The organism is Nocardia sp. NPDC003482, assembly GCF_053588115.1.
The window spans coordinates 115,344-206,715 of the sequence record NZ_JBSFPI010000015.1; the positions used below are offsets into that span (position 1 = coordinate 115,344).

Genomic DNA, 91,372 nt, shown 5'->3' on the forward strand with positions numbered 1-91,372 from the left:
CGCCTCGGGCCACATCGAGGCAGGCCAGTGGTTGACGTACATCCGGTCCACCCACAGCGATTCCAGCCACAGCCCGACCGTGGCGATCGCCAGCCCGCTCAGCGCGCCCCACCACACCGGCCGTCGGCGCAGCGGCAGCAGGGCCAGCAACTCCACCACGACCGCCGAGCCCAGATACAGCGGGAACACATTGCGCGGCGCCTCGATCAACGGCCCGGCCACGATCCAGGCGACCACCAGCCGCACGAACGCCGCGAACACCACCGCGACGAGCGCGCTGAACGGCCCCAGCGTGGCCCGCGCGGCGACCAGCGACACGCTCGCCGCGATCACGAACAGCATGGGCTGCAACACGAGCCGGAACTGCTGGACGCCGAAGTCGTATTCGACCGGGAACACCGACAGCCCGATCAGCAACCCGCCGTAGGCGAAACAGCGCATCAGCCACATGAACCGGGAGTCGCGTTCCTTCGGCTCGAGCCGTTCGGTGCGACCCTCGTACTCCAGCAGCAGCATCCCCACCAGCGACAGCCCCGCCCCGCCGATCAGCATGAGATGCGTCGGCCCCCACAGCGTCACGTCCTGCCCGAACAGCCGGTGCCAGACGTCGTCGAGCGGGAAGCCGATGAGCGCGTAGAAACCCGCGCCCGCCAACAGGATTCCGCCCACCGGCGCGTACCAGGTGCGGGTGATGCGCACCGCGGCCGGGCCCGGCTTCTCGTCCAGCGGCAGCACCACCGCCGTCATCCCCGCCATGAACAGGAAGAACAACCCGATCAGGATGAAGTAGTGCGCGGGATTGGCCAGCGGTCCGGGATCGCGGCCCTTGCCGATGTGCAGGCTCACGTCCCAGATGAAGCCGAGCAGCGCGGTCAGGATCGTCGCCAGGAACAGCGCGCTCGGCAACGCCACCCAGCCCGGCCGGTTGAACCGCTGCCCGAGCCGGTCCGCCGTGTCACCGAGCCAGCTGATTCTTCGGGTCCGATGCAGATACCCCACCCAGAGCAGGAGCAGGGCGATCACCCCGGCCGAACCGGTCAGGATGAAGACCTGATCCAGTGCCGCACCACCCGCTTCGCCACCGGCCGCCCGGTAACCCACTGCCGCAAACATCGTGCTGGACACGGCTGAACCTCCGCCTCAGAGAACATCTGTTCACTGGATTACCAGAGGCGCACGGTTTATGTGTGGAATCGACGAAACAGATAGATCGGCGCTCAACGCACCTGCGGGGCCACCTTCTCGCCGAGCAATTCGATGCCGTGCAGGATCTTTTCGTGCGGCAGCGTGCCGACGCTCGGGTGCAGCATGAAGCGGTCCAGGCCCAGGGTGTCGCGGATGTCGGCGATCTTCTCCGCCACCTGGTCGGGCGCGCCGAGGAACAGCGATCCGGCGGGGGAGCGCAGCGCGTCGAACTGGGCGCGGGTCATCGGACCCCAGCCGCGTTCGCGGCCGAGCCCGCTCATGGCCGTGGCGTAGGGCTCGTAGAAGTCGGCGACGGCCTCGGCCTCGGAGTCGGCGACATAGCCGTGCGCGTGCACCGCGACCGGTTGGGGTTCGTGGCCGCCCTGTTCGAGGGCGCGGTGGTAGAGGTCGACCAGCGGGCGGAAGCGGGCCGGTTGCCCGCCGATGATGGCGATCGCCAGCGGCAGGCCCAGAAGCCCTGCGCGCGCGACGGATTCGGGAGAGCCGCCGACCGCGATCCAGATCGGCAGCGGGCGATCGGTGCGCGGGTACACCACGGTGTCGGTCAGGGCCGGGCGGAAGCGGCCCGACCAGGTGACCGGCTCGTCGCCGCGCACCCGCAGCAGCAGGTCCAGCTTCTCGGCGAAGAGCTCGTCGTAGTCGCCGAGGTCTTGGCCGAACAACGGGAACGACTCGGTGAAAGACCCACGGCCCGCCATCAATTCGGCCCGCCCGTTCGAGATCAGGTCCAAAGTGGCGAACTGCTGATACAGCCGGACCGGATCGTCGGAGCTGAGCACGCTCACCGCGCTGGTCAGCCGGATGCGTTCGGTGCGGCCCGCGATCGCGGAGAGCACGACCGCCGGGGCCGAGGCGGCGAAGTCGGCGCGATGATGTTCGCCCACGCCGTACACGTCCAGGCCCGCGCGTTCGGTGGTCACGGCCTCCTCGACCACCTCGCGCAGCCGTTCGCCCGCGCTCGGGGCGGGCCGGTCGCCGACGGCGTGGCGTTCGGCGAAGGTCGTCAGTCCCAATTCCATGACCGAGTAAACGGACCGTGGTCCGCCTGAATTCCCCGACCGTCGCCGAGGCGCTGGGTACCGATAGTCTGGAACCATGTCTGTCCGCACCCGCAAGCCGCTCGCCCCCGGAACCCTCTCGCCCGTGCGAGAGGTGCCGCGTTCGATCGAGCGCCCGGAGTACGCGTGGAAGAAGTCCGCCAACGAGGGCCGCGAGCCGTGGGTGCAGACGCCGGAGACGATCGAGAAGATGCGCCTGGCGAGCAAGCTGGCCGCGCAGGCGCTCGAGGAGGCGGGCAAGGCCGTCGCGCCGGGCGTCACCACCGATGAGCTGGACCGGATCGTGCACGAGTACCTGTGCGATCACGGGGCGTACCCGTCGACGTTGGGCTACAAGGGTTTTCCGAAATCCTGCTGCACCTCGCTGAACGAGGTCATCTGCCACGGCATCCCGGATTCGACGGTCGTGGAGGACGGCGACATCGTCAACATCGATGTCACCGCCTACATCAATGGCGTGCACGGCGACACCAACGCCACCTTCCTCGCCGGGGACGTCGACGAGGAGGCGCGGCTGCTCGTCGAGCGCACCCGCGAGGCGACCATGCGGGCCATCAAGGCCGTCCGCCCGGGCCGCGCGCTCAATGTGATCGGCCGGGTCATCGAGTCCTACGCCAACCGCTTCGGCTACGGCGTGGTCCGCGACTTCACCGGGCACGGCGTCGGCCCCACCTTCCACAGCGGCCTGGTCATCCTGCACTACGACCAGCCCGCCGTGGAGACCGTCATCGAGCCCGGTATGACCTTCACCATCGAGCCCATGATCAACCTCGGCGGCATCGACTACGAGATCTGGGACGACGGCTGGACCGTCGTCACCAAGGACCGCAAGTGGACTGCCCAGTTCGAGCACACCCTGGTCGTCACCGAGGACGGCGCCGAGATCCTCACCCTGCCGTGAGTCCGGGTCCGTCCCGGCCCACCTCGCCCGGTAGGGGTGGCCGGTGAAGGGCGCGCTCCTCGTCGCGGGAACCACCTCCGACGCCGGGAAAAGCGTTGTGGCGGCGGGCATCTGCCGCATGCTGGCGCGGCGCGGGGTGCGGGTCGCGCCGTTCAAGGCGCAGAACATGTCCAACAACTCGGTGGTGACCCTCGACGGCGGCGAGATCGGGCGGGCGCAGGCGTTGCAGGCCGCCGCGTGCGGGCTCGAACCGAGCGTGCGATTCAACCCGGTCCTGCTGAAACCGGGCAGCGACCGCCGCTCGCAGCTGGTGGTGCGCGGGCGGGCCGTGGAGACGGTCGGGGCGACGGACTACTTCCGGCACCGGCAGTGGCTGCGGGGGGTGGTGGCCGACGAATTGGCCTCGCTGCGCACCGAATTCGACGTCGTGGTGTGCGAGGGCGCGGGCTCACCCGCCGAGATCAACCTGCGCGCCACCGATCTGGCGAACATGGGCCTGGCGCGCGCGGCGAACCTGCCGGTCCTGCTGGTCGGCGACATCGATCGTGGCGGCGTGCTGGCCCATCTGTTCGGCACGGTCGCGATCCTGGAACCCGAAGACCAGCAACTGATCTCGGGCTTCATCGTGAACAAGTTCCGCGGCGACGTCGACCTGCTGCGCCCCGGTCTCGACGAGTTGACCGCGCGCACCGGCCGCCCGACCCTCGGCGTGCTGCCCTACACCGAGGAGCTCTGGATCGACGCCGAGGACTCCCTCGGCACGATCGCCGACGCCCCGGTCGGCCGCCCGCGCCCGCCGCTCGGCCGGGACTGGCTGACCGTCGCGGCCGTCCGGCTGCCGCGCGTGTCCAACTCCACCGACGTCGAGGCCCTGGCGTGCGAGCCGGGTGTCGCGGTGCGCTGGGTGAGCGAACCCTCCCGCCTCGCCGACGCCGATCTGGTCGTGCTGCCGGGCACCAAATCCACGGTCGCCGATCTGGATTGGCTGCGCCGCACCGGGATCGCCGCGGCCCTGACCGAGCGCGCCGCCGCCGGGCGGCCCATCCTCGGCGTCTGCGGCGGCTATCAGATGCTCGGCCGCCGCATCCTCGACACCGTCGAATCCGGCGCGGGCGAGATCGCCGGACTGGGCCTGCTCGACCTCGACATCGAATTCGCCGATCCCAAGACCCTGCGCCGCGCCGCGGGCCACTCGGCCGACGGAATCCCGGTGCGCGGCTACGAGATTCATCACGGCCGGGTCCGGCGCGCCACCGACCCGGCGTGGCTGGCGATCGACGGCGCGCCCGAAGGCGCTGCGCGCGAGGCGATCTGGGGCACCCACCTGCACGGACTCCTCGAATCCGACGACTTCCGCCGCGCCTGGCTCACCGAGGTCGCGGCCCGCGCCGGGCGCACCGGATTCGTCGTCGCGCCCGGCACCTCCGTCGCGGCCGTGCGCGCCGGTCAGCTGGATCTGCTCGCCGACCTGATCGAGACCCATCTGGACCTCGCGCGGCTGGACCGCCTCATCACCGAGGGCGCGCCCGCCGGTACGCCGGTCCTGACCGTCGATGTGACATCGGACAAAGCGTCGCTCTAGCCCCCGCCGAACCGGTATGACCGGCCCGAATCGTGTTCAGCGACACGCGGTCCGGCGGGGGTCCGCCGGTGTAGCGTGGGTCGGCATGGAAGCTCGGCAGATCGCGGTGGGAGACCACGTCTGGACCGTACGCGTCGGCGGCCCGCAGTCTCGGCACACGGTGCTGCTGCTGCCCGACACGGGCAATCCGCCCGATGTCTACGACGCCCTCAGCGCGCGGCTGCACAACTCCGACCTGCGCACGGTCGCGATCGAATCGATCGACGGCCTCGACCCGGCGGGGGTCTACGCCATCCTCGACGACCTGGGCGTGCCGTGGGCCAATGTGGTCGGCTGCGGCGCCGGGGCGGAGCTGGCCTGGCAGCTGTGCTCGCGCGGCTTCGGCCGGTTCATGGCCCTGGTCGCGGCCGGTCGCGGCCATCCGGCCGTGCCCGGCGCGGACGGCGGCGTGCTCGACTCCGCCTGCCCGGCCGTGGAGATCCCGACCACGGTCGTCGCCACCAAGACGCTGCCCCGGGCTGTCGCCGAGGCGTCCGGCCGCCACGTCTACGGCGAGTTCCGGGTGGCGGAGGTCGACGTCGCCGATCCGGCCGCGGAGGCCGATCACGAACTGGCGACCGAGATCGTGCTCCGCAGCGGGATGTGGTGAGCGCTCAGCCCTTCTCGGCGTCGAACCGTTCGAGCCAGGTCAGCCAGTTGTCGAGTTCCTCGAAAGCCTTGGCGCGCACCGACTCCGACGACAGGAACACGTCGTGGCGCGCGCCCTCGAGCGGCACGATCGAGGTGCGGTCGCCCAGGCAGCCCGCCCAGCGCTGAATCTGGCGCACGTCGAGCACGACATCGGACACATCGGCGGCCGGGCCGTACTTGCGCATGAACTTCGTCACCTTGGAGCGCAGGATCAGCGCCGGAACGCCGATGTCCAGCCCCCGCTGCAACTGGGCGTGTCCCATGCGGATCGCGCGCAGCCAGCCGAAATGGACGGGGAACCCGGTCAGCGGCTTCCAGTCCAGGTTGTAGTCCCACTCGCCGGAGACGGTGTGGTGCAGGCTGTCGCCGTAGGTGGACGCCTCCGGTCCGGGCAGCTTGGCCATCCGGCGCAGCCGACCCAGGCCGTGGATGAGCGCGGTGCCGACCGTGCGGTAGTAGGACGGGCCTTGCAGATCGAACCACGGGCTGTTCAACACCACACCCGTAATGCCTTGCGCCGCCGCGCCTTTCGCCCGGTTGAGCCGATCCAGCCACAGCGAGGCCACCAGGCCGCCGGTCGAATGCGCCATGACCAGCACCGGCAGCCCGGTCTCGGCGCGCACGATCTCGAGCGCGCGGTTCAGCTCGGTGTCGTAGAGCGCCAGATCGGTGACGTAGTGCGCGGTCTGGCCGGGCCGGTACGAGCGGCCGCACTTGCGCAGATCCAGCGCGTAGAAGCGGTAGCCGCGGGCGGCCATGTGCTCGGCCACGTGCCGCTGGAAGAAGTAGTCGGTGAAGCCGTGCAGGTAGAGCACGGCGCTGGTGGCGGTGTCGTCGGTCGCGGCGCGATAGCGCACCACCGTGGCCTCGACGGTGCCCTCGCCGTCGGGATCCGCGCCCAAAGGGATGGTCAGCTGCTCGTAGTCCGGACCCAGCACATCGGGCTGCCAGGTGCCGGTGTCCGGCCGCGCGACCTGCGTTTCGTTCGTCACAGTCCCAGGATATTCGACCCGCTCGACCTCGGCGGACACGAGCCGAATCCGTCACATCCGCGGTTGACCACTTCGGAAACGGGCATGGCCAGGGGCAGAATCGAGTTGAAGTGAACTGCGGGTAACCTTCCCGCTGAAGTTGCCACCCGCGCTGGACAAGGAAGTCGAACGAGCCGTGCCGAACGCTGCGATGACTGAAAAGACCGATGTAGTCCTCATCGGTGCCGGCATCATGAGTGCCACCCTGGGTGCACTGCTGCGTCAGTTGCAGCCCGACTGGTCCATCAGCCTGTTCGAGCGCAAGGACGCCGCCGCGCCCGAGAGCAGCGACCCGTGGAACAACGCGGGCACCGGCCACTCCGCGCTGTGTGAGCTCAACTACACGCCGCAGAACGCCGACGGCTCGGTCGACATCACCAAGGCCATCGATATCAACGAGCGCTTCCAGGTGTCGCGGCAGTTCTGGGCCTACGGCGTGGAGAACGGGGTGCTGGGCGATCCGTCCCAGTTCATCAACCCCATCCCGCACGTGAGCTTCGTGCACGGCGCCGACAACGTGGACTATCTGCGCAAGCGCTACGAGGCGCTGTCGCGGCACCCGCTGTTCGACACCATGCAGTACATCGACGACGAGGACGAGTTCCGCCGCCGCCTGCCGCTCATGGCGCGCGGGCGCGACTTCTCCGATCCGGTCGCGCTGAACTGGACCGACGGCGGCACCGACATCGACTTCGGCTCGCTGACCAAACAACTGCTGGCCCACCTCGGCGCGTCCGGGGCCTCGATCGCCTTCGGCACCGAGGTGCGGGATCTGACCAAGCAGTCCGACGGCCGGTGGAACGTCAAGGTGCGCAACACCCGCACCGGCGAAACCCGCACCGTGAACGCGCGTTTCGTGTTCGTGGGCGCGGGCGGGTACGCGCTGCCGCTGTTGCAGAAGTCCGGCATCAAGGAGATGGCGGGCATCGGCGGGTTCCCGGTGAGCGGACTGTTCCTGCGCTGCACCAACCCTGAACTGGTCGATCAGCACGAGGCCAAGGTGTACGGCAAGGCCGCCGTCGGCGCGCCGCCGATGTCGGTGCCGCACTTGGACACTCGCGTCATCCGGGGCAACAAGGGCCTGCTGTTCGGCCCCTACGCCGGATGGACGCCGAAGTTCCTCAAGGAGGGTAAGAACTCCGACCTGTTCAAGTCGATCCGGGCCAACAACCTGTTCTCCATGGTCGGCGTCGGCCTCACCGAGATGAGCCTGACCAAGTACCTGATCTCGGAACTGCTGAAATCGCAGGGCGGACGGGTGAATTCGCTCGAGGAGTTCGTCCCGCGCGCCGACGGCCACGACTGGGAACTCATCACCGCCGGGCAGCGCGTGCAGGTCATCCGGCGCAAGGGCGCGGGTGGGGTGCTCGAGTTCGGCACCGCGGTCATCACCGCCGACGACGGCTCGATCGCGGGTCTGCTAGGCGCGTCGCCGGGCGCGTCGACCTGCGTGAGCGCCATGCTCGACGTCATCCAGCGCTGCTTCCCCGCCGAGTACACCGCGTGGATGCCCAAGCTGAAGGAGATGGTGCCGTCGCTGGGCGTGAAGCTGTCCGAGAACCAGGCGCTCTACCAGGAGGTCTGGGACTGGACGAGCAAGTCGCTGCGCCTGACCGACAACACGCCGACCTCGGCCGGGGTCGCGCAGAGCGCGGCTATGTGATAGCAAGACTCGATGATGTCAACGGTTGTACTCAAAAGGTCGTGGGCCGCGGATCTGGACACCGCGACGCTCTACAAGCTGTTGAAACTGCGCGTCGAGGTGTTCGTGGTCGAGCAGAAGTGCGCCTACCCGGAACTGGACGGTCGCGATCTGCTGCCGGAGACGCGGCATCTGTGGCTCGACGACGAGGGTGAGATCATCTCCACCCTGCGGCTGCTCGAGGAGCACGAGGACGGGGTGAAGTCGTTCCGCATCGGCCGCCTGTGCACCGCGCCCGCGGCCCGGGGACACGGCTACACCACGCGGCTGTTGCAGGCGGCGCTCGCCGAAACCGGTTCGCACACCGTGCGTTTGAACGCGCAGACCTATCTGGTCGACATGTACACCAAGCACGGGTTCAAGCCGGACGGCGCGGAGTACATCGAGGACGGGATTCCGCACATCCCGATGCGCCGCGGCTGAGACGAAGGGTCCCGCAACCGGAAACGGTTGCGGGACATCGTGTTTCAGGGGGCGGTGACGGTCAGGGCGGCGCGGGTGACGGTGGGGCGTTCGATCTCGTCCACGACCGCGCGGGCGAAATCGGGATAGGTGATGCGCAGCGGCATCTCGGCCGGGGCGGCGCGGTAGCCGCCGACCGGGTCGCCGGTGTGATCGAAGTCGCCGGAGGGGGCCAGGATCGCCCAGTTCAGCTCCGGGTCCGCGGCGCGGATGACGTCGGTGCCCGCGGCGTGCGCGTCGACGAACGCGCGGTACTCGGTGGGGTGTTCCGGTGTGTCGCGCAGCGGAATGCCTTGGGCGGTGGGCAGATTCGAGGCGAGGCCGACGACGATCAGGCGTTCCACGCCCGCGGTGGGGAGCGCGGTGCGCAGGGCGTGGGCCGCGGCGGGGAAGAATTCGGCGGCGTCGGGGAGGGAGGCCGCGGCGTGGACGGCGGCGTCGTGCCCGGCGGCCAGCTTCGCCACCTGGTCGGGGTCGGTGACGTCGCCCGCGACGGTGTCGAGATCCGGGTAGCGCGACGGGTCGCGCACGACGCTCGTCACCCGGTGGCCGCGCGCCCGGGCCTCCGCCGCGATGGTGCGGCCCGCTCGGCCGCCCGCTCCGAAAACGATGATGGTGCTCATGTCGGCGACGCTAGCCAGGGCCATGGTTTCCGATCGGATACCTCGCGCGCGGCTACCCTGGCGATATGTCCCACCTGGACCCGCAGATGTTCGACGAGGTGTGCCCCTCCTCGGTGTTGCCGTTCAAGATCGGCGACAAATGGGGGGCGTTGCTGCTGTGGTGTCTGGCCGACGGACCGCGGCGCTATTCGGAGCTGCGGGTGCCGTTGGCGCGCATCACGCCGAAGGTGATGACGCAGTCGCTGCGGACGCTCGAGCGGATGGGGCTGGTCACGCGCACGGTCGAGGGCCGCGCGGTCAGCTACGAGCTGACGGCCCTCGGGCGCAGCGTGCTGGAACCGCTGAAGGTCATCTGCGCGTGGACGACCGAGCATTACGAGGAGCCGCTCGACGTCTACGATCCCGATGACGAGGGCTCCGAACAAGGGCTCGGACGGCCCGCCTAGAGTTGGGTCGTGCCCGATTCCCGCGATCGCCCAGCCACATCCGTAGATGCGCCCCGTGACGAAACGGGGTTCCCGTTCTCGGCGGTGGTCGGGCAGGAACGGTTGCAGCTGGCGTTGATCCTGTGCGCGGTGCATCCCGGCATCGGCGGTGTGCTCGTGCGCGGGGAGAAGGGGACCGCGAAATCGACCGTGGTGCGCGCGCTGGCGCGGCTGCTGCCGCCGGTGGTCGACGAACGCGGGGAGCGGCCCGCACGATTGGTGGAGCTGCCGGTCGGGGCGACCGAGGATCGGGTGGTCGGGTCGCTGGATCTGGAACGGGTGCTGCGCGACGGGGAACAGGCGTTCCGGCCGGGTCTGCTCGCGGCCGCGCATCACGGGGTGCTCTATGTCGACGAGGTGAACCTGCTGCACGACCATCTGGTGGACGTGCTGCTCGACGCGGCGGCCATGGGCCGGGTGCACATCGAGCGCGACGGGGTGTCGCATTCGCATCCGGCGCGGTTCGTGCTCGTGGGCACGATGAATCCCGAGGAGGGTGAGCTGCGGCCGCAGCTGCTGGACCGGTTCGGGTTGACCGTGGACGTGGCGGCCTCCCGCGAGGTGGACGTGCGGATGGCCGTGGTGCGGCGGCGACTGGACTACGAGGCCGATCCGGCCGGTTTCGCGGCGCGGTACGCCGCGGCGGATCACGAAGTGGCGCAACGGGTTCTGGCCGCGCGGGTGCGGCTGGGCGCGATCGAACTCGACGATGTGGAGCTGCGCCGGATCGCGGCCCTGTGCGCGGCGTTCGATGTGGACGGGATGCGCGCGGATCTGGTCGTCGCGCGGACCGCGACCGCGCACGCGGCCTGGCGCGGCGGGGACCGGGTGAGCGCGGAGGATGTGCGGATCGCGGCCGAACTGGCCCTGCCGCATCGGCGGCGGCGCGACCCGTTCGACGAGCCCGGGATCAGCGAGGAGCAGCTCGACGAGGCCATGCGGCGGGCCGAGGAGGAGGCGTCGCGGGCGGAAGCGGCTGCGGGCGGGGAGGATTCGGGGTCGGACGAGGATCAGGGGGACTCCGGTTCGGCGGGGGCGGATGAGTTCGAGGGGCCGGACGGCTCGCAGGGGCCGGACGCCTCCGAGGGGTCGGACAGCTCACAGGGGCCGGATGCCCCCGAAGGATCGGACAGCCCGCAGGGGTCGGATGCCCCCGACGGACCGGACAACTCGGCGGGGGCAGATGACTCCGAGGGGCCGGACAACTCGGCGGGGCCGAAAAACCCTGGGCCGCCGGATGATCCCGACGGCCCGGACGACCCCGACGGCGGGCCGGGCGCGCCGGGCGGAGGGCGCGAGGGGCGCGCCGGAACTCCCGCCGATTCGGTTGCGCGCCCGCCTCGTTGGGAGATCCCCGGCGTCGGCGAGGGCGCCCCCGGCCGCCGCTCCCGCGCCCGCACCCGGCACGGCCGAATCGTCCGCTCCACCACCGACACCACCGGCGGCCTGCACCTGCTCGGCACCCTCTTCGCCGCCGCCCCCCACCAGCACGCACGCGGCCGCCGCTCGGGCGCGCTGGAACTGGAGGCCGCCGACCTGCGCGGCGCGTATCGCGAAGGGCGCGAAGGCAATCTGGTCGTCTTCGTCGTCGACGCCTCCGGCTCCATGGCCGCCCGCGACCGCCTCGCCGCCGTCACCGGCGCGATCGTCACCCTGCTCCGCGACGCCTACCAGCGCCGGGACAAGGTCGCCGTCATCACCATGCGCGGGTCCGAAGCCGAGTTGGTGCTCCCCCCCACATCCTCGGTCGACATCGCCGTCCGCCGCCTGGCCACCCTCCGCACCGGCGGCAAAACCCCTGTCGCCCAGGGCCTCCTGAAGGCCCGCGAGATCATCACCAGAGAGCGCGCCCGCGACCCCCACCGCCGCCCCCTCCTGGTCCTCCTGACCGACGGCCGTGCCACCGGCGGCCCCGACCCGGTCCCGCGCGCCCGCACCGCCGCCCGCTTGTTGGCCCACGAGAAGGTGACGGCCGTCGTCATCGACTGCGAACGCGGCATGATCCGCCTCGGCTTGGCCCTCGACCTGGCCCACGACCTTCGTGCCACATACCTCCAATTGGCCGGCCTCACCGGCGATTCGGTCGCCGACGTCGTGCGCACGAGAGCGTCGGGGAGCAGGGCGGCGTGACCTCGACCCGGCGCTGGCGCGCCGGGCCGAGGTACAGAGGTGAATTGGCGCTGGCCAGGCACTGAGGTGGGTTGGCGCTGGTGAGGTATGGGGGTGGGGTTAGGGAGGGGGAGGCGTATGGCAACGTGGGCGGGAGCGGAAGGAGATGTGATGCCTCAGGGTGTTCCGGTGGTGGTGCCCGATGATGGGTTGACGACTCGGCAGCGGCGGAATCTGCCGGTGTTGGCGGTGCATACGGGGGCGGGGAAGGGGAAGTCGACGGCGGCGTTCGGGATGGCGTTGCGGGCGTGGAATCAGGGGTTCGATGTCGCCGTGTTCCAGTTCGTGAAGAGCGCGAAGTGGAAGGTGGGGGAGGAGGCGGCGTTTCGGACGCTGGGGCGGTTGCACGAGGAGAGCGGGGTCGGCGGGGCCGTCGAATGGCACAAGATGGGGGAGGGGTGGTCGTGGGCGCGCAAGCAGGGGAGCGAGGCAGATCACGCGGCCGACGCGCTCGCGGGGTGGCGGGAGATCGCGCGGCGCATCGGGGAGGAGCGGCACCGGTTCTACGTGCTAGACGAGTTCACCTATCCGATGAAATGGGGCTGGGTCGATGTGGACGAGGTGGTCGAGACGCTGCGGAACCGGCCCGGTAACCAGCACGTCGTCATCACCGGCCGCGACGCCCCCCAGGCCCTCCTCGACGCCGCCGACCTGGTCACCGAGATGAGCAAGGTGAAGCATCCGATGGACGCGGGCCGCAAGGGCCAACGGGGCATCGAATGGTGAACCCGCCGCCCGCGGTGGTGATCGCCGCGCCCGCCTCGGGCAGCGGAAAGACCACGCTCGCAACGGGTTTGATCGGCGCGCTGCGCGCGGCGGGGCATCGGGTGGCGCCGTTCAAGGTGGGCCCGGACTACATCGACCCCGGCTATCACGGCCTCGCCGCCGGACGGCCCGGCCGCAATCTGGACCCGGTCCTGGTCGGCGCCGAACGGGTGGTGCCGCTGTACCGGCACGGCGCCCGCGACTGCGATATCGCCGTGGTCGAGGGCGTGATGGGCCTGTTCGACGGCCGCATCGACGACCACCACACCGGCCCCGTCGCCGAGGGCTCCACGGCCCAGGTCGCCGCCCTGCTCGGCGCCCCGGTCGTCCTCGTCGTCGACGCCCGCGGCCACAGCCAGAGCCTGGCCGCGCTGCTGCACGGTTTCGCCACCTTCGACAGCGGAATCCGGCTGGGCGGGGTGATCCTGAATCGCGTCGGCAGCGAACGTCACGAACAGGTGCTGCGGGCGGCCTGCGATCGGGTGGGCCTTCCGGTGCTGGGCGCCCTGCCCCGCATGGCCGAATTGGCCGTTCCCTCACGGCATCTGGGCCTGATCCCCGCCGTCGAGCACGGCACCGCCGCGCGGAACGCCGTCGCCGCGATGACCGAACTCGTGGCCAAGCATGTGGATCTTCCGGCCGTGGTGCGGCTGGCGGACGCGCGGATGACGGGGCCGAGTTGGGACCCCCTCGCGGCGGTCGAGTCGTCGGACCACGCGAAACCCGCGATCGCCGAGCGCGACGTCGTGGTGGCGATGGCGGGTGGTCCGGCCTTCACCTTCGGTTACGCCGAACATCGCGAACTGCTCGCGGCGGCGGGCGCGCGGATTCGGGTCTTCGACCCGTTGCGCGACGAACTTCCCAGCGGCACAGCGGGTTTGGTGTTGCCGGGCGGTTTCCCGGAGGAACACGCCGCCGACCTCGCCGCCAACAGCCGCCTACTGGACGCGGTCGCCGCCGCCGCGAACCAGGGCCTGCCCATCCACGCCGAATGCGCGGGCCTGCTCTACCTGACCCGCTCCCTCGACGGCCACCGCATGGCCGGAGTCCTCGACGCCACAGCGGAATTCGGCCCACGCCTCACCCTCGGCTACCGAGACGCCGTGGCCCTGACCGATTCCGCGCTCTGGTCGGCCGGACAACGCGTGCGCGGCCACGAATTCCACCGCACCCGCCTCACCGAATCCCGCTCGGAACACCCCGCGTGGGCCTGGCGCGGCCCCACCGGCGAGACCGTGCGCGAGGGCGCGGCGGTCCACCGCGTGCACGCCTCCTACCTGCACACCCACCCGGCCGGGAATCCCGATATGATCGCCCGATTCGTCAGCGCCGCAGGCAAATTCGCCGCCCGAGCCGATGACTGACCCCACGATCGAACTCGCCGTGGGCGTGGGTTTCCGCCCCGGCACCCCCGCCGAAACGCTCGTCACCGCGATCCGCACGGCCCTCGGCACGGCCCGAATCCACTGCCTCGCGACCATCGACCGCCGCGCCGCCGACCCCCAATTCCTCGCCGCAGCACACGAACTCGGGGTCGCGACCGTCGCCTTCGCCGCCGCGGAACTGAACCAGATACCGGTTCCGACGCCCGCCGCGCGCACGGTCGCGGCGGTCGGCACGCCCAGCGTCGCCGAGGCGGCGGCGCTCGCGGCCGCCGGATCCGCCGAACTCCTGTTCGCCAAGCGCGTGATTCGCGGCGTCACCATCGCGGCGGCCCCCGTGCGGCCCGCCTGACTCAACACCCGCAGGTCTCCCCGATCGCCAGCCGCACCCCCATCGGCGCCGGAGCCTCCGCCTCGCCCGCCGCGAGCACCCGCGACAACGCCACCCGCGCGATCTCGTCGATCGGCTGCTGCACGGCCGTGAGGATCTGCGGCGCATAGGGATTCGCCGTATCGGCGTCGTATCCGACCACCGCGATATCGTCCGGAATCCGCAGCCCGGCGTCCGTGATCGCCCGCATCGTTCCCGCGGCCTGCCCGTAGGTTCCGATGACGACGCCGTCGAACGGATCCCCGGCGGACAGCTGCTCGCGCACCGCGCGATACGCCCCCGCGGGCGTGAGATCGGTGCGGATGTGCCGGACCGACCCCACGACCGCCGCGTACCCCTCGTACCGCTGCGCGACGGTCTCCCGATCCCCGTGCTCGACGTCCCCCGCCGCGAAACCGCCCACGAACGCGACGTTCTCGCGTCGATGCGTCGCCACCAGATGCCGGGCCGCCAGCGTCCCCGCCCGCACATGGTCGGCCCCCACCACCTGCGACCGGACGGGATCGCGATTGTTGTGCACCCAGACGATCGGGATGCGCGCCCCCCGGCACAGCTCCGCCGTCGCCGCGCCATTGGCGCCGCCGACCACGATCAGCCCCTCGATCCCGGAATCCACGAAGGCCGAGGCGAATTCGATCTCCCGCTCGGGGTCGTATCCGGTGTTGCCGATCAGCGTCAGATGATCGCGGGCGCGCGCCTCGACCTCGATGTGCCCCACCAGGGTCCCGAACAACGGCAACCGCACATCCGGAACCAGCAGGCCCACATGCCGCCAGCGCCGCGGCCGCCGCAACGCGCGCGCCGCGCGATCGGGCCGATAGTTCAACTCGTCCAGCGCCGCCACGACCCGCGCGCGCAACCGATCCGACACCGGCCGCGGGCCACCGTTGAGCACATAGCTGACCACGGCCGTGGACGTGCCAGCCCGCCGGGCCACATCGGCGAGGGTCGCGCGTTCGACAGTCACATTCGCCCCACTCTGCTCGCCCGCGCACCGAACGGCCAGGCTTGAAATCGTACTGATTATTACAGCCTTCACCGGCAAGATGTGCGACGCAAATCGATTAGATTCGTAACACCCGCGATCAGGGTGCGTAACAACGAACTGATGGAGTAGTCGCATGGCCTTCGTAAGACTCACCGGCGTCACCAATTTCGACCCGGACTCGGCCCACGACAGCTACGTCCTGTTCACCGGCGCGGACTCCGTCACCCGGCTCATCGACCTGACCGGCGAGGTCCGCCACGAGTGGCCCTTCGCGGGCGTCCCGCCCCGCGTCATCGATCCGGCGCTCACCGGCGGCCGCCTCGGCGACGTCGGCGTGCAACTGTCGCTGAGCGGCGACCCGCGCGGCGGCATCTACGCCAATGGCACTGTGGGACAACTCACCTGGGCCGGGGAACGGGTGTGGGAGTGGGGCGAGCAGGCGCCGGGCGGCGCCGCGCGGCAGAACCACGACTGGGAACTGCTGCCGAACGGCAATCGGCTGCTGCTGGTCACCGTCCCGCGCGCGGTTCCCGCACTGGGCCCGCACGTCGTCGGCGATCAGGGTCTGTACGAGGTGACTCCGGACGGCGAGATCGTCTGGGAGTGGCGCGCCGGGGATCACCTCGACGAGTTCGGCTTCTCCGAGGCGGGCTGGAAGGCGTTGCGCGACACCGTCGCCCGCGATCCGGACGACCCGTGGGGCTATCTCGAACTCAACAGCGCCAAGACGCTGGGCCCCAACCGCTGGCATCGCGCGGACCCGGAGGGGGTGTTCCAGCCCGACAACATCCTGATCAGTTCCCGCAAGGCCAATATCATCGCGTTGATCGACAAGGCCACCGGATCCGTCGTGTGGCGGCTGGGCCCGTACTTCGCGGACGCGGCGGGGTCCCAGCATCAGCGGATCAACGCGCACAAGGTGCCGCGCCCGCTCGATCAGATCTCCGGACAGCACAATCCGCATCTCATCGCCGACGGCCTGCCCGGCGCGGGCAACATTCTCGTCTTCGACAATCAGGGCGGGGCCGGGTATCCGCCCGCGCCGCTGGGCATCTACGCGGGTTCGCGGGTGCTCGAGATCGATCCGGTGACCGAGCAGATCGTCTGGCAGTACACCGCCGAGGATTCGGGTCTGCCGTCGTGGACGTTCTTCAGCTCGTTCGTCAGCAACGCGCAGCGGCTGCCCAACGGCAACACCCTGGTCACCGAGGGGATGCAGGGGCGAATCTTCCAGGTCACCCCCGACGGCCGGGTGGTGTGGGAGTACGTGTCGCCCTACCTCGGTCGCGGGGTCGCCGGGGAACCGGAGGTGCACGAACCCCGCGTGCCCGGCGTGGACCGGCTCACCACGACCCCGCTGGTGTATCGGGCGCAGGCGGTGCCGTTCGAGTGGGTTCCCCTCGACGTGCCGCGCTCCCCGCGCACCGCGGTGGATCTGCGCGCCTCCGCTCGGGAAGGCCGGACGTTATGACCTCCACGGTGCGAACGAGCCTCGGCCGCAACGATTCCGCCGCCGCGGACGCCGCCGCGCCGACCCGCGGGTGGTGGTCGTCGCCCGCGCGCGGGGCGCGGCGCTGGCGGGTGATCGGCGGCACCGCGGCCGGTCTGGCCCTGGCCGCGGTCGTCTGGTCGCTCGTGGCGTCGACGAATGTCTTTCCGCGCCAGCTGTTTCCGACCGTGCCGCAGATCGTCCGCGCCGGGCACACGCTCTGGTCGGACGGGTTGCTGCTGCCCGATGTCGGGGCGAGTCTGCAACGGGCGCTGCTCGGTTGGGTGGTCGGCGGGCTCGCGGGGATCGCCGCCGCCATCGTCACCTCGAACACCCGCACGGGCCGGAGCCTGCTGCAACCGGTGCTGCGGCTGCTGGCGCCGGTGCCGACCATCGGCTTGGTGCCGCTGGCCATCCTGTGGTTCGGGTTGGGGGAGAACAGCAAGATCCTCGTCGTCGCGCTCGGCGTCTTCGTGCCGGTGTGGATGAACAGCCACTCCGGCTTCGCGGGCACCCCCGCCGACTATCTCCAGGCCGCGCGCTGCCTGGGTGCGAGCCGATGGCAGACGCTGACCCGGATCGTCGTCCCCGAGGCCGTGCCGGATGTGGTCGCGGGCCTGCGGGTCGGGGCGGCGATGGCGTTCGTGCTGATCGTCGTGGCCGAGATGACCGGCACCACAGCGGGTATCGGGTATCGGATCTATCAGGCCCAGCTGTTCTCGCAGGCGGATCGAATGATCTTCTGCCTGATCGTGCTCGGCGTGCTGGGCGCGGTGTGCGATCTGTTGATCGCCGCGCTCACGACGCCGTTCGTGCGCTGGGCACGGGAGGTGCGCTGAATGGCCATCGCGACGCGCGACCTGGTGGTCCGCTATCCGAACAATCCGCATCCGACGCTGCGCGGCGTGGACCTGACCGTCCCCGACGGATCCTTCACTGTCCTCGTGGGGGCCTCGGGCAGCGGGAAATCGACGCTGCTGCACTGCCTGGCCGGCCTGGTGCCGCCGACCTCGGGCGGGGTCACCGACAATGGCGAGCGGGTGCTCGGTCCCGATCCGCGCCGCGGGGTGGCGTTCCAGCGCGATGTCCTCTTCCCGTGGATGAGCGTGGCCGCCAATATCGAATTCGCCCTGCGCGCAAGCCGTTACGACGCCCGGCGGCGTCGGGAGCGGATCGCGGAACTGCTCGATCTGGTCGGCCTGCCCGCCGACGTCGGGCGCAAACGACCCAATCAGCTGTCCGGCGGAATGCGGCAGCGCGTCGGCCTCGCCCGGATGCTCGCGGGGGAGCCCGAGATCATGCTCATGGACGAGCCGTTCGCCGCGCTCGACGCCCTCACCCGCCTGCGGATGCAGGATCTGCTCATCGACCTGTGGAACCGGTTGCGGCGCACCGTCGTCTTCGTCACCCACGACGTCGACGAGGCGATCCGGCTGTCGGACACGATCGGCGTGCTGACCGGCGGCCGCGTCACCAACCGGATCACCAACCCGCTGGACCGTCCCCGGCCCGCCGACACGCTCGCCGACCAGCCCGGTTACAGCGAACTCCGCCGAACCCTCCATCACGAACTCGGAATCGAACACTCATGATCCAGCACCTCCGTCGTCCCGTCGCGGCCGTGGCCGCCTTCCTCGCCCTGCTGCTGCCGTTGACGGCCTGCACCGCCGACACCTCCGAACCCGGCACGCTCACAGTGGGATTCGTCGTCGACCCGTCCTGGGCGCAGATCCCGGTCGCCCAGCAGGGCGGCTACTTCGACAAGCACGGCCTGAAGGTGAAGGTCGTCAACTTCTCCACCGGGGTCGAGGCGTTGCAGGCCCTGGCCGCGCACCAGGTCGACGTCACCACCGCCGCCGACGTGCCGACCTCGGCGGCGCTGACCCGCTCGCCCGGCCTGCGGGTCGTCGGGGACGGATCGCGGTGGCAGGGTTCGCGGGTCGTGGCGCGGCGCAGCGCGGGCATCGGGCGGGTGGAGGATCTGGCGGGGCGCACGATCGGGACGCCGCTGGGCACCAGCGCGGCGTACTTCGCGTCGAATACGTTGTCGCACAGCGCTGTCACCGCCAAGCTGGTCCAGGTCGCGCCGTCGGCGACGGTCACCGCGGCGACGCAGCGCAATGTGGACGCGATCGCGATCTTCCAGCCGTATCAGGCCCAGGTGATCGCGGCCCTCGGCGACGACGCGATCGCACTCGGCGGCGACGCCTACAACCAGCACAGCCTGTATCTGGCCAGCGATACCGCGGTCGCCGGGAAGAAGTCCGAGCTGTCGTCGTTCTTCGCCGCGCTGAACGAGGCGGGCGGGCAGCTGACCGCGCGCTCGGAGGCGGCGGTCGCCGCCGTGGCCGCGGCGACGCAACTGCCCGCGGATCTCGTCGGGAAGATCCTGGGGGAGTTCGACTTCACCCTCCAGTTGCGCCCGGATCTCGCGCAAACCCTTGCCGCGCAGGGTGATTGGGCCAAGGGGCAGGGGTCGATCGACGGCTCGGTGCGGCTGCCCGATTACGGCACGTTCCTCGACGCCGACTTCCTCACCCCCGCGAGTTAGCCGCGCCAGCTCTCGAGCACCTGGTCGACCCGGGCCCGGATGCGAGTCCGGGCCTCCGCGCGCGGCACGCCGGTCATCAGCAATTCGTCGTAGTCGGTGTCCCGGTGTCGGATCGACGCGATGACCGCGAGGGTGAGGGCCTCGGCGGAGAGGACCTTGGCGGCGGCGGTGCGGCCCACCCGGCCGCTGCCCCGGACCGAGGCGTGCTCGGCGATCTCGGCGGCGCGGTCCGCGGGACAGGCGGGGAAGAGGGTGCGGATCTCCTTCGCCATGCGGGCGGTGAATTCGACGTCCTGGGTTTCGCGGCGGAGGCGGTCGCGGTCGCGGCGGCGGGCCCGGGCGTCCTCGTCGGCGAGGCATTGCTGTTCGGCGCGGACGAGGGCGGCCTCCTCGACGAGGATGCCGGTGCGTTCGTAGCGTTTGCGGCGGCGGTTGAGGCGGACCACGATCGCGGCGAGCGTGCTCTCCTTCTTCGCGCGGCGGCTCAGGGCGGCGTCGCCCGCGGGGAGGAATTCGAGGTGGTCGAGGTCGGCGCAGGTCAGGCAGAGCGGGCCCGCGGCCGAGGTGATCGAATACGGCCCGGTCTCCTGGCATTCCACGCAGGTCCACGGCTCGGCCGTCTCGACGACGGTCAGGTCGGGGGCCTTGTTCTGCCGTCGCACGAGCTGATCGCGCCGCGCCGGGCTGAGATCGGCGGGCAGCCAGTGCACGCGGAAGATCTCGTCCGCGCCGTCGTCGGTGAACCGCAGCGCCTCCCGATCCCGCCCGCCCGACAGATACGTCGCGGTACTCGCCCCGAGCCCCCGCTCCCGCGCCCACGCGCCGAGCAGTTCCGCCGCGTCCCGCATCCGCCGCCCGTCCACCGCGAGCACCCGCTCCAGCGACCCCACCCGCCCCTGCCGCCACGCCTCCACCTGACTGCCCCGCCCCCACCCCAACCGAACGAACACATCCACCGCCGCCACATACTTCCGTTGCGCCAGCACCGCTTCCGCCGCCTCGACCACCCTTCGCCCCAGCTTGGCCACCGTCCGAACCTAGCGCACCGGGTAGAACGGCGCCGCTGGGGCCACGACGCGGCATTCAGCGCACCCGGGTAGAACGGCACCCGCTGGGGCCATGACGGCAAACCCCTACGGCGCCACCGAGGTCCAGTCGGTGAAGCCGGTGGGGTCGTGGCGGCCCATGGTGGCGTGTTCGAAGAGGCCCCAGCCTTCGGCGTCGCCGCAGCGGGCGTGGGCGACGTGGTCGATGACGCCCCAGGGGATGCGGGGGGCGATTTCGGGGGCGGTGAGGTCGTAGCGGACGCTGGAGGTCCAGCCGCGGCCCATCCAGCGGCCGTGCTGCCAGTCGGGGTCGCCGCCGTAGCCGCAGCCGATGTGCAGGGGGACGAATGTCTTCGGGTGGATCTCGACCTCGAGGGGTTTGCCGTCGGGGGTGGTGAGGTCCAATCTCGCGGCGACGGGGTGCCTTGTGCCGGAACGGTATTCGATGTGGACGCGGGGCCAGCCGAGTTGTTCGACGCGGCCGTCGGACCAGATCCGCACGGCGTCGTTGAGGGTGCGGTACCCGTCCGGATTCTCCTGCACGATGACGATGATCGAGAACTCGTCGAACCGCAGCGGCACGTACAGCCACCAGAAGCCGCCCGAACCCTCGTCGGCGGCGCGGCCGGGCGGATCCGCCTCGCCGACGGGCCGGATGCCCCAGGACCGGTCGCGGCTGCCCAGCCACACCGCCGGGTCGACCGCGATATCCGTGCCGTCGACATGCAGCGTCCCTGACCAGCTGCCCAGTTGCGCGAAACGCTGGGCGTCGATGATGGGCCGGTTGCCCGTCAGGATCTGATGCGGCTGTTCCAACACCGCGGGGAACGAGCCGTTCCACGTCAGATCGAAACTGAGGTCGTCGTGCTCGCACACGATGCGCACGCGCTGCAGCGGTTCCTGGATCTCCACGCGGTAGCCACCGACCCGCATCTCGAGGTCGCGGGTCTCGAGCGCGTCGGAGAACCGCACGGCCCGTTGGATATCCCCGCGCCGCACCAGCGCGTAGGCGTCGACCACCCCGAGGTTCGGATACAGACCCATCCCGGTGATCAGGAAGGTGCCGCCGTCGCGATCGTGGGCGTTGAAATAGCTACGGTCGTAGAAGTTCCGGTCGCTGGTGGCGACGCGCGCCAGCGACAACGGGGTCTGATGGATCGGATACTCGTCCAGGGGGACGGGTGCGTGGCTGTCGGACACGGGCTCTCCTCGTGAAGCGCTGTGGCTCAATCCCATTGGTACGTTCCCGCGAGCAGGGCCTCCAAGCTCGCACGGTGCATGACGTAGTTGTCGCGGTCGTCGGTGTCGGTGTCCTCGCCGAAGTGGATCATCCGGCGCTTGATGCGGGCCATGACGATGCCGTGCCGCAGCGCGCTGTACACCAGGTACCAGTCCAGATCGCGCGGGGCGTGGCCGGTGACGCTCTCGTAGTGCGACACCACATCCGAGCGTCGCAGGAAATCGGGCAGGCCGGGCTGATCGAACTGGGTCGCGATGTCCTGGAAGAAGCGGTGGATGAAGATCAACCACCCCAGATCCAGCTCCCGCGGACCCAGCGCCGCCATCTCCCAGTCCAGCACGGCCGCGGGCTCGAACCCCCGGTAGATGATGTTGCCCGGCCGGGCGTCGCCCCAACTGAGCACGTCGGGCCCCGGATCGGCGGGGAAGTTGTCGTCCAGCCAGTCGAAGGCCCGCTCCAGCAACGGGATTCGATAGCCGTCGCGGGCCAGCGCCCAGTCGTACCACTCCCGCTGCACCCGGAAATGGTGCCGCAGTGAGGACTCCTCGCCCGTGACGAGCAGGGGGAACTTCGCGGCGGGCTCGGGAATGGCGTGTAGCTTCGCGATCACCTCGACCGTCGCGCGGGTCAACCGCAGCCGGTCCTCGGGCGAGGCGTCGAACAACCAGCCGACGAACACGTACGGCGGGTTGTCCTCCGGAATCCGCCCGTCCACCCGGCCCATCACGAAAAACGGTGCGCCGAGCACGGATTCGTCGTTCTCCAGCCAGTACAGCGGCGGCACCGGCACGTCGGTGTGCTCGGCCACCCCCGCCATCACCCCGTACTGCATCGGCAGGTCGTAGGTCGGGAAGACCGGCAGCGCGCCCGTCTCCGGCGGCATCCGCACCACGTACGAGGCGGATTCGGTGCGGCCGTCCCGTTCCCACGCCGCGTCGAACAGCACCGACCCGCTCGACAGACCGCCCGCCTGCGGCCGGGTGAGGTTGCTGATCGTCGGCGCGCCGTCGGCCCGGACCTTCCCGGCCAGCCACCGCGTCAGGCGCTCGGAGAGATCGTCGAGATCGAGCGCGCTGGTGGTCAGCTGATACCGATGCCCGGGGTCGCGGTCGGGATCGACCGTCATTGGTCTGCCCTCCTGAACAAGGAAAATGGTGGGTGGAATGTAACGCGTTCCAGTGAGTGTGCGGAGCGGATTCGGCGGGCCGGTACGACCAGTACCGGTGACCGGGACGGGCGCTGGGGTGGGGCGGGCACGTAGGCCGTGGGGAGGATCGGGAAACCAGGGGATTCCCAGGGATTTCCTGGAGGCGGACGAGGGGTCGGCATTCCTATCGTGGGCTGGTCGGATCACCATCGAGCAGGGGAGTGGGCGTGGGAACTGTGGTCGCCGTGGCGGAACCCGAAGCGCGACAGGAGGATTCGGAGCAGCCTGCCTGGTCCCCGGCGACGCGGATCGCCTTCCGGTTCTGCTTCCTGTATTTCGGGCTGTTCTGCCTGACCTATCCGCAGCCGGTGACGGTCTTCCTGGGCTGGGCGATACGGTGGCTGCCCGAGGACGCGGTCATGTGGCAGGCGCATGTGCTGGAACCGCTGTTGCGTCGGGTGGGGCGCGGCGTCTTCGGCGCCGACGCGGCGGTGCGCGACACCGGCAGCGGGGATCAGGCCGTGTTCTGGGTGCTGTTGTTCTGTCTGCTGGTGGTGTCGGTGGTCGGCACGCTGGTGTGGTCGGTGGTGGATCGGAACGCGCGGGACCATCGCCGTCTGGCCGGGTGGTTCCTGCTGTTCATCCGCATGTGTGTGGGCGGGCAGATGCTTTTCTACGGATTCGCCAAGATGATTCCGACGCAGATGCCCGAACCCGGCCTGGCGACCCTGCTCGAACCGTTCGGCAATCTCGCCCCGATGGGGGTGCTGTGGAATCAGGTGGGTGTGTCCCAGCCGTACGAGATCCTGCTGGGGACCGCGGAAGTGCTTGCGGGACTGCTGCTTTTCGTGCCGCGGACCGCGCTGCTGGGCGCGATGCTCGCCGTGATCAGCATGGCCCAGGTGTTCGTGCTGAACATGACCTTCGATGTGCCGGTGAAGATCCTGTCCGGGCATCTGCTGCTGATGGGCCTGGTGCTGCTGGCGCCCGAGGCGCGGCGGCTGTTCGAGGTGCTGGTGGCGAATCGGACCGCCCCGCCCTCGCACGCGCCGTACCCGTTCCGCACCCGGCGCGGGCGACGCTGGGCGACGGTCGGGCAGGCCGCGCTGGCGGTGTGGCTGCTGGCGGCGCTGATTCCGCTGTCGTGGCAGGCGTGGGAGGAACTGGGACCGCATCGGGAACGGCCGCCGCTGTACGGGATCTGGACGGTCGCCGAGTTCACCCGCGACGGGCAGCCGGTGCCGCCGCTGCTCACCGATGAAACACGCTGGCGGCGCATCGTTTTCGATCAGCCGGAGATCATGGAGTACCAGCGCATCGATGGCGAACTCGTGCCGTTGCGGGCGCGCGTGGACACCGACGCGCGCCGACTGGACCTCGCACCCGCCGACAGCGCCGGGGACTATCGCCCCGGCTCGTCCCGGCACGGGGATATGTCGGGCAGCCTCAGCTACCAGCGGCCGACGTCGGATCGTCTCGTGCTCGACGGGCAGCTCGACGGCCGTCCGGTCACCGTCACCCTCGACCGGCTCGATCCGAACAGTTTCCCGGTGCGCGGGCGCGGCTTCCACTGGGTGCAGGAGGGCGCGACCTTCTGACCGCTCAGCGCGCACCGATCTGGTTGGACCACTCGGGATTCGGGCGATAGAACTCGCCGGTGCCCGGCTCGAACGCCCGGCGCGCGTCGTCGGCGCCCCACAGCCGGGCCGCGAGCCACGCGGTGGGGTAGCCGAGGTAGCCGTGGACGCCGCTGGTGCAGGGGATCGAGGCGCGGGCGCAGTCGGGCTGGCCCTGAATGTCGTTGTGATTGGCCCGATTCAGCGTTCCCCACGTCTTCGGCACCCCGGGCGGGACGGCGTCATAGTAGGCGTGGTTCGATTGCAGGCCGGTGAGTCCCGGCAGGTTCTCCGACGGGGAGACGAACGCGTCGTCGGCGCCGTTGACGAAGAACACCGAACCGGCGGACACACGATGGGTGTCGACGCACCGCCGCGGGGTCGAACAGAACATCTGGGCCGGAATCTCCACCGCCACAGCGGTTTCGATCAGACCGTCCGACTCGATGAGCGCGTTGACCGCCCCGGTCGCGCCCTGGGAGTGGCCGATCGCCCCGACGGCCGCGGTGTTCAGCTTGTCGTGGAAGACGTTCGTGGGGTCGGCGGCCTGGTCGATGAGATACCTTGCGGCGGAAATGATTTCGTCACCGGAACCGGTGTTCTGATTCTCGGTGGCGACCACGACGAAACCCCACGAGGCGAGATGCCGGAGGAAGTAGTCGTATTGGCGCGGCACCGCCGACGTCCCGTCGCCCCAGGTGAGGATCGGATGCCGGACGCCGCGCGCGCCGAGATCGGTCGGATACCAGACGTCGTAGGCCGCACCGGTCGGATCGCAGCAGCCGAAGTGCTCGAGCGCGCTCACCGCCCACGGACCGGGGGCCGTGTACGCGCTCTCCACCGCGTCCGCCGAGCCGAGGGGTTCGTCGGCCGCCGCGACCGGGGCGCAGGCCACCAGCAGGACCGTCAATGCCAGGATCCGGAACGCGGCTCGTCGCATGGTCGCAGCATAGGGAATTTCCCCGCCGCCGGGCCGGTTCGCTTCGGACGTGACGGTCGAATTCTCCGCAGACTTGAAGAACTACCTCGACGACGGCAAACCCTTCGCCACCGTGGCGACCCTCGCCCGCGACGGCCAGGCCCACCTCACCGTGGTCTGGATCGAACGCGACGGCGACGAACTGCTGTTCTCCACCACGGTCTCCCGCCAGCAGTACAAGAACCTCGCCCGCGACCCCCGCGTCACCGTACTGATCAGCCCGCCCGACAACCCGTACCTCTACGCCGAGATCCGCGGCACCGCGACGATCACGCCCGACCCGGACCGCGAATGGCCGAACAAGCTGTCGCTGAAGTACACCGGCAAGCCCTACGCCGAGTTCAATCCGGCGTCGGTGAACGACGCCGACCGGGTGCTGGTGCGGGTGACGCCGACCAAGGTGCTCGGGCGGTTCTGAGCGGTCCGTCCCAGTTCCCGTAGGCTCGACCCTTGTGCCGAACCACCCAGATGACCAGCATGCCGGTGACCCGAACTACTTGGTCGGGCTCGATCTCGCGGGCCGACGTGTCGTCGTCATCGGCGGCGGCACCGTCGCGCAGCGGCGGCTCGGCCTGCTGATCGCGTCCGGGGCGCGGGTGCATCTCGTGAGCCGGGCGGTCACCCCGGCCGTGGAGGCGATGGCGACCGCCGGGCAACTCACCCTCGACCTGCGCGACTACGCCGACGGCGACCTCGACGGCGCCTGGTATGCGATGGCCTGCACGGACGAGCCGGAGACCAACGCGGCCGTCGTCGCGGAGGCGACGCGGCGGCGGATCTTCTGCGTGCGCGCCGACAACGCGCGGCTCGGCACGGCCGTGACACCCGCGACCGCCCGCTACGAGGGCCTGACGCTCGGCGTGCTGGCGAGCGGACGGCATCGGCGCTCGGCCGCGGTCCGCACGGCCCTGCTCGAGGCGTTGCAGTCGGGTGTGGTGGCCGAGGACGCGGATCCGATGGCCCCGGGTGTGGCGCTGGTCGGCGGCGGGCCCGGCGATCCCGATCTGATCACCGTGCGCGGCCGCCGCCTGCTGGCCCGCGCCAATCTCGTTGTCGCCGACCGGCTCGCGCCGCCGGAACTGCTGGCCGAACTCTCGCCCGAGGTCGAGGTCGTCGACGCGGCCAAGATCCCGTACGGGCGGGCCATGGCCCAGGAGGCGATCAACACCGCGCTCATCGAGGGAGCCAAGGCAGGGAAGTTCGTGGTGCGGCTCAAGGGGGGCGACCCCTATGTGTTCGGGCGCGGCTTCGAGGAGGTCGAGGCGTGCGCGGCCGCGGGGGTGCCGGTGACGGTGGTGCCCGGGGTGACGAGCGCGATCTCGGTGCCCGCGCTGGCCGGGATTCCGGTCACCCATCGCGGGGTCACCCACGAATTCGTGGTGGTCAGCGGGCATGTGGCGCCCGATCATCCGGATTCGCTGGTGGATTGGCCCGCCCTGGCCCGGCTGCGCGGAACGATCGTGCTGTTGATGGCCGTCGAGCGGATCGAGCAGTTCGCGACCGCGCTCATCGACGGCGGCCGACCGGCCGACACCCCCGTGACCGTGATCCAGGAGGGCAGCCTGCGCACCCAGCGGGTCCTGCGCGCCGAACTGGGCAGCGTCGCGGAACGCGTTCGCGCCGAAGGCATTCGGCCCCCGGCGATCATCGTCATCGGCCCGACCGCCGCGTTCAGCGCGGACGCGCTCGCCGATCACGCGTCGGCGGGCGCGTGAGGGGCCCCGGACGGGGTACCGATATCCGATACAGTGAGTCACTGTGCTCGATAATCCCGCCGCGACGATGCGTTATCCGGTGACCACGCGGGCCTTCGGGCTGCCGATCCTGGTGCTCAGCGGGTTGCAGCTGATGGTGATCCTGGACGGGACCATCGTCATCCTGGCGCTGCCGCGGTTGCAGGAGCAGATGGGGCTGTCCAATTCGGGCAGCGCCTGGACCGTCACCGCGTACGGCCTCACCTTCGCCGGGCTCATGCTGCTCGGCGGGCGGCTCGGGGACCTGTTCGGGCGCAAACGCATGCTGATCATCGGGGTTTCGCTGTTCACGCTGGCGTCGCTGGCGTGCGGTCTGGCGCAGAACGAGGCGATGCTGATCGTCGCGCGCGCGATCCAGGGCAGCGGCGCGGCCGTCGCGGCGCCCTCGGCCATGGCGTTGGTGGTGAGCACGTACGCCCCTGGGCCGGTGCGCAATCGGGCCATCGCGATCTTCGGTTCGATGGCCGGGGTGGGTTCGGTGGGCGGGCTCGTGCTGGGCGGCGCGCTGACGCAACTGGATTGGCGGCTGATCTTCTGGATCAATGTGCCGATCGGGGTGTTGATCCTGCTCGGGGCGATCTACAAGTTGCGCGACACCACCCATCATCGGCTCGCGCTCGATGTGCGCGGTTCGGTGCTGGGGACGCTGGCCTGCGCGGCGATCGTGTTCGGCGCGACCGAGGGGCCCGAAATGGGTTGGGACAGTTGGTACATCATCGGCTCGCTGGTCGCGGGTGTGCTGTTGTTGGTGGCCTTCGTGTTCGCCGAACGCTACGCCGACAATCCGGTGGTGCCGCTGACGCTGTTCCGGGACCGCGATCGCGTGGTGACGTTCGTGGCCCTGCTGCTGGGTTCGGGCGTGCTCGGCGCGATGACCTATTTCGTCGCGCAGTTCCTCCAGAACGTCATCGGCTACAGCCCCCTCGTCGCGGGTCTGGCCTCCATCCCGTTCACCCTCGGCGCGGGCGTCGGCACCGCCGTGGCCTCCAAGGGCGCCCTCCACATCCGCCCCCGTTGGCTGCTGCTCGTGGCCGCGGTCTTCCTCTCCGTCGCGGGCCTGTACGGTTCCACCCTCGACGGCGGCGTGGGCTACTTCCCCACCCTCCTGCTGCTGCTCACCGGCGCGGGCCTGGGCGTCGGCATCGTCATCGTCATCGCCCCGCTGTGCCTGCTGGTCGGCGTCCCCGTCAACGACGTGGGACCGCTCTCGGCCATCGGCCAGATGATCTTCAACCTCGGCACCCCCTTGGCCGTCGGGGTCCTGTCCCCGGTGGCCGCCTCCCGCACCCTGGCCCTCGGTGGTCGCACCGGCCGCGCCGCCGATATGACCCCCAGCGAAATCGCCGCGCTCGGAAGCGGTTACACCCTGGTCCTGTTCGTGTGCGGAATCGGCGCGATCGTCGTGGGCCTGATCGCCCTCGCCTTGCGCTACACCCCACAGCAACTCGTGCAGGCCCAGCACGCCCAGGAGGAATCCCAGCGAGGGTGAGCCTCAGCCCGGCAGGTGGGTGACCGCTATCGCGGGTTCGGTGAGGCTGCCGAGATAGAGGGTGCCGTTCTGTTCGGCGACGCCGGTGACCATCGAGTAGACGTCGGGTTCGCGTTGGAGGTCGTGGATCAGGGTGCCGTCGAAGTCGTAGGCCTGGACCCAGGCGGTCTTGACGGGTTTGGGGCGGAGGGCCTCGGGGATGGACCAGGTGAGGCGGCGCAGGAGGCCGGGCAGCGGAAGCAGCTTGTCCAGCAATGGGTTTCGGGGGGTGACGAGGGTGACCCAGGCCAGGCCGTCGCTGCCGAGGCCCATATTGTCGGGGAAGCCGGGGAGGTTCTCGACGAGGGGGTCGGTGGCGCCGGTGCGGGGGCCGGTGAGGTGATAGCGGGTGATGCGGTAGCCCGCGGTCTCGGCGACGAGCAGGCAGGAGCGGTCGGGGGCGAGGATGAGGCCGTTGGCGAATTTGAGGCCGTCCAGCAGGGTTTCGACGGCGCCGTCGGGGGTGCGGCGGAACAGGCGGCCGGTGCGGGAACCCTCGAGGACGTCGCCCATGTACTCGTCGAGGGAGTAGCGGGTGGTGGAGGCGGTGAAGTAGATGGTGCCGTCGGCGTCGGCGACGACATTGCTCGCGAAGTTCAGTGGCCGCCCGTCGATTTCGCCGACGAGGACCTCCACCTCGGCGTCCGGTTCGGCCAGCCGCAGCAGCCCGCGCACCGAATCGGAGATCAGGACGGAGCCGTCGGGATTCGCGTGCAGGCCGAGGGGGCGGCCGCCGGTGTGACCGATCCGCTCGACCGTGCCGTCGGTGGGGTCGACCGCCAGCAGCGACCCGTCGTCGACGCCGCACAGCACTCTGCCGTCCGGCGCGACCACCACGTCCTCGGGTCCGGCGGCGGGCAGGGGCAGCAGGCGCGGGGTCGGCATGGGTGGGGTGCTGTGGGTTTCGCGGGCACGCGGCGTCGCCGACGGCGGTGACCAGCGGATCGGCTGGAACGACATGGGCTCACGGTAGCGTGTGCCGATCGGCGAGGCGCAAGGCTTCGTCGAGAATCGCCAGCCCCTCCTTGGCCTCGGCCTCGGTGATCGTGCAGGGCGGCACCGCGTGCAACCGGTTGAAGTTCACGAACGGCAGCAGCCCGGCGTCCCGGCAGGCGGCCACCACCTCGATCATGGCCTCACTCGTTCCGCCGTAGGGCGCCAACGGTTCTCGCGTCGCCGGATCCCGGACCAGTTCCAGGGCCCAGAACACGCCCAATCCCCGTACCTCGCCCACACTCGGATGCCGCGCCGCCAGCTCCCGCAGCCCCGGCCCGAGCACCCGCTCCCCGATAACGGCGGCGTTCTCCACGATTCGTTCCTCGGCCATCGCCGTGATGGTCGCGACCGCCGCGGCCGCCGCCAGCGGATGGCCCGAATACGTCAGCCCGCCCGGGTAGGCGCGGTCGTCGAAGATCGCGGCGATGCGCGGCGCGATGGCCACCCCGCCGAGCGGGACGTAACCCGAGTTCACGCCCTTGGCGAAGGTCAGCAGATCCGGCACCACGTCGAAATGGTCGATCGCGAACCACCGTCCGGTGCGCCCGAATCCGGACATCACCTCGTCGGCGATGAGCACGATGCCGTGTCGATCGCACAACTCGCGCACCCCGGCGAGATATCCGGGCGGCGGCACCATGATCCCCGCCGTCCCTGGCACCGACTCCAGCAGGATCGCCGCGATCGTCTCCGGCCCCTCGAAGGCCACCACCTGTTCGAGATGCTCCAGCGCCCGCCGCGACTCCTCCGCCTCGTCGCGCGCGTGGAACTGCGAGCGGTACAGGAACGGCCCGAAGAAGTGCACCACCCCCGCCGCGCCGCGATCATTGGGCCAGCGCCGCGGATCGCCGGTGAGATTGACCGCGGTCTCCGTCCCGCCGTGATAGGACCGATAGCGCGACAACACCTTCGGCCGCCCCGTGTACAGCCGCGCCATCCGCACCGCGTGCTCCACCGCGTCCGCGCCGCCGTTGGTGAAGAAGATCCGGTCCAGCTCACCCGGCGTCCGCTCGGCGATCAGCCGCGCCGCCTCCGACCGCGCCGGATTCACGTGCTGCGGCGCGATCGTGCACAGCGTCGCCGCCTGATCCCGCACGGCCGCAACGACTTTCGGATGCTGATGCCCGATGTTGGTGTTGACCATCTGCGAGGAGAAGTCCAGCAGCCGCCGCCCGTCCCCGTCCCACACATAACTGCCCTGGGCCGCGGTGATCGTCATCGGCTGGATCCGCCGCTGCGCCGACCACGAGTGGAAGACGTGCCGCCGATCCAGTTCGTAGGCGCGCGCGGCCTGTTCCCGCGCCGCCTCGACACTCAGCCCGTTGGGCAGGGTCATCGCATCGTTCCTGTCGTCAATTGTTTTGGGGGAAACCGAGATTCAGCCCGCCGTGGCTCGGATCGAGCCAGCGGGCGGTGATCGCCTTGGTGCGGGTGAAGAAGTGCAGTCCCTCGGTGCCGTGCGCGTGCGAATCGCCGAACAGCGAGGACTTCCACCCGCCGAAACTGTAGTAGGCCATGGGTACCGGGATCGGCACATTGATGCCGACCATGCCGACCTCCACTTCGGTGTGGAAGCGCCGCGCCGCGCCGCCGTCATTGGTGAAGATCGCCGTACCGTTCCCGTAGGGATTGGCGTTGATCAGCGCCAACGCGTCGTCGTAGCCGTCCACCCGCACCACCGACAGCACCGGGCCGAAGATCTCGTCGGTGTAGACGCTCATCTCCGGGCGCACGTGGTCCAGCAGGGTGGGGCCCAGCCAGAAGCCGTCCGCCGCGCCGTCGGGTTCGACGCCGCGTCCGTCGAGAACGACCGCGGCGCCCTCGGCTTCGCCCGCGGCGACGTAGTCGGCGACGCGATCGCGGTGCTGCCGGGTGACCAGCGGGCCCATATCGCTGCCGCGGGTACCGTCGCCGGTGCGAATCGTCTTCGCGCGCTCGGCGATTCGCGTCACCAGGTCGTCGGCGATCTCGCCGACCGCCACGACCACGCTGATGGCCATGCAGCGTTCGCCCGCCGAGCCGAATCCGGCGTTCACCGCGGCGTCGGCGGCCAGGTCCAGATCCGCGTCGGGCAGGACGACCATGTGGTTCTTCGCGCCGCCGAGCGCCTGCACGCGTTTCCCGGCGGCGGTGCCGCGCTGGTAGACGTAGCGCGCGATCGGGGTCGAGCCGACGAACGAGACCGCCTTCACGTTCGGGTTGTCGAGCAGTTCGTCCACGGCCACCTTGTCGCCCTGCACCACATTGAACACCCCGTCCGGGAGCCCGGCCTCGGCCCACAGCCGCGCCAGCCACAGCGAGGCCGAGGGGTCCTTCTCGCTCGGCTTGAGCACGACGGTATTACCCGCCGCGATCGCCACCGGGAAGAACCACATCGGGACCATGGCCGGGAAGTTGAACGGCGAGATGATCGCGACCGGGCCCAGCGGCTGGTGGATCGAGAAGATGTCCACCTTGGTGGAGGCGTTCTCGGTGAATCCGCCCTTGAGCAGATGCGGTATGCCGCAGGCGAATTCGACGACCTCCAGCCCGCGCGTCACCTCGCCCGCCGCGTCGGAGAGCACCTTGCCGTGTTCGGCGGTGATGATCGCGGCGAGTTCGTCCTTGCGCTCGTTGAGCAGTTCGCGGAACCGGAACAGGATCTGGGTGCGCCGTGTCAGCGAGGTGTCGCGCCAGCCCGGGAACGCCGCGGCCGCCGCGTCCACCGCCGCCCGCGCGTCGGCCGCCGTCGCCAGCGCCACCTGTCCGGTGGTCACGCCCGTGGCCGGGTTGGTGACCGGCAGGGTCGCCTCGCCGGTCCCGTCGAACGGCTTGCCGTCCACCCAGTGCGCAATGGTCCCCATGGTCTCCCTCGTCTCCGGTGTCGGTGCTGCCACTATCCCCCATCCCGTGCCGCCCATCGGCCGACGAAGTGTCGGTTCCGGTGGGATTCGTATTACGATTCGTCGATGTTGCCGACCGTCGCCGATGTGCTCGCCATGCCCGTGGTGCGGGCCGGGGAGCCCGAGGTGCGGGGCGGCGCGGCGGGGTTGGCGCGGCCGGTGCGGTGGGTGCACGTCGGGGAGGTGGCCGATGTGGCGGCGCTGCTGGCCGGGCGGGAGTTGATCCTCACGACCGGGCAGCCGCTCGCCCGGGGGACGCCCGCCGCGCTGGCCTACCTGGAATCGCTTGCGACGGCGAATGTTTCGGCGCTGGTGGTGGAGCTGGGCAGTTATGTGGCCGATATCGGGCCGCACATCGCCGCCGCGGCGGATCGGCTCGGGCTGCCGGTGGTGTCGTTGCGGCGCGTCACCCGGTTCGTGGCGGTCACCGAGGCGGTGCACCGGGTGATCGTGGCCGATCAGTACGCCGAACTCGCGTTCGCGCATTCGGTGCACGAGACGTTCACTGCGCTGAGCGTGCGCCGCGCGTCCCTCGACGAGATCGTGAAAACCGCCGCGACACTACTGAATTCGTCGGTGATCCTGGAGGACCTGGGCCATCGCGTGCTGGCCGTGACCGCCCGGCACGACTCGGCCGCGGAGCTGCTGGCGGACTGGGAGACCACCTCCCGCCTGCTCGCCGACGACGCGACCGTCGTCCCGGTCGGCCCGCACACCGAGCGGTGGGGACGGCTGATCCTGCGCGGCGCGGCGACGACCCGCACCCGCATGGTGCTCGAGCGGGCCGCGCAGACCCTGACCCTGCACCGGATGATCGAGCGGGACCGGTTCGGACTGCACCGGCAGGCGCAGACCGGGCTCATCGACGACATGGTGAGCGGCCGCCTCGGCGACGAACCGGAGGCCATGGCCCGCGCCGCGGCGCTCGGCCTGGCGCGGCGGGCCCGCTACGTGCCGTTGGCCGTACACCTCGACGCGCCCGTCGAAACCGATCCGGTCGCGCGGCAACGCCGGGCGGCCGCGCTGCTCGACGCCGTCGGACACGGCGTGGCCCTGGCCAAGGCGACCGCGCTGAGCGCCGCCGAACAGCATCGGATCACGGTGGTGCTGGCCGTCTCTCGCGGCGGCGACCTCGACGAACGCCTGAACCGGGTGTGCGCGCAGATCGCCGCCGAGGTGCGGCGGGTCGAGGGAGTGCGGCGGGTGGTGATCGGCGCGGGCGCGGAATCGGACTCGCTGCTCGACACCGCGCGCGAACTCGTCCACGCCGGACACGTCGCGGAGGTGGCGCTGTCACTGTCCACCACCCACCCGCGCCCGTTCTACCGCAGCGGCGACATACGCCTGCGCGGCCTGCTCTCCCTGATCCGCGATCAACCCGGCGTCCAACGCTTCGCCGAAACCGAACTGAGCGCCCTGCTCCGCCACGACATCCGCCACGGCGGCGACCTCGTCGGCACCCTGCGCCGCTTCCTCGACGCCGCGGGCAACAAAACCGAACTGGCCCGCCGCATGAACATCAGCCGCCCCGCCCTCTACGACCGCCTGGCCCGCATCGAACGCGTCCTCGGCGTAGACCTCACCGACGGCGAGACCCGCACCTCCCTCCACACCGCCCTGCTCATCCGCGACCTCGCGCCCCGGGCTGAGGGTGGGTGAAGTGGATGGCAGCATGATCGGTATGGATGCTCTGCTGGCGGTGGCTTATGGGCAGGCGCGGGTCGGGCTCGAGGAGGGTGGGATTCCGATCGGGGCGGCTCTGTTCGACGGTGCGGGGAATGTGTTGGGGCGCGGGCGGAATCGGCGGGTGCAGAAGGGGGATCCGAGTCTGCATGCGGAGGTCGACGCCTTTCGGGACGCCGGGCGGCGGCGCGATTACCGGGACACGATCATGGTGACGACCTTGTCGCCGTGCTGGTATTGCAGCGGGCTGGTGCGGCAGTTCGGCATCGGGGCGGTGCTCGTCGGGGACGCCGAGACCTTTCACGGCGGACACGACTGGCTGGCCGAGAACGGGGTCTCGGTGACGGTCCTGAACGACCCGCGCTGCGTGGCCATGATGCGGGAGTTCATCGCCGCCCGGCCCGAGCTGTGGTTCGAGGACATCGGCGTCGCGGACGAATAAAAGTGGCGCGGATGCTTCCGTTCGGGAAGGGTGGGACTTCGTGCGAGACTTCAGATTCGGTGTGAGCATGCGGGCCTCGGACTCGCGGGCGGAATGGGAACGGTCGACGCGGCTGGTCGAGGAACTCGGCTACGACATGGTGCTCGTCCCGGACCATCTCGGGATGGTGGCGCCGTTCCCGGCGCTCGTGGCGGCGGCCGGGGTGACCTCGCGGGTGGGGCTGGGGACGTTCGTGCTCAACGCCGGATTGACCCGGCCCGCATTGCTGGCCCGGGACGCGGCGGCGGTCGATCAGCTCAGCGACGGGCGGTTCGAGCTCGGCCTCGGGGCCGGATACGCCCCAGGCGATTTCGAGGCGATCGGCATCCCGTTTCCCGATGCGGCGCAACGGATTTCGCATCTGGAGCGGACCGTCGTCGAGGTGCGCGAACTGCTCGCCGATCCGGAGCATCGCCCGCGCCCGGCGCGGTCACGCGTTCCCATCGTGATCGCGGGCCAGGGTGATCGACTGCTGCGGGTGGCGGCCCGGCACGCCGACACCGTGGGCCTGTCAGGTGTGGTCGCGGGCGACGATCCGACGCGGCGGGGGACGCTCGCCGAACGGATCGCACTGCTGCGGTCCGCGGCGGGGGAGCGGTTCGCGGCCCTGGAGATCAACCTGATGATCCTGGGCGTGCACATCGCGGGTTCCGGGACGCCCGATCTGAGCTTCCCGCGCATCTTCTATCCGGACTACTCCGACGACGAACTGCTCGCCGTACCGACCGTGCTGCACGGCACCGAGGAGGACATCGCCGACGCGGTGCGCCGCTTCCGCGACGAGTACGGCGTCACCTACTTCACCGTCACCAGCCACGACATGACGGCCTTCGCGAAGGTGCTCGCCCGGCTGCGCTGACTCAGCCCGTGCCGAGCAGCAGTTCGGTCTTCTCGAACATGACCGCGGCCTCCCGGGCCGAGGGCGTGCCCGCGTCCGGATCCGCGCCCGCCGCGAGCAGGACCCGCACGATCTCGGGGTCGCCCTTGAAGATCGCCCCGGCCAGCGGTGTCTGCCCGCGATCGTTGGCTCGGTCCGGGTCCGCGCCCCGGTCCAGGAGCGTGCGGAGCGCCGCGAGCCGGCCGTGGTAGGCGGCCAGCATCACCAGCGTGTCGCCGCGCTCATTGGTCAGATTGACCGGGACCCCCGCGTCCAGGTAGGCCCCCACGGTCGCCGCGTCACCCGCCCGCGCGGCCTCGAACATCCTCGACGCGAGCTCGACCGCCTCGGGATCTCTCTCCGCGTTGCTCATCAATTCAGCGTAGCCATGGGTCCTACGGTCGGCGATGGATCAGTTGTAGGACTTGGCCACGCCGTCGAGCAGATGTTCCAGCGTGTCGTAGGCCGGGGTGTCCACCACGTCGATCACATCCTTCCGCACCGGAACGTGATTCGCGTCCGTGACCTTCGCGAAGCGGGCCGGGTCGTCGGTGCGGAAACCGTGCGCGGCGGCGAGGTCCTGGAGTTCGGGGTCGGTGGTGAGCAACCGGCCCACGCGGTCGCCCTCGGGGGTGAGGGGGACCAGGGTGTGCCGCGAGAGGACGGTGGGCGAGGGATACATGAGGACCATGTCGGGGGTGACGCGTCCCGCGGCGGCGGCCTCGACGTACTGGGCCTCGTAGCAGAGGACCAGCGGGGTGGGACCCATACCCGCCGACAGGTACTGGGCGAACGGACCCTCACTGGAATTGTCGGAATATCCTTGCCCGACGAACAGTTTCGAGATTTTCCCGAGGACGAATTCCTCGGCGGTGGCGCCGCGCACGACGGTGTTGTCGTTGGCGACGTAACTGGCGATGGCCAGATACATGGCCGCGGAATTCGAGGTGCGCGGGTCGGTGGTGGAGACCAGGATGTTCTTGCGCACCGGATAGACGGTGTTGTCGGGCAGCTGATCCCATTGCTTACCGCCCGCGATGAGATCCAGATATCGGTTCATGTCGAAGGTCGGCGTCGGTCCCGGGCGCACCACGCCCGCCCGGGTGAGCAGGTCGGCGATCGGCGCGAACGTCGCGATGGCCATGGGCGAGGAGAACGGGGTGTATTTCGCGGTCACATTGCGCTGCCGCAGGATTCGCTCGGCGGCCGGGGCGCTGGACGGGAAGGCGAAATCGTACTTGCCGAGATCGACCGAGGTGGCGATCTGCCGGGAACCCGCGGGCTCCGCCTCCACTCGAATACCGTTGCGCGCCAGGGCGTTCACCACCTTCGGATCGGCGAAGAAGGCGCTCTTCTCCGATCCGACCACGCCGCGGATCACGGTCGGCGCCGCGGCGGCCGGGGCCGGGGACGTGGAGGTTCCCGAGGTGCCGACGACGATCGCGACGATCGCCACCACGACGAGCGCGCCCACCGGGAGGGCCAGCTTGCGGGCCGTCCAGGGCGGGGAGACCAGCGCGCGCCACCGTACGGTACTCGCGGGCTCGTCCGAAACAGACTCCGCCGCAACGAAATCCGTCGACTCCGGCGTGCCGGACAGTTGCCGCCGCACGATCCGTTCCACCAGGATCGGCACGAAGTCGCGCACCGAATGCCCCTCGAACCGGCCCACGGCCGCGGCGATGACGTCCTCGACCTGCCGCGCGGAATGGGTGTCCGCGTAGTCGGCGACGAGGCGATCGGTCATCTCGCGCAGCGCCTTTTGTTCCCGGGCCTGCTTATCTTCTCGGGTGACGGTTTCGCCCACGCCAAGCTCCTCGGAAAATGCAACGGATTGACCACGCTGTCGACGCGCCGCGCCCACATTACGACACCGCTCGCCATATCCCAAGCGGGGCAATCGGTTCCATTCTCGGGGTCGCCGAAATGCCTGGACGAGAAAGATTCTCGTAACCGGGTGTGCCCTTTTCATTCATGTCCGGGTGCACCTGGAGTTCAACTCAGGTGAGGACCAGCAATTCCGTCGACGACGCGATTTCCACGCGGAGCCCGGCCTTTTCGGCCACCCGCGCCAGATCGCGCACGGTGGCCGGTTCGGAGCGGGTCAGCACCAGCGCGCGGGCGAGCAGGCCCTTGTGGTGTTTGTTGAAGTGACTGACCACCGTGCGGGTGCCGTCGGGTCGTTCGGTGAGCACGGTCGCGGTGATCGCGCCCGGCACGCGGCCCAGCTGTTGATAGGTCCCCGAGCGCAGATCGACCACCAGACCTCCGGCGGTCTCCTCGCGCAGCGCGGGCGCCAGCGCGGGTTTCCAGAGCGAGGCCAGCGTCGGCAGGCCGGGCAGCTTCGAACCGCCCGAGAGCCGGTACGCCGGAATCGGATCCGCGGCGCGCAGCACACCGAACAGGGCCGAGCCGATCGCCAACCGCGCGAACGCCTTCTGCCGCTGAATTTTCGTGAACGAGGCCACGCCCAGCGCGTCGTAGAGCACCCCGGTGTACCGCTCGAGCGCGGGCCGCGTCGCGGAGGTGCGCAGCGTCGCGTTGCGCGCGATCTCCGCGTCGGCGCCCTTGCCCAGACCCAGCGCCGCGCGGGCCGCTTCCGGGTCGTCGGCCAGGGTGATCAGTGCGGTGACCAGTTTGTCGCGCACGGCGGTGAGCTGCGGCAACGACAGCGCGTCCAGATCGAGCGGGCCGAACTCACCGCCGTCGGACTTGGTTTCGGAGGGAGGGAGGATCACCAGCACGAGCGGATACGGTAATGCCCTGCGAACCCCGCGTGAGCACGGGCTACGCTGTGCACCCGTGATCACCCGTCTCTCGCACCTCTTCCTGCGTACCCTGCGTGACGATCCCGCCGACGCCGAGGTGCCCAGCCACAAGCTCCTGGTCCGCGCGGGCTACGTGCGGCGCATCGCGCCGGGCGTGTACTCGTGGCTGCCGCTGGGACTGCGGGTGCTGCGCAAGGTGGAGAACGTGGTGCGCGAGGAGATGAACGCGATCGGGGCGCAGGAGATCTCGCTGCCCGCGCTGCTGCCGCGCGAACCCTACGAGACGACCAAGCGCTGGACCGAATACGGCGACGGGCTGTTCCGGTTGCAGGACCGCAAGAAGGCGGACTATCTGCTCGGGCCCACGCACGAGGAGCTGTTCGCGCTCACGGTCAAGGGGGAGTACAACTCCTACAAGGATCTTCCGGTCACGCTGTACCAGATCCAGACCAAGTACCGCGACGAGGAGCGGCCGCGGGCGGGGATTCTGCGCGGGCGCGAATTCATCATGAAGGACTCGTACTCGTTCGATCTGGACGAGGCCGGGCTGAAGGCGAGTTACGGCGCGCACCGCGAGGCATATCAGCGGATCTTCGATCGGCTCGGGGTGTCGTATGTGATCGTGGCGGCCACGTCCGGGGCGATGGGCGGCAGCGCCTCGGAGGAGTTCCTGGCCGACAGTCCGGTGGGGGAGGACACCTACGTGGTGTGCCGCGAATCCGGGTACGCGGCGAACGTCGAGGCGGTGGTGACGCCCGCGCCGCCGGAGCTCCCGATCGAGGGGCAGCCGCCCGCGGAGGTGTTCGACACTCCCGATACGCCGACCATCGCCACGCTGGTCGACTGGGCGAACACGGCCGTCGCCGAGCGGTACGGGCGGGCGGTCACGGCGGCGGACACGCTCAAGAACGTCATGGTCAAGCTGCGCCATCCGGACGGGAAGACCGAGATCGTCGGCATCGGCGTGCCGGGTGACCGCGAGGTCGACGACAAGCGGCTCGGCGCGGCGCTGGAACCGGCCGAGGTGGAACTGCTCACCGAGGAGGACTTCCGCGCGAACCCGTTCCTGGTCAAGGGCTACATCGGCCCGAAGGGACTGCTGGACAACGGGATCCGGTATCTGGTGGATCCGCGCGTGGTGAGCGGCACGTCGTGGATCACCGGGGCCGACGCGCCCGGGCGGCACGTCGTGGGGCTGGTCGCGGGGCGCGACTTCACCCCCGACGGGACCATCGAGGCCGCCGAGGTGCGCGACGGGGATCCCTCGCCGGACGGGCAGGGGGTGCTGCACGCGGCGCGGGGGATCGAGATCGGGCACATCTTCCAGCTCGGGTACAAGTACACCGACGCGTTCGAGGTCGACGTGCTCGGCGAGAACGGCAAGCCGGTGCGGCTGATCATGGGTTCGTACGGCATCGGCGTGTCCCGGATGGTGGCGGTGCTGGCCGAGCAGCTGCACGACGAGAAGGGGCTGCGCTGGCCGCGCGAGGTCGCGCCGTTCGACGTGCACGTGGTCATCGCCAACAAGGACGAGGGCGCCCGGCAGGGCGCGGAACAGGTTGCGGCGGAACTGGATTCGGCCGGGCTTGAGGTGCTGCTCGACGACCGGACCGCCTCGCCCGGGGTGAAGTTCAAGGACGCGGAGCTGCTGGGTATGCCGCTGGTGCTCGTGGTCGGGCGCGGCTGGGCGGACGGCAAGGTCGAGGTGCGCGACCGCTTCGCGGGCACCAACGAGGAGATCGCGGCCGATCAGGCGGTGGCCGCGGTGCTGGCGAAGGCGCGCGGCTGAGCGTTTCGATTTGCGGGCCGACCGCCGAACTGGTTGGTTCGCAGTGTGATCAAGCCCATTCTGGGTCTGGTGGTCGCCCTCACCGCGCTGACCGGTTGTGCGACCTCCGCGAGCGAACCCTCGCAGACCGCGGCCATCCCGTCGCACCCGAGCACGGTCACCGTCACCGACGGTGACCGCGCCTTCCTCACCGCCCTCGCCGCGCAGGGCGGCGGCCTGACCCGCCTGGCGGTGAATTCCCCCTACGGCGCGATCTGCACGGGCCGCAACCTCGCCGAGGAGTTCGACCGCCTCGTCCGCACGGGAAGCCTTCCGGCCCAAGTCTTCCCGTCGATGGCCGAGAACTTCTTCCTAGGCGACGGCTCCGACCAGACCTCCTTCACCCGCGACGAGGTAGCCGACATGATCCGCCTCGCCGTCTCGGTATACCAACCCCAGTACGCCACCGATATCCGCTGAATCCCTTGCGCGAGTTGGTCATTGGACCGAATCCGACTTGTCGGACCCCCGGCGTACCGTTCACTCCTGTCCGACGAAGCCACGCGCCTGTTGGAGGAACTGATGACCAGGACCTATGAGTACAAGAGCGACTTCGCGCGGCGGTATATCGCCCAGGGGCGGAGCGAAGGCCGGGCGGAGGGGGAGGCGCAGGCACTGCTGGTCATCTTGGACGCCCGGGGGATTGTGCTTTCCGACGATTCCCGGCGGCGTATCGCGGATTGCCGAGATATGGACCAGCTCAACGCGTGGCTGCGTCGGTCCGCGACCGCGACCTCGGCGGATGAGTTGTTCGACTGAGCTGTCGGTCAATCCTTGCCCGGCAACACCGCTGTCGCCGGGTTCGTGCCCAGAATCGTTTGCCAGGTGGCCAATCGGACGGCCGATTCGGTCAGGGCCTCTATGGCCGTGTGGCGGAGTTCGGAGGTCGTCGTGCGTTCGACGACCGAGCGCCAGGCCGCGGCCGTGTCGGACTCGACCGTGACCGCGAGCTTCGCGGCGGGGATGGGGTCGTCGACGGGGAAGGGTGGGGTGTAGGCGGCCGCCGGTGCGGGGATCGAGGCGCCCAGGGATTTCAGCTGGTCGATCGTGGCGTCGCGGCGGGCGCGGTGGGCGGCGGTGTACTCCGCGACGATCTTGGTGCGTTCGCGGGAGGCGTAGGCGGCGATGAGGCCGTAGGCGTAGACGGCGGCGTATTCGGCCTCGAGGGCCTCGGTGAGGGCTTGCTGGTCGGAGACGGTCATGCGAGCAGGACTCCCGCGTGGGTGGCGCAGCAGGCGCTGATCGAGGCGAGCAGGCCCGCGCGGTAGCCGGACAGGGTCTGGGACAGGTCGGCGGCCGACCGTTGGGAACGGCCCAACTGATCGCGCAGCGCGGCGACGGTCGGGGGCGAGGCGGGCGCGGGCGGGGGAGCGACCGGGGGCGTCTTCGACTCGGGCTTGGTGCCGTCGCCGTAAACGCCTGTGGCACGGTCGATTTCGGCGCGCACCGCGTCGGCGTGCTGGGTGCGCTGCTCGGCGATCACCGTCAGCGCGGCCGTGCGGTCGGGCGCACCGGCGATCGCGGCCCGCGCCCACACCGCGTCGGTGCGGGCCGACTGTTCCTGTGCGAGAAGGACATCCGGCTGTGCGGGCGGGTCCTCGGCGCAACCGGCCGCGCCCAGCACACCGAGCGTCGCGACGCAACCGCCCGCCAGCCGCAACAGGGTTCGGCGGTTCACGGACGGGGCACGGCTCGACGACGGCGGCGGGATCACGATGTGAGTGCTCGGCACGCCTATATCGTGCCAGTGATTGTGGCGAGACAAACCGCCGAGCCCACTCGACACGCTGTGAACTGCCCCTTCGGATGTCTGACCGCCGCGAGCACCCAGGGGAAACCGAACCAGGTTGGCTGGTCCTTTACACTCTTCGGGCGCGTTACGCTAGACCTCCGGCGGAGTATTCCGTCGAGACCCCGTGCCGACCGTGCTCGACCAGGACCGATATCGCCAACGCCACCGCGCCACAACTGAACCAGGAGCCGCCCACATGCCGATGCCGACCGAGGAAAGGGTGAGCCAGCTTGTTGCTGAGCTCGTCGAGCGCCGAGGATTCGACCTCGAGGGCGTGGCGATCACGGCTGCCGGTGGGTCGCAGGCGCGCGTGAAGATCGTGGTGGACAGCGATTCCGGGGTCGATCTCGACGAGATCGCCCACGTCAGTTCGGAACTGTCGGAGGCCCTCGACGCGGCCGGGGACTTCGGCGAGCTGTCCTACCTGCTCGAGGTCACCACCCCCGGCACCGACCGACCCCTCACCGCCCCTCGGCACTGGCGCCGCGCCCGCGGCCGCAAGGTGCGGATCACGCTGCGCCCGGGCGCCCCCACCCCGGAGAACAGCGACCGCTTCGAGGCCCGCGTGGGCGCGTCCGACGACCGCGAGGTCGCCCTCGTCCTCGGCGGGAAACGAAAACCCCACCGCGTCACCGTGCCGCTGGCCGATATCGAAAAGGCCGTCGTCCAAGTGGAATTCTCCCCACCCGGCGAGGCCGAGATGCGATTAGCCGGGGGAGTGGCCCCCGGCCGCCCGGAACCGGGAGCCGGTTCCGCGGACACACCAGATGGAGAACAACCGGAATCAGTAGCCGCGCCGACCGAAGGGATCGTGGAATGAACATCGAGATCGAAGCCCTGCGCGCGATCGTCGCCGACAAGGGGATCGCGATGGAGACCGTGATCTCCGCGATCGAGTCCGCGCTGCTGACCGCCTACCGGCACACCGAGGGGCACGAGCCCAACGCGCGCATCGACATCAACCAGAAGACCGGCGTGGTCCGCGTGATGGCCCGCGAGGTCGACGCCGAGGGCAATGTCATCTCCGAATGGGACGACACCCCAGAGGGTTTCGGCCGCATCGCCGCCACCACCGCCCGGCAGGTCGTGCTGCAACGGTTGCGCGACGCGGAGAACGAGAAGTCCTTCGGCGAATTCTCCACGCACGAGGGCGATATCGTCGGCGGCGTCGTGCAGCGCGACGCGCGGATGAACGCCCGCGGCACGGTCGTCGTGCGCATCGGCAGCGAGGCCACCGGCGCGGAGGGTGTCATCCCGCCCGCCGAACAGGTGCCCGGCGAGACCTACGAGCACGGCGACCGGATCAAGTGCTACGTCGTCGGCGTCTCGCGCGGGGCGCGCGGCCCGCAGATCACCCTCTCGCGCACCCACCCGAATCTGGTCCGCCGCCTGTTCGCGCTCGAGGTGCCCGAGATCGCCGACGAGTCGGTCGAGATCGTGGCCGTGGCCCGGGAGGCCGGGCACCGGTCCAAGATCGCCGTGCGGACCAATGTGCCGGGCGTGAACGCCAAGGGCGCGTGCATCGGCCCGATGGGTCAGCGCGTGCGCAACGTGATGAGCGAACTCGCGGGGGAGAAGATCGACATCATCGATTACGCCGACGATCCGGCGACCTTCGTCGGGAATGCGTTGAGCCCCTCCAAGGTTGTATCGGTCACGATCGTGGACCCCGAGGCGCGCGCGGCGCGTGTGGTGGTCCCGGACTTCCAGCTCTCCCTCGCCATCGGCAAGGAAGGTCAGAACGCGCGGCTCGCCGCGCGCCTGACGGGCTGGCGCATCGACATCCGCTCCGACGCGGCGCCCGATGCGAACGGGTCCGTGCGCACCGAGGCGCAACACGGCTGAGCCCGCCGGACGGGCCTCGGATGACATGTTGATAACCAACCAGAGGGCTGGATGCGGAGATCGGGACGTGGCAGCGGTAGAGTGGTCTCAGGCTCAGCGCGAGTCCCCGACCTCTCTGCGCTCCGGACCCGTCCGGACCTGCGTGGGATGTCGGGAACGCGAGCTGGCCGCCGATCTGTTGCGGGTCGTGGCGCTGTCGTCGCAAGACGGTGTTGCGGTCGTTCCCGATCCGCGGCGCAGACTGCCCGGAAGGGGTGCCTGGTTGCACCCCTCTTCGGTCTGTCTGAGCAATGCAGTTCGGCGCCGAGCGTTCGGCAGAGCGCTAAGAGTGTCCGGAAAACTGGATATCTCAGCCCTGGAGCACTACGTGGAGAACAGGCACGAGCACTCATGAGCACACCGTGATGAAGTACCAACGATGATCGGCCATCGAAGATAATCGGAGGTCGTGCGGGCCATCCGTCCCCAGGGGGCGGGCGCCACGCTCGACCTCTCAGTGAGGAGAGCAGTGGCAGGCAAGGCCCGCGTGCACGAGTTGGCGAAAGAACTCGGTGTCACGAGCAAGGAACTACTCGCAACGCTCAAGGAGCAGGGCGAGTTCGTGAAGTCGGCGTCCTCGACGGTGGAGGCCCCCGTCGCCCGTCGCCTTCGCGAATCGTTCGCGTCGAAGTCGTCGTCGAACGGCAACAAGTCGGCCCGATCCGGCCAGAATCAGGGTCGTTCGGGCGGTAAGCCCGCGTCCGGAGCCACCCCCGGCCCGCGGCCCGGCCCCCGTCATCCGTCGCCGAGCCCGGCGCAGTCCAAGCCCGCGGACCGGACTCCCGCGGAGCAGGCCCCCGCGGCCCGGTCCGAGGCCCCGGCCGCCAAGCCCGAGACCTCCGGCGCGAAGCCCGGTCCCGCGGCCCGTCCGGGTCCGTCGCCCAAGCCCGGCGCCCCGCGTCCGGCCGCCCCGGCTCCCGCCGCCGCGCAGTCCGCGCCGCAGCAGGAACAACAGCAGGAGCGTCAGGACCAGCGCCCGTCCCCCGGCGGCCCGCGCCCCGGCCAGCAGCAGCAGCGTCCCGGCGGTCAGGGCCAGAGTGGTCCCCGTCCGGGCGGCGGCCCGCGTCCGGGTCCGAAGACCCCGCGCGTCGGCAACAACCCCTACTCCTCGGCTCCCGAGCGCGAGCGTCCCGCGCCGCGTCCGGCCCCCGGCCAGGGCGGCCCGCGGCCGACCCCCGGTCCCGGTGGTCCGCGTCCGGGTCCGGCCCAGGGCGGTCCGCGCCCGACGCCGGGTCCGCGTCCCGGCCCGGGTCAGGGCGGTCAGCGTCCGGCGGCCGCGCAGGGCGGCGGCCCCCGTCCGGGCGGTCCGCGCCCGAGCCCGGGTTCGATGCCGCCCCGGCCCAATCCGGGTGCGATGCCCCAGCGCGCGGCCCGTCCGGGTCCCGCCGGTGGCGGTCGTCCGGGTCGTCCCGGCGGTGCGCCGGGCGGCGCGGGTCGTCCCGGTGGCGGCGGCGGTAACTACCGCGGCGGCGGTGGCGGCGCGCCCGGCGGCGGCGCCGGTGCGGGTGCTCCCGCGGCCGGTGGCTTCCGGGGTCGTCCCGGTGGCGGCGGCGGTCGTCCCGGTGGTCCGGGCGGTCGCGGCGGCGCCGCGGGTGCCTTCGGCCGTCCCGGCGGCGCGCCCCGCAAGGGCCGTAAGTCGAAGCGGCAGAAGCGGCAAGAGTACGACTCGATGCAGGCCCCCTCGGTCGGCGGCGTGCGGCTGCCCCGCGGCAACGGCGAGATCATCCGGCTCGCCCGCGGCGCCTCGCTGTCGGACTTCGCCGAGAAGATCAACGCCAACCCGGCCTCGCTGGTGCAGGTGCTGTTCAACCTCGGTGAGATGGTCACCGCGACCCAGTCGGTCAACGACGAGATCTTCGAGCTGCTCGGCGGCGAGATGAACTACGTCGTGCACGTGGTCTCGCCCGAGGACGAGGACCGCGAGCTGCTCGAGAGCTTCGACCTCACCTACGGCGAGGACGACGGCGACGAGGACGACCTGCAGGTCCGCCCGCCGGTGGTCACCGTCATGGGCCACGTCGACCACGGTAAGACCCGACTGCTGGACACGATCCGCAAGACCAACGTCCGCGAGGGCGAGGCCGGCGGCATCACCCAGCACATCGGCGCCTACCAGGTGCTGACCCACGTCAACGACGAGGAACGGCTCATCACCTTCATCGACACCCCGGGTCACGAGGCGTTCACCGCCATGCGTGCCCGCGGTGCGAAGGCCACCGACATCGCGATCCTCGTGGTCGCCGCCGACGACGGCGTCATGCCGCAGACGGTGGAGGCCATCAACCACGCGCAGGCCGCGGACGTGCCGATCGTGGTGGCGGTCAACAAGATCGACAAGGAGGGCGCGAACCCGGAGAAGGTCCGCCAGCAGCTGACCGAGTACAACCTGGTGGCCGAGGAGTACGGCGGCGACACCATGTTCGTCAACATCTCCGCGCGCCAGGGCACCAATATCGAGCAACTGCTCGAGGCCGTGGTCCTGACCGCGGACGCGACGCTGGACCTGCGGGCCAACCCGGACATGGACGCTCAGGGTGTCGCCATCGAGGCGCACCTCGACCGCGGCCGTGGCCCGGTGGCGACCGTGCTGGTGCAGCGCGGCACGCTGCGGGTCGGCGACTCGATCGTCGCGGGCGACGCCTACGGTCGCGTCCGGCGCATGGTCGACGAGCACGGCGAGGACGTCGACGCGGCCCTGCCGTCGCGTCCGGTGCAGGTCATCGGCTTCACGTCGGTGCCCGGTGCCGGTGACAACCTGCTGGTCGTCGAGGAGGACCGCATCGCCCGGCAGATCGCCGACCGGCGCAACGCGCGCAAGCGCAACGCGCTGGCCGCGCGCAGCCGCAAGCGGATCAGCCTGGAGGATCTGGACGCCGCTCTGAAGGAGACCTCGGAGCTCAACCTGATTCTCAAGGGCGACAACTCCGGTACGGTCGAGGCCCTCGAGGAGGCCCTGCTGGGCATCGAGGTCGGCGACGAGGTCCGGCTGCGGGTCATCGACCGCGGTGTCGGTGGTGTCACCGAGACCAACGTCAACCTGGCGTCCGCGTCGAACGCGATCATCATCGGGTTCAACGTCCGGGCCGAGGGCAAGGCGACCGAGCTGGCCAACCGCGAAGGCGTGGACATCCGGTACTACTCGGTGATCTACCAGGCCATCGACGAGATCGAGAAGGCCCTCAAGGGCATGCTCAAGCCGATCTACGAGGAGGTCGAGCTCGGCCGTGCGGAGATCCGCGCGATCTTCCGCTCCTCCAAGTTCGGCAACATCGCCGGTTGCATGGTCACCTCCGGAACGGTCAAGCGCAACGCCAAGGCCCGCCTGCTCCGCGACAACGTGGTGATCGCCGAGACGACGATCCAGTCGCTGCGCCGCGAGAAGGACGACGCCATGGAGGTCCGCGAGGGCTTCGAATGCGGTATGACCTTCGGCTACAACGACATCAAGGAAGGCGACGTCATCGAGGCCTACGAGCTCCGCGAGAAGCCGCGGGACTAGTCCCGGCGAAGGGCGTGCCGGGATCTGGGAACACCCTCGGTGTCGAGACCTGGGCACGCCCCCCGGTGCCGAGGACCTGGGAAGGTCCTCGTCGTCCCGGGACCAGGAGGTCGTCGGTGCCGGGACAGGCAAGGTCCTCGGAACCAGGAAGTCGTCCGTGCCGGGGCCAGGAGAAACCCCCTGGCCCCGGCACGCCGAAAACCCATGGCCCTGGCCCGCTTTCGGCCAGGGGAAGTCAGCAAGAGGTGAGCCGTTGTTCGTCGGGGCGCTGGAGTTCGACATCCTGCTCGGCGATGTGCATTCGTTGAAGGAGAAGCGGTCGGTGATCCGGCCGGTGCTGGCGGAATTGCAGCGCTTCGGGGTGTGTGCGGCCGAGGGCGGGGAACACGATCGGTACCGTCGGGCGCTGCTGGGCGTGGCCATAGTGAGCTCCGGGATGGGACATCTCACAGAGGTGCTGGACAAGTGTGAACGGCACGTCGCGGCCCGTCCGGAGTTACAGTTGCTGGCAGTGCGCCGCCGCGTCTTCGGCCCCGAAGACTGAATCGGATACCAGCGGCGACGGGAGGTCGGGCCCCCGGCCCGCTCTCGCCGCCGCAGAGCAAGAGTGAGGAGGGTCGGCCATGGTGGACCAGGCCAGAGCACGCCGACTCGCGAAGCGGATCGTTTCCATCGTGGGCAACGCGATCGAATACGAGATCAAGGATCCGCGGCTGCGTTTCGTGACGATCACCGACGCCAAGGTGACCGGCGACCTACGGGAAGCGACCGTGTACTACACGGTGATGGGCGAAAGTCTCGCCGTGGAACCGGATTTCGCCGGTGCCGCGGCCGGACTGGAGAAGGCCAAGGGCGTGCTGCGCTCGAAGGTCGGCGCCGGAACCGGCATCAAATTCACCCCCACCCTCGCCTTCGTCCTGGACACCGTCCCGGACGCGGCGCGGCAGATGGAGGAACTGCTGGCCAAGGCCCGCGCGGTCGACGAACGGGTGGCCCAGACCGCGGCCAACGCCACCCACGCCGGTGAGGCGGATCCCTACAAGACCGACCGCGACGAGGACGACTGACCGCCCACCCGGGCGGTCGCCTGAGATGGGCGCAGCGATGACAGCAGTTACGCCTGCGGCGGAGATCGCCGCGGCCGTCGAGGTCCTGGACTCCGCGCGATCGGTGACGGTGTTGTGTCACGTCCAGCCCGACGCCGACACCATCGGCAGCGGGCTGGCCCTGGCCCAGGTGCTGGCCCGGCGCGGCGTCCCGGTCCGGGTGTCCTTCGCCGAACCCACCGAACTGCCCGGCTCGATGCGCTCGCTGCCGGGCACCGAATATCTCGTCGCGCCCGACGAGGTACCGCACGAGGTCGATCTGCTGGTCGCGGTCGACTGCGGCAGCCGCGGCCGCCTCGGCGCGCTGGCCGACCGGATCGAGGGCGCGACGACCACGCTCGTGCTCGATCATCACCGGTCCAACACCCGGTTCGGCACCGTCAACCTCGTCGACGACGCCGCCGAATCCACCACGAGCCTGCTCGCCCGCGTCTTCGACAGCTGGGGTGAGCCGATCGATACCGCGGTGGCGCACTGCCTGTTCGCGGGATTGGTCACCGACACCGGCTGTTTCCGTTGGGCGGGCCCCGACACCCATCGGCTTGCCGAACGTTTGCTCGCCACCGGGATCGACGGCGCGGGCATCACCCGCACACTCATGGACACCCATCCCTTCGGCTGGCTGCCGATGCTGTCGCGGGTACTGGGCACCGCGCGGCTCGCGCCCGAGGCCGCGGGCGGGACGGGTCTGGTCTACGCGTTCGTCCGCCGTTCCGATATCGATGCCATGCGCTCGGAGGAGATCGAGAGCGTCATCGACGTCGTCCGCACCACCGCCGAGGCGGGAATCGCGGCCGTGTTCAAGGAGTCTCGCGCGACGCCGGGCCTGTGGTCGGTCTCGCTGCGCTCCCGCGACAGCGGCGTCGGCGCGGACGACGGCGTTGACGTGGCGCACGTGGCGACCCGGCTCGGCGGCGGCGGTCACCGCTACGCCGCCGGATACACGACCCGGGGTACCGCCGAGGAACTGGTGGCCGCGTTGCTGGCCGAACTGGGTACGTGACCCGACCGGCCGGATCTTGTCGGTGCCCTGTGCGAAGGTGGGGGCGATGAGGCGATGACCGACGGGAGGGGTGCATGAGCGCGGCGGTGGAGTCGATCGATCCCGAACGGGTGGGGCCGCGGCGCATTCTCGGCATCGCCGTTCCGACGCTGGGTGTGCTTGTCGCCGAACCGATTTACCTGCTCTTCGATATGGCGGTGGTGGGACGGCTGGGCGCGCTGGCATTGGCGGGCCTGGCCGTGGGCGGTCTGATCCTGGGACAGGTCAGTACGCAACTGACGTTCCTCAGCTACGGCACGACCGCCCGTTCGGCCCGGCGGCACGGCGCCGGGGACGAGCGCGGCGCGGTGGGGGAGGGCGTCCAGGCCAGCTGGATCGCGATCGGGATCGGCCTGCTGATCGTCGTGCTGCTCCAGGTCTTCGCGGGCCCGGTGACCCGTGTGCTCGCGGGCGGCGGCGAGATCGCGGACGAGGCGCTGGGCTGGCTGCGCATCGCGCTGTTCGGGGTGCCGTTGATCCTGGTGACGATGGCGGGCAACGGGTGGTTGCGCGGTGTGCAGCAGACTCGGCGGCCGTTGGTGTATGTCGTTGCGGGACTGGCGCTTTCGGCAGTGCTGTGCCCGGTCCTGGTACACGGGCTGCTGGGTGCGCCGCGGCTGGGGTTGGCCGGTTCGGCGGTGGCGAATGTGGCCGGGCAGGTGGTCTCGGCCGCGCTGTTCCTCAATGCCCTGGTGCGACAACGGGTTTCGCTGTCACCCCAGCCTGAGGTGATGCGCGCCCAGCTCGTGCTCGGCCGCGATCTGATCGTGCGGAGCCTGGCGTTCCAGGCGTGCTTCGTCTCGGCGGGCGCGGTGGCGTCGCGGTTCGGCGCGGCGTCGGTGGCGGCGCATCAGCTGGTGTTGCAGTTGTGGAATTTCCTTGCGCTGACGCTGGATTCGCTGGCCATCGCCGCCCAGACCCTGACCGGCGCGGCCCTCGGCTCGGGCGACGAACGCGGCGCGCGACGGCTGGCCGCCCGGGTGACGCTGTGGTCGACCATCTTCTCGATCGTGCTCGCGGTGATCTTCGCCGCCGGATACCGGGCGATCCCCGAACTGTTCACCGGCGACGCCGCTGTGCTCGATCGGGCGCATGTCATCTGGTGGTTCTTCGTCGCGGTGCTGCCGGCCGCCGGGGTGGTCTTCGCGCTCGACGGGGTCCTGCTCGGCGCGGGCGACGCCGCCTATCTGCGCAATACGACGATGGGCGCGGGCCTGATCGGGTTCCTGCCGCTGATCTGGCTGGCGTTGATCCTGGATTGGGGCGTGGCCGGAATCTGGTCGGGTCTGAGCGCGTTCATGCTGCTGAGACTGGTGGCCGTCGGCGCGCGGGCGCTGTCCGGACACTGGGCTCGGGTGGGCGCGGAGGTGCCTCGATCGTCCGGGTGATCGTCGGGCGTGGGAGTCTGGACCGAGACGACGAGCAGAGAGGGTTGTGCCGCGTGGTACCGAAGTTGATGGCGGTGAGCGATATCCACGTCGGTCACCAGGGCAACAAGCCGGTGGTCGAGGGCATTCGACCGGATTCGCCCGAGGACTGGCTCATCGTGGCCGGGGACGTGGGGGAGCGCTCCGACGACATCCGCTGGGCGCTGAAGATCCTGCGCGAGCGCTTCGCCCGGGTCATCTGGGTGCCGGGGAACCACGAGCTGTGGACCACGTCGAAGGATCCGGTGCAGATGCACGGGGCCGCGCGCTACGACTATCTGGTGTCCATGTGCCGGGATCTGGACGTGCTCACCCCCGAGGACCCGTACCCGGTGTGGGAGGGCGCGGGCGCTGAGCAGTACGGCGGCCGCGTGACCCTGGTCCCGATGTTCGTGCTCTACGACTACTCGTGGCGGCCCGAGGGCACCATCACCAAGGCCCAAGCCCTGAGCGTGGCCCGCGACCGCAATGTGGTCGCCACCGACGAGTTCCTGCTGTCCTCGGAGCCCTACGTCACCCGCGACGCCTGGTGTCACGCCCGCGTCCAGTACACCGAGCGCCGCCTCAACGCCCTCGAACCGGACACCCCGCTGGTCCTGATCAACCACTTCCCGCTGGTCCGCGAGGCCACCCGGATGCTGTTCTACCCCGAGTTCGCCCTGTGGTGCGGCACCGACCTGACCGCCGACTGGCACACCACCTACAACGTGGTCTGCTCCGTCTACGGCCACCTCCACATCCCCCGCACCACCTTCTACGACGGCGTCCGCTTCGAAGAGGTCTCCCTCGGCTACCCCCGCGAATGGCAACGCCGCGGCCTCCCCGACAAACTCCTCCGCCAAATCCTCCCCGTCCCCGAATACGGCCCCGGCGACCTCAACGAATGGGGCGGCCACTTCAAAATCACCCCCGAAATGCGCACCGCCGCAGCCGAAATGCGCCGCCGCGCCGACAAACGCCGCGGGGTGCACTGACCCCGGGCCGCGCGTTTCCACCCTCGCGGCATATTGCCGATGCATTTGCGTGGCGTCACCTGTCTACGACCGACGTCGCCCCACCGGTCGCCGCGATACGATCGATATCCTGCGCAAGATCGAAATCGAGTTCGGTCAATCTTCTTCCGACGTCATGGGTGGTTATTCGGATGGAATCACTTCGGTTCGAACAGCTTTCACCCGGTTGCGGCGATTTCGGCGCCTCGCTTCGCGATCGCCGTTCCGACCTCGCTGGTGGTGTTCGTTCCACCGAGATCAGGAGTACGGACGCTTCCCTCGGCCAGTACCTCGCAGACCGCGCGGTCCACCGCGGCGGCGGCTTCGTGCTCACCCAGGTGATCCAATAGCATTGCCCCGGTGAGGATTTGGGCAATTGGGTTCGCGATTCCCTGACCGGCGATATCGGGGGCGCTGCCGTGCACCGCCTCGAACATCGACGGCGCCTCACGGGAAGGGTTGATATTGCCCGAGGGTGCCAGGCCGAGGCCGCCCGTCACGGCGGCGGCCAAGTCGGAGAGGATGTCGCCGAACAAGTTCGAGGCGACGATCACGTCGAGCCGATCGGGATGCAGCACGATTTCGGCGGCCAGCGCATCAACATGCATCTGACGAGTCTCGACGTCCGGATACTCGGTGGCGATCCGCTCGAAAACACTGTCCCAGTACGGCATCGAGTGAATCAGCCCATTCGACTTGGTTGCCGAGCACAGCTTCCCGCCACGCTCCCGGGCCCGCTCGAACCCGTACCGGATGATCCGCTCGCAACCCACCCGCGTGAACACCGACTCCTGAAGCACGAATTCCTCGGCCCGCCCGGGATTGTGGATGCCGCCGATCTCCGAGTACTCGCCCTCGGAGTTCTCGCGCACGATGAGGATGTCCAGGTCCTCGGCGGTACGGTCGGCGAGGGCGGATCGGGTGCCGGGTAGTAGACGGACCGGGCGCAAGTTCACGTATTGAGAGAAAGCGCGCCGCAACGGAATCAGCAAGCCCCACAACGAGATATGGTCGGGCACGCCCGGAAAGCCCACCGCACCAAGCAGAATCGCATCGAACCCGGCGAGTTGCGATGGACCATCCGACGGCATCATCGCCCCCGTGCGCAGGTATTGCTCACAGGACCAATCGAATTCGATCCACGAGATGCCGGGCAGAACAGCGTCCAGGACCTTGACGGCCTCGGCGGTGACATCCACGCCGATGCCGTCGCCGGGGATCGTGGCGATCGAATAGGTCACAGCTGCACTCCGATGTATTTGAGTTCGAGGAATTCATCGATGCCGACCAGGCCGCCCTCGCGGCCCAAACCGGATTCCTTCACCCCGCCGAAGGGGGCGGCAGGATTGGAGACCACGCCCTGGTTCAGGCCGACCATGCCGGTTTCCAACGCCTCGCAGACGCGCAGGCCGCGGCGGAGGTTCTCGGTGTAGACGTAGGCGACCAGGCCGTAGGGAGTGTCGTTGGCGCGCTGGACGGCCTCGTCTTCGGTGTCGAAGGGGGCGAGCGCGGCGACGGGGCCGAAGATCTCGGTGCCGCACATCGCGGCGTCGTCGGGGACATCCACCAAAACGGTTGCGGGATAGAAGTTTCCGGGGCCTTCGACGGGCTCGCCGCCGACCAAAACCCGGGCACCACGAGCGCGGGCATCGGCCACGAGATCGCGCACCTTGCCCACCGCGTCCGCATCGATCAGCGGCCCGACCACCACCCCCGGCTCGGTCCCCCGCCCCATCGGCAACTCCCCCATCCGCGCGGCCAGCCGCCCGGCGAACTCCTCGAAAACCTCCCGCTGCACGAGGATTCGGTTGGCCGCCGTGCACGCCTGCCCGATATTGCGCATCTTCGCCGCCATCACCCCGTCGATCGCGGCATCGAGATCGGCGTCCGCGAACACGATGAATGGCGCGTTCCCGCCCAACTCCATAGACGTGCGCATGACCGTGCGAGCGCACTGCTCCAACAACACCTTTCCCACCGCCGTCGACCCGGTGAACGACAGCTTCCGCGAGCGTTCGTCGAGGATCAGCGGCGTCATCAGCGCCCCGGGATCGGCGGTGGTGACGACGTTCACGACTCCCGCAGGCACTCCGCACTCGCGCAGTATCTCGGCCAGGGCCAAGGTGCACAGCGGCGTCTGCTCGGCGGGCTTCACCACACACGTGCAGCCGGCTGCCAACGCCGGGCCGATCTTGCGCGTGCCCATCGCCATCGGGAAGTTCCACGGGGTGATCAGCAGACTCGGTCCGACCGCCTGCCGTGTGACCAGGAATCGTGATCCTCCCGTGGGCGCGGGCATGTAGCCTCCGTCGAGCCGTACCGCCTCCTCGGCGAACCAGCGGAAGAACTCGGCGGCGTAAGCGATCTCGCCGCGCGCCTCGGCCAGCGGCTTGCCCATCTCCAAGGTCGCGATCAATGCCAGCCGATCGACATCCTCGAGCAGACGGCGATGCGCGCGCATCAGGATCTCGCTGCGTTCCCGTGGCGAAGTGCGCGCCCAATCCCGTTGCGCGGCGGCCGCGGCGGCCAGGGCGGCGAGACCGTCCTCGGGTCCGGCGTCGGCCACCCGGCACAGCACCTGCCCGGTCGAGGGGTCGTCGACCGGCATGGTCGCCGTCGTGTCCCGCCACTGCCCACCGATGAACAATCCGGTGGGCACGCTGTCGATCGCGGCCCGCTCGGTCCGGTCGAGACTGTCGGTCTGCGTCATCGCGCGCTCCTCACCCATTGCCGCTGTCCCGCTCGCCATGTTATGCATATTGTCGACAATCAGACAATAGACAATCTCCTCGTCTCCGGGAGGCGGATCACCATGACGGCCCTATCCCCCGTTCTGAAGCAGGCCACTCCGATCACCGTCGACCACGGCGAGGGCTGCTACCTCTACGCCACCGACGGCAGGCGCTATCTCGACTTCACGGCCGGCATCGGGGTGACCAGCACCGGGCACTGCCATCCGAAGGTCGTGGAGGCGGCGCGGGCGCAGGTCGGCAGCCTCGTTCACGGGCAGTACACGACCGTCATGCACAAGCCGATGCTCGCGCTGGTCGAGCGGTTGGGGACGGTGCTGCCCGAGGGGCTGGACTCGATCTTCTTCGCCAACTCCGGCAGCGAGGCGGTGGAGGCGGCGCTGCGGCTGTCGCGGCAGGCGACCGGGCGTCCGAATGTCGTTGTGTTCCATGGTGGTTTCCACGGGCGGACGGTCGCGGCGGCGACCATGACGACCTCCGGGACGCGGTTCTCGGCCGGGTTCAGCCCGCTCATGTCGGGGGTGCACGTCGCGCCGTTCCCGACCGCCTATCGGTACGGGTGGAGTGAGGAGCAGGCTACGGATTTCGCCCTGCGCGAGCTGGACTATCTGCTGACCACGCTCACCTCCCCGGCGGAGACGGCGGCGTTCGTCGTCGAGCCGGTGCTCGGCGAGGGCGGCTACATCCCGGGCAACACCCGCTTCTTCCAAGGACTGCGCGAGCGGGCCGATCGGCACGGCATCCTGCTGGTGTTCGACGAGATCCAGACCGGGTTCGGGCGCACCGGAAAGTTCTTCGGGCATCAGCACTTCGACGTCCGGCCCGACATCATCACCATCGCCAAGGGACTGGCGAGCGGGTTCCCGATCTCCGGTATCGCCGCGTCGCGCGAGTTGATGGCCAAGGCGTGGCCGGGTTCGCAGGGCGGGACCTACGGCGGCAACGCGGTCGCGTGCGCGGCGGCGCTGGCCACCATCGACGTCATCGAGTCCGAGGGGCTGGTGGAGAACGCCGCCGAGCGGGGGCGGCAGCTGCTGACGGGCGTGCGCGACCGGGCCACCAAGGCGATCGGCGACGTGCGCGGGCTGGGGCTCATGGTGGGGGCCGAATTCGTCACCGCCACAGGCGAACCCGATACCGAGACCGCGTCGGCCGCGCAGCGTCTCGCGGTCGAGAAGGGCATGCTGTTGTTGACCTGCGGGGCGCACATGAACGTCGTGCGCATGATTCCGCCGCTGGTCGTGACGGCCGAACAGGTCGACGACGCGCTCGCCGTCTGGTCCGCCGTCCTCGACGAATTGTGAACCGGGACAGGAGATTACGAATGCCTCGCTACATCACGATCACCCTCACCAAGGCGGGCGTGACCTGCCGCGCCCGCCTGCTCGACGAGGACGCCCCGCACACCTGCGAGGCAGTCTGGAACGCGCTGCCACAGGAGGGCGACGCCTTCCACGCCAAATACGCCCGCAACGAGGTCTACACCCTCGTCCCCCGCATCACCGCGGCCCCGCGCCGCGAAAACCCCACGGTCACACCGATTCCCGGCGATGTGTGCCTGTTCGATTTCGAGCCGTGGGAGATCGGCAACCCCGCCTACGGCTACGAACCCGGCTCCGCCGCCCACGACGCCCAGGGCGCCACCGACCTGGCCCTGTTCTACGGACGCAACAACCTGCTGATCAACGGCGATCTGGGCTGGGTGCCCGGCAGCGTCTTCGCCACGATCGAGGAGGGCCTGCCGGACCTGGCGACGGCCTGCAACAACCTGTGGCTGCGCGGCGTCGAGGGCGAGACCCTCGCCTTCGCCCGCGCCGACTAGCGAACGATCGGGCGGTGCACGATCGTCGTGCACCGCCCGGAAATCATTCCGCCAGAACCAATTCCGCGAACCGCGCCAGGGCCAGCACCAGATCGTCCGAATGCCGCGGCCCCACGATCTGCATGCCCACCGGCAGCCCGGCCGACGTCGTCCCGACCGGGATGCTGATGGCGGGCTGCTGGGTCAGGTTGAACGGGTAGGTGAACGGGGTCCACTCGGGCCAGCTGCGCAGGCCGCTGCCCGGGGGCACGTCGTGGCCCGCCTCGAACGCGGGGATCGGGACCGTCGGGGTGATGAGCACGTCGTGTGCGGTGTGGAAGGCGCCCATGACGATGCCGACCTCGGCGGCGACGGCGCGGGCGTCGAGGTAGTCCACCGCGGAGAGTTCGCGGCCGCGGTCCCAGATCTCGCCCAGGCCCGGATCGACCCGGTCCCGCGATCCTTCCGGGAATTTCGACAGCATGGTCGCGGCGCCGGCCGCCCACATCTGCTCGAACGCCTCGAGCGGATCGCGAAAACCGGGGTCCGCGTTGAGAACTCGCAGGCCCGCCTCGCCCAGCCGGGTGACGGCGGCCTCGACCACGGACGCCACCTCCGGGTCCACCTCGACGTAGCCGAGGGAGGCCGAGTACGCGACGGTCAGCCCGCGCACGTCGCGCTGCAACTGGCCCCGGAAGGTGGTCAGCGGCGGGGCGAGCGCGGTGGGGTCGCGCGGGTCGGGCAGGGCGAGGATGTCCATGAGCAGGGCCGCGTCCTCGACCGTGCGGGTCATCGGACCGGCGTGGGCGAGCGGGCCGAACGGGCTCGCGGGATACAGCGGGATGCGCCCGTGGGTCGGCTTGAAACCCACGATGCCGCAGAACGACGCCGGAATGCGCACGCTCCCACCGCCGTCCGTGCCCACCGACACCGGACCCATCCCGGCCGCGACCGCCGCCGCGCTGCCGCCCGACGAACCGCCGGAGGTCTTCGAGGGGTCGGCCGGATTGCGGGTGACGCCGGTGAGCGGGCTGTCGGTGACCGCCTTCCACGCCAGCTCGGGCGTGGTCGTCTTGCCGAGGAACACCATGCCGTCCTCGCGCAGCCGCGCGGTGACCGGACTGTCCAGCGGCCACGGCACATCCGCCTCGATGGAGGTGGAGCCGCGGCGGGTCGGCCAGCCCTCGGTCAGGAAGATGTCCTTGATCGAGATCGGCACCCCGTCCAGCAGGCCCTGCACGTGACCGGAATGCCAGCGCGCCTCGGATTCCTTGGCCTGCACCAGGGCTCGTTCCGGATCGACCAGACAGTACGCGTTGAGCGCGCCGTCGCGTTCGGTGATGGCGTCGAGCACCGATCTCGTCGCCTCCACCGGCGACAGGGTGCCGGAGGAATAGGCGGTGACCAGCTCGACCGCGGTCATCGCCGCGGGATCGGTGGGCAGTTCCTTGTCGGGGTGGGCCATAGCTGACTCCCTTTCAGCCGGGTACGTAACCCAGCCGCTTGTCGACCACGTTGTCGAGTGGCCGGCCGTCGATCCACTTCCGGAAGTTGTCCGCGAACACGGAGACGATCTCGTCGCGCCAGCCGAAGAAGTCGCCGGAATTGTGGGGGGTGACATGGACATCGGGCAGATCCCACAGCGCGTGCCCTGGCGGCAACGGCTCGGGATCGACGACATCGAGCGCCGCGCCCGCCAACGCACGGGCGCGCAGAGCGGCGACGAGATCGTCTGTCACTACTAGTTCCCCACGACCGACGTTGATGAAACGGGCATGTGGCTTCATCGCGGCGAACGCGCGCGCGTCGAACATGTGCCGGGTCGCCGCGGTGAGCGGGGCGACCGCCACCACGTAGTCGGCCTGCGGCAACTCCGCGAACAGATCGATGCCGACGGTGCCGAAATCGGGGTCGCCGGTGCGAGCGGTGCGGCCCAGACCGCGCACCCGCATACCGACGGCACGCAGCAGCCGCGCGATGGCGCGGCCGATCGGGCCGGTGCCCACCACGAGAACCGATGCGCCCGCGATCCTTTCGGATTCGCGATGCCGCCAGACGTGCTGTCGTTGCAGCCGTTGCGATTCGGGCAGGTCCTTGGCGAAGTTGAGGATCTGGGCGAGCACGTATTCGGCGATGGGACGGTCGAAGATGCCGCGGGTGTTGGTGACGACGACCTCGCTCGCGACGAGTTCGTCGAACATCACCGCGTCGACACCGGTCGCGCCCACATGCACCCAACGCAGCCGGTCGGCGGCGGGCCAGGCGGCCGGGACCGCGGTGCTCAGAAAGTCGTACACGAACAGGACGTCGGCGCCGGGCAGCGCCGCGGCGAGTTCGTCGGAGGTGGCGTGACGGATCGTGGCTCGGTCGGCCACCGGGCCCATGAGCGTCGCGTCGGGCCGGGCGCCGTCGTGCAGTACGGTGACTGTCGGGCCCTCAACCATATTGACACATTATGAACGCATCGTATGATTGTCAACAATCCGATCGTGTGCGGAGGACTACCGGCTGGACGCGAGAGGGGCCCACCTCGTGGAACTGAATTTTCCCGACATCGACGGTCCGGTCGCGCAGCGGGGGATCGGCATCATCGCCCCCTTCGACCTGGCCCTGGAACGGGAACTGTGGCGCTGGGCGCCGCTGGAGGTGAGCCTGCATCTGGCGCGCACCCCCTACGAGCCGGTGCCGGTGTCACTGGAGATGGCCGAATTGGTCTCGGACGCAACGCATCTCACGGCGGCGACGCGCAATGTGCTGCATGTCGAACCGGAGGTGATCGCGTATCTGTGCACCTCGGGCAGTTTCATCAAGGGGCTGGCGTATGAGAAGTCGTTGTGCGACACCATTCGTCGCGCGGGGGCGCGGGACGCGGTGACCACCTCGGGGGCATTGGTGGAGGCGATCCAGGCGCTGGATCTGACGCGGTTGTCGGTGATCACGCCCTACGACGAGATCCTCACCAACAAACTGCACGAGTTCCTCGGCGAGGCCGGATGCGAGGTGATCCGGTCGAACCATCTGGGGCTGGGCGGCGGCATCTGGAAGGTCAGCTACCGCACCATCGCCGAGCGCATCCTCAACGCCGACGATCCGCGTTCGCAGGCCATCTTCGTCAGCTGCACCAATCTGCCGACCTACGACGTGGTCGAACCGCTCGAGCAGGCGCTCGGCAAACCGGTGCTCACCGCGAACCAGCTCACCATGTGGGCCTGCCTGGGCCGGATGAAACTACCCATGATGGGGCCCGGGCGCTGGCTCCAGGACGTCTTCTGAAGGGAGTGCGGATGTCAACCGCGACAATCGGATTCATCTACCCCGACCACGCCGCCGAGGACGACTACCCGCGGGCGGCGGGGCTGCTGGGGGTGGAGCTGCCGGTGGCGCACATCTACGGGACCGATCTGCACGCGGTGCCGGAGCTGCTGGATCTGGGGAGTCCGGACAAGTTGCGGAAGGGGGCGGAGCTGCTCGCGCCGCGGCGACCGGACGCGGTGGTGTGGGCGTGTACGTCGGGGAGTTTCGTCTACGGGGTGGACGGGGCGCGGGAGCAGGTGCGCGGGTTGGCCGAGGCGGCCGGGGTTCCGGCGTCGAGCACGAGTTTCGCGTTCGTGAACGCCGCTCGGGCGCTGGGGATCTCGTCGGTGGCGGTGTGCGCGAGCTATCCGGGCGATGTCGCTCGGCTGTTCGTGGAATTCCTTGCGCGGGAGGGTGTTTCGGTGCTGTCGATGTCGAGCGCGGGGATCGACACCGCGGCGGAGGTGGGGACGTTGACCGCGCCGCAGGTGCTGGAACTGGCCGTGGCCAACGATCATCCCGACGCCGAGGCGCTGCTCATACCCGACACCGCCATGCACACCCTCGAGGTGCTGCCGGAATTGGAAGCGGCGCTGGGGAAGACGGTGCTGACGGCGAATCAGGTCACCATCTGGGAGGGGTTGCGGTTGGCCGGGGCCGTCCCCGACGCGGCGCCCGGTCTGGGGAGATTGTTCGCGGAAAGGCTGATCCATGCCGGTGATTGAGTTCGAGCCGGTCAACCGGCAGTCCACGGCGGAGATGATCGCGGACCGGCTGCGCACGGCGATCTCGCGGGGCGCGCTGGCGCCCGGCGCGCAGCTGGTGGAGGCGGATCTCGCGGCGCAGTTCGACGTGTCCCGGGGGCCGGTGCGGGAGGCCATGCAGCGGCTGGTGTCGGAGGGGTTGCTGCACAGCGTGCGGCATCGCGGGATCTTCGTCATCGAGTTGTCGCTCGAGGATGTGGTGGACGTGTATCGGGCGCGGACGGCCCTCGAGGGCGGGGCGCTGGAGCTGATTCTCGACGGGCGACGCGAGATCGCTTACGCCGCTCTGGAATCCAGCGTCACGGCCATGCTCGCATACGCGGCGGCCGGGGATGCCGCCGGGGTCTCGGACGCGGATCAGAGCTTTCACGAGGCGCTGGTCGAGAGCGCGGGCAGCCCCCGGCTGACGCGGGCCGCGCGCACGCTGTTCATCGAGACCCGCATGTGCCTGGGGGCTTTGGAGACCACCTACGCCGATGTACGGGTGCAGGCCCAGGAGCATGTGGATCTGCGGGAGGCGATCGGGAGTGGGGATCCGGGGCGGGCTCGGAAGTTGCTGGTGGACCATATGCACGATGCGGTGGAGAGGTTGCGGGGTCGGCCTTGAGGGTCCCCGCCGCGCATCGCGCTGCGCTGCGCGGCGGGGAACAGGGTGGGGGCGCGGCGGGGAGGAGGAAAGGCCGCAGCGGGATACGGTGGGCGACAGCGGGGATACGGTGGGGCCGGGAGTAGATATGGCAAGGGGGACGGAACCCCGGCGGTCAGTCGATCAAACCGCGGGGGCGGACTACGAAGATCGGGGAGGAGCGTTTGCCCTTTTCTTCCAGGAGGGCGATTACCTTGCCGTCGGGGGTGCGGGCGGCGTGGATGGGGGTGAGGCCGATGGGGGATAGCCAGCGGCCGTCGCGGAGGGAGTCGGCTTCCTGGGGGGAGATTTCGCGGTGGGGGAAGGAGAGGGTGGCGGCGGCGTCGAGGTCCAGGTTGAGGGTGGGGTTTTCGCCCAGTTGGTCGAGGGTGCGGGCGTGGGCGAGGGTGAAGGGGCCGACGCGGGTGCGGCGGAGAGCGGTGAGGTGGCCGCCGACGCCGAGGGCGGCGCCGAGGTCGCGGGCGAGGGCGCGGATATAGGTGCCGGAGGAGCATTCGACCTCGACGTCGAGGTCGACGAAAGTCGTTGCGTCCGTGGGGATGTCGCGGCGTTGCAGGAGGTCGAAGCGGGAGACGGTGACGGGGCGGGCGGCGAGCTGGACGTCCTCGCCGGAGCGGGCGCGGGCGTAGGCGCGTTCGCCGTTGATCTTGATGGCGCTGACGGTCGCGGGGACCTGCTGGATGTCGCCGGTCAGAGCCGTTATGCCGGAGGCGATTTCGGCATCGGTGAGGTGGGCGGCGTCGGTGGTGGCGACGGGCTCGCCCTCGGCGTCGTCGGTGACGGTCGATCGGCCGAGGCGGATCGTGGCCGTGTACGCCTTGGTGGTGAGGGTGAGCAGGCCGAGCATCTTGGTGGCGCGTTCGACACCGAGGACCAGGACGCCGGTGGCCATCGGGTCCAGGGTCCCGGCGTGACCGATCTTCTTGGTGCGCAATATCTTCCGGCACCGGGCGACGACGTCGTGACTGGTCCGGCCGCTGTCCTTGTCGATGACGAGGATGCCGCCCAAGGGGTCGACCAGCGGGGTGCGGGTCTCGGCCATCACCCGGCCACGATCGCGGTCAGGATCAGCCCGTCGCTGATCAGCCAGCGCCCGTCGAACGAAACCAGCGGCGCGCCACCGTCATTGGTCTGCCCGGGGACCAGGATCCGGCTGTGGAAGGAACCGCCGGAACCGGTGTCGTCGATGGTGAAGGTGATGTGCGCGTCCTCGAACCCGAGCCACCGGAGCGTCAGCGGGAACCACGCCTTGTAGGTGGCCTCCTTCGCGCAGAACAGCAGCCGGTCCAGATGCAGCCCGACCGCGGGGATCGCGCCCTTCAGCCACTCCCGTTCCGCGGGCAGGCTCACCGAATCCAGCACGCCGTCGGGCAGGGTGTCGTGCGGTTCGGCGTCGATGCCGATCGAACGCCACCGCAGCCGATGCGCGAGGGCGGCCGCGCGATAGCCGTCGCAGTGGGTGAGGCTGCCCACGACGCCGCGCGGGAACAGCGGCATGCCGCGCTCGCCCTTGCCGATCGCCACCGGCGGCTCGCCCAGCTGTTCCAGCGCCGCGCGGGCGCAGTACCGGGCGCCGATGAAGTCGCGACGCCGCTTCTCCACGGCCTGCGCGATGAGGTGCTCCTCCCCCGGATGTGCCTTCAGCTCCTCCGGATACCGCGTCAGCTCGGCCGCGGCCACGCCCGCGGGCAGAATCCTGCCGATGATCCGAGCCGCGTTCGCCCGCTCCTCGATGACCGCCTCCTCCGTCAACCTGCCTACCCCCACGAGCCTAACGCGCCGCGGCGAGAGATTTACACCGCCGCAACACCCGCTCGTTAGGCTGACCCGCACGTCGCTCATGGCTGCAACGGGCGACGGGAATCGCCGGACCCGGTGAGCGAACCAGCCGCATTTCCGAGGAGGAATGCCGCTTGGTGCGCAACCAGCCCCAGTCGTGTGTCGTCACCGATGTCACCGTCTACTCCCGTACCTCGTCCGGACCCGAATGGCGACCCGCCCGTACCGTGACCGTGGACGACGGCGTGATCACCGCGATCGACTTCGGCGGCGACGACCACCCGACCCGCGGACATCTCGTTCCGGGGTTCGTGAACACCCACACCCATCTGCAACAGTCGCTGCTGCGCGGCATCGGCGCGGGCCTGCCGCTGCTGGCCTGGTTGCATCGGGTCGGCGAGCACATGGTGTCGGCCACGCCCGAACAGACCTATCTCGCCGGGTTGGCGGGCGGTCTGGAACTGCTGCGCAGCGGCGTCACCACGGTGGTCGAGCACATGTGGCCGAATCGTTCGGAAGCCGTGCACGAGGCCATGATTCGCGCCCTGGACGAACTCGGCATCCGGGTCGTGCTGGGCCGCGGCGTCGCCGATCGGGCCGATCCGACCCGCAAGTGGGGTCTGGATCCACGGCTGATGCAGCCGTTGCCGGAGGTGCTCGCGCACGTCGACGCGCTCGACGCCCGCCTGACCGGTTCCCGTATCAGAACCGCACTCGCCGTGCCCAATCCGCGCTGTCTGACACCCGACGGCATGGCCGCGGTCGGAGACTACGCCCGGCGCACCGGGAAGACGGTGTCGATCCACGTGCTCGAGACCGACACCGACGAGGACATGTGCCGCCAGCACGCGGGCTGCTCGGCGGTGGACTACCTCGATCGCGCCGAATTCCTGTGGGACCGAACGCTCGCCGTGCACTGCGTGCGGCTCGACGAATCCGGCCGGGCGGTGTTCGCCGAGCGCGGGGTGGCGGTGTCGCACAATCCGCTGAGCAATATGCGGCTCGGCAGCGGCGTCGCGCCGATTCCCGAAATGCGTTCGGCTGGAATCGATGTCGGGCTCGGTGTGGACGGGGCGGCCAGCAATGACACCCAGGACATGCTGCTCGCCCTGCGGATGGGCTCCTATCTGCAACGGGTCGTCCATCGCCGGGCCGATCTGCTGGGGTTCGACGAGATGATGCGGATGGCCACGCGGGGCGGGCGGGCCGCGCTGGGCGAGCCCGCTGCCGAACCCGGCCTGGGCGTCGGGGATACCGCCGACTTCACCCTGGTGCGCTTCGATCGCGATCCGGCCTGCCTGCCGGTGCTCGATCCGGGCGCGACGCTGCTGACCGCCGCGTCGCCGCGGGTGATCGACACGGTGTGTATCGACGGTGAACCCGTACTCCGGTCGGGACACAGCACGCGGGTGGACGAGGCCGAACTGACGGCCCGCCTGCTCGACATGCGTTGACAGTTAATCACTTCGAAACTTCTCAGCGATTGCATGTAATCCTCCGCAGAGACACTGGTTTCACGAACACATTGCACGTCATGAGTGGTCGAGGAGCACCCGCCGAGGCGGCGGGGCGCGGCCATCCTGCGGAGCTCACGAGAGTAAGGAACAACAACGGTGACGCTCTACGACACGGTGCGCGACGCCGACGCGAGGACATTGTTGTCCGGGCTCGAGGTGTCCTTCGCCCACGCCACCAAGCGATTCGACGGATCCGGCGGCACGCTCGCCCTCGACGACATCGATCTCGACGTCCGGCACGGCGAATTCGTGGCCGTCATCGGACCGTCGGGGTGCGGTAAGTCGACGCTGCTGCGCCTGGCCGCGGGATTGGAACGGGTCAGCTCCGGATCGGTCGCGGTGCGGACGGATTCGATCGGGTTCATCTTCCAGGAAGCCACACTCCTCCCGTGGCGTTCCGTGCTCCGCAATGTCGAACTGTCCGCGGAGTTGCGCGGGGTCGATCGGAAGACGCGGCGCGCCAGGGCGATTCGCGCGCTCGCGGCGGTGGGACTGGACGAGTTCGCGCGGAGTCTGCCCGGTCAGCTCTCCGGCGGCATGCGGATGCGGGTGTCGCTGGCGCGCGCGCTGTCGCTGGAACCGGAGTTGATGCTGCTGGACGAGCCGTTCGGGGCGCTGGACGAGATGACGCGGCTGAACATGCAGGAGGAGCTGCTGCGGCTGTACGGCGACAACGGGTTCACGGCGCTGTTCATCACGCATTCGGTGTCGGAGGCGGTGTTCCTGGCCTCGCGGGTGGTGGTGATGACCGCGCGGCCGGGGCGGGTGCACGAGGTGATCGAGGTGGATCTGCCGTACCCGCGCGAGCGGGAGTTGCGGTTCGACAGCGCCTTCACCGATCTGGTCGCGCGCACATCGCATTCGCTGCGGGAGGCGTGCTGATGATCGTGCTGCGCAGGGCGGCCACCGCGCTGGTGTCGATCGGATTGGCGCTGGCGGCGTGGTACACGGTGTCGCTGGTGATCCTGGCGCCGGATCGGCGGTTCCTGCTGCCGCCGCCGCACGTGGTACTGACCGAGGCACTGTTCGATCCGGTGAAACTGCGGGTGATGCTGCGGGCCCTCGGGGTCACCGCGCAGGTGGCGCTGACCGGGCTCGCCTGTTCGGCGGTGATCGGGGTGGCCGTGGCGGTGCTGATGAGCCAGGCCAAACCGGTCGAGCGGGTGGTCTATCCGTATGCCGTTGTGTTGCAGGCCATTCCGGTGCTCGCGGTGGTGCCGCTGATCGGACTGTGGTTCGGCTACGGGACCGCGGCCCGCACCATCGTGTGCGTGCTCATCGCCGTGCATCCGATCATCGCGATGACCCTGTTCGGCATTCAGTCGGTGGACGGGAATCTGCGCGAGCTGTTCACCCTCGGTCGCGCGAGCCGATGGCGGCGGCTGGTCGCGCTGGAACTGCCCGCCGCGCTGCCGTCGATCATGACGAGCCTGCGCACGGCGGCCGGATTGTCGGTGACCGGCGCGATCATCGGCGACATCTTCTTCGCGCAGGGGCGGCCCGGGATCGGCACGCTGCTCGACACGTATCGGGCGCGTTTGCAATCCGAGGACCTGCTGGCCGCGCTGCTGCTCGCCGCGCTGTTCGGGGTGGTGGTCTTCGCCGTGTTCACCGCCGCGCAGCGGCTCACCGTCGGCCGCTGGCACGCCTCCGGCCGTTAGTTCGTTCGAAAAACCTTGGAGTATCGATGAATACATCTCTGCGCCGACTCGGCGTCGCGGCGCTCAGCGCGGCCCTGCTGGCCGTGGCGGGCTGTTCGGATTCCGCCACCGACGGCCCGGCGGTCGCCCTGGAACCCGCGCCGCCCGAACAGCGGCTCGACACGGTCTGCCCGAATACCGTTGTGGTGCAACTGCAATGGGAGCCGGAGACCGATTCCGGGCCGATCTTCGGGCTACTCGGGCCCGGGTACCGGGTGGATTCGGACCACAACAAGGTCGTCGGGCCGCTGGTGGCCGACGGCAAGGACACGGGGGTGAAGCTGGAGATCCGCGCGGGCGGCCCGGCGATCGGGTTCCAGACCGTGCCGTCGCAGATGTACGTCGACGAGAACATCACGCTGGGGCTGGCGCATTCGGAGCAGTCGCTGGCCGCGGCGGCGTCGCAGCGGATCGTCGCGGTGACGACGCTGCTGCGGGACAGCCCGCAACTGCTGATGTGGGATCCGAAGACCCATCCCGACTGGCATTCCATCGCCGATATCGGCAGATCCGGTGCGCCCGTTGTGGTTTCGCAGGGGCAGTTGTATCCGGACTGGCTGGTGGGGCGGGGACTGATCCGGGCGTCGCAGATCGACGCGTCGTACGACAACGCGCCGTCGCGGTTCGTGGCGGGGCCGTCCATCGCGCAGCAGGGGTTCGTGAATTCGGAGCCGTACGTGTACGAGCACGAGGTGCGGGCGTGGGGGAAACCGGTGAGCTATCAGTTGCTGCGTGATGTCGGGTACGAGGGGTATGCCCGGACGGTCAATGTGCGCGCGGATCGGATCGATCGGCTGCGGGCGTGCCTGGCGCGGCTGGTGCCGATGATCCAGCGGGCCACCGCGCGGTTCCGGTCGGATCCGGGGCCGGTGAACGACGTGGTGGTGGATGTGGTGTCCAAGAGCGCCAATTTCACGCCCTACAGCGCGGGACTGGCCGCCTACGGCTCGAAGGCGCTGATCGAGCGCGGGCTGATCGGGGACGACAGCGACGGGGTGCTCGGCAGTTTCGACGAGGGGCGGGTGCAGCGGGTCATCGACGAGTTCACGCCGATCCTGCGGCGGGGCGGGGCGAGCGTGCCCGACGGGTTGCGGGCGAGCGACCTGGTGACCAAGGAATTTCTGGATCCGACCGTATCGGTCGGGAAGTGAGGAGGCGCAATGAGTTACGACCTGTCCGAGGTGTCGCGGGAGAAGCGGATGGGCGGGCTCGGTGGCGAGACCGACGCCCGGGAGATCCGGATCATCGACCTGACCGACTTCGAGGAGCGACGCGGCGAGATCACCGAGCAGTTGTGGGCGGCGGCGACCGAGATCGGGTTCTTTCAGCTTGCCGGACACGGCATTCCGTTGCCGCTGATCGATGACGTCTTCGCGCGGACCGAGGCGTTCTTCGCGCTGCCGGAGGCGGTGAAGGCGCGGTATCCGCTGGTGAAGGCCGACAACGCGGGGTGGGAGAGCCTGAGTCAGGTGCGGCCGTCGATCGGGGTGCCGGATCAGAAGGAGTCGTATCAAATCACCCGGCCGCATATGGACGGGCGGTGGCCGAGCGAGGCGGAGCTGGCCGGATTCCGTTCGGCCATGCTGGATTTCGAACATCGGGCGTGGGCGGTGGCGATGCGGGTGCTGTCCTGTTTCGCCGATCGGCTGGGGTTCGAGCGGGAGCATTTCACGCGGGCGCACGATCCCGCATCGGAGCAGTACCAAAGCACGCTACGGCTGTTGCACTACTTCGCCGTGCCTCCGGAACTCCAGGGTGTGCCGGGGCGGTGGCGGGCCGGTGCGCACACCGATTTCGATTGCCTCACACTGCTTTTCCAGCGGGACGGGCAGGGCGGGTTGCAGGTGTGTCCGGGCAAGGAGATGGCCGAGCAGCAGTGGACGTCGATCACGCCGTCGTCGGCGTTGATCACCTGCAATATCGGGGACATGCTCACCCGGTGGAGCGATGACGGGTTGCCGTCGAACTTCCATCGGGTGCGCAGTCCGGGCGCGGGCGAATATCAGGGCGACCGGTACAGCATCGCCTACTTCGCGCAGGCCGATCGGGACGCGGTGATCCAGGGGCCGCGGGGGACGTATCCGCCGGTGACGGCGGCCGAATTCCTCGCCCAGCGGGTCGCGGCCAACTATCGGGCGAACGGGTAGCGTGGCGCGGAAGCGAAAGGATCGTCTCGTTGACCGAATCGGAATCCGCGCTGCTCGGGGCGTCCGTCCACCGGCAGATCCGGCAGCTGGTGTTGTCGGGCGAGTTGGGGCCCGGCACCCCGTTGAGCGTTCCGGCGCTGGCGACGCGGCTGGGGGTGAGCCGCAGCCCGGTGCGGGAGGCGGTGCAGCAGCTGATCTACGAGGGGCTCGCGGTAGCGGTGCCGCACGCCGGGGCCCGGGTGGCGGCGCTCGACGATCGGCAGATCCGCGACGTACTGTCCGTGCGGGCGGTACTCGACGGGCTGGCCGCGGCCGAGGCCGCGCCGCTACTGGCCGAACCCGACCTCGACAAACTGTCCGCGATCCTCGCCGAGCAGGAGGAAAACCTGCTCGCCGCCCCCGACCCGCCCCGCGACGCCCGTCTCGACGTCGAATTCCACGCCTTCATCCGCGACCACTCGGCCAACCGCCCCCTCTGCGAAGCGCTTTCGCGCCTGGAAGCACAAACCCACCTCTACCGCGGCGACCTGTGGCGTTCGATCCGCAACCGCCGCACCGCTTTCCGCGAACACCGCCGCATCGTCGAGGCCCTCGAGTCCGGCAACCCCGCCGACGCCCGCGCGGCAGCCGAGGCCCATGTACTCGGGTTGATCACCCGCCTGGGCCGCGCGGACGCTTGACGGGCGCGGGCCGTGTCGCCGCGGGCGGTGCCGGGGCTCGACGCGGCGAGGGCCGTGTCCCTACGAAGGGTTTGGGTCGCGTTCCAGGCGTTCGTCCAAGCCTGTACGTCGGCTTTCGGCTCTGTGATGCCAGGCGCGGTTGATTCCTGATTACCTCGCGAGGGCGGAGGACCACCTCACCCATTCACCAGCCGTTGGATAGTCGCCCCAAGCCAAGCCTCCAACTCGCCCGGGTCGCCGAGTTCCGAACGCAGGATACGGCGGCGGGTCGACACGCCCAAAACGAGCGCATCTATCGCGGCGGCCCGGTGGCGGGCCTCGGTCTCGTCGAGCCCGTTGGCGCGGAGGTAATCATACAGGGGCGCAAGCGAATTCGTATCCAGAAAGGCGGCCAGCGCTTCCGCGGCCTGCGGCCGTTCACCGGAGGCTCGTTGCAGTACCAACAGCGGATCCTGCCCAGGAAAGTCGGACCACCTCCGCACAATGCTCGCCGCCAGCCGCGCACCCAGCGTGCCGGGGTCGCCGTCGAAGGAGTTCGCGACCGGGATGCGGGCCTGGGTGGCCGCGAGGAACAGGCCGTCCTTGCCGCCGAAATAGCGCGTGATGAGGTTGGGGGATACGCGGGCCGCGTCGGCGATCGCCTTCACCGTGACAGCGCCGTAGCCCAACTCGGCGAACTTGCGTTGTGCCTGCTCCAGAATCCGCTGCTTGGTCGCCGCCGCGTCACGAGAAGACATGTGTATGAGCATACACATCGATGTGTATGCTCATACACATGCGTGAACTGAGGGACCGCCTGCTCCGGACGCGACGCGTCAGCACCCCGTGGCAGGACGACGCCACGCGCGGCGTCGGCGGCACCCGCGTCGACAACCTGCTCGATCACTGGGCGAATCGGTACGACTGGGACGTGCACGAGCGCAGAATCCGCGAATACCCTTGGATCGCAACGGGTTCGGGCGACACCGAGCTGCGGGCGATTCATCGCCGAACCGCCGATCCCGACGCCCCGGCCGTGGTCCTGCTGCACGGCTGGCCCGATTCGGTACTGCGCTTCGAGCGCGTCCTCCCCTTGCTCACGGACGTGCATGTAATCGTTCCCGCCCTGCCGGGCTTCCCGTTCGCCGCCCCGCTGACCACACCCGGCATGTCGGCCGCGCGGATCGCCGACGTGATCGCGACCGCGCTCGCCGAACTCGGTTACGAGCGATACATCCTCTCCGGCGGCGACATCGGCGGCACCGTCGCCGAACTGCTCGCGTCCGAGCACCCGAACCGCGTGGCCGCCCTGCATCTCACGAACGTCGCCCCGCAACGTGCGCTCACGGCCGACCCAGCGCGACTCGCGCCCGAGGCGGCGGCCTACCTCGGACGAACCGGGCAGTGGTTCCGCACCGAGGGCGGCTATATCGCGGAGCAGTCGACGCGGCCGAACACCCTCGCCGTCGCCCTCGGCGACTCGCCCGCGGGCCTGGCCGCCTGGCTCGTCGAGAAACTGGAGTCCTGGTCCGACGGGGCGGCCTTCACGACGGACGACCTGCTCACCTGGGTCACCGCCTACTGGGTCACCGGCACGATCGGCACCTCGTTCGCCACCTACACCGAACCGTTCGCCCTCCCGGGCCGCATCGACACGCCGACGGTGTTCTCGGTGTTCCCGCACGACATCAAGCCCGAGCCACGCGGCTATGTGGAGGAGTTCCTGAACGTCCGCCACTACCTGGAACACCCCGCGGGCGGCCATTTCGCGGCCTGGGAACAACCCGACGCCTACGTCGCGGATCTGCGCCACGCGATCGAACTCGCACACATCCCGTCGAAACCGTGAAAGACGCAGGGGCCGTGCGGTTTTCGAGACAAGCCCCCGGGACGCGGCATACGCTCCCCGGCAGCTCGGTCGCGAGGTTGTAGAGTTCGACCGGATACCCGCGGTGAAAGCCTCCCCGGCCCCTTGACGACGCGATGAGGAGTTCGCCCATGCCCTACACAGTGGATTTCAAGAACGTCTCCACCACCGGCCTCGAATCCTCTCCCGTGGCCGACGCCCTCGCCGGTCTGCGCGCCAACGAGGCCCGCTACTTCAAGAACAAGTACGACGTCGACTTCACCGTCGAACCCGCGGCCGACGCCAAGGAGATCGTCGACTGGGTGAGTCGAATCCTCGAGGAGGAGCGCGGCATCGTCATCTCCTCGCCACCCCTCGAGGCGACGGAGCTCCACGTGGACGGTATCCGCTGGGCGTACGTCTTCTACCAGAACGGCCTCTCGATCAACGTGCTGTACACGCTCGACGACGCCGGGAAGCGTGCCGTGGGCTTCAAGCTCTCCGAGGGCATGGACGTCCCGCCCGAGCTCGGCGCGTTCAAGTTCGCGCGGCAGAAGTCGAAGCTGGCCGGGACGATTCGCGGGTCCTACTTCGTCATCAAGAATCAGTACTGAACCCTGTCCCCATCGGTGGTTCGCGTTCGTCTCCATGACGAGAGAAGATCCACCGAAGGAGGCTCACATGAAGTACGCACTGCTCATCTACCCGAAGGCCGGTAGCCACGAGGCGCTCAGCCCGGAGGAGTACGGGCCGGTCAACGCGGCGTACCTGGCGTTGCGGGACGATCCGCGCTGCCTCGCCGGGGCGCATTTGCAAGGGGCGGACACGGCGACGACCGTGCGGGAGACCATGGTCACCGACGGCCCGTTCGCCGACACGCGCGAGGTGCTCGGCGGCTACTACGTCATCGAGGCGACGGACCTGGACGACGCCCTCGAGTTCGTGAAGCAGATCCCCGCCATCCGGCTGGGCGGGGCGGTCGAGGTCCGCCCGCTGGTGAACATCCCGGTCGAGGACTCGTTCTGATCGAGGACGTCTTCCGGCGCGAGTGGAGCCGAGTCCTGGCGTCCCTGGTCGGCTTCCTCGGCGATTTCGATCTCGCCGAGGAGGCCGCCCAGGAGGCGTTCGCGGTCGCGGCCGAGCGCTGGCCCCGCGACGGCGTGCCGCGGCATCCGGTGGCCTGGTTGGTGACCACCGGCCGCAACCTGGCCATCGACCGGCTGCGACGCGCGCGCACGCTCTCCGCCAAATACCAACTGCTGCACCATGATTCGGCGGCTCCGCACATGGACGACATCGACCTCGACGACAGCACGATCACCGACGAACGACTGGAGTTGATCTTCACCTGCTGCCATCCCGCGCTGGCGACCGAAGCTCAGGTCGCCTTGACCCTCCGCGCCCTGGGCGGCCTCTCGACCGCCGAGATCGCGCGTGCCTTCCTCGTCTCCGAAGACACGATGAAACGCCGCCTCACCAGGGCGAAGACGAAGATCAAAGCCACCGCCATCCCCTTCACCGTCCCCGCCGACCCCAACCTCCCCGACCGCCTCGCCGCGGTCCTCAAGGTCATCTACCTGATCTTCACCGAGGGCTACACCGACCGCCCCGACCTCGCCACCGAGGCCATCCGCCTCGCCCGCCTCCTCGTCGAGTTGATGCCCGACGAATCGGAGGCGCACGGCCTGCTCGCCCTCATGCTCCTGCACGAATCCCGCCGCGCCGCAAGGATTCTCGACGGAGAACTCATCCCCCTCGCCGAGCAGGACCGCTCACTCCACGACCACGCCAAGATCGACGCGGGCCGCGCCGCGCTCGATCGCGCGCTGGCACTCCACTCGAACACCGGACCATACGTCCTCCAAGCCGCGATCGCCTCGCTCCAGTCCGAACCCGAAATCGATTGGCGTCAAGTCGAATTGCTCTACGAACGCCTCGAACAGATCACCGCCTCACCCATCGTCACCCTGAACCGCGCGGTCGCCATCGCCGAATCGGGCGCCCCCGAACGAGCCCTCGAACTCGTCGACTCCCTCACCCTCGACGGCTACCGCTACCTCCACTCCACCCGAGCCGAACTCCTCCGCCGCCTCGGCCGTACCGAAGCCGCACACGAGGCGTACACCCGCGCCCTGAGCCTGACCGTCACCGAACCCGAGCGCCGATTGCTCGAGCGTCGACGGTCGGAACTCCCGCGATCATGAGGCCGATTCAATCCACGCGCGGCGGGCGGCTCAGTGCGTCAACCAGATCGCCTCAGCCGCCGGACTCCCCAGATCAATAGTCCTGTCCCCCAACCGAATAGCGATCGTCCCCGCGAAATCCCGCCGCTCCACCACCGTGATCGGCGTATCCAACGCGATCCCCACCGAATCGAAATACCGCAACATCGCCGGGTCGAAGTCCGCGATCCGGGCCACCCGCCCCGACTCCCCGGCCTCGAACCGGCTCAACTGCCGTGCGGCCGGGGTCGGCACCGCCCCGTCCGCCGAGGGGATCGGATCGCCGTGCGGATCCCGGTCCGGGTGGCCGAGTTTCGCGTCGATCCGCGCCATCAACGTCTCCGACACCGCGTGCTCCAGCACCTCGGCCTCGTCGTGCACCTCGTCCCACCCGTACCCGAGTTCATTGACCAGGAACGTCTCGATCAACCGATGCCGCCGGACCATCGCGATGGCCGCCAAGCGGCCCTTCTCGGTCAGCGTGATCGCCCCGTACCGCGCGTGCTCGACCAGATCCTGGTCCGCCAGTTTGCGGACCGCCTCGGACACCGTCGAAGCCGACACCCCGATCCGCTCCGCCAGCAACTTCGTCGACACCTTTTCCGTCGACCATTCCTGGGCCGTCCAGATCACCTTCAGGTAATCCTGGGCGACCGAGGACAGGGCCGGGGCGACGGTCGCTCCGCCTTCGGGCGGGGTGGGGGGTCGTTTTCCGGGCACGTCAACGAGCTTAGGCACACCTCGGTCGGTTTCCCACATCAACGCGCGCGGCCCGCAGGCCGGTGACGGCGGCGTGACGATCGGGTTGATGCGGGGCGTACCGGGCTGTGAACATCCGCACCGCGAAATGCTGTCCGTGACCTGGCTTGCGTAGGCTGCCGGGTGTGCAGAGATGGCGAAGTCTCGAGGAGATGCCCCCGGACTGGGGCCGGTGTGTGCTCACGATCGGGGTGTTCGACGGGGTGCACCGCGGACACGCCCAGCTGATCAATCGTGCCGTGAAATCCGCTGCGGCGCGCGGGGTTTCCTCGGTTCTGATGACGTTCGATCCGCACCCGATGGAGGTGGTGCGACCCGGATCGCACCCCGCGCAGCTGACCACGCTGACGCGGCGGGCGGAACTGGTGGAGGAGTTGGGCATCGACGTCTTCCTCGTCATGCCGTTCACCCACGAGTTCATGAAGCTCACCCCCGCGCGGTACGTGCACGACCTGTTGGTGGAGAAGTTGCACGTCACCGAGGTGGTGATCGGCGACAACTTCACCTTCGGCAAGAAGGCCGCGGGCACGGTGGAGACCATGCGAGAACTGGGCGCCCGCTTCGGTTTCGAGGTCGACGGGGTGCGGCTGGTGGGGGAGCACGCGGTCACGTTCTCCTCGACCTACATTCGCTCCTGCGTCGACGCGGGCGATATGGCCGCGGCCGCCGACGCGCTGGGCCGCCCGCACCGGGTCGAGGGCGTCGTGGTGCACGGCGACGGCCGCGGCCGGGAGCTGGGCTTCCCGACCGCGAACGTGGCCCCGCCCATGCACGCCGCGATCCCGGCCGACGGGGTGTACGCGTGCTGGTTCACCGTACTGAGCCCCGGCAAGACCGTCGGGACCGTGCTGCCGGGCAAGCGGGCCATGGCCGCGGTGTCGGTCGGCACCAATCCGACGTTCTCCGGCCGCACCCGCACGGTCGAGGCGTACGTGCTCGACGCCGATGTGGACCTGTACGGCCAGCACGTCGCCGTCGACTTCGTCGAACATCTGCGCGGCCAGCGGGCCTTCTCGACCATCGACGACCTGGTGCACGCCATCGGCCGCGACGTCGAGCAGACCCGCAAGGTGCTCGCCGAGGACAAGTAGCCTCACGCCTCGGTGAACTCCAGAATGTCCTGATTGACCTCCGCCGCGTGGGTCACGTACATCCCGTGCCCCGCGGTGGGCAACTCCTTCAGCGTGGCGTTCGGGAACAGCCGGACCGCGACGCGGCTGGTCGGGTCGATCGGGATCGACTGGTCGTGGTGGCCGTGCACGAGCAGTACCGGAACCGTGATCGACGGCAGCTCGGGGCGCAGGTCGTCGAAGGCGATGCACTTCTGGACCTCGAGCGCGGCCATGTGCGTGGCGCTCAGACAGCGGCGAATCTCGTTGTCCACCAAGGCGGTCGACACCTTGTTGCCGATATGGGTGGCGAAATAGCCCTGCGCGCGGTCGGCCATCCACCCCGGGCGATCGGCCCGCAGCGCGGCGATCGACGCCTCGAGCGCGGCCCGCGGCACGCCCGTCGGATGATCGTCGGACCACAGCAGCCTCGGCACCGCCGCCGCCAGCAGCACCAGCCTCGCGACCCGATCCTGCCCGTGCCGCGACAGATACCGCACCGCTTCCGCACCGCCCCCGGAGTGCGCGATCAGGGTGACATCGGTGAGGTTCAAATGCTCGAACAGCGCGGCCACGTCGTCGGCCCGGGTGTCGAGGTCGTACCCGCCCGCGGGCCGATCCGACCGCCCGTGCCCGCGCCGATCCAGCAGCACGCACCGATACCCCTGCTCGACGAAGAACGGCACCTGGTGATCCCACATCTCGGTGTTCAGCGACCACCCGGCCAGGAACACCAGAACCGGACCCGTCCCGTACTCCTCGTAGGCCAGCGTGGTTCCATCGGTGGTGGTGAAGTAGGGCATCTCGTTCTCGCTTTCCTTGCGTCGGTGAATACAACGGTCGCAGCCGGAGGTAGGGAAAGCGATTACGTGTGGGGTAAAGACGAGCCCCGCCTCTCGATCGGGTAGAGTCATCCGTCGGGTTTGCTGCGGTCCGCGGCGGCGCCCACCCGGGACTTCCGGTTTCCCTCGAACGCGGACTGAAACAACAGGAGTGATTTCGTGGCTCTGACCACCGAGCAGAAGGCGGCCATCCTCAAGGAGTACGGCCTGCACGAGAAGGACACCGGTTCGCCGGAGGCCCAGATCGCGCTGCTGTCCAAGCGGATCTCCGACCTGACCGAGCACCTGAAGGTGCACAAGCACGATCACCACACCCGCCACGGCCTGCTGGGCCTGATCGGTCGCCGTCGGCGGCTGTCGAAGTACCTGCAGGACAAGGACATCGAGCGCTACCGTTCGCTGATCGAGCGGCTCGGGCTGCGTCGCTGAGCGACGCGGGACACGAGCTGTCGCGGGCAGTTCGCAGGACAGCCGACGGGAAGGCATAGAATCTTCCCGTCGGCTTCTCGCGTGTGCGGACCCTACGGCCGCACTGCGACGGGACGACACGGCCGTACGCACCCGCCATCGTGGCGTCGGTCTTCGGTAGTGGCCTTTCGGCAGGAACATCACTGTCGCTGGGCTTCGATCGATGACCGCCTCCGCGTCGCCGGTTCCAAGGGGAACCGGTCGGGTGTGCGCGCCGCAGCCAGGAGGGCTGCCGCGCGCCCGAGCCGGGTACGGCTGACGAATGCCGGATCGCGCCGCACGGCGCTGGATCCGGCGAAGACGAGAGGTTGAGAACAGACATATGTCAGACACAGTGACCAGCTCCGCGATCGAGGTCGAGCCGGGCGTGTTCGAATCGGTCGCCCTGATCGACAACGGGACCTTCGGCACCCGCACCGTCCGGTTCGAGACCGGGCGCCTGGCCAAGCAGGCCGCCGGATCGGTCGTCGCCTACCTCGACGACGAGACCATGCTGCTGTCGGCCACCACCGCGGGCAAGCAGCCCAAGGACCAGTTCGACTTCTTCCCGCTGACGGTCGACGTCGAGGAGCGCATGTACGCCGCGGGCCGCATCCCCGGCTCGTTCTTCCGTCGCGAGGGCCGCCCCTCCACCGACGCGATCCTCACCTGCCGCCTCATCGACCGCCCGCTGCGCCCGTCGTTCGTCGACGGCCTGCGCAACGAGGTCCAGGTCGTGGTGACGGTCATGAGCCTGGACCCGAACGACCTCTACGACGTGGTCGCCATCAACGCGGCGTCGGCGTCCACCCAGATCGCGGGCCTGCCCTTCTCCGGCCCGGTCGGCGGCGTGCGCGTCGCCCTGATCGACGGCCAGTGGGTCGCGTTCCCGACCACCGAGCAGCTCGAGGGGGCCGTGTTCGACATGGTCGTCGCCGGGCGGGTCGTGGAATCCGGCGACGTCGCGATCATGATGGTCGAGGCCGAGGCCACCGAGAACGTCATCGCCCTGGTCGACGGCGGCGCGCAGGCGCCCACGGAAACCGTTGTGGCCGAAGGGCTCGAGGCCGCCAAGCCGTTCATCGCCCGGCTGTGCAAGGCGCAGGCGGATCTGGCGCAGCTGGCCGCGAAGCCGACCGAGGACTTCCCGGTCTTCCTGCCCTACGAGGACGACGTGTTCACCGCCGTCGAGGGCACCGCCAAGAACCCGCTCGGCGAGGCGCTGTCCATCGCGAACAAGCAGGAGCGCGAGGAGCGCATCGACGAGATCAAGCTCGAGGTGCTGTCCAGCCTCGCCGAGGACTTCGTCGGCCGCGAGAAGGAGATCGGCGCGGCGTTCCGCTCGGTCACCAAAAAGCTTGTGCGCCAGCGCATCCTGTCCGACGGCTTCCGCATCGACGGCCGCGGTCTGGCCGATATCCGCGCGCTGTCGGCCGAGGTGGCCGTGGTGCCGCGCGCGCACGGTTCGGCGCTGTTCGAGCGCGGTGAGACCCAGATCCTGGGCGTCACCACCCTCGACATGGTGAAGATGGCCCAGCAGGTCGACTCGCTCGGCCCGGAGACCTCCAAGCGCTACATGCACCACTACAACTTCCCGCCGTTCTCCACCGGCGAGACCGGCCGGGTCGGCTCGCCCAAGCGGCGCGAGATCGGCCACGGCGCGCTCGCCGAGCGCGCGCTGGTTCCGGTGCTGCCCTCGCAGGAGGACTTCCCCTACGCCATCCGTCAGGTGTCGGAGGCGTTGGGCTCCAACGGTTCCACCTCGATGGGTTCGGTGTGCGCCTCGACCCTGTCGCTGCTGAACGCCGGTGTGCCGCTGAAGGCCCCGGTCGCCGGTATCGCCATGGGCCTGGTGTCGGACACCGTCACCAACGACCAGGGCGTGCAGGAGGCCCGCTACGTCGCGCTGACCGACATCCTCGGCGCCGAGGACGCGTTCGGTGACATGGACTTCAAGGTCGCGGGCACCCGCGAGTTCGTGACCGCGCTCCAGCTGGACACCAAGCTCGACGGCATCCCGTCCAAAGTCCTTGCGGGAGCGCTGAATCAGGCCCGCGACGCGCGCCTGACCATCCTGGACGTGATGGCCGAGGCCATCGCCACCCCGGACGAGATGAGCCCCTACGCCCCGCGCGTCACCGCGATCAAGATCCCGGTCGACAAGATCGGCGAGGTGATCGGGCCCAAGGGCAAGGTCATCAACCAGATCACCGAGGACACCGGCGCCAACATCTCCATCGAGGACGACGGCACCGTGTTCGTCGGCGCGACCGACGGCCCGTCGGCGCAGGCCGCGATCGACGCGATCAACGCCATCGCCAACCCGCAGCTGCCCAAGGTCGGCGAGCGCTTCCTCGGCACGGTCGTCAAGACCACGGCCTTCGGCGCGTTCGTCTCGCTGCTGCCGGGTCGCGACGGTCTGGTGCACATCTCGAAGCTGGGCAACGGCAAGCGGGTCGGCAAGGTCGAGGACGTGGTCAACGTCGGCGACAAGATCCGCGTCGAGATCGCCGACATCGACAACCGCGGCAAGATCTCGCTGGTCCCCGTCGAGGAGGAGGCCGAGTCGAGCGAGAGCCCGGCTGCGGCGGAGGCCGGTGCGGAGTAGAAAGCTCGGTGTGACGAAGAAGAAGACCGCTACCCCCTTGCTCGTCGGCGGCGAGCAGGGGGGTTCGTCTCTGCGGATGTTGACCACCGACGCGCCGCTGGCCGACAGCGGGGTGCGCCGGACCGTGCTGCCCGGCGGGCTACGCGTCGTCACCGAGCATGTGCCCGGGGTGCGGTCGGCCTCGATCGGGGTATGGGTCGGCGTCGGTTCGCGCGACGAGACCCCCGGCGTGGCCGGCGCCGCGCACTTCCTCGAGCATCTGCTGTTCAAGGCGACGCCCACCCACACCGCGCTCGACATCGCCCAGGCCATGGACGCGGTCGGCGGTGAGCTGAACGCGTTCACCGCCAAGGAGCAGACCTGCTACTACGCGCACGTCCTCGACGAGGATCTGCCGCTGGCGGTGGAACTGGTCTCCGACGTGGTGCTCAACGGGCTGTGCCGGGCCGAGGACGTCGACGTCGAGCGGCAGGTGGTGCTCGAGGAGATCTCGATGCGCGACGACGACCCCGAGGACACGGTCGGTGACGCGTTCCTGACCGCGCTGTTCGGCGATCATCCCGTGGGCCGCCCGGTGATCGGGACCATCGAGTCGATCGAGTCGATGACGGCGTCGCAGCTGCGCGGCTTCCACGTGCGGCGGTATCGGCCCGAGCGGATGGTGGTCGCGGTGGCGGGCAATGTCGAGCACGAGCACACCGTCGAACTGGTCTACCGCGCCTTCGCCGCGCATCTCGACGCCGCGCGCGAACCCGCGCCGCGCCGCGAGGGCCGGTTCCGGCCGCGCACGTCGCCGCAGCTGCACTGGATGCGCCGCGACAGCGAACAGGCGCATCTGGTGTTCGGGGTGCGCGCGTTCGGGCGGCACGAGGGGGAGAAGCGCTGGCCGCTGTCGGTGCTCAACACCATTCTCGGCGGCGGCCTGAGTTCCCGTCTGTTCCAACGGATTCGGGAGGAACGGGGACTGGCGTACTCGGTGTACTCCAGCGTCGACACCTTTGCCGACACCGGGGCGTTCTCGGTGTATCTGGGCTGCCAGCCCGAAAACCTCGGGGAGGTGGCCGCTTTGGCGCGCGGCGTGCTCGAGGAGGTCGCGGCCGACGGCATCAGCGAGGCCGAATGCGCGCGGGCCAAGGGTTCGCTGCGCGGGGGACTCGTTCTGGGACTGGAGGATTCGGGTTCGCGGATGAACCGGATCGGGCGCAGCGAGTTGAGCTACGGCAATCATCGCAGCGTCTCGGAGACCCTGTCGCGGATCGACGCGGTGACCACCGAGGAGGTGTCCGCGGTCGCGCGGACGCTGTTGTCGCGGCCGATGGGGGTGTCGGTGGCCGGGCCGTTCCGGCGCTCGCGCGAGCTGCCCGCCTCGGTGCGGAAACTGGTGGATTGAGCTGGGCCCGAACGCTATTCGTGATCGTGGGCGCGATTGGCCGCACCCACGATCGCGTCCAGCAGTCCCGGGAAGACATCCTCGAGTTCGGCTCGGCGCAGCCGCGCGTAGGTCTGGCCGTCGGTGATGATGCGTTCGGTCACACCCGCCTCCCGCAACGTCTTGAGGTGATGGGTGGCCGTCGACTTGTTGATCGTGTCGTAGAGCAGCCCGCAGCGCACCGGTTCCCCCGCGTTGCTGAGCCTGCGGACCATCTCGAGCCGCACCGGATCCTGGAGCGCGCTCAGCACGGTCTGCACGGATCCGATCGGAAATGATTCGACACTGGTGTTGCTGTCCGTCATGATCAACCTCGCCGGCCGGTTTGATGGGAATCGAACCGAGGATCGGTGTGTTGAGTTCGATCATAGTCAAACCTACCTGATGGAGAGGGATCGATGACAGCGACTGTGGCCGTCGCCCCCGACGAGCGGGCGACGCAACCCTGGGCCTACGCACTGATCCTCGCCGCCAGCGGCGTGGCGCTCGGTGTGTCGGGTGTGCCCGCCCCGCTGTACGGCATCTACCAGAAGCAGTGGCATTTCTCGCCGCTGACCACGACGATCGTCTTCGCGGTGTACGCGATCGCGGCGCTGGCGGCGGTCCTGGTGTCGGGGCGGATCTCCGATGTCGTGGGCCGTAAGCCGGTGTTGCTGGGCGCGTTCGCCACGATGGTGCTCGGCCTGGTGGTGTTCCTGTTCGCCGACAATGTCGCGATGCTGTTGATCGCGCGGGCGCTGCACGGCATGGCGGTCGGTGCGACGGTGGTCGCGGGCGCCGCGGCGCTGCTGGATCTGCGGCCCACCCGCGGCGCGCGGTCCGGGCAGCTGAGCGGCGTCGCGTTCAATGTCGGCATGGCCGTGGCGATTCTGGGCTCGGCCCTGCTGGCGCAGTACGTCCCGCATCCGCTGCGCACGCCGTACGTGGTGATCACGCTGGTGTGCCTGGCGATCGCGGCCGGGGTCGTGCTGATGGAGGAGACGCACACCACGCGCGTCGCCGGACCGATCCGCATCGCCAAACCCGCTGTCCCGCAAGAGATCCGGGCCGATTTCTGGTTCTCGGCGCTGGGCGTGATGGCCGCCTGGTCGGTGCTGGGCGTGCTGCTGTCGCTCTACCCGTCGCTGGCCTCGGAGAAGACCGGCGTCCACAACCTCGTCTTCGGCGGCGCGGTCGTCGCCTCCACCGCCACCGCGGGCGCCCTCGCCCAACTCTTCGCGACCAGGATCCCCGCCCGCCGCGCCGCCGTCATCGGCGACACCGGCATGGCCCTGGCACTGCTCCTCACCATCCCCGCCCTCGCCACCCACAACTGGCTGATCGTCCTCGCCGCGGGCATCGTCCTGGGCGGCACCTTCGGCCTCGGCTTCGGCGGCTCCCTCCGCCACCTCTCCAACGTCGTCCCCCAACACAAACGCGGCGAAACCATGTCCGCCTACTACCTCCTCGCCTACACCGCCATGGCCCTCCCCACCGTCCTGGCAGGCTGGGCCGCCACCACCTGGACCATGGGCACGATCTTCCCCTGGTTCGTCACCGTCGTAGCCCTGGCCTGCCTAACCGCCGCCGCCCTCGGCCTCCGCCCCCACCACCCCGCCTAACCCCAGGCTTACGAACCCCAGGCGCACCAACCCCAGCCGCACCCTTTATTCGAATCCGCACCCCTTGCAAGGCCATACAAGGGGTGCGGATCCCAACAAAGGGTGCGGCGAGAGCTGCCACACCCCGTAGAGGTACGGCAACCCGAGCCGCACCCTTTATTCGGATCCGCACCCTTTGCAGGGCTATACAACGGGTGCGGATCCGAACAAAGGGTGCGGCTGGGTTCGTGGGCCTTTGGGGCGGTGGTGAAATGGGGTCGGGCGCAACGGGAGTGCGGGGTGGGGGTGGGGTGGATACGATGCGGCCATGGTGTCGCGGGGCCGGTTCGGCGGGTGGGTGAGCCGGAGGGCGCAGCGGTCGGGGTTGTTGGTGGCGGTTGTGGCGGCCGTCGTCGGGGGGTTGGGGATCGCGGGGGTCGCGTGGTGGATTCTGTGGGTGATGCTGGGGGCTCGGGCGGAGCCGCCGAATCAGGTGGAGCTCACCAAGATCGCGTTGTCGGTGTCGGCGGGGGTCGGTGGGGCCGTCGCGTTGGTGGTGGCCTATCGGCGGCAGCGGGATATCGAGCGGGGGAGGTTCGCGGAGCTTTTCGGCGCGGCGGCAAGGCAATTGGGGGATGCGGATGTGGCCGTGCGGATCGCGGGGGTGTACGCGATGGCGGGGGTCGCGGACGAGTTTCGGGCGGCGGGGCGGCGGCAGCAGTGCATCGATGTGCTGTGCGGATATCTGCGGTTGCCGTACGAGCCCGAGGCGGGAGCCAATCATCTGATCGGGCGGACCGAGACGGTGGAGGGCAAGCCGACCGTCGAACTGCGGTACCAGTTCCGGCAGAACGACCGAGAGGTGCGGCGTGCGATCGTGGACGTGATCGTCGCCCACCTGCGGCCGACCGCCGATGTCTCCTGGTCGCATCACGACTTCGACTTCGCGGGCGCCGTCCTCGAGGACTGCGACTTCCGATCCGCCGAATTCGCCGGACAGCGAACGTATTTCGCCCGCACCACCTTCATCGGCGAGCGAGCGACGACCTTCGAGGGCGCGAAATTTACCGGCCGTTATGTCACCTTCCGCGACGCCCGATTCTGCGGCGACTCGGCCCTGTTCCGCGCCGCCGAATTCGCCAACCACGACCCGGGCAAAGGCGATCATGCAAGGCGCGGAACGCAATTCGAAGGCGCGGAATTCCAATGCCCCGTCTCCTTCGAACAGGCCACCTTCCGCGGCCCCCAGATCTGCTTCCGCGACACCACCTTCGGCGAACTGACCCGCTTCGCCGACGCCCGCTTCAGCGCCGAATTCACCGATTTCCGATCCGCCGTCTTCTCCGGCGAGCAGACCGCCTTCACCGGCGTCCGATTCGCCAGCCCCACCACCTCCTTCCAACGCGCCACCTTCGACGGCGACCTCGTCCGCTTCGACAAGGCCGAATTCACCGGTCCCGCAATCGATTTCGAGAAGGTCCGCTTCGCCGCCGCCCTCACCGCGTTCGCCGACACCCGCTTCGGCGTCCGCCCCCGCTGGCGCCAGGGCCCGCCCGTGCGCACCGACTTCTCCGGCGCCGAATTCCGCGGCCGAATCCTGTTCGACGACGCCGTCCTCGACGGCCGCACCGTCGACTTCTCCGGCGGCGACTTCCGCGGTGAAATCTCCTTCCAGGCCGCGAAATTCGCGGCCGGAACCATCGATTTCACCGCGCCCACGAGCTGGGTCGGCACCCGCTTCTTCTGGGACCGCGACGCCATCCTCAAACCCGACAATGTCGAGCCCGCCCGCTGGCCGCCCACGCCCGTACCGCGCCCGCCGGACGAAGAGGCGTAGCGTCGCGGACATGAGAATTCGTGGTGCCGTCCTGGAACGGATCGGGGATTCGACGCCGTTCGCCGAATCCCAGCCGATCGTCGTCGACGACCTGGAGCTCGGGGAGCCCGGGCACGGGGAGATCATGGTCCGGATCGAGGCGGCCGGGCTGTGTCATTCGGATCTGTCGGTGGTCGACGGGAACCGTGTGCGGCCGGTGCCGATGCTGCTCGGCCACGAGGCCGCCGGGCGCGTCGAGCGGCTCGGCGCGGGGGTCGACGATCTCGCCGTCGGCCAGCGCGTCGTCATGACATTCCTGCCCCGGTGCGGGACGTGTACGGGTTGCGCGACCGACGGCCGCACCCCCTGCGTGCCGGGCAGCGCCGCCAACAACAACGGCGAACTGCTCGAGGGCGGCCGCCGACTGCGCCGCAACGGCGAACCGGTCCACCATCACCTCGGCGTCTCCGCGTTCGCCACCCACGCCGTGGTCGACCGACGTTCGGTGGTCCCCGTCGACGACGACGTGCCGCCCGAGGTCGCGGCCGTCCTCGGCTGCGCGGTCCTCACCGGCGGCGGCGCCCTGCTCAACTCCGCGCGTCCCGGCCCCGGCGACCGCATCATGGTCGTCGGGCTCGGCGGCGTCGGCATGGCCGCGGTCCTCGTGGCCGCCTCCCTGCGCGCCGAACTGGGCAGCGAGGTCATCGCCGTCGACACCCTCCCCGAGAAGCTCGCCCTCGCCACCGACCTCGGCGCGACCCAGGTCTACACCCCCGCCGACCTCGCCGAACGCGGCATCCAGGCGGAATCGGTGATCGAGGCCGCGGGCAATATCCGCGCCTTCGAAACCGCCGTCGCCGCGACCGCCCCCGGCGGCACCACGGTCACCGTCGGCCTCCCCAATCCCGAAGCGCGAGCGAGCATTTCGCCGCTCGCCCTGGTCGCGGGCGGCCGCTCCATCGTCGGCAGCTACCTCGGCTCGGCGGTCCCGTCGCGGGACATTCCCGAATTCGTCCGCATGTGGCGCTCGGGCCGCCTGCCCGTCGAACGCCTGGTGTCTTCGCGCATCCGGCTCGAGGACATCAACCAGGCCATGGACGAACTCGCGGCCGGGCACGGGTTGCGGCAGGTCATCGTGTTCGATTGAGCCCACCCCGGGCGGGTGTCCGCCTTCCCCCGAACCCCGAACGATAGGCTCGGCGCAGAGTGTCGGACGGCAGGTGAGGAGTTGACGGTGACCACGAATCGCATCCGGGTGGGTGTGCTCGGTGCGCGCGGCAAGGTCGGGCAGGCTGTGTGCGCGGCGGTCGAGGCGGCCGCGGATCTGGAGCTGGTCGCCGAGGTCGACAAGGACGACGCCCTGGACACGTTCGGCGCCAACGACACCCAGGTGGTCGTCGACTTCACCCACCCCGATGTCGTCATGCCGAACCTGCGCTGGCTGATCGACCACGGCATCCACGCCGTCGTCGGGACCACCGGATTCGACGAGGCGCGGCTCGACGAGGTGCGCGGCTGGCTCGCGGCGCGGCCCGAGGTCGGGGTGCTGATCGCCCCGAATTTCGCCATCGGCGCGGTGCTGTCCATGCGTTTCGCCGAACAGGCCGCCCGCTGGTTCGAGTCGGTCGAGGTCATCGAACTGCATCACCCGAACAAGGCCGACGCCCCCTCCGGCACCGCCTACCGCACGGCCGGGATCATCGCCGAGGCCCGCAAGCAGGCGGGCGTCGGCCCCAGCCCGGACGCGACCACGACCGAACTCGACGGCGCGCGCGGCGCGAGCGTCGACGGCGTGCGCGTGCACTCGGTGCGCCTCGCCGGACTCGTCGCCCACCAGGAGGTGCTGTTCGGCACCCAGGGCGAGACCCTCACCATCCGCCACGACTCGATCGACCGCACCTCCTTCACCCCCGGCGTCCTACTCGGCGTGCGGCGGATCGGCGCCCGCCCCGGCCTGACCGTCGGCCTCGATCCGCTGCTCGACCTGTGAACATGCCCGACCGCCAGGTGGCCAGGACGGTCGGCCTGCTCGCCTTCCTGGTTCTCGCGCTGGCGTTCTACTTCCTGCTGCTGGGCCGAATCGCGGTGGAGCTCTTGGGATCCGGCAAGCCCGCCGCCATCGCCATCGGCGTCGGCGTGCTGATCCTGCCGCTGCTCGGCGCGTGGGTGGTGGCCACCAGCATCCGCGCGGCGCTCGCGCATCAGCATCTGGCGCGGCGGATGCACGAGGAGGGGCGGGAGCTGGATGTCTCCGACCTTCCTCGTCGCCCCTCCGGCCGGATCGAAAAGCCCGCGGCGGACGCGCTTTTCGAGCGGGTCCGGCGGGAGTGGGAGGCCGATCCGGACGATTGGCGCACCAATTACCGGGTCGCTCGCGCGTACGACTACGCGGGCGATCGCGGGCGGGCGCGGGAAACCATGCGTCGGGCAGTGGCTTTGGAGCGTGCGGAGCGGAGCTCTCGGGACTGACGAGTGGTCGCGACACGGGCCACCGTGAACGATGCATAAGCGTTTCATCCGGGCCTCCGGGATACAGTCGAGACGTGAGCATCGAATGTTCGAGCGTCATCGCGGCACCTCGGGCGGATGTGTTCGAGTGGTTCCGCCGACCCGGCGCCTTCCGGCGGCTGGCGCCCCCGTGGCAGCCGGTCGACATCGCGGCCGAGGCGACCTCGCTGGCCGATGGGCAGGCGGTGCTGCGGCTCCCCGGCGGACTGCGGTGGGTGGCCCAGCATCAACCTGGCTACTACGATCCGCCGTGGCGGTTCGTGGACGAGGTCGCCGTCGATGGGCTGGCCTCCGCGCCGGTGGGGAAGTTGTTGCCCTGGCGGCACATTCATGAGTTCGAGGCGATCGACGACCGGAGTACGCGCGTGATCGATCAGGTCGAGACGCCGATTCCGGCGGCGGTGTTGCGACCAATGTTCGCCTACCGGTATCGGCAGCTCGCCGATGATCTGGCGGCCCACAAACGCGCCGCCGCACGGGGTTTCGGTCCGGCGACGATCGCGGTAACCGGCGCTTCGGGTCTGGTCGGCTCGGCGTTGACGGCGTTTCTCACCACGGGCGGTCACACCGTCATCCGGCTGGTTCGGCGCGCTGCGACGAAACCCGATGAGCGAGAATGGGATCCGACCGCGCCGGCCGCCGATCTGCTCGACGGGGTGGACGCGGTGGTTCATTTGGCGGGCGCGTCCATCGCAGGCCGCTTCACCCCTTCGCACAAACGTGTCGTTGCCGAGAGTCGTATCGGCCCGACGCGCGCCTTGGCCGAGGCGGCCGCGAAGGCGGGGGTCGAGACGTTCGTCAGCGCTTCGGCCGTCGGCTATTACGGGGCCGCGCGCGGTGATGAAGTTCTCGACGAAAACGCCGCTCCTGGAACGGGTTTCCTCGCCGATGTGGTCACCGCGTGGGAATCCGCGACCGAACCCGCCGCCGCGGCCGGTATTCGCGTGGTGCGGGTGCGCACCGGCATCGTGCAGTCCCCGAGCGGCGGCACCCTCCGCCTGCTCCGCCCCCTGTTCGAGCTCGGACTCGGCGGCCGCATCGGCGACGGCCGCCAGTGGCTGCCCTGGATCGGCATCGACGACCTGGTCGACGTCTACCACCGCGCGCTCTGGGACACCGAACTGTTCGGCCCCGTCAATGCCACTGCCCCGCAACCGGTCCGCAACCTCGACTACACCCGCACCCTGGCCCGAGTCCTCCACCGCCCCGCCCTCCTCCCCATCCCCAAACTGGGCCCCGCCCTCCTCCTCGGCCCCGAGGGCGCCGACGAACTCGCCGCCGCCAGCCAACGCGCCGTCCCCACCCGCCTGACCGCCGCCGACCACCCCTTCCGCGACCGCGACCTCGAGTCGAACCTACGTCACCTGCTCGGCAAAACCCCCACCTGAACCAACCCCAGCCGCACCCCTTATTCGAATCCGCACCCCCTGCAAAGAGTGCGGATCCCCACAAAGGGTGCGGCTGGCTTACCAAAGCTGGGGACGCCCAAACGTACGGCAACCCAGCCGCACCCTTTATTCGAATCCGCACCCTTTGCAGGGCTCTAGAAGGGGTGCGGATCCGAATAAGGGGTGCGGCTGGGCTGCAAGGCGTTTGGAGGCCGAGCCTTGAATCGGTGGTGCATCAGGTCAGGGCGTCGAGGGCGGCGTGGAGGCTGTCGACATGCCCGACCTCGGGAGGCAGGCGCGTCGCCTCCCAGCCGGGACCGCCGACCAGCACGCGGGCGCCCGCGTCGAGACATGCTCGCACCGTTGCGAAAAGGGCGGTCGACTCGTGGTTGGACCAGAGCACGACCGTGGGGGTTCCGGGATGCCGGGACAACGTGTCGGTGAGCGCGAACGCGGGGACGTCCGCGCCGAGCATGACGGCGGGAACCCCCCGTTCGGCCAGCGCGGCGCGCAGGACCTCGAGCGGGAGCGCGTGTTGTTCACCGCTCGTGCAGGCCAAGACGATCGCCGCCGGGTCCGACGACTGCGGCGGCGGATTGCCGCGTTGCAGCACGGAGGCGACGCACCACGAGAGCAGATGCTCCACATCGACACAGCCCACGCCCCGGTCCTGTTCGGCGACGATCTCGGCAAAAGCGGGGCGGCACAAGCCGTTCCAGGTGTCGACCACGCCGAATTCGCCGAAGTGCTTGGCCAGCAGGGTCGTTGCCGCGGTGGTGTCGAGCGCGAAGGCCGCGTCGAGCAGCGCGGCGCGATCGCCGAACTCGATGACCGGACCGCGCACCACCGCGGCGGCACCGGCCGGGCTCGCGCCCTCGCGGATCAGGGCCAGCATGCGTTCCAGCGCGGCGATATCCGCCTCGGTGTACAGCCGGTGCTTCCCGGGGCTGTGCCGGGACGGCCCGATCCGATAGCGCTGATTCCAACTGCGCAGCGTGGCCGTCGGAATGCCCAGCCGATCGGCGACCGCGCGCACGGTGTACCCCGCGGCGGCGTCGGATGCGTGACCGGAGGACATGGCGATCATTCTGCCCGGTCGCGTTGGCCGCGTTCGACACCGGCAGGGTTGCGCGCCCGGGTCATAGCCGCCGCCACGCCCGCGCGCCGATCCGCGACACGCCGCGACGCGCCATTCTCGAACCGCCGGGTCGTCCAAGCCGGGTTGTGTGCACGGAACCTCCTCGGTATGGTCGGCTGCATCGATTATGCATCGATGTTGGTAGCATGGGGACATCCACGACGGAGGAGAACCAAGTGACCGCGTTTCCCTCGGCCCGATTCCGGCGTCTCGCCGCGACCGCGGCGATCCTTGTGGGAGCGGTCGCGTTGTCGGCGCCTGCGTCGAGTGCCGTGCCTGCATCGGATGTCGGGCCCGTGTCGGGTGCTGCGTCCGTGCCGGATGCCGTGCCCGCTTCGGACAACGCGCCCGTATTGGCCGCAGCGTTTGCACTCGACACCGCGCCCGCCCCCGTGCCGCAGCTCGATCTAAACCGCTACCTCGGAACCTGGTACCAACTGGCGGCGATCCCGCAGTACTTCAACCTGGTCTGCGCCCGCGATACCCGCGCCGAATACGCGCTCGACCCGCAGGGCGACATCGCCGTCCACAACACCTGCACGACCTGGGCCGGGACCCCGAACGAGATTCGCGGCACTGCCACGGTCAACGACCCGGTGACGAAAGCGCAGCTGCACGTCTCCTTCCCGGGCGTCCCGACGCAGGACACTCGCAGCGGGCCGACGAACTACATCGTGACCGCGCTCGGCCCGGGCTACTCGTGGGCGCTGGTCACCGATCCGGGCCGGCTGTCGGGCTTCGTCCTGTCGCGGACGCCGGGCCTCGACGCGCGGGAGTGGTCGGAGGTGCGCGCCGCGATCGTCGCCGCGGGGGAGGATCCGTGTGTGTACTTGACCTCACCCACCACTGGCGACGATCGTCTCGCGCCGCTGTGCGCGGTGTGACACCGATGGTCCCGCGCGCGGGATCGACCGATGCCGGGTCGACGCCCGCGAGGGCCGCACCACCGTCGCGCTCGAGCCGCCGCGGCGGGCGGTGCGACCCTCGTGGCCGTCGAATTCGCAACTACACCACCATGTTTGGAGTCGAGCGATGACCGTTACCGTCGCGCTGTTCACCCGGGATCTGCGGGTGCACGACAATCCGGCCCTGGTCGCGGCCCATCGCGAGGGGGCGGCGGTGGTGCCGTTGTTCGTCGTGGACGAGCGGATCGTCGCCGGTCGTCGGTCCGCGCCCAATCGGGCTCGATTCCTGGCGGCGGCGCTGGCGGAGCTGGACGCCGAATTGCGTTCGCGCGACGGGCATTTGATGGTCCGGCACGGCGATGTCGTGGACGTCGTGGACGAGGTGGTGCGGACCGTGCACGCCGAGAGCGTGCATCTCGCGGAGGATGTGAGCTGGTACAGCCGTCGGCGGGAGGAGGCGTTGCGCAAGCGGCTGGCCGAGCGGGATTGTCTGGTGCATACGCATCCCGCGTCGATCACGGCGGTCGATCCGAATGAGCTCGGGCCCTCGTCGGGGCGGGATCATTTCGCCGTCTTCACTCCGTATTACCGGCGTTGGCTCGATACTCCCATGCGTCGACCGCTGGCCGCGCCGCGGGGGATGGTGGTGCCGCCGGTGCGGGGGGACGAGTTGCCGGAGTTCGAGGAGAGCCGGGCGGACAGTTCGCCGCAGTTGGCGGTCGGGGGGTGTGTGACGGGGCGTAAGTTGTTGCGGCAGTGGGCTTCTCGGCGATCCGAGGATTACGCGAGCGACGCCGATGATCTGCCGGCCGACGCGACGTCCCGTCTGTCGCCGTATCTGCATTTCGGTTGTCTGTCCCCGATCGAGGTGTTGCATCAGGTCGACGTGCAGTCCCCGGGCGGGGCGGCGTTCGCGCGGCAGCTGGCCTGGCGCGACTTCCACCATCAGGTCCTCGCGGCCCACCCCGAGGCCGGGTGGCGCGACTACCGCCCCCGCGGCATTCGCTGGCGTGAGGACCCCAAGGCGCTGCGTGCCTGGCAGGAGGGCCGCACCGGCTTCCCGATCGTCGACGCCGGGCTGCGCCAGCTGCGCGCCGAGGGCTGGATGCCCAACCGCGCCCGCCTGATCACCGCCAGCTTCCTCACCAAGACCCTGCGCATCGACTGGCGCGTCGGCGCCGAGCACTTCCGGTACTGGCTGGTGGACGCCGACGTGGCCAACAACCAACTCAACTGGCAATGGGTCGCCGGCACCGGCAACGACACCCGCCCCAACCGCGTCCTCAACCCCCTGCGCCAAGCCGAACGCTACGACCCCGACGGCGAATACACCCGCCGCTGGATCCCCGAACTCCGCGACCTCGAGGGCCCCACCATCCACCGCCCCTGGCGCGCCGCCATCCCCCCGGAGGTCTACCCGTCCCCCATAGCCGAGTTCAACGGCATGTAACCACGCCATCCGCACCCTTTGTTCGAATCCGCACCCCTTGCAAGGCCCTGCAAAGGGTGCGGATCCGAATAAAGACATCCCAGGGGCTTGGAGGTCAAGCAGCAGTGGCTTGTTCGGTGTATGTGGGCCATGCGGCCGCTTCGTCGTAGAGGGTGCGTGTTTTGAGGCAGCCGTGGAGGATGCCGACGAGGCGGTTGGCGAGTTGCCGTAGCGCGGCGTGGTGTTC

The 91,372-nt window shown here is 69.7% G+C and carries 88 protein-coding genes and 1 pseudogene (1 of these 89 running past the window's edge); 60 read left to right on the top strand and 29 right to left on the bottom strand.

The window, feature by feature from the left end:
- Window positions 1-1,113, bottom strand: the 5' portion of a protein-coding gene (locus ACWDSJ_RS23670; protein WP_450034412.1) for a hypothetical protein. The gene continues 732 nt to the left of window position 1, outside the view; only the first 1,113 of its 1,845 coding nucleotides appear in the window; its start codon is at window positions 1,111-1,113; its stop codon lies off the left edge, out of view.
- A gap of 104 nt (window positions 1,114-1,217) precedes the next feature.
- Window positions 1,218-2,225 (bottom strand): LLM class flavin-dependent oxidoreductase, encoded by a 1,008-nt coding sequence (locus ACWDSJ_RS23675; protein ID WP_450034288.1) that lies wholly within the window; start codon window positions 2,223-2,225, stop codon window positions 1,218-1,220.
- Between the two features lie 76 nt (window positions 2,226-2,301).
- Between ACWDSJ_RS23675 and map the strand changes: the two genes are divergently transcribed.
- The 3 genes from map (at window position 2,302) to ACWDSJ_RS23690 (ending at window position 5,396) form a co-directional block, all read left to right on the top strand.
- Entirely contained in the window at window positions 2,302-3,165 is an 864-nt protein-coding gene (gene map / locus ACWDSJ_RS23680) for a type I methionyl aminopeptidase (RefSeq protein WP_450034289.1), read from the top strand.
- A 43-nt stretch (window positions 3,166-3,208) separates the two neighbouring features.
- On the top strand, window positions 3,209-4,747 hold the full coding sequence (locus ACWDSJ_RS23685) for a cobyric acid synthase (RefSeq protein WP_450034290.1): 1,539 nt from the start codon (window positions 3,209-3,211) through the stop codon (window positions 4,745-4,747).
- Window positions 4,748-4,832: 85 nt separating this feature from the next.
- Window positions 4,833-5,396: an alpha/beta hydrolase gene (locus tag ACWDSJ_RS23690; protein WP_450034291.1), complete on the top strand. Its 564-nt coding sequence runs from the start codon at window positions 4,833-4,835 to the stop codon at window positions 5,394-5,396.
- Between the two features lie 4 nt (window positions 5,397-5,400).
- Here the strand turns inward: ACWDSJ_RS23690 and ACWDSJ_RS23695 are convergent, their stop codons facing one another.
- On the bottom strand, window positions 5,401-6,429 hold the full coding sequence (locus tag ACWDSJ_RS23695) for an alpha/beta hydrolase (protein ID WP_450034293.1): 1,029 nt from the start codon (window positions 6,427-6,429) through the stop codon (window positions 5,401-5,403).
- Between the two features lie 151 nt (window positions 6,430-6,580).
- On the opposite strand from ACWDSJ_RS23695, the gene mqo reads away from it, so the two are divergent.
- Window positions 6,581-8,131, top strand: a complete 1,551-nt coding sequence (mqo, locus tag ACWDSJ_RS23700) for a malate dehydrogenase (quinone) (protein ID WP_450034413.1) — start codon at window positions 6,581-6,583, stop codon at window positions 8,129-8,131.
- 12 nt (window positions 8,132-8,143) lie between these two features.
- Window positions 8,144-8,593, top strand: coding sequence for a GNAT family N-acetyltransferase (locus ACWDSJ_RS23705; protein WP_387356145.1), 450 nt, complete (start codon window positions 8,144-8,146; stop codon window positions 8,591-8,593).
- 44 nt (window positions 8,594-8,637) lie between these two features.
- On the opposite strand, the gene ACWDSJ_RS23710 is transcribed toward ACWDSJ_RS23705, so the two are convergent.
- Window positions 8,638-9,255 carry an NAD(P)-dependent oxidoreductase gene (locus ACWDSJ_RS23710; protein WP_387356146.1) on the bottom strand — a complete coding sequence of 206 codons (618 nt, stop codon included), beginning with the start codon at window positions 9,253-9,255 and terminating at the stop codon, window positions 8,638-8,640.
- Window positions 9,256-9,320: 65 nt separating this feature from the next.
- Between ACWDSJ_RS23710 and ACWDSJ_RS23715 the strand changes: the two genes are divergently transcribed.
- The 5 genes from ACWDSJ_RS23715 to ACWDSJ_RS23735 all read left to right on the top strand — a co-directional run bounded on the left by ACWDSJ_RS23715 (window position 9,321) and on the right by ACWDSJ_RS23735 (window position 14,408).
- Window positions 9,321-9,701, top strand: coding sequence for a winged helix-turn-helix transcriptional regulator (locus ACWDSJ_RS23715; protein WP_450034295.1), 381 nt, complete (start codon window positions 9,321-9,323; stop codon window positions 9,699-9,701).
- Window positions 9,702-9,710: 9 nt separating this feature from the next.
- Complete coding sequence (locus ACWDSJ_RS23720; RefSeq protein WP_450034297.1) at window positions 9,711-11,870, top strand: magnesium chelatase subunit D family protein; 2,160 nt, start codon at window positions 9,711-9,713, stop codon at window positions 11,868-11,870.
- Between the two features lie 150 nt (window positions 11,871-12,020).
- Window positions 12,021-12,635, top strand: coding sequence for a cob(I)yrinic acid a,c-diamide adenosyltransferase (cobO, locus tag ACWDSJ_RS23725; RefSeq protein WP_450034298.1), 615 nt, complete (start codon window positions 12,021-12,023; stop codon window positions 12,633-12,635).
- Window positions 12,629-14,038, top strand: coding sequence for a cobyrinate a,c-diamide synthase (locus ACWDSJ_RS23730; protein ID WP_450034300.1), 1,410 nt, complete (start codon window positions 12,629-12,631; stop codon window positions 14,036-14,038). Before cobO ends, ACWDSJ_RS23730 begins: the two co-directional genes overlap by 7 nt.
- The gene (locus ACWDSJ_RS23735) at window positions 14,031-14,408 is read left to right on the top strand and encodes a cobalamin biosynthesis protein (RefSeq protein WP_450034301.1); all 378 of its coding nucleotides are present in this window, start codon (window positions 14,031-14,033) and stop codon (window positions 14,406-14,408) included. The genes ACWDSJ_RS23730 and ACWDSJ_RS23735 overlap by 8 nt, the downstream gene beginning before the upstream one ends.
- A 1-nt stretch (window position 14,409) precedes the next feature.
- On the opposite strand, the gene ACWDSJ_RS23740 is transcribed toward ACWDSJ_RS23735, so the two are convergent.
- Window positions 14,410-15,414: a LacI family DNA-binding transcriptional regulator gene (locus tag ACWDSJ_RS23740; RefSeq protein ID WP_450034303.1), complete on the bottom strand. Its 1,005-nt coding sequence runs from the start codon at window positions 15,412-15,414 to the stop codon at window positions 14,410-14,412.
- Window positions 15,415-15,568: 154 nt separating this feature from the next.
- Here ACWDSJ_RS23740 and ACWDSJ_RS23745 point away from each other — a divergent pair, with 154 nt between their 5' ends.
- The 4 genes from ACWDSJ_RS23745 to ACWDSJ_RS23760 are packed head-to-tail and all read left to right on the top strand — an operon-like array spanning window position 15,569 to window position 19,475.
- Window positions 15,569-16,906, top strand: coding sequence for an aryl-sulfate sulfotransferase (locus tag ACWDSJ_RS23745; protein ID WP_450034305.1), 1,338 nt, complete (start codon window positions 15,569-15,571; stop codon window positions 16,904-16,906).
- Between the two features lie 8 nt (window positions 16,907-16,914).
- Window positions 16,915-17,763 carry an ABC transporter permease gene (locus ACWDSJ_RS23750; RefSeq protein WP_450034307.1) on the top strand — a complete coding sequence of 283 codons (849 nt, stop codon included), beginning with the start codon at window positions 16,915-16,917 and terminating at the stop codon, window positions 17,761-17,763.
- On the top strand, window positions 17,764-18,516 hold the full coding sequence (locus ACWDSJ_RS23755; RefSeq protein ID WP_387356158.1) for an ABC transporter ATP-binding protein: 753 nt from the start codon (window positions 17,764-17,766) through the stop codon (window positions 18,514-18,516).
- Window positions 18,513-19,475: an ABC transporter substrate-binding protein gene (locus ACWDSJ_RS23760; RefSeq protein WP_450034309.1), complete on the top strand. Its 963-nt coding sequence runs from the start codon at window positions 18,513-18,515 to the stop codon at window positions 19,473-19,475. Before ACWDSJ_RS23755 ends, ACWDSJ_RS23760 begins: the two co-directional genes overlap by 4 nt.
- Here ACWDSJ_RS23760 and ACWDSJ_RS23765 read toward each other — a convergent pair.
- The 3 genes from ACWDSJ_RS23765 to ACWDSJ_RS23775 all read right to left on the bottom strand — a co-directional run bounded on the left by ACWDSJ_RS23765 (window position 19,472) and on the right by ACWDSJ_RS23775 (window position 22,887).
- Window positions 19,472-20,503 carry a DUF2293 domain-containing protein gene (locus ACWDSJ_RS23765; protein WP_450034311.1) on the bottom strand — a complete coding sequence of 344 codons (1,032 nt, stop codon included), beginning with the start codon at window positions 20,501-20,503 and terminating at the stop codon, window positions 19,472-19,474. The two genes, ACWDSJ_RS23760 and ACWDSJ_RS23765, sit on opposite strands and share 4 nt — an antisense overlap.
- Window positions 20,504-20,608: 105 nt before the next feature.
- Window positions 20,609-21,721: a hypothetical protein gene (locus ACWDSJ_RS23770; protein ID WP_450034312.1), complete on the bottom strand. Its 1,113-nt coding sequence runs from the start codon at window positions 21,719-21,721 to the stop codon at window positions 20,609-20,611.
- Window positions 21,722-21,747: 26 nt separating this feature from the next.
- A complete protein-coding gene (locus tag ACWDSJ_RS23775; protein ID WP_450034314.1) occupies window positions 21,748-22,887 on the bottom strand; it encodes a phosphotransferase family protein in 1,140 nt (379 codons plus the stop codon).
- Window positions 22,888-23,135: 248 nt separating this feature from the next.
- On the opposite strand from ACWDSJ_RS23775, the gene ACWDSJ_RS23780 reads away from it, so the two are divergent.
- A complete protein-coding gene (locus ACWDSJ_RS23780) occupies window positions 23,136-24,506 on the top strand; it encodes a DoxX family protein (protein WP_450034316.1) in 1,371 nt (456 codons plus the stop codon).
- A 4-nt stretch (window positions 24,507-24,510) separates the two neighbouring features.
- On the opposite strand, the gene ACWDSJ_RS23785 is transcribed toward ACWDSJ_RS23780, so the two are convergent.
- A complete protein-coding gene (locus ACWDSJ_RS23785; RefSeq protein WP_450034318.1) occupies window positions 24,511-25,464 on the bottom strand; it encodes a hypothetical protein in 954 nt (317 codons plus the stop codon).
- A 49-nt stretch (window positions 25,465-25,513) separates the two neighbouring features.
- Here ACWDSJ_RS23785 and ACWDSJ_RS23790 point away from each other — a divergent pair, with 49 nt between their 5' ends.
- The 3 genes from ACWDSJ_RS23790 to ACWDSJ_RS23800 all read left to right on the top strand — a co-directional run bounded on the left by ACWDSJ_RS23790 (window position 25,514) and on the right by ACWDSJ_RS23800 (window position 28,746).
- The gene (locus ACWDSJ_RS23790) at window positions 25,514-25,921 is read left to right on the top strand and encodes a PPOX class F420-dependent oxidoreductase (RefSeq protein WP_387356167.1); all 408 of its coding nucleotides are present in this window, start codon (window positions 25,514-25,516) and stop codon (window positions 25,919-25,921) included.
- A 34-nt stretch (window positions 25,922-25,955) separates the two neighbouring features.
- Entirely contained in the window at window positions 25,956-27,218 is a 1,263-nt protein-coding gene (gene cobA, locus ACWDSJ_RS23795) for a uroporphyrinogen-III C-methyltransferase (protein WP_387356169.1), read from the top strand.
- Between the two features lie 67 nt (window positions 27,219-27,285).
- Entirely contained in the window at window positions 27,286-28,746 is a 1,461-nt protein-coding gene (locus ACWDSJ_RS23800; RefSeq protein ID WP_450034415.1) for an MFS transporter, read from the top strand.
- A gap of 3 nt (window positions 28,747-28,749) precedes the next feature.
- On the opposite strand, the gene ACWDSJ_RS23805 is transcribed toward ACWDSJ_RS23800, so the two are convergent.
- The 3 genes from ACWDSJ_RS23805 to ACWDSJ_RS23815 are packed head-to-tail and all read right to left on the bottom strand — an operon-like array spanning window position 28,750 to window position 32,624.
- Window positions 28,750-29,745: an SMP-30/gluconolactonase/LRE family protein gene (locus ACWDSJ_RS23805; RefSeq protein ID WP_450034321.1), complete on the bottom strand. Its 996-nt coding sequence runs from the start codon at window positions 29,743-29,745 to the stop codon at window positions 28,750-28,752.
- 4 nt (window positions 29,746-29,749) lie between these two features.
- Window positions 29,750-31,117 carry an aminotransferase class III-fold pyridoxal phosphate-dependent enzyme gene (locus tag ACWDSJ_RS23810; protein WP_450034322.1) on the bottom strand — a complete coding sequence of 456 codons (1,368 nt, stop codon included), beginning with the start codon at window positions 31,115-31,117 and terminating at the stop codon, window positions 29,750-29,752.
- 16 nt (window positions 31,118-31,133) lie between these two features.
- On the bottom strand, window positions 31,134-32,624 hold the full coding sequence (locus ACWDSJ_RS23815) for a CoA-acylating methylmalonate-semialdehyde dehydrogenase (protein ID WP_387356175.1): 1,491 nt from the start codon (window positions 32,622-32,624) through the stop codon (window positions 31,134-31,136).
- A gap of 105 nt (window positions 32,625-32,729) precedes the next feature.
- Between ACWDSJ_RS23815 and ACWDSJ_RS23820 the strand changes: the two genes are divergently transcribed.
- From ACWDSJ_RS23820 to ACWDSJ_RS23830, 3 genes are read left to right on the top strand one after another with little or no spacing between them, the layout of a single operon-like run.
- Window positions 32,730-34,322, top strand: a complete 1,593-nt coding sequence (locus ACWDSJ_RS23820; protein WP_450034325.1) for a PucR family transcriptional regulator — start codon at window positions 32,730-32,732, stop codon at window positions 34,320-34,322.
- Between the two features lie 31 nt (window positions 34,323-34,353).
- Window positions 34,354-34,788: a nucleoside deaminase gene (locus ACWDSJ_RS23825; RefSeq protein WP_450034416.1), complete on the top strand. Its 435-nt coding sequence runs from the start codon at window positions 34,354-34,356 to the stop codon at window positions 34,786-34,788.
- A gap of 40 nt (window positions 34,789-34,828) precedes the next feature.
- Window positions 34,829-35,686 carry a TIGR03621 family F420-dependent LLM class oxidoreductase gene (locus ACWDSJ_RS23830; protein ID WP_450034326.1) on the top strand — a complete coding sequence of 286 codons (858 nt, stop codon included), beginning with the start codon at window positions 34,829-34,831 and terminating at the stop codon, window positions 35,684-35,686.
- A 1-nt stretch (window position 35,687) separates the two neighbouring features.
- Here ACWDSJ_RS23830 and ACWDSJ_RS23835 read toward each other — a convergent pair whose 3' ends face one another.
- The 3 genes from ACWDSJ_RS23835 to yaaA form a co-directional block, all read right to left on the bottom strand.
- Entirely contained in the window at window positions 35,688-36,077 is a 390-nt protein-coding gene (locus ACWDSJ_RS23835) for an ankyrin repeat domain-containing protein (RefSeq protein WP_450034328.1), read from the bottom strand.
- Window positions 36,078-36,116: 39 nt separating this feature from the next.
- Window positions 36,117-37,511: a three-helix bundle dimerization domain-containing protein gene (locus tag ACWDSJ_RS23840; RefSeq protein WP_450034330.1), complete on the bottom strand. Its 1,395-nt coding sequence runs from the start codon at window positions 37,509-37,511 to the stop codon at window positions 36,117-36,119.
- A gap of 193 nt (window positions 37,512-37,704) precedes the next feature.
- Window positions 37,705-38,448 (bottom strand): peroxide stress protein YaaA, encoded by a 744-nt coding sequence (yaaA, locus tag ACWDSJ_RS23845; RefSeq protein ID WP_450034332.1) that lies wholly within the window; start codon window positions 38,446-38,448, stop codon window positions 37,705-37,707.
- 58 nt (window positions 38,449-38,506) lie between these two features.
- On the opposite strand from yaaA, the gene ACWDSJ_RS23850 reads away from it, so the two are divergent.
- The 3 genes from ACWDSJ_RS23850 to ACWDSJ_RS23860 all read left to right on the top strand — a co-directional run bounded on the left by ACWDSJ_RS23850 (window position 38,507) and on the right by ACWDSJ_RS23860 (window position 41,059).
- A complete protein-coding gene (locus ACWDSJ_RS23850; protein ID WP_450034334.1) occupies window positions 38,507-40,261 on the top strand; it encodes a proline--tRNA ligase in 1,755 nt (584 codons plus the stop codon).
- A 45-nt stretch (window positions 40,262-40,306) separates the two neighbouring features.
- On the top strand, window positions 40,307-40,720 hold the full coding sequence (locus tag ACWDSJ_RS23855; protein ID WP_450034336.1) for a hypothetical protein: 414 nt from the start codon (window positions 40,307-40,309) through the stop codon (window positions 40,718-40,720).
- 102 nt (window positions 40,721-40,822) lie between these two features.
- Entirely contained in the window at window positions 40,823-41,059 is a 237-nt protein-coding gene (locus ACWDSJ_RS23860) for a hypothetical protein (RefSeq protein WP_450034338.1), read from the top strand.
- Window positions 41,060-41,067: 8 nt separating this feature from the next.
- Here the strand turns inward: ACWDSJ_RS23860 and ACWDSJ_RS23865 are convergent, their stop codons facing one another.
- Together ACWDSJ_RS23865 and ACWDSJ_RS23870 are read right to left on the bottom strand one after the other, a co-directional pair.
- Window positions 41,068-41,502 (bottom strand): ferritin-like domain-containing protein, encoded by a 435-nt coding sequence (locus tag ACWDSJ_RS23865; protein ID WP_450034339.1) that lies wholly within the window; start codon window positions 41,500-41,502, stop codon window positions 41,068-41,070.
- Window positions 41,499-42,032 carry a hypothetical protein gene (locus ACWDSJ_RS23870; RefSeq protein WP_450034341.1) on the bottom strand — a complete coding sequence of 178 codons (534 nt, stop codon included), beginning with the start codon at window positions 42,030-42,032 and terminating at the stop codon, window positions 41,499-41,501. The genes ACWDSJ_RS23865 and ACWDSJ_RS23870 overlap by 4 nt, the downstream gene beginning before the upstream one ends.
- Before the next feature lie 256 nt (window positions 42,033-42,288).
- Here ACWDSJ_RS23870 and rimP point away from each other — a divergent pair, with 256 nt between their 5' ends.
- The 9 genes from rimP to ACWDSJ_RS23915 all read left to right on the top strand — a co-directional run bounded on the left by rimP (window position 42,289) and on the right by ACWDSJ_RS23915 (window position 52,024).
- Window positions 42,289-42,912 carry a ribosome maturation factor RimP gene (gene rimP, locus ACWDSJ_RS23875; RefSeq protein WP_387356195.1) on the top strand — a complete coding sequence of 208 codons (624 nt, stop codon included), beginning with the start codon at window positions 42,289-42,291 and terminating at the stop codon, window positions 42,910-42,912.
- Window positions 42,909-43,937 carry a transcription termination factor NusA gene (gene nusA / locus ACWDSJ_RS23880; RefSeq protein WP_387356197.1) on the top strand — a complete coding sequence of 343 codons (1,029 nt, stop codon included), beginning with the start codon at window positions 42,909-42,911 and terminating at the stop codon, window positions 43,935-43,937. Before rimP ends, nusA begins: the two co-directional genes overlap by 4 nt.
- Before the next feature lie 67 nt (window positions 43,938-44,004).
- Window positions 44,005-44,331 carry a YlxR family protein gene (locus ACWDSJ_RS23885; RefSeq protein ID WP_387356199.1) on the top strand — a complete coding sequence of 109 codons (327 nt, stop codon included), beginning with the start codon at window positions 44,005-44,007 and terminating at the stop codon, window positions 44,329-44,331.
- Between the two features lie 114 nt (window positions 44,332-44,445).
- A complete protein-coding gene (gene infB, locus ACWDSJ_RS23890) occupies window positions 44,446-47,475 on the top strand; it encodes a translation initiation factor IF-2 (RefSeq protein WP_450034344.1) in 3,030 nt (1,009 codons plus the stop codon).
- A 253-nt stretch (window positions 47,476-47,728) separates the two neighbouring features.
- Complete coding sequence (locus ACWDSJ_RS23895) at window positions 47,729-48,019, top strand: DUF503 domain-containing protein (RefSeq protein WP_450034346.1); 291 nt, start codon at window positions 47,729-47,731, stop codon at window positions 48,017-48,019.
- Between the two features lie 79 nt (window positions 48,020-48,098).
- Window positions 48,099-48,542 (top strand): 30S ribosome-binding factor RbfA, encoded by a 444-nt coding sequence (rbfA, locus tag ACWDSJ_RS23900; protein WP_387356205.1) that lies wholly within the window; start codon window positions 48,099-48,101, stop codon window positions 48,540-48,542.
- Window positions 48,543-48,579: 37 nt separating this feature from the next.
- Window positions 48,580-49,584 (top strand): DHH family phosphoesterase, encoded by a 1,005-nt coding sequence (locus tag ACWDSJ_RS23905; protein WP_450034349.1) that lies wholly within the window; start codon window positions 48,580-48,582, stop codon window positions 49,582-49,584.
- Between the two features lie 74 nt (window positions 49,585-49,658).
- Entirely contained in the window at window positions 49,659-51,011 is a 1,353-nt protein-coding gene (locus ACWDSJ_RS23910) for an MATE family efflux transporter (protein ID WP_450034350.1), read from the top strand.
- A 53-nt stretch (window positions 51,012-51,064) separates the two neighbouring features.
- Window positions 51,065-52,024 carry a metallophosphoesterase family protein gene (locus tag ACWDSJ_RS23915; RefSeq protein WP_450034352.1) on the top strand — a complete coding sequence of 320 codons (960 nt, stop codon included), beginning with the start codon at window positions 51,065-51,067 and terminating at the stop codon, window positions 52,022-52,024.
- Between the two features lie 197 nt (window positions 52,025-52,221).
- On the opposite strand, the gene ACWDSJ_RS23920 is transcribed toward ACWDSJ_RS23915, so the two are convergent.
- Window positions 52,222-53,283, bottom strand: a complete 1,062-nt coding sequence (locus tag ACWDSJ_RS23920) for a tartrate dehydrogenase (RefSeq protein ID WP_450034353.1) — start codon at window positions 53,281-53,283, stop codon at window positions 52,222-52,224.
- Window positions 53,280-54,752 (bottom strand): NAD-dependent succinate-semialdehyde dehydrogenase, encoded by a 1,473-nt coding sequence (locus ACWDSJ_RS23925; RefSeq protein ID WP_450034355.1) that lies wholly within the window; start codon window positions 54,750-54,752, stop codon window positions 53,280-53,282. The genes ACWDSJ_RS23920 and ACWDSJ_RS23925 overlap by 4 nt, the downstream gene beginning before the upstream one ends.
- 102 nt (window positions 54,753-54,854) lie before the next feature.
- Between ACWDSJ_RS23925 and ACWDSJ_RS23930 the strand changes: the two genes are divergently transcribed.
- Both ACWDSJ_RS23930 and ACWDSJ_RS23935 read left to right on the top strand, forming a co-directional pair.
- A complete protein-coding gene (locus ACWDSJ_RS23930; protein WP_450034356.1) occupies window positions 54,855-56,096 on the top strand; it encodes an aspartate aminotransferase family protein in 1,242 nt (413 codons plus the stop codon).
- Between the two features lie 20 nt (window positions 56,097-56,116).
- Complete coding sequence (locus tag ACWDSJ_RS23935; protein WP_387356219.1) at window positions 56,117-56,614, top strand: DUF3830 family protein; 498 nt, start codon at window positions 56,117-56,119, stop codon at window positions 56,612-56,614.
- A gap of 43 nt (window positions 56,615-56,657) precedes the next feature.
- On the opposite strand, the gene ACWDSJ_RS23940 is transcribed toward ACWDSJ_RS23935, so the two are convergent.
- Both ACWDSJ_RS23940 and ACWDSJ_RS23945 read right to left on the bottom strand, forming a co-directional pair.
- On the bottom strand, window positions 56,658-58,058 hold the full coding sequence (locus tag ACWDSJ_RS23940; RefSeq protein ID WP_450034358.1) for an amidase: 1,401 nt from the start codon (window positions 58,056-58,058) through the stop codon (window positions 56,658-56,660).
- 13 nt (window positions 58,059-58,071) lie between these two features.
- On the bottom strand, window positions 58,072-59,037 hold the full coding sequence (locus ACWDSJ_RS23945) for a D-2-hydroxyacid dehydrogenase (RefSeq protein WP_387356223.1): 966 nt from the start codon (window positions 59,035-59,037) through the stop codon (window positions 58,072-58,074).
- A gap of 88 nt (window positions 59,038-59,125) precedes the next feature.
- Between ACWDSJ_RS23945 and ACWDSJ_RS23950 the strand changes: the two genes are divergently transcribed.
- The 3 genes from ACWDSJ_RS23950 to ACWDSJ_RS23960 are packed head-to-tail and all read left to right on the top strand — an operon-like array spanning window position 59,126 to window position 61,258.
- The gene (locus tag ACWDSJ_RS23950; RefSeq protein ID WP_387356225.1) at window positions 59,126-59,866 is read left to right on the top strand and encodes a maleate cis-trans isomerase family protein; all 741 of its coding nucleotides are present in this window, start codon (window positions 59,126-59,128) and stop codon (window positions 59,864-59,866) included.
- An 11-nt stretch (window positions 59,867-59,877) separates the two neighbouring features.
- A complete protein-coding gene (locus tag ACWDSJ_RS23955; RefSeq protein WP_450034360.1) occupies window positions 59,878-60,612 on the top strand; it encodes a maleate cis-trans isomerase family protein in 735 nt (244 codons plus the stop codon).
- The gene (locus ACWDSJ_RS23960) at window positions 60,599-61,258 is read left to right on the top strand and encodes a GntR family transcriptional regulator (RefSeq protein ID WP_450034362.1); all 660 of its coding nucleotides are present in this window, start codon (window positions 60,599-60,601) and stop codon (window positions 61,256-61,258) included. Before ACWDSJ_RS23955 ends, ACWDSJ_RS23960 begins: the two co-directional genes overlap by 14 nt.
- Window positions 61,259-61,412: 154 nt before the next feature.
- Here ACWDSJ_RS23960 and truB read toward each other — a convergent pair whose 3' ends face one another.
- Both truB and npt read right to left on the bottom strand, forming a co-directional pair.
- The gene (gene truB / locus ACWDSJ_RS23965) at window positions 61,413-62,339 is read right to left on the bottom strand and encodes a tRNA pseudouridine(55) synthase TruB (RefSeq protein ID WP_450034417.1); all 927 of its coding nucleotides are present in this window, start codon (window positions 62,337-62,339) and stop codon (window positions 61,413-61,415) included.
- Window positions 62,339-63,004 (bottom strand): 4'-phosphopantetheinyl transferase Npt, encoded by a 666-nt coding sequence (npt, locus tag ACWDSJ_RS23970; protein WP_387356993.1) that lies wholly within the window; start codon window positions 63,002-63,004, stop codon window positions 62,339-62,341. Before npt ends, truB begins: the two co-directional genes overlap by 1 nt.
- A gap of 206 nt (window positions 63,005-63,210) precedes the next feature.
- Between npt and ACWDSJ_RS23975 the strand changes: the two genes are divergently transcribed.
- From ACWDSJ_RS23975 to ACWDSJ_RS24000, 6 genes are all read left to right on the top strand, one after another.
- The gene (locus ACWDSJ_RS23975; protein ID WP_450034364.1) at window positions 63,211-64,530 is read left to right on the top strand and encodes an amidohydrolase family protein; all 1,320 of its coding nucleotides are present in this window, start codon (window positions 63,211-63,213) and stop codon (window positions 64,528-64,530) included.
- A gap of 159 nt (window positions 64,531-64,689) precedes the next feature.
- Window positions 64,690-65,475: an ABC transporter ATP-binding protein gene (locus tag ACWDSJ_RS23980; protein WP_387356231.1), complete on the top strand. Its 786-nt coding sequence runs from the start codon at window positions 64,690-64,692 to the stop codon at window positions 65,473-65,475.
- Window positions 65,475-66,254 (top strand): ABC transporter permease, encoded by a 780-nt coding sequence (locus tag ACWDSJ_RS23985; protein ID WP_450034419.1) that lies wholly within the window; start codon window positions 65,475-65,477, stop codon window positions 66,252-66,254. The genes ACWDSJ_RS23980 and ACWDSJ_RS23985 overlap by 1 nt, the downstream gene beginning before the upstream one ends.
- 26 nt (window positions 66,255-66,280) lie before the next feature.
- Entirely contained in the window at window positions 66,281-67,444 is a 1,164-nt protein-coding gene (locus ACWDSJ_RS23990) for a nitrate ABC transporter substrate-binding protein (protein ID WP_450034366.1), read from the top strand.
- A gap of 9 nt (window positions 67,445-67,453) precedes the next feature.
- On the top strand, window positions 67,454-68,440 hold the full coding sequence (locus tag ACWDSJ_RS23995) for an isopenicillin N synthase family dioxygenase (protein ID WP_450034368.1): 987 nt from the start codon (window positions 67,454-67,456) through the stop codon (window positions 68,438-68,440).
- A gap of 29 nt (window positions 68,441-68,469) precedes the next feature.
- Window positions 68,470-69,120, top strand: a complete 651-nt coding sequence (locus ACWDSJ_RS24000) for a GntR family transcriptional regulator (protein WP_450034370.1) — start codon at window positions 68,470-68,472, stop codon at window positions 69,118-69,120.
- 176 nt (window positions 69,121-69,296) lie between these two features.
- On the opposite strand, the gene ACWDSJ_RS24005 is transcribed toward ACWDSJ_RS24000, so the two are convergent.
- Entirely contained in the window at window positions 69,297-69,857 is a 561-nt protein-coding gene (locus ACWDSJ_RS24005) for a TetR/AcrR family transcriptional regulator (RefSeq protein WP_450034372.1), read from the bottom strand.
- A gap of 38 nt (window positions 69,858-69,895) precedes the next feature.
- On the opposite strand from ACWDSJ_RS24005, the gene ACWDSJ_RS24010 reads away from it, so the two are divergent.
- The 4 genes from ACWDSJ_RS24010 (at window position 69,896) to ACWDSJ_RS24025 (ending at window position 73,149) form a co-directional block, all read left to right on the top strand.
- Window positions 69,896-70,948, top strand: coding sequence for an epoxide hydrolase family protein (locus tag ACWDSJ_RS24010; RefSeq protein WP_450034374.1), 1,053 nt, complete (start codon window positions 69,896-69,898; stop codon window positions 70,946-70,948).
- A 149-nt stretch (window positions 70,949-71,097) separates the two neighbouring features.
- Entirely contained in the window at window positions 71,098-71,559 is a 462-nt protein-coding gene (locus ACWDSJ_RS24015) for a phage tail protein (protein WP_450034376.1), read from the top strand.
- Window positions 71,560-71,626: 67 nt separating this feature from the next.
- The gene (locus ACWDSJ_RS24020) at window positions 71,627-71,971 is read left to right on the top strand and encodes a YciI family protein (protein WP_450034377.1); all 345 of its coding nucleotides are present in this window, start codon (window positions 71,627-71,629) and stop codon (window positions 71,969-71,971) included.
- On the top strand, window positions 71,968-73,149 hold the full coding sequence (locus tag ACWDSJ_RS24025) for an RNA polymerase sigma factor (RefSeq protein ID WP_450034421.1): 1,182 nt from the start codon (window positions 71,968-71,970) through the stop codon (window positions 73,147-73,149). Before ACWDSJ_RS24020 ends, ACWDSJ_RS24025 begins: the two co-directional genes overlap by 4 nt.
- Before the next feature lie 30 nt (window positions 73,150-73,179).
- Here ACWDSJ_RS24025 and ACWDSJ_RS24030 read toward each other — a convergent pair whose 3' ends face one another.
- On the bottom strand, window positions 73,180-73,905 hold the full coding sequence (locus ACWDSJ_RS24030) for a metal-dependent transcriptional regulator (RefSeq protein WP_450034379.1): 726 nt from the start codon (window positions 73,903-73,905) through the stop codon (window positions 73,180-73,182).
- Window positions 73,906-74,051: 146 nt separating this feature from the next.
- Between ACWDSJ_RS24030 and ACWDSJ_RS24035 the strand changes: the two genes are divergently transcribed.
- Window positions 74,052-75,017 (top strand): bifunctional riboflavin kinase/FAD synthetase, encoded by a 966-nt coding sequence (locus ACWDSJ_RS24035; protein WP_450034381.1) that lies wholly within the window; start codon window positions 74,052-74,054, stop codon window positions 75,015-75,017.
- A 2-nt stretch (window positions 75,018-75,019) separates the two neighbouring features.
- On the opposite strand, the gene ACWDSJ_RS24040 is transcribed toward ACWDSJ_RS24035, so the two are convergent.
- Complete coding sequence (locus ACWDSJ_RS24040) at window positions 75,020-75,838, bottom strand: alpha/beta fold hydrolase (RefSeq protein WP_450034382.1); 819 nt, start codon at window positions 75,836-75,838, stop codon at window positions 75,020-75,022.
- A gap of 198 nt (window positions 75,839-76,036) precedes the next feature.
- Between ACWDSJ_RS24040 and rpsO the strand changes: the two genes are divergently transcribed.
- From rpsO to ACWDSJ_RS24055, 3 genes are all read left to right on the top strand, one after another.
- Entirely contained in the window at window positions 76,037-76,306 is a 270-nt protein-coding gene (gene rpsO / locus ACWDSJ_RS24045; protein WP_040720363.1) for a 30S ribosomal protein S15, read from the top strand.
- A gap of 361 nt (window positions 76,307-76,667) precedes the next feature.
- Window positions 76,668-78,932: a polyribonucleotide nucleotidyltransferase gene (locus tag ACWDSJ_RS24050; RefSeq protein ID WP_450034384.1), complete on the top strand. Its 2,265-nt coding sequence runs from the start codon at window positions 76,668-76,670 to the stop codon at window positions 78,930-78,932.
- 76 nt (window positions 78,933-79,008) lie between these two features.
- Window positions 79,009-80,322 carry a M16 family metallopeptidase gene (locus ACWDSJ_RS24055; protein WP_387356997.1) on the top strand — a complete coding sequence of 438 codons (1,314 nt, stop codon included), beginning with the start codon at window positions 79,009-79,011 and terminating at the stop codon, window positions 80,320-80,322.
- Between the two features lie 14 nt (window positions 80,323-80,336).
- Here ACWDSJ_RS24055 and ACWDSJ_RS24060 read toward each other — a convergent pair whose 3' ends face one another.
- The gene (locus tag ACWDSJ_RS24060) at window positions 80,337-80,666 is read right to left on the bottom strand and encodes an ArsR/SmtB family transcription factor (protein ID WP_387356251.1); all 330 of its coding nucleotides are present in this window, start codon (window positions 80,664-80,666) and stop codon (window positions 80,337-80,339) included.
- 93 nt (window positions 80,667-80,759) lie between these two features.
- Between ACWDSJ_RS24060 and ACWDSJ_RS24065 the strand changes: the two genes are divergently transcribed.
- The 6 genes from ACWDSJ_RS24065 to ACWDSJ_RS24090 all read left to right on the top strand — a co-directional run bounded on the left by ACWDSJ_RS24065 (window position 80,760) and on the right by ACWDSJ_RS24090 (window position 87,653).
- A complete protein-coding gene (locus ACWDSJ_RS24065; protein WP_387356252.1) occupies window positions 80,760-81,962 on the top strand; it encodes an MFS transporter in 1,203 nt (400 codons plus the stop codon).
- 307 nt (window positions 81,963-82,269) lie between these two features.
- Window positions 82,270-83,778, top strand: a complete 1,509-nt coding sequence (locus ACWDSJ_RS24070; protein WP_450034386.1) for a pentapeptide repeat-containing protein — start codon at window positions 82,270-82,272, stop codon at window positions 83,776-83,778.
- Window positions 83,779-83,788: 10 nt separating this feature from the next.
- The gene (locus ACWDSJ_RS24075) at window positions 83,789-84,904 is read left to right on the top strand and encodes an alcohol dehydrogenase catalytic domain-containing protein (protein WP_387356256.1); all 1,116 of its coding nucleotides are present in this window, start codon (window positions 83,789-83,791) and stop codon (window positions 84,902-84,904) included.
- Window positions 84,905-84,991: 87 nt separating this feature from the next.
- On the top strand, window positions 84,992-85,747 hold the full coding sequence (dapB, locus tag ACWDSJ_RS24080) for a 4-hydroxy-tetrahydrodipicolinate reductase (RefSeq protein WP_450034388.1): 756 nt from the start codon (window positions 84,992-84,994) through the stop codon (window positions 85,745-85,747).
- Window positions 85,748-85,749: 2 nt separating this feature from the next.
- Window positions 85,750-86,226 (top strand): hypothetical protein, encoded by a 477-nt coding sequence (locus tag ACWDSJ_RS24085; RefSeq protein WP_450034389.1) that lies wholly within the window; start codon window positions 85,750-85,752, stop codon window positions 86,224-86,226.
- Window positions 86,227-86,300: 74 nt separating this feature from the next.
- The gene (locus ACWDSJ_RS24090; RefSeq protein ID WP_450034391.1) at window positions 86,301-87,653 is read left to right on the top strand and encodes a TIGR01777 family oxidoreductase; all 1,353 of its coding nucleotides are present in this window, start codon (window positions 86,301-86,303) and stop codon (window positions 87,651-87,653) included.
- A 235-nt stretch (window positions 87,654-87,888) separates the two neighbouring features.
- On the opposite strand, the gene ACWDSJ_RS24095 is transcribed toward ACWDSJ_RS24090, so the two are convergent.
- Complete coding sequence (locus tag ACWDSJ_RS24095; protein ID WP_450034392.1) at window positions 87,889-88,731, bottom strand: MerR family transcriptional regulator; 843 nt, start codon at window positions 88,729-88,731, stop codon at window positions 87,889-87,891.
- Window positions 88,732-89,105: 374 nt separating this feature from the next.
- Between ACWDSJ_RS24095 and ACWDSJ_RS24100 the strand changes: the two genes are divergently transcribed.
- Together ACWDSJ_RS24100 and ACWDSJ_RS24105 are read left to right on the top strand one after the other, a co-directional pair.
- Entirely contained in the window at window positions 89,106-89,675 is a 570-nt protein-coding gene (locus tag ACWDSJ_RS24100; protein ID WP_450034393.1) for a lipocalin family protein, read from the top strand.
- 148 nt (window positions 89,676-89,823) lie between these two features.
- Window positions 89,824-91,146, top strand: coding sequence for a cryptochrome/photolyase family protein (locus ACWDSJ_RS24105; RefSeq protein WP_450034395.1), 1,323 nt, complete (start codon window positions 89,824-89,826; stop codon window positions 91,144-91,146).
- 94 nt (window positions 91,147-91,240) lie between these two features.
- Here ACWDSJ_RS24105 and ACWDSJ_RS24110 read toward each other — a convergent pair.
- Window positions 91,241-91,372, bottom strand: a pseudogene (locus tag ACWDSJ_RS24110) (IS110 family transposase); the annotation flags it as partial.

Coding starts and splice junctions, on each gene's coding strand:
- ACWDSJ_RS23675 (WP_450034288.1), bottom strand. CDS start 2,225: ATGGAATTGGGACTGACGACCTTCGCCGAACGCCACGCCGTCGGCGAC.
- map (WP_450034289.1), top strand. CDS start 2,302: ATGTCTGTCCGCACCCGCAAGCCGCTCGCCCCCGGAACCCTCTCGCCC.
- ACWDSJ_RS23690 (WP_450034291.1), top strand. CDS start 4,833: ATGGAAGCTCGGCAGATCGCGGTGGGAGACCACGTCTGGACCGTACGC.
- ACWDSJ_RS23705 (WP_387356145.1), top strand. CDS start 8,144: ATGATGTCAACGGTTGTACTCAAAAGGTCGTGGGCCGCGGATCTGGAC.
- ACWDSJ_RS23710 (WP_387356146.1), bottom strand. CDS start 9,255: ATGAGCACCATCATCGTTTTCGGAGCGGGCGGCCGAGCGGGCCGCACC.
- ACWDSJ_RS23715 (WP_450034295.1), top strand. CDS start 9,321: ATGTCCCACCTGGACCCGCAGATGTTCGACGAGGTGTGCCCCTCCTCG.
- cobO (WP_450034298.1), top strand. CDS start 12,021: ATGCCTCAGGGTGTTCCGGTGGTGGTGCCCGATGATGGGTTGACGACT.
- ACWDSJ_RS23730 (WP_450034300.1), top strand. CDS start 12,629: ATGGTGAACCCGCCGCCCGCGGTGGTGATCGCCGCGCCCGCCTCGGGC.
- ACWDSJ_RS23735 (WP_450034301.1), top strand. CDS start 14,031: ATGACTGACCCCACGATCGAACTCGCCGTGGGCGTGGGTTTCCGCCCC.
- ACWDSJ_RS23745 (WP_450034305.1), top strand. CDS start 15,569: ATGGCCTTCGTAAGACTCACCGGCGTCACCAATTTCGACCCGGACTCG.
- ACWDSJ_RS23755 (WP_387356158.1), top strand. CDS start 17,764: ATGGCCATCGCGACGCGCGACCTGGTGGTCCGCTATCCGAACAATCCG.
- ACWDSJ_RS23760 (WP_450034309.1), top strand. CDS start 18,513: ATGATCCAGCACCTCCGTCGTCCCGTCGCGGCCGTGGCCGCCTTCCTC.
- ACWDSJ_RS23775 (WP_450034314.1), bottom strand. CDS start 22,887: ATGACGGTCGATCCCGACCGCGACCCCGGGCATCGGTATCAGCTGACC.
- ACWDSJ_RS23785 (WP_450034318.1), bottom strand. CDS start 25,464: ATGCGACGAGCCGCGTTCCGGATCCTGGCATTGACGGTCCTGCTGGTG.
- ACWDSJ_RS23800 (WP_450034415.1), top strand. CDS start 27,286: ATGCGTTATCCGGTGACCACGCGGGCCTTCGGGCTGCCGATCCTGGTG.
- ACWDSJ_RS23805 (WP_450034321.1), bottom strand. CDS start 29,745: ATGTCGTTCCAGCCGATCCGCTGGTCACCGCCGTCGGCGACGCCGCGT.
- ACWDSJ_RS23810 (WP_450034322.1), bottom strand. CDS start 31,117: ATGACCCTGCCCAACGGGCTGAGTGTCGAGGCGGCGCGGGAACAGGCC.
- ACWDSJ_RS23815 (WP_387356175.1), bottom strand. CDS start 32,624: ATGGGGACCATTGCGCACTGGGTGGACGGCAAGCCGTTCGACGGGACC.
- ACWDSJ_RS23820 (WP_450034325.1), top strand. CDS start 32,730: ATGTTGCCGACCGTCGCCGATGTGCTCGCCATGCCCGTGGTGCGGGCC.
- ACWDSJ_RS23835 (WP_450034328.1), bottom strand. CDS start 36,077: ATGAGCAACGCGGAGAGAGATCCCGAGGCGGTCGAGCTCGCGTCGAGG.
- ACWDSJ_RS23860 (WP_450034338.1), top strand. CDS start 40,823: ATGACCAGGACCTATGAGTACAAGAGCGACTTCGCGCGGCGGTATATC.
- ACWDSJ_RS23865 (WP_450034339.1), bottom strand. CDS start 41,502: ATGACCGTCTCCGACCAGCAAGCCCTCACCGAGGCCCTCGAGGCCGAA.
- rimP (WP_387356195.1), top strand. CDS start 42,289: ATGCCGATGCCGACCGAGGAAAGGGTGAGCCAGCTTGTTGCTGAGCTC.
- nusA (WP_387356197.1), top strand. CDS start 42,909: ATGAACATCGAGATCGAAGCCCTGCGCGCGATCGTCGCCGACAAGGGG.
- rbfA (WP_387356205.1), top strand. CDS start 48,099: ATGGTGGACCAGGCCAGAGCACGCCGACTCGCGAAGCGGATCGTTTCC.
- ACWDSJ_RS23905 (WP_450034349.1), top strand. CDS start 48,580: ATGACAGCAGTTACGCCTGCGGCGGAGATCGCCGCGGCCGTCGAGGTC.
- ACWDSJ_RS23910 (WP_450034350.1), top strand. CDS start 49,659: ATGAGCGCGGCGGTGGAGTCGATCGATCCCGAACGGGTGGGGCCGCGG.
- ACWDSJ_RS23925 (WP_450034355.1), bottom strand. CDS start 54,752: ATGACGCAGACCGACAGTCTCGACCGGACCGAGCGGGCCGCGATCGAC.
- ACWDSJ_RS23930 (WP_450034356.1), top strand. CDS start 54,855: ATGACGGCCCTATCCCCCGTTCTGAAGCAGGCCACTCCGATCACCGTC.
- ACWDSJ_RS23935 (WP_387356219.1), top strand. CDS start 56,117: ATGCCTCGCTACATCACGATCACCCTCACCAAGGCGGGCGTGACCTGC.
- ACWDSJ_RS23940 (WP_450034358.1), bottom strand. CDS start 58,058: ATGGCCCACCCCGACAAGGAACTGCCCACCGATCCCGCGGCGATGACC.
- ACWDSJ_RS23945 (WP_387356223.1), bottom strand. CDS start 59,037: ATGGTTGAGGGCCCGACAGTCACCGTACTGCACGACGGCGCCCGGCCC.
- ACWDSJ_RS23955 (WP_450034360.1), top strand. CDS start 59,878: ATGTCAACCGCGACAATCGGATTCATCTACCCCGACCACGCCGCCGAG.
- ACWDSJ_RS23960 (WP_450034362.1), top strand. CDS start 60,599: ATGCCGGTGATTGAGTTCGAGCCGGTCAACCGGCAGTCCACGGCGGAG.
- truB (WP_450034417.1), bottom strand. CDS start 62,339: ATGGCCGAGACCCGCACCCCGCTGGTCGACCCCTTGGGCGGCATCCTC.
- ACWDSJ_RS23985 (WP_450034419.1), top strand. CDS start 65,475: ATGATCGTGCTGCGCAGGGCGGCCACCGCGCTGGTGTCGATCGGATTG.
- ACWDSJ_RS23990 (WP_450034366.1), top strand. CDS start 66,281: ATGAATACATCTCTGCGCCGACTCGGCGTCGCGGCGCTCAGCGCGGCC.
- ACWDSJ_RS23995 (WP_450034368.1), top strand. CDS start 67,454: ATGAGTTACGACCTGTCCGAGGTGTCGCGGGAGAAGCGGATGGGCGGG.
- ACWDSJ_RS24005 (WP_450034372.1), bottom strand. CDS start 69,857: ATGTCTTCTCGTGACGCGGCGGCGACCAAGCAGCGGATTCTGGAGCAG.
- ACWDSJ_RS24010 (WP_450034374.1), top strand. CDS start 69,896: ATGCGTGAACTGAGGGACCGCCTGCTCCGGACGCGACGCGTCAGCACC.
- ACWDSJ_RS24015 (WP_450034376.1), top strand. CDS start 71,098: ATGCCCTACACAGTGGATTTCAAGAACGTCTCCACCACCGGCCTCGAA.
- ACWDSJ_RS24020 (WP_450034377.1), top strand. CDS start 71,627: ATGAAGTACGCACTGCTCATCTACCCGAAGGCCGGTAGCCACGAGGCG.
- ACWDSJ_RS24040 (WP_450034382.1), bottom strand. CDS start 75,838: ATGCCCTACTTCACCACCACCGATGGAACCACGCTGGCCTACGAGGAG.
- ACWDSJ_RS24050 (WP_450034384.1), top strand. CDS start 76,668: ATGTCAGACACAGTGACCAGCTCCGCGATCGAGGTCGAGCCGGGCGTG.
- ACWDSJ_RS24055 (WP_387356997.1), top strand. CDS start 79,009: ATGTTGACCACCGACGCGCCGCTGGCCGACAGCGGGGTGCGCCGGACC.
- ACWDSJ_RS24060 (WP_387356251.1), bottom strand. CDS start 80,666: ATGACGGACAGCAACACCAGTGTCGAATCATTTCCGATCGGATCCGTG.
- ACWDSJ_RS24065 (WP_387356252.1), top strand. CDS start 80,760: ATGACAGCGACTGTGGCCGTCGCCCCCGACGAGCGGGCGACGCAACCC.
- ACWDSJ_RS24070 (WP_450034386.1), top strand. CDS start 82,270: ATGGTGTCGCGGGGCCGGTTCGGCGGGTGGGTGAGCCGGAGGGCGCAG.
- ACWDSJ_RS24075 (WP_387356256.1), top strand. CDS start 83,789: ATGAGAATTCGTGGTGCCGTCCTGGAACGGATCGGGGATTCGACGCCG.
- ACWDSJ_RS24085 (WP_450034389.1), top strand. CDS start 85,750: ATGCCCGACCGCCAGGTGGCCAGGACGGTCGGCCTGCTCGCCTTCCTG.
- ACWDSJ_RS24095 (WP_450034392.1), bottom strand. CDS start 88,731: ATGTCCTCCGGTCACGCATCCGACGCCGCCGCGGGGTACACCGTGCGC.
- ACWDSJ_RS24105 (WP_450034395.1), top strand. CDS start 89,824: ATGACCGTTACCGTCGCGCTGTTCACCCGGGATCTGCGGGTGCACGAC.